The organism is Sphingobacteriales bacterium (assembly GCA_016711285.1).
Lineage (GTDB): Bacteria > Bacteroidota > Bacteroidia > Chitinophagales > UBA2359 > JADJTG01.
In genome coordinates this window covers 173,015-288,357 of sequence record JADJTG010000012.1, presented here as the reverse complement: position 1 = coordinate 288,357, position 115,343 = coordinate 173,015, and the positions used below count along the sequence as shown (strand labels likewise).

The window sequence follows — 115,343 nt, the reverse complement described above, 5'->3', positions numbered from 1 at the left end:
GGGCGCAGCTCAATACGCGCTTTGTGTCCAACGACCGCCACAGCCCGCTTTTTACTGATTTTATGTTGCAGGGCGAAGTACTTACCAACATGACTTTGGGTCTTACCGGCTCTTTATTCTCTTATGATGACGATTTAAAAACACAACAGTATCGCGTTGGCTTGCTGGGAGCTTTTAATTTTGATTTCAGTGAAAATACCATTGCAAAAATAGGAGTCAATGCCGGATTAATCCATTATGCCAATAAAAATGGACCTAACGGAACGGCACTTCCTATAAATACCGAAACAGAACGCTATTTCAGAACAGCTTTTGATGCGGGTTTGATGCTTAAATGGAAGCGTTTTACTTTCGGAGCGGCATTTTCTAACCTCAACGAACCCACTTTTCAATATTACAGCGCACCTTATTTCAACGGCAATACAATATCTGCGTTGGGGGCTAAATTCAATAAAAAAGCCTATTTCTCTTTGTGTTATGATTGGGAATTAGACGATAATTTGTTATTGCAACCGCAGGCATTGGTTCGTCAGTTTTTGGGCATCAGCACCATCAACAACAATACAGTAGGACGCTACCCGATGGCTGCTACCGTGGCAGAACTCACCGTGTTGGCGCATTATAAAAGAACTTTTGGTTTGGGCTTCACCTACAAAGTAGAAGACCCCTTATATGTGGCTTCTTTTTCGGCTTCTTATGCCATAAAGCAACGCTATCGCTTGTCGGCAGCTTATAATCTGGCGCAAAAAGATTTAATTTATCCTTATTCCTATATAGAAGTAGGTTTGAGTATTTTGCCTTGGTTAGAAGAATAAAAAAAAGAATTCTCTATCTGTTTTGTATCAATAAAAATTTGTTGCGGCGGTGATATGTTGCATTTTGAAAAAAGTATTTTTTTACAATTATTATGGCTGCTGCCTTTGTGGGCGGTGCTGTGGTATTATTTTCAAAAACGCCGCCGCCGTGATACCGAATTATTAGGCGATACAACTTTAATAGAACAGCTACTGCCTGCCAACTCCCAAAACTATATTCCGCGCAATATGATTTGGTGGTTGGCAGGGCTTTTTTTTCTGATTATCGCGCTCGCCAATCCGCAGTGGGGTACCAAACAAACCACTATCAAAAGGCAGGGAATAGATGTGATGCTGCTCATTGATGTATCAAAAAGTATGCTTGCCGAAGATGCTACACCTGTCAATCGCTTGGAGAGTGCGAAGGCTTTTATAAGGCAGTTGGAACAGCAATATCTGAGCAATAATCGTTTGGGGTTGGTGGTATTTGCCGGCACTGCTTATCTGCAAATGCCTTTGTCGTTGGATTATAATGCTTTGCGTATGTTTTTGAGTGCTTTGCAACCCGACCAAATGCCCACTCAGGGTACTGCTATCGCCGAAGCCATTGATTTGGCGGCAGAAAATTTTGATAAAGATGCCACACAAGGCAAAGTTATTTTGTTGTTTTCGGACGGCGAAGACCACGGCGAAGATGCAGTAGCAGCTGCCCAAAACGCCCGCGACAATAATATTTTGATTTATACCTTCGGCGTGGGTACACCGGAGGGAGCTACGATTCCGGAAATACGAAACGGCAGAAAAATCGGCGATAAATTGGACGATGAAGGACAAGTGGTGCACACGAGGCTGGCTGAAAAAACTTTGCGTGAAGTGGCTCAAACTACCGGAGGAACTTACTACCCTTTGTATGCGTGGAACAATAATTTTACCGCTATCGCCGCCGAACTTGATAAACAGCAAAAGAAGGATTTTGAAAGCAGTACCTTCAACGAGCGCGAGAGCCGCTATTATATATTTACCGTGCTTTCTATGCTGTGCTTTTTGGTGGCGTGGCGCAACATATTATTTCCACGATAGGAAAAAGGGCAAAGTGAAACTTTTTTTACCTCGCCGCTGATTGTGCTATTTTTGTTTATCTTTTTTTTACAGCATACAACCAACGGCACAATATTTTATTTATCAATACCATATCAAAAAATAATACTTTATTTACAATGATGATGAACGATTCCAAAGATACTTCGGTGAACGGCACTTTGGTGGGCATTGCCACACCGATAGCTGCTTTTATATTGCTCAACCTGCTCAATCAAGTGTTTGTTTCGCTCAACGGCAGCAACATTCAGGGATTTCGCACACAATTTCTGGCGATTGTGAGCATTTTATTCAATATTATTCCCATACAAATATTTACGCGCCAACAACGCCATCTGGCATTGCGTGGCACGATGTATGCTACTATGGCAGTAGCTTTTTTTGTTATTGGTTATTATTGGGATTCTTTATTGGGAGGGTAGTATCGTGAAAAATTTCTTCTTAATATTTCTGCTTTCTTCATTAAGCGGCATACAATATGATAATCTATTACGCTCAGAAATGCCTATTACTTTTGCTTCTCCTTGGGGAATTAAGGTAATACGATTAGATAAAGAAAAATGCTTTACTTTTGAGACGAAGGTATTAAACGAAGTAGATTCTTTTGAGAGTAGTAAGACTATTACAGGATGTTATAAAATAGAACAAGATATGTTAATATTGAGCCCTGAGTATTTCTATACAACAAATAAATGTAGAGATAATTCCCAAGAAATTAAACACAGTAGCAATGATTTAATCTTTCTTATTACTCCTTATAAAGAGGATAAAAATCCTACTATGAGATATTATTCACGCAATAAAAAAGCAATACTGTATTTATATGCACAATAAAAAAATAACACATTGTTAATATTTTTAAAATCTTTTAATTATACAGCTAATAAATAAATTATATAGATTTACGATTAATAATTACTGTTATATCTTCTTGAAATACTACATCATAGCCGGCGAAGCCTCCGGCGATTTACATGGCTCTAACCTTATCAAAGCCTTGCGCCGCCGCGATGCCGCCGCCGAATTTCGTTTTTGGGGCGGCGACTTGATGGAGCAAGCGGCACAAACTCCCCCCGTAAAACACTATCGCCAACTCGCTTTTATGGGTTTTTGGGAAGTTGCAAAAAATTTGCGCACCATTTTACGCAATCTCTCCTTTTGCAAAAAAGATATTATCACCTATCAGCCTGCGGTGCTTATTCTTATTGATTATCCGGGTTTCAATATGCGCATTGCCGATTTTGCCCGCAAACAAGGGCTGCGGGTGGCTTATTATGTAGCTCCGCAAATATGGGCGTGGCGACCCTCGCGCGCCCACCGCCTGCGCAAAACAGTGGATTTGATGCTCGCTATTTTGCCCTTTGAACCCGAATTCTATCAGCGTTACGGCATCACCGCACATTTTGTCGGGCACCCGCTTTTAGATGCCATTGAGACATCGCCGCACCACGCCACCGATGCTGCCCCCATCGCTTTGTTGCCCGGTAGCCGCCAGCAGGAAATAGCCACGATGCTGCCACTGATGCTCGACACCGCCGCCCAACTCCCGCAGGAGGAATTTGTTGTTGCCGGCACTGCCCTTTTTGGCGAAAGCCACTACACCGCCTTTAATCCGCCACCCAATGTGCGCATCATTATCGGAAAAACCTACGAAATACTGAAAAATGCCAAAGCCGCACTCGTTACATCGGGTACTGCCACGCTCGAAACAGCACTTTGGCAAGTGCCGCAAGTGGTTTGTTACAAAGGAAGTGCGATTTCTTATGCCATTGCCAAACGCTTAGTAAAAGTTCGTTTTATTTCGTTGGTAAATTTGATTATGGACAAAATGGTGGTGCGCGAACTCATACAAAAAGACTGTACGGCACACAACATGAAAGCCGCTTTGTTGGAATTGCTGCAAAATCCCGAATATTATGAAAAAATACAAGAAGATTACCGCAATTTACACCATCAATTGGGCGGAGCAGGTGCAGCAGAACGTGCCGCCGAAAAAATAATCAATCTGGCAGCCAATAAAAATTTGGACAAGTAAAGTTTACAACGTATTTTTGTGCCGCTTTACAGCCCAATAAGGGGGATTAGCTCAGCTGGCTAGAGCGCTTGCATGGCATGCAAGAGGTCATCGGTTCGACTCCGATATTCTCCACAAAGCGCATTGATTTTCAATGTTTTATTTTTTTGACTTTTTCAAAAAAAGTAATTTTTATCCTACACAAAACAAAAAAAGCAAGGCTTCTGCCTTGCTTTTTTTGTTTTGAAAATTGTTTGTTATTTTTTAATGAACAACGATCAAAGGTTTTACAACCGCTTCGCCGCGCTCGCTTTTCCATTTGCACCAATACATACCTGCCGCCAAATGCTGTGTATGTAACTCAAAGCGGTGCTTGCCCGCATTCAACATTCCTGAAAAAACTGACTGTATTGTTTTTCCCGAAATCTCGCTCAATTCTATGGTACAAAATTGTGTTTGTGGGTTGCTGATATATACGTTGGCAAGTGCCTGCACCGGATTGGGCGAAAGCATTAAATTTTCGGGGCGAATGGAAAGCATTTGCTGCTCTAACCCTACTTCGTCGCCGCCATATACATCAAAGCTGTAAAATCCTGCTGGTGCAGTGATGGGGCGCACCTGCGATTTGCCGCTATTGGAGGTAGCCGAAATATAATATTGTACGGTGCTGCTGTCGGCTTGCTGCGGAATATCCGCTACGAAATTAAACAAAGCCCCTGCCGCTATTTGCTCCTGCATCGGTACGGCTGTGAAATTCTGTGTGCTGTCGGTGCGATACCACAATATTGCTTCGGCAATACCACTGCGATGCTCAATACGTGCTTTTACATTGTAGTCGCCGCTTACGTTGTGCATATCTGCTAATAGAGGCAGTGAAATCCAAAGCGGGTCATCGCTCATCACCAATTTGGTAATACAATGCAAAGCTCCCAAAGATGTAATAATATCATTACAATCAATGCCTACTATTTTATAAGCAGGTAAATGCTGACGAAGTATATCTAAATTGGAACTGTCGGAACTTTCATACACAGGCACTAAGAGTGTTTTATTGATAAAGATGCTGTTGGTGAGTGTGCGATAATCGCCGTAATCATCGGGGTAGCTGCCAAAAGCATCGGCAGGCATCGGAATACGAACAATATGATAGGGATTGCCAAAGGCGGTGAGGTAATTATTTTGAATATAGGCAATATTTTCTTCTATCTGAGGTCCATCTGCTACACCTTCGGGATACTGTCCTACCAATAAAGTTTCTTCATTTAAAAGTTTCATGTGCATATCAATATGATGAATTTCATCGTAAGGCAGTGTTTCCATCAAAACATAGCGGTTGATACCCAAATATTGTTGCATAATTCCCTGAATTTCTTCAAGCGATTTATCGGGATTTTCCTCTACAATCAACTCCGAAGAAAAGCCTGTTCCCCAGCCGTCCACCATAAAATTGCCGCCGGTATGAATCAAATCGGTGGGCGGCGCAGTGGCTTCGTAAAAAGGCAGACCGAAGGTTTCGGCAACGGCAGCAGGAACGGCATCGTCTTTGGGGCGCGGGCGATTATAAATCCAATCTGCTATCCACAAAGAGTCCACCTGATTTTTATACACCGACCAAGGACCGTAGTCGCGTATCCAAATGCTATTGAAAGGGGTATTGATAAAAAACACATTATCGGTGCTGATACCTTTGTTGTTGAGATAATCAAGCACTGTGGTGCTGTTTTGCGTAACAATATATACCGGCACTTCGAGGGCGGCATAGCGTACAATTTCGGAAAGAATTTCAGGAAAAGAAGTCCAGGTAATGAGCAGTGCTTGGGCTTCTTCCCACTCGGCAGGTGTGCGCACCGGCGCAGGTGGCGGAATGGGGGTTTGGCTTTGTGCCGCTTTGAGATAATCGGGCAAAAAAGACCGTTCTTCGGCTCGCAACTGATGACCCAACAAGGGCATTTCCTGTGCCGAACTTATCCAAGTTCCGCATAGCGTTATCCACAAAAAAAGTAGTAATTGGCGATACATAATTATTTTAAAATATATACCGCAAATTACGCTCATTCTCAGATATTCCTACAAAAAACCCAATATTTAGTCAAAAAATTACTTTTGCAGGTATTAAAGAGTGCTTTTTAAAACAAAATAAGCTGCTATGTTAATACCTGTTCCTATCAAAAGATTATTCCACACCTTACGCGATTTCTTTTTGCGAGCTTGTTGCTCATAGCAGCGGGCATATTCGGGGTTTTGCATCAAAGTGCCATTTGGGTAGCCGAGATTGTGCGGTTTGGGCGGAATAGCGGAACAAGCAATAGCCGGAACCAAGCCGCCAAGTGCACCAAATGTTAAAGTAGAGATAAGCGTAGTAGTGCCGGCGGCTTTATGATTTTTATAATACATTTCGGCATCTATGCGGGCTTGGCGGCAATCTTCGCTCATAGGCGATACGCCGCCGCCTGTAATGCGCGGGAGGTTTTTGTTATTAAAATTTTCTTCTCTGCCGTCTTGATACACAATTTTGGTAATTTTTGATTTGGGCATACTCCGCAAAACGCCGTTTTCTTCGCCGAAGTTTTGGTATTTCACATTAAATGAAGTGATTTCCACCACTTTCGCCTGAATCGCTTCACTTTCTTTGGGATAAATCATATCCTGAGCAACAACAACAAGCGTAGTACTCAGCATCAAAACAAAAAACAAGAACATCTTCTTCATATCAGTATATTTTTACGCAAAAATAAAAAAACAATACGAAGTAACAAGTGTGCGGGCTAAATTTTTTTTAATAGCTTTTTGTCTCCGTTTTTTTTAATTTTGGAAACATCGTATGTGTAATAATAGCACAAACTTAAAAGCCCTGTTACAGATGACGGCACAAAAAAATCAGCGAAGGGCTTGGTAAAAGTGAAACAAAAAGATGGTATTTATCAGGTAAAAGATGAAGTGAGTTGGGAGGAGGAAAAAACAGGCGATTTGAAGGAAATATTTCGTGACGGAAAATTGTTGGTAGATTGGAGTTTGGACGAGGTCAGAAAACGTATCAGAGTTTGATATATATCAAACAAACAAAAATCCTTAAAACAATCTGCTTTCTTTTCAGGGATTTGGTATGATATAATACCGCAAAGGCACATTTTTTGCTACCTTTGCGGTATTATTATTTATTTTTTCACTCAATAAAATCATTGCTCTTGAAACTTCACCTTATTGCTTTTGATATTCCTTATCCGCCCGATTATGGCGGTGTGATGGATATTTTCTATAAAATAAAAGCCTTATTTGAGCAGGGCGCAAAAATTACGCTGCATTGTTTTCAGTACGGCGGGCGCACCCCTGCCCCCGAACTCAATGAACTCTGCGAAAAGGTGTATTACTACCCGCGCCAAACCGATTGGATTACCGGAGCTTTCAAGAGCTTGGCAGCAGGATTGCCTTATATTGTGGTATCGCGCAACGACCAGCAGTTGCTCGCCAATTTGCTGCAAGACAACTCCCCTATCATTTTTGAAGGTTTGCACACGAGTTTCTTCCTTGATTTTCCCGAATTTGAAAATCGCTTTAAAATAGTACGCCTCCACAATATAGAGCATCATTATTATAAGTCGCTGGCAGATGCCGAAAACAGCCTGCTACGCAAAGCCTATTATACCGCCGAAGCCAAGATGCTCGCACACTGGGAAAAACAACTCAACTGCGCCAATGTCCTTTTGCCGATTTCTCTGAACGACTTCGCCTATTTTTCTACCCGCTACGGCAAATGTACGATGATGTACCCTTTTCACCCCAACGAAACCGTAGAGCAACTCATCGGCAACGGCGATTTTATTTTGTATCACGGCAATTTGAGCGTCTCCGAAAATCATCAGGCGGCGATGTATTTGGTAAAAGAACTGAACGACGCTTCGGTGCTGCCTTTGATGATTGCCGGACGCAACCCGCACAAAGAACTCCAAGCCGCCTGCAATAAATATGGTGTGCGTTTGGTAGAAAATCCCGACGACACTACCATGCAATGGCTGATGGAGGGCGCACATATTCATCTGCTATTTACGATGCAAGCCACCGGTACTAAACTCAAACTGCTCAACGCACTTTATACGGGCAGGCATTGTGTGGCAAACAATAAAATGGTGGAAGGCAGCGGATTGGCTCCGCTTTGCCACCTTGCCGATACCAAAGACGGGCTAAAATCGCTGCTCAATGACCTGAGTTTAGAGCCTTTTACAATAGAACAGTGGCACAAACGCAAGTATTTTCTGGAAACGAACTATTCCAATGCCGCTAATGCCAAAACCCTATTGTCGTTGCTGCCTTCGTGAGCCGAAGACCAGCAGTGCGATATTTAATCAAAATTATACAACAAGCCGTTTTTGATAAAATTACTCAAATCCTGCTGCGAAGGATTGCGCCGCACCGCCCCACCCGATACCAAAGAAATAGTGCCGCTTTCTTCGGATACCACAATGACGTGGGCATCTATTTTTTCGGTAAGCCCGATAGCCGCTTTGTGGCGCATACCAAACTCGGCGGGCAGGTCGGGATTTTCGGAAACGGGCAAGGTGCAGCCCGCAGCCACTATTTTAAAATCGCTAATAAATACTGCTCCATCGTGGAGGGGGCTGTTTTTTTGAAAAACGCTTTCCAATAAAATACGCTTGATTTCGGAGTTGAGGAGCGTGCCGGTGCCTAAATAAAAATTACTGTCGTTGGCATGCGCAAATACGAGCAAAGCCCCCGTGCGAATGGCTGAAAAATCATATACCGCTTCCATAATTTCGGCACTTGGCTCTTCAACAGACTTCTGGCTGCCGATTTTTTGCTGAAACAAACGCCAGAAATTGTTTTTGCCAAAACCTACCGCCCTGCCCGCAAACAACAAAAAACGGCGTATTTCCGGCTGAAAAACAATTAGCACCGCTATTACGCCCACTTCTACAAATTTGCCGATAATGGTAGCCATGAGCTTCATCTCCAAAGCCTGCACCACAAAATGCAAAAGGTAAAACAACAAAATTCCTATAAAAATATTCAGTGCCAAACTGCCGCGCAACAGGCGGTACAATTGGTACATCAACACAGAAGCCAGCACAATATCCAGCAGATCCAATAGCCGCATATCAAAAAAATTGAGCGGATTGGAAGGAGCCAATGTTAAGCCCGAAGCGTATATGTACAAAAGTAAAGGCAAAGGATTATTGCAAAATAATTATAAAATCTGTGTTGGCTGAATTGGCATACAAAAGCATTTTTTTGCATCATACAAAGTAATTCTTTTTATTGAAAAGAAAGGAAAAAAATCCTCTCCCGACAAAAATATACTGCGACTTGCGCTGATATAGTTGCCGCGCTATGCAGTTATTTGGCGGGCAACATTGCTGCCTACAATTTTATCAACCATTGCCGCCAATGTAGCTTTGGGACCCGCCTCTATAAATTCGTCAGCACCGGCAGCAGCCATTCGCTGCACGGATTGTGTCCAGCGCACAGGGGCTGTGAGTTGGGCGATGAGATTTTCCTGAATTTGCTGCGGCTCTTGCGAAGGGGCGGCATTTACATTTTGATAAATGGGGCAAAAGGGTTTTTTGAAAGGCGTATTCAGGACGGCGGCGGCGAAAGTTTCTTGGGCAGGCAGCATCAAAGGCGAATGAAAAGCTCCCGCCACCTGCAAAGGCACAATACGGCGTGCTCCGGCGTTTTTGAGTGCTTCGGAAGCGGCAGCCACGCCCTCCATAGTTCCCGAAATCACCACTTGCCCGGGCATATTGAAATTGGCAGCCACTACTATTTCGGCAATATCGTTGCATATTTGTTCCACGAGGGCATCATCAGCACCGAGTACCGCCGCCATCGTAGAAGGTGTAAGGTCGCAGGCTTGCTGCATGGCGCGGGCGCGAATATCCACCAAACGCAAACCATCTTCAAACGAGAGTGCGCCGCACGCCGTAAGTGCCGACAACTCGCCGAGCGAATGTCCGGCAGCCATATCCGGCGCAAAAGTATGGCGATAAGCCGCCACCAATGCCAGCGAATGTACAAAAATAGCAGGCTGCGCAATTTCGGTGCGTTTGAGGGTATCGGCATCGCCGTTGAACATCAAATCCGACAACGAATACCCCAAAATACGGTCGGCATCTTCAAATATAGCAGCGGCGGCAGGAAACTGCTCACACAAATCTTTTCCCATACCACTAAACTGACTGCCTTGTCCGGTAAAAATATATGCTTTCATGATTGCAAAAGATGTAAAAAAAAGTATATTGATTTTTTTTTGAAATATAAAGATTAAATGAGCCTCCTTACCTTTTGCCGATACGCCAAATAAACTTGTCCGTGTTCTCGTGTCAAAAACTCCTCTTCAAGGCGGATTTGAATTTGCATAAGCATATAACCTACTACCAAAAACAAAGCTGCCAAGGCGTTGGGGGTCGTGAAAAAAAGTCCCAGCATACTCATCATCATTCCGAAAAAAACAGGGTTTCTTGAATACCTGAAAAGCCCCGTCGTAATAAGTTCCGTTTTTGTTTCGGTATCAATTCCAATTCTCCACGAATTTTTCATATCAGCCTGTGCCACCACTGTCCAAATCAGTGCAAGTGCCAGCAATGCAAGCCCCGTATATTGTAAAAGCGGTATGTGCAGCACAACCAAAGGCAAAAAATAAGCGTGCTCATCAGGAAAAGCCGCAAATATCAACACATACACAAACATCAGTATCAGGAGCATTTTGAAATACCGCCCTATCAGCCCATAAGCACTGTCGTCTTTGGGCAATACGAGCGGGTTTTTACCGATACGTTTTGCCACTATCCAACTCTTTACCACAAAAGCAACACCAAAATAAATAATAAAATACAAGGGTAAAATTACTCTTAATAATTGCTCCATAGTGTTGATGAATGATTAGCTATGAATTACAAATTGGTGTAAGCGGCTTTGGTTATTCGTCATTTTTATCATTTGTAAATATAAATCTATTTAAAACAAGTATTTAATTTTCGCAAAATTAAAAAATAGGAGCTAACTATACGACAGTTTTTTAAGGATAAAAAAACCTGATACAACAACCTAAAAAAGGCACGAAAGGCTATTTCAGGATTATGTTAAAATCAGATAAAGTATATGTATAAAACCAATCCATACATTTAAAAAAGTAAGGCGAGCATTATTTTTCTTTGCGGCTCTGCGGTTAGTAGCTTTTTTCACCGCTAAGTCGCAAAGTTTTTTACACTCCTACACTCCCTAATCGAGTACGGTTGTTCCGTGCTTCGGCACGGTTGTTCCGTTATTCGGCACGGTTGTTCCGTTATTCGGCACGGTTGTTCCGTGCTTCGGCACGGTTGTTCCGTGCTTCGGTACGGTTGTTCCGTGCTTCGGCACGGTTGTTCCGTGCTTCGGCACGGTTGTTCCGTGCTTCGGCACGGTTGTTCCGTGCTTCGGCACGGTTGTTCCGTCTTCGGCACGGTTGTTCCGTCTTCGGCACGGTTGTTCCGTGCTTCGGCACGGTTGTTCCGTCTTCGGCACGGTTGTTCCGTCTTCGGCACGGTTGTTCCGTGCTTCGGCACGGTTGTTCCGTGCTTCGGCACGGTTGTTCCGTGATTCAGCACGGTTGTTCCGTTATTCGGCACGGTTGTTCCGTGATTCAGCACGGTTGTTCCGTGCTTCGGCACGGTTGTTCCGTGCTTCGGCACGGTTGTTCCGTGCTTCGGCACGGTTGTTCCGTGCTTCGGCACGGTTGTTCCGTGCTTCGGCACGGTTGTTCCGTGCTTCGGCACGGTTGTTCCGTGCTTCGGCACGGTTGTTCCGTGCTTCGGCACAGTTGTTCCGTGCTTCGGCACGGTTGTTCCGTTATTCGGCACGGTTGTTCCGTTATTCGGTACGGTTGTTCCGTGCTTCGGCACGGTTGTTCCGTGCTTCGGCACGGTTGTTCCGTGCTTCGGCACAGTTGTTCCGTGCTTCGGCACGGTTGTTCCGTTATTCGGCACGGTTGTTCCGTTATTCGGCACGGTTGTTCCGTTATTCGGTACGGTTGTTCCGTTATTCGGTACGGTTGTTCCGTTATTCGGTACGGTTGTTCCGTGCTTCGGTACGGTTGTTCCGTGCTTCGGCACAGTTGTTCCGTGCTTCGGTACGGTTGTTCCGTGCTTCGGCACAGTTGTTCCGTGCTTCGGTACAGTTGTTCCGTGCTTCGGTACGGTTGTTCCGTGCTTCGGCACGGTTGTTCCGTGCTTCGGTACGGTTGTTCCGTGCTTCGGTACGGTTGTTCCGTGCTTCGGTACGGTTGTTCCGTGCTTCGGTACGGTTGTTCCGTGCTTCGGTACGGTTGTTCCGTGCTTCGGTACGGTTGTTCCGTGCTTCGGCACGGTTGTTCCGTGCTTCGGCACGGTTGTTCCGTTATTCGGCACGGTTGTTCCGTTATTCGGCACGGTTGTTCCGTTATTCGGCACGGTTGTTCCGTTATTCGGCACGGTTGTTCCGTTATTCGGCACGGTTGTTCCGTTATTCGGCACGGTTGTTCCGTTATTCGGTACGGTTGTTCCGTTATTCGGTACGGTTGTTCCGTGCTTCGGTACGGTTGTTCCGTAGTTGAGTACGGCGGAATTGGGGAGGTTTCTGGTAAAACTTTGTCAAAGTTCGAACTTTGACAAAGTTGAGCACAGACTTAAAATGACTTCTTTAAAAAATCATAAAAAGAATATTTTTGTATTTAAAAATTTTTAAAAAAACAATGCGCACTCATTTTGTCAAGTATTTAGCGGTTTTTACTATCCTTCCCATTGCTTATATCTCGTTGGCTTATCAGGGCGTGTGGAGCTATGCAATGTTGATGTATGTGTTTGTGGTATTGCCCGCTTTGGAGTTGATTTTTCAGGGTACTACGCATAATTTTACCAAAGACGAGGAAAGCACCGCACTCGCCGACCGCAAATATGATTATTTGTTGTATGCCATTGTTCCTATACAATATGTTTTGTTGGGCTGTTTTTTATATACCGTTTCCCAAAATAATACTGATACGCCTACGCTGATAGGGCGTATGGTGTCTTTTGGTATTATTTGCGGTGTATTGGCTATTAATGTGGCGCACGAGTTGGGGCATCGCTCTAAAACTTACGAACAACTGATGGCTAAGGCTCTTTTACTTTCCACTTTGTATCTGCATTTTTTTATTGAACACAATCGCGGGCATCATAAGTGGGTATCCACCGATGAGGATCCGGCTTCGGCGCGGCGCGGAGAAATGCTCTATGCCTTTTGGCTGCGCTCGGTGTGGGGCAGCTATGTGTCGGCGTGGAAATTGGAAAATGAGCGCGTGCGCAAAAAAGAGCATATTGCCAATCCTTTGTTTACGTGGAAAAACGAAATGTTGCGTTTTACGGTATATCAGGCGGCAGTGGTGGCGGCAATTGCGCTGTTTTTCGGTGGGTGGGTGGCAGCTTGTTTTGTCGTGGCTGCCATTATCGGGTGGCTGATGCTCGAAACCGTCAATTATATAGAGCACTACGGCTTGCGCCGCAAAAAAACTGCCGCCGACCGCTATGAGCGTGTAATGCCGCATCATTCGTGGAACTCCAACCACTCTTTCGGGCGGGTGATGCTTTTTGAACTGACCCGCCACAGCGACCACCATTATTTAGCAAGCCGCAAATATCAGGTGTTGCGACATTTTGACCAAAGCCCGCAACTGCCCACCGGCTACCCGGGAACGATGCTGCTGGCATTGGTGCCGCCGCTGTTTTTTTATGTTATGCATCGCCAAATTGCACGTTTTCAGGAGCAGCAGACGGCATATACGGAGACGAAATTTGCTTGAAAATAAGAAACCTACCTATCTATTTTTTTTACCCTTCTTCCTCATCAAAATACTGATTGGGCAATAATTTGCTGTTTTTAGCACCTAATTCGCGCAGTTGTTCGGCGCGGCGCAGCAGATTGCCCTTGCCATCGCGCAGTTTTTTTAGAGCCTGTTCATAAGAGTCGTGCGCAGTTTGCAGGTTTTTTCCTACTTTTTCCAAATCTTCCATAAATGCCACAAACTTATCGTACATCAAGCCGCTTTGCCGCGCAATTTCCAGTGCGTGGCGTGTTTGTTGTTCCTGCCGCCAAATAGAAGCGATGGTGCGTGCCGTTGCCAATAGGGTAGTGGGACTCACGATGAGTACATTGCGCTCAAAAGCCTCCTGAAACAAGGCGGCATCGTGCTGCACTGCCGCCGCAAAAGCCGGTTCAATGGCTACAAAAAGCAGCACAAAATCGAGGCTTTGGAGTTGATAAATTTGTTGGTAATTTTTGGAAGAAAGCGAGGCCACATGGCGGCGCAGCGAAGCGATATGTTCTTGCAGGTGTGTTTTTTGCTCCTGTGCATTTTCGGCAGAAGCGTAGCGTTCAAAAGCAGTGAGCGATACTTTGGCATCAATGATAATATGTTTGTTTTCGGGCAAATACAAAATTACATCGGGTTGGCGGCGCAGCCCTTCATTATCCGAAAACATTTCCTGAACGTTGTATTCGCGCCCACGCACCAAACCTGCCTTTTCTAATAGGCGTTCCAGCACCAATTCGCCCCAGTTTCCCTGTGTTTTTTGGTCGCCTTTGAGGGCGCGCGTAAGTTTGTGGGCTTCATCGCCTAAATTTCGGTTGAGTTCGGCGCGTTGCTGAATTCGAGTAACCAATGCGCTGTGCTGTTGGGTGTCTCCCTACTGTGCGGCACGCAAACGCGCTTCTAAATGTTGTAAATTTTCAGAAAAAGGTTGCAATAATTGTCGGAGTTGCTGCTCATTGTGCGATGAAAACTTTTGACTTTTTTCTTCCAATATTTTTTGTGCCAGCACTTCAAAATGTTGGCTGAACTGTGTTTGCAGTTGCTCCTGTTGGTTTTGCTGTTCTTCTATGCGTTGCTGCAAAAAACCGATTTCGCTGTTGCGTTGGGCTAAGGTGCTTTGGAGTTGTACGAGTTGTTGTTGGTTTTGCTCCCAGCGTTGTTCGTATTGCAGGGTTCGGCGTTCTGCCTCCTGCTTCGCTTGCTCCCACCGCGTGGCATTGGATTTTTTGGAGTTGCGCTTCTTCTCGCTGCAAATACACATCGCGTTGGGCTTGCTGGCGGGTGGCGGATAATTGGAGATAGAGATAAATTGCTGCTATTGCCAATATTGCCAGCAGGAGTAGCAACATTCCGTTGCTCAACAAAACCTGAGCATTAACACTCCGAAAAACAAAAATTATTGCCATTGCAAAGAAGCGAGTATGGGCTGAAATATTTTTTGTGCCGCCTCAGCACGCGAGATGTCGCTGCGGCAATTGAATGTAAATACTTGGTTGTTGTGAAAAAAGATGTACGCCTGATTGATAACAGGGTAAAATTTAGATTTTTCTTCGGCTTTAAAAGTATAAAAGAGCAACTTGGCTTTTTTTCCTTGCAAAGTCGTATCTGCTTGGCGTATCAGTTTAAAATCAGGCACATGCTCGGCAAGTTGGCGGCTGTAGTTGTTGTAATATGCTTCAAAATCCAAAGATTTTTCTTTCATGCTGTTGGTGGCTGCATCGTATTGTTGGGCGGCGGGTTTATCAAATAATACGGTGATATTATCAGGATACCCCATCGGCACATCGGTGCGGATAGGCTCGTGGATAGTGGCGGTTTTGCTTTTGCGGTGTTCTTCTGCTTTCCAGTTTTGCGGGTATCGCAGCATATAAGCCCCCGTTGCAGACCGAAACTGCTGGGAGTTGCTATCGCCAAAAGTTTCGGCGGCAGGTGTGGTTTCGGTAGGTGTTACAGTTTCTTTCTTTTTTTCTTCAAGCACTGTATTATCGGGTGTAGTTTCGGTGCTGCTGTTATTTTTGCAGGCAGAGAAAAGTAACAGGAACGAAGAAAGGAATATACTAAGGACGATTGCCGGCAGACGGAAATGGTGCATGTTGAATAGTTTTCTGTTTTAATGAATCTTTTGAAAGCGCAGATTTGGTTTTTGAAGTGTTGCTGCTGTCTTTGGGAATAAGTGGTACCGGAGGTTTTGTTTTCAGGCTCTCTTTTTTTACTTCGCTTTTTTCTACAGCCAAACCCACATCTGAAATCTCCGACAAAGGATTTTCGCGCATATCCTGTATTACTTCAAAGCGATAAGTACCTTTTTCGGGCAAAATGGCGTTTTCCTGAATAAGTGTTTCCAAACTGATGGTGCTACCCAAACCTGAGCCATACCATTCTCCTTTGTTGTCTGCTACATTTATATTAATAGGCGACAATTGTGTATTGCCCGCCGGATAATGCGTTTTTATTTTGAGCCATACGTTGGAATACGGATAAGCTCCGCTATGCCGCACACTTAAATAAATATTGTACAAAGCAGTAGTATCTTGTATATCAACATCAAAAACTTTGATGTCGTCATAATACCATTTCTGGTTTTGGATAGCGGCGGTTTCGCGGTAAAAAGAGCGCACCTCACAAGCCGACAGAGCCATTAACAAACTGCCGCATATAGCGAATGAATAAAATTTGACTGCTATGTTCATAAAAAAAATGAAGCCCTCTGAAAAAAAATCTACAACAAAGATAGTGCGAAAAAAAGGTTTGTAACAGATGTTTTTTTTTGATTTCGTTATAATTTTAAAGTAAAAATTAACACAGTGTTTTGAAATTATAAAGCCTTAACTTGTTACTAATTAAGTAATATCTTTAAAAAATGAAAAAAAATGAAAAAAATATGCAAACAACAGAACTTTTTTTTTCTTACTTTTGTTCTAAACTCGTAATTTTAATAAAAATGAAGAAAATCCTTTTTGTTTTATCATTTATAATATTTTCTGTCGCCAACCTTAATGCGCAAAGTAAAATTACCGGAAAATGGAAAACAATAGACGATGAAACGGGTAAGTCGCGCTCTATTGTTGAGATATACGAACAAAACGGTAAAATTTACGGAAAAGTCCTTGAGTTGTTGAATCGTACAGCAGATGAGGAGAAAGACCCCAACTGCGACAAATGTACAGATGACCGCAAAGGCAAGCGCGTTATTGGTATGACAGTTATCCGCGATATGACATCAGAAGGCACTTATTGGGATAATGGCACTATCTTAGACCCCAAAAACGGAAAAGTGTATTCGTGTCGCCTTACAATGAACAAAGACGGCTCATTAGATGTACGCGGTTATATGGGATTTTCTCTGTTAGGTCGTTCTCAAAAATGGGTGCGTCCTTAAACAGCAATTTTGAAAGTTTTTTTTGGTTAAAAAATAAATACCATGCTGTGATAGCATAACTTTTTACCAGATTTTATTTTTAGCGTTTTTAGTTTTATTCACCCTTTCTGGTTTAGGTTTGCGGCTGTGAAGTCGCAAACTTTTTTATTTTTAATAAATCCCTCCACTGCTTTTTTTGAACAGAATATCATTATTTCAAACGATCTAAACCAGCTTTGGCTTGTTGTTCTAAGCTGTTTTTATACGCATAATTATCATAATTAAATACCTGACGGTAATAGAAACGCGCTTTTTCGTAGTTTTTGTTATGCTCGTACATCTCGCCCAAATACAAACAGGATTTGGGTGTATAATATTCGGTAGGGTGGGGGTCTTTTTGAATAACAATTTCGTATAGCTGCTGCGCCTCCGTTTGATTGCCCAAGGCATGATTGATGCGTGCCAAGCGATAAAAATATTCAATACGCTCATAAAAAACGCTCAGTTTATCTAAATCAATGGCATTGATGTGGTCTAAAGATTTTTTGTAATAGCCGCCGTCAAAGTTGAGCCGTGCCGCCAACAACTGGCGGTGGGGCAGCTTTCCGCTTTCGGCTTCTTCCTGTGCTTTTTTGTCGGCATCTAACAACAATGCCCCTTTTTGTTTGCACCATTCGTAGGCAGTATGCGCTTGTTCAGGTTTGTTTTGCAACCAATAATGATATGCCAAATATTGACAAGCACTTTTTATATAATGTTTGCCTTTAAATCCATTGATAAAATTCAATAAAGGCAGGGAGGCATCGTTGTCATTGCGATATAATTTAAAACTGCCGAGCAAATAGTCATTTACAAAATACGGAAAATATCCTTTTCCTTTTGGTGTATTTTCAATGAGTTGAATGGCATAATCGGTTCTTCCTACCCGATAGGCAATATCGGCGCAAGTGCCGTCAATCAGGGGGCTGTTGCCGTGTGCAATATCGTGCTGCACCATACGCAGAGCTTCTTGTGGTTTTTTGTCCACATAAATCAAAAAAAAAGCATAAACCACTTGGGCTTCTTCATAAAAAGGATAGCCGTTGACTTTGGAATATTGTAAAAAATCAGTCATTTTTTGCATACCTTTTTTTACAGAGCCACTCATGCCCACAATTTTAAGCCCCCACTGGTAGTTGTCGGGCAAAGTGCCGATGAGGGCTTCCATACAGCCGAAAGATTTGTAATTGAGCAAAAATGCGGGAAATTTTTCTATATTGTCGCTGTAGAGGTTGTAGGAGCGTTTGAGTTGCCAGAAAGCTTCCCAGTAGGCTTCAGATTTGATGCGGGCGATGGTGCTTTGAAACTCAATTTCGGCTTGGCAATACAAATAATAAGGCGACTGCGGATTTCCTTTTTCGCGGATAGTTTTGAGGCGTTGCGCTGCATTTTTATCATAAATATCCAAATCGCTTTGTTGTTCGCTGATAAAAGCAGTGAGGGCATCTATGTAGTTGTATAGCAACAAGGGCAGCAGATTGTCGGGATTTTGTTCGTTTTCTTGCTGCAAAAGTCTGCGTGCTTCATCAAATTTAAGGTTGATAGTGCTGCGGTAGGCTTGCGAGCAATTAGCATTGTACTCAAAAGATTGCGCCTGAATATGCCAATACCACAGCAAAGCAAGTGTTATTTGCAATGAAAAATACAGCAATCGTTTCATCTTTAATGCGTTTTTAAAAATATAAATGCGCGATGAGCTAATTAATTGAGCTTTGAGCTGACTTCCATCATAAAAGCCGGAATATCTACTTCAAACTGCTTGCCGTTGGATACGCGCTCCATGGTGTAGCTGCCCCACATCCGCCCGAATTCACTCTCCAAATTACAACCCGACACATAAACGTGGGATTGTCCGCTTTCGAGTACGGGTTGCTTGCCCACTACGCCCTCGCCACGCACTTCGCGGTGTTTGCCGGTGGAGTCTAAAATGTGCCAGTGCCGTTGGAGGAGTTTGATGGTATAGCTACTTTGGTTTTCAATACTGATGCGGTAAGTGAAAATATATTCGTGCATACTGGGGCGCGAAAATTCATTTTGATAGAAAACTTCTACACTTACTTTTACGCCATTTGTGATTGCAGAGATCATTTTATTTGGGTTTTTTATAAAACAATCAAAGTGATTAAACGCTTGTTTTTTTATAAAATTTAATTTAAATTTAAAAAAGCATAGTATTCCCCTCTTCTGTGTGTACATATTATCAACGTACAACAGCCCTTAAAAAGTTGCTTTTTGCTGTTTTTTGTGTTCGGTTGTGGGGGTTTCATTCAAAAAAGCCGACACATAGTGATAGGCGGTGCGTTTGGCGGCGGGTAAATGGCGATTGACGATAATGCGGTCAAAGTCGTTTTCGTGTTGTATTTCCATAACGGCACGTTGCAGGCGGCGTTCTATGGTTTGGGGTGTTTCGGTGAGGCGTGCTTCGAGGCGGCGGCGCAGGTCGGCGATCGAGGGTACTTTTATAAAAATTGCCAGAGCTTGTGAGCCGTAGTGTTTTTTGATATTGAGTGCGCCTTTTACATCTACATCAAAAATACAGGATTTGTGTTGAGCGGCAATGCGCAATACTTCGCTTTTGAGCGTGCCGTAGTAGTTGCCGTCATATACTTCTTCCCATTCCAAAAATTCGCCTTTGTCGCGTTTTTCAATAAATTCTTCCTTACTGATAAAATAATAATCTTTTCCTTCTATTTCGTGTTCGCGGCGGGCGCGTGTGGTAGCTGATACCGAAAAAGCCAATTGATGGTTCATTTTATCCAATAGATAACGCACCAACGTAGTTTTTCCGGCACCCGAAGGAGCTGTGATGATTATAACTTTTGGGAGGGGCGTTATCATATAGTGAATAGAGAATGTTTTGTTTTTACAAAATGAAATATGAAAAAAAATTAAACCTTAATTTGAGGTGCAGGCAAAGTGATAATAATATTGGATTATAAAATATTGAGTAATTGTTCTTTTATTTTTTCCAGTTCGTCTTTCATATCCACTACTGCCACCTGAATATTGCTGTCATTTGCTTTAGAGCCGATGGTATTGATTTCGCGCCCTATTTCCTGTGCAATAAAGTTGAGTTTTTTCCCCTTTTCTGTTTCGGCAGAGGCGAGTTCGCTGCGAAACCAATAGCAATGATTTTGCAAGCGCGATATTTCTTCGCTGATGTCGAGTTTTTCTATGTAATAAATAAGTTCTTGCTCGAAGCGGTTGGGGTCGTAAGCGGCATCGGGCAGGTGGCGTTGCAACGACTCGCGGAGTTGGTCGCGTACTTTTTGCAAGCGAAGCGGAGCGAGGTTTTTTACGGTATCTAATTTTTGTAATATGGCGGCAATCTGTGCTTGAAAATCCACCATCAACAAATTGCCCTCCTGAGCGCGATAATGTTGCAGATTTTCGAGGGCTTGTTCTACTAATTGTTGGAGTTGTTCGAGTTCGTGTTCGTGGGCGGTGGGTTCGGCAGCCGTAATTTCGGGCAGGCGCAGTACGGCAGCCACCAAATCCTGCGGCGGCAGTTGGAGACTGTCGGCAATACTTTGCAATTCCTGTAAATAACTGCGAAAGAGCGTTTTGTTGATAGCAAGCGTAGGATTGGCGGCACTTTCTATCGTAACAAGCATATCTACTTTGCCGCGCACCGCTTTTTGGGCAATAAGTTTGCGCAGGTCGGCTTCTTTGGCACGGAACAAAAAGGGCAGTCGCATACCCATATCCAATTGTTTGCTACTATTAAGCGAGCGCAACTCCACCTTCACTTGTTTGTCGCCTATCAGGGCATCGGCTTTTCCGTAGCCTGTCATAGAAAAAATCATAACCGCTAAAAATTTGGCTGCAAAGATAAGGGTTTTAGTTTAAGTTTTTTTAATACTCTTACCTTCACTATTATTCATTATATTATTATATTTGATTATAAAAATAAATAAAATTTATTAAAAATCAATGTTTTATATAGTAATACCGTAGTTTTTGACATTCTGATAACATCATATACCTTTTAATTGCTCTAAAAATATCATCTTTGCTTATAACAGCTAATAAAACTTTCAATATCTTTGCTTCTTTCACAATACACACTTTTTTTATACACAATCATGATGCTCACACGCATTTTTACCTGCTTTGCAATGGGGGCAGTTTTTTTCGGATTATCGGCTTGTCAGTCTTCAACAGCCCCTGCCAAGAAAGAAGAGGTTTTGCAAGATGCCACCGGATTTACCAAAGTACCTATTGAGGGTAAAAATGGTTTGGAGCAGGCGGCACGGCGCGACAAATATGGCAAGGTGGTGGAGGAAGGCTTTTTGCTCAATGGCAAAAAACAGGGTGCTTGGCTCACCTACCATCCGAATACGGCGGTGGTGGCAAGTTGTATCAATTATGAGCAGGGCATCAAACAGGGCGCGGCTCTCAAAGTTGCTGAAAACGGGAGTGTGTCGGAAAAAATGTTTTTTTTAGATGATATGCTCGAAGGCGAATACACTAAATACAATTACACACATATCAAAGAAAAAGCCTATTATGTAAAAAATCAGTTAGAAGGAGAGCGGAAAATATTTTATGTCAATGGGAAACCTTTGGAAGAGGGAACATTCAAAGACGGCAAACGTGAAGGGGTAGCAAAATGGTACGATGAAGCAGGTAAAATTACCATAGAAAAAGAATATCACAACGGCGAAGAAGTACAATAAAACAGATAACAAAAAAACTTGTAAAGCTATTTAAGTGATACAGTAAATAATTTTTTATAAAATATTGATAATCAATTTTTTTTAAATTTTTATTGAAATAAAAACTATATTGTTTGTAAAACAATCAAAAAAATAATAATTTTGTGTGTAAAGTCGTCAGAAATTGCTCCAATTATTGATTTAAAAATAAAAAATAGGTTATGAAAATAACATCTCATTTTTATATATATCCACTGTTTATACTGTTAGGAAGCCAGTGCTTATGCGCACAGCAGAGCCATCAAATCAAAAGCGGTGAAACACTTTTTTTCATTGCGCGTAAGTATGGCGTATCGGTAGAAGCTATCAGTGCTGCCAACCCCACCTTACAGCCTGATAAATTAACAGCAGGCACATCTGTCCTTATTCCGACAGCAGGTGCAAATAATACAATAACTGCAACTAAACAAGACGATAACACCGCCGTATCTGCCGATGGTATGTTTGAGCATGTGGTGCAGTCTGGTCAAACGCTCTACGGTATAGCACGCATGTATGATGTGCAGTGGCCACTCCTGAGCCGCCTCAATCCACAATTGCAAAACCAAACACACGTCAATGTAGGACATGTGCTCAAAATACCCCAAAGCCGCTATTATTTGTATGACCCCAATGGCGGCAAAAATATAACAACTTCACCTCCTTCTAAATCAGGCAATATAGTACGCAATACCGTAAAAGTAAAATTGGGCGAAAATGCTTACGATATTACGGCAGTATCATTGCCCAACGAAAATGTGAGCAGAACGCCGGCAGCCGTTGCCGCTGCACAACATCGTGTCGCTGCCAAAGAGACCTTATACAGTATAGCAAAACGCTATGGCGTATCAATCGGCGACCTGAAAGTATGGAATCGTTTAGAGAGCGATGCGCTCAACGAAGGGCAACTTCTATGGATACAAAAACCGCAAAGTTCCCTTACCGCCAATGAAAACCCGAACAACACTGTCAATATCAGCAATGCCTTATCAATTGGTTCGCCTTTGCAGGAGCGATATGTGTCTTGCGAAAACAATAAAGCCGATTATACCTTCAAAAGAGGTAGAGGAAAAGGGAGTGGTATCAAAGATGACCAGCAATACGGCTCTAAATTTTTGGCATTGAGCAAACAAATTCCGCCACGTACCATTGTAAAAGTTATCAACCCGATGAATCGCCGCACTGTGTATGTGGAAGTAGTTGCTCCGCTGCCCGATATCGGCGAAAATCACGATATAGCTCTTAAACTCACATCTGCCGCAGTTCAACAACTCAATCTCAGAGACGATAAATTTTTGGTAGAGTGGAGTTATTATATTGAAAAATAGATTAAAAATTTCATACTTGTTCTTAAAAGCCCCGTCTTTTCTTTTGAATAAAAAAGACAGGGCTTTTTAGCGATACAGGTTAATTGATAATTATTTTTTAAGTTTAAATAAGTTTTTTTATTTATTTAAAAATCAATATTTTATATTATTTTTATTAAATCTTATAGTTATGCTCTAAAAAAACAAGTTTTCAATAAATAAAGCAAATTGGAATTAAATTTGTTTGCTTGATTTTAAGGGTAAAAGTTCCTTGGAATGAGATTTTTAACACAAAAATCAAAGAGAAAATATTTTATAAAAGCCTGCGAAAAAAATTGTATAAAATGCTGAAATCAGCCAATGAATTTGTAACTTTGCCCTCATTCTCAAAGGAGCATTAAAAAAATGCCTATAAATTAAATTAAATTATATACTTTGATATATGGCTAATCAATACTTTTCGCCTGTTCGTGACCCACTCATTTTAGGTAATAAAACCTATGCCCAAATCACCGATGATATTGCTAAACACGCGGAAACCCGACCGACCGGAAAGTTTCTGTTGGCGTTCACGTTTACGTCATTAATTGCTTTAATGGGGGTGTTGAGTATATTATATACGATATGGAAAGGAATAGGTGTTTGGGGAGAGAATAAAACCGTGGGTTGGGCGTGGGACATCACCAACTTCGTATGGTGGGTGGGTATTGGTCACGCAGGAACGCTCATTTCGGCAATCTTGTTGCTGTTCCGCCAACGTTGGCGTACCGGAGTAAACCGCGCCGCCGAAGCGATGACAATCTTCGCCGTAATTTGCGCTGGTATTTTTCCTGTTATCCACATGGGGCGCGTTTGGGACGCTTTCTTCATATTCCCTTATCCCAATAGCCGTGCCGGCGAAGGATTACCCGGCTTGCGCAGTTTGTGGACAAATTTTAACTCCCCGCTTTTGTGGGACGTATTTGCGATTTCTACCTATTTTACCGTGTCTTTGTTGTTTTGGTACACTGGTTTATTGCCCGACTTGGCAACTATCCGCGACCGCACCAAAGGCTTGCAAAACAAAATTTATTCGGCTTTGTGTTTCGGTTGGAAAGGTACAGCCAAACAATGGCAACGCTTTGAGTCTATCTCTTTAATATTGGCAGGCTTATCTACTCCGCTCGTATTATCTGTACACTCGGTGGTGAGTTTCGACTTCGCCACTTCCGTTATTCCGGGTTGGCACACTACCATCTTCCCTCCTTATTTTGTGGCAGGGGCTATCTTTTCGGGCTTTGCCATGGTATTAACTTTAATGTTGGTAGCACGAGAAGTAATGGATTTAAAACAATACATCACGCTCAATCACATCGAATCCATGAACAAAGTAATTTTGCTTACAGGTTCTATTGTGGGTGTGGCGTATTTAACGGAGTTGTTTATGTCGTGGTATTCGGGCAATATATATGAGCAATGGTGTTTTAATCGCAACCGTATTGCAGACCCTTATATTTTCGGACCTTTGATGGGCGTAGAGCCGGCACCTTATTGGTGGGCATATTGGAGTATGATGTCGTGTAATGTGATTTCGCCGCAAATTTTCTGGTCAAAATCCATGCGCCGCAATATAACGGTAACCTTCATTATGTCTATATTTATTAATATAGGTATGTGGTTCGAACGCTTCGTAATTATCGTTACTTCTACCCACCGCGATTATATCCCTTCCAGTTGGTTATATTATACACCCACTTGGGTAGAAGCAGCCATCTTTATCGGCACAATAGGTATTTTTATGACTTTATTCCTGTTATTCTCTAAATATTTTCCGGTAGTAGCCATTGCAGAGGTAAAGAGCATCTTGAAATCCAGTGGCGATCAGTATTTGGCAAAGCAAGCTCAGGAAGACCAAACCGAGCGCGATTTGCAGGGAGGAGGTTCTTTTGCACCGGCTTTTCAAAGAGATAAAGAATAATCACAATATTATTTAAAACACAAACAAGGATTTTTTCCGACTATCTATATTAATATGACATACAGATATTTATTGGGATTATTTGATGATGAGGTACCTACCTTGCAAGCCGTAAAAAAATTGCGTGAGCGCGGCTATAAAATTCACGATGTGCTATCGCCTTTTCCCATTCACGGATTAGACCCCGCCTTGGGTATCAAAGAAACACGTTTGCATACGATGGGTTTTATTTTCGGTGCTACCGGTTTGAGCTTTGGTTTGTTGGCAATGTCCTATATCACCAGTTTTGATTGGCCTAATAATTTCGGTGGCAAACCTAATTTTCCGCTTCCCGCTTTCATTCCTATCACTTTTGAGATGACGGTATTGTTTACAGCAGTGGGAATGGTAATCGTTTATTATTTGCGCAATAAACTGTCTATCTTTCGCAATCCGGAAATATTAGAGCCACGCACCACCGATGACCGCTTCGCTATTGTATTCGATTTGCAAAAATATGGCAGCGATGCCGATGGCATTGCTGATGTTTTGCGCAATTTGGGAGCAGTAGAAGTAAAAGTGCGCGAAATGCATGAAAAACAACCCAGCCACGATGAGCAAAGTGCTTAATACTGCGGGCAGGGCTATTTTGTGCTATTTATAAAAACAAAAAACACATTCAAAAACGATATAAAATTCTCTATATCACATGAGTTGGAGAACTATACTTATTTTATTGTTGCTCACATTGTTTATGTATTACTTCGGTTGCAAAGCGAGAGGTGGGCACACAGGGCGTGAATATATGCCGGATATGGTACATTCACAAGCCTACGAAACTTATGGCAAAGCTCCGCAACGCCGTACCGCCGACAATCAAACTACCAATCTCACCAACACACCTTTTGTGGTGTTTGCCGATGGTAAGTCGGCACGCGAGCCGGTAAAAGGAACAATTCCGCGCGGATATCAGCCTTATGCTTATGCCAACACCCCCGAAGGTTACGAGGCAGCAGCTACTTTGATTAACCCGTATGCCGCCGCCGATAAAGCGACTTTGGAGCAAGGAAAAATGTACTATACTACTTATTGTGCCGTATGCCATGGGGAAAGCGGACAAGGCGATGGCAGTATCTCGGCTACTGGTCCTAATAATGGACCTTTTGCGGGGGTTATCAATTATTTTAGCGCAGGCTATATGCAACTAGAGGAAGGTAAAATGTTTCATTCCATTCATTACGGTAAAAACAACATGGGTTCTTATGCCGGTCAGCTTACCAAAGATGAGCGTTGGAAAATAGTAGCCTATATCAAAAGCATGCAGGCTGCCGAATATGCCAAAACCAACAAAGTAAGTGCCGAAGAAGCGATGCGCTGGGTGCGCGGAAGTGTAGGAGGCAAAATGCCGTCTGCTGCTCTTGCTGCCACAGAAACTGCTGCTCATACCCAAGATGCCGCCGCTGAAACCGCCGATACACACGCTGCCGCCGTCGCCGAAGGAGCTACTGCTTCTGCTGAAACTGATGCAGCATCGGTAAAATCCAAATCTGAGTTGGAAGTGTATGCCACCAAACCCATCGCAAAAGGAACAGTTATTACCTTGCGCAATGTGTTTTTTAATATGGCATCGGCTAAATTAAAAGGCGAATCTAAAGACGAATTAGATCGTTTGGCGGATATTATGAATAAAAATAAAAATTTAAAAATAGAAGTAAGCGGGCATACCGACGATACCGGATTGGGTAAAATAAATATGAAATTATCTAAAAACCGCGCAGAGTCGGTGGTAGAATATTTAGTATCAAGAGGTATAGATAAATCACGTTTTCAGGCGGTGGGTTATGGTGGCAATAAGCCGGTGACAACAGAAAAAACACCCGAAGCACGCGCCAAAAATCGCCGCGTAGAAATCAAAGCACTTTAAAAAGCCCTTATTTCTTTGAACTCAAAAGCAATCTTTTTTTAATATGCGATCTCCAAGTGTCGAAAATTATACTTTCAGCCCTAAACTCCGCAGTTTCAGCCTTATCCTATTGGTGGTAGGCTTGTTGCTGTTTGGTATTGGTGCTTTCTTAAATATGCAATACCCAGCCCGCATTTGGGCAAATTTGTTTGCGACTAACTATTATTTTATCCTGATAGGTTTGGCTGCCATGTTTTTCGTAGCCTCACAAACCATCGGTTATAATGGTTGGTTTATTCTTATAAAACGTATTCCGGAAGCGATGAGCGGCTTTGTGAAGTTTGGAGCAGTGATAATGATTGCTATTTTAGCCTTTGGCGCACACTCCATATATCATTGGATGCACGAAGGTATCACCGACCCCGCAAGCCCGCACTTTGATGAACTCATTGCTAAAAAAGCTCCTTTCTTAAACACTACTTTCTTTTGGGGAGCTACCATTGTTTATTTGGTACTGTGGGTATTCAGCACATACATGGTGCGCCGCAACTCTTTGGAAAGCGACCGAGTGGGCTTCAGTATCGCCAATTACAAAAGTGCCAAAGTATGGAGTATGGTGTTTTTTGGTGATATTTGCCGTATCCAGCTCTACTGCACAATGGCACTGGATGATGAGTATTGACCCACACTGGTTAAGCACTCTGTACGGCTGGTACTGCTTTGCAAGTATGTTTGTAGGTGCTCTTGCTGCCACTACCTGTATTGTTCTTTACTTGAAAGAAGAAGGTTATTTGCCGATGGTAAATGAAAATCACTTTCAAGACTTGGGCAAATTTATCTTCGCTTTTAGTATCTTTTGGACGTATTTGTGGTTCTCACAATTTATGTTGATTTGGTACGGCAATATTCCCGAAGAAACTGCTTATTACAAAGACCGTTTCGATAGTTACAGCTTCTTGTTTTGGTTCAATTGGTTTTTGAATTTTATCGTTCCATTTTTTGCCTTAATGACAGCAGCCAATAAACGGAATATTACTTTATTAAAATTCATTGCCCCCTTGTTGCTATTGTCGCACTGGTTGGATTATTATTTAATGGTAATACCCGGAGCCGTTAAAAATGCCGGATATGTAGATGCCAACGGTGTTGCTATCACCAATTTTGGTTTTGGATTAATGGAAATTGGTTTGCCCATTGCTTATATAGGATTTTTTATTTTGGTAGCATTCAGCGAATTACAAAAGGCATCTTTGATTCCGGTGAATCATCCTTTTATAAAAGAAAGTATGACGCACCACGTTCAATAATTGTTTTTTATTAAAAAATAAATATCTTTTTTGCCTACTAAAATATTTTGTAAAAATATTTGTGTTTGAATAAAAGAAAAAAATTAAAAATAAAAAGAAAGGACTATGACAATATTCTTTGGATTAGCATCAGTTTTTCTCATATTGATAATCCTCTATCAGGTAGCGCGCATACACGAATTGGTAGGAGATGTGCGCAACGATGAAGAGCAAAGCGCATTAGATAATAACCGCTTACAGGCAACACTCTTTATGGTGTTTTTGGTAGTGGGTATGACTGCTGCAATATGGTCAACATTTCATTATGCCCCCTTATATTTGCCAGAACCTTCATCAGAACATGGAATGTGGATTAGAAACATGTTCTTTTGGACATTAGTGGCTACCGTTCCTGTATTTTTTATTACACATATCTTATTGTTTTATTATGCCTATCGCTATCAGGGCAAAAGCGGTAAATTAGGAACTTATTTCCCGCACTCCAATAAGTTGGAGTTGATTTGGACTTCAGTACCTGCCGTTGTAATGATAGCTTTGGTAGCAGAAGGTATGCACAATTGGTATAAGATTACAGCACCTGCTCCGGCAGATGCCGTGGTGGTGGAAGTTACCGGACAGCAATTCAAATGGGATTTGCGCTATGCGGGTAAAGATGGTAAACTCGGTCAGAAAAAAGTACGCCTGATTAATTCCGACAACCCTATGGGGCAAGTATGGGAAGATAAAAATAATAACGATGATTTTATAGCAAATGAATTGCATTTGCCATTGGGAAAACCGGTATTGATGAAAATAAATGCTTTAGATGTATTGCATAGTTTTTATTTGCCGCATTTTCGTGTAAAAATGGACGCAGTACCCGGTATTCCTACACAATTTTGGTTCACACCTACCAAAACTACTGCTCAAATGCGTCAGGAAATGAATAATCCCGAATTTGATTATGAATTGGCTTGTGCTGAATTGTGTGGTAATGCTCATTACAATATGCGCAAAGTGGTAATAGTAGAAACAGAAGAAGAGTTTAACAAATGGCTTGCAGCGCAAGAGCCGATATTGGCGGCTTTGAAACCTGCACAAGATGCTGCTCCCGCTGCTCCTGAGGCTGCTCCGGCAGAAGCACCACATTCCGATACTCCTGCTGCTGACACTACACACCATACCGGCGCAGTAGAGGGAAGTATTTCAAAACCTATTTCTTTGAGATAATAAAATTACCCTTTCTTTTTTCTAACAAAAATATTTTTTCATATACTATGGCAAACACAGAGAGCGGATACAATCCAGAAAATGTATTGCACGGTACGCATACACAGCACCAGGCTGATGTGCATCATCATGATGACGACGACCATGGGCATCACCATCACGGCAATTTTCTTACGAATTATATTTTTAGCCAAGACCATAAGATTATCGGTCGCCAATTTTTGATTACCGGTATTATTTGGGCAATTATCGGAGTGTTTTTTTCGGTATTGTTCCGTTTACAGTTGGCGTGGCCAAATGAATCTTTTCCTATTTTGGAAACTTTTTTGGGCGGCTGGGCAAAGGGTGGAAAATTAGACCCCGAGTTTTATTATGCTTTAGTGACGATGCACGGTACCATCATGGTGTTTTTTGTATTGACAGCCGGATTGAGTGGTACTTTTAGTAATCTACTTATTCCTTTGCAAGTGGGCGCGCGCGATATGGCGAGTCCTTTTATCAATATGTTGTCGTATTGGTTCTTTTTTACGGCGGGCGTTATTATGTTCATTTCCTTGTTTTTACAAACAGGTCCCGCTTCGGGTGGGTGGACGATATATCCGCCATTGAGTGCCATTCAAAAAGCCACGCCCGGCTCCGGTATGGGTATGACATTGTGGTTGGTGAGTATGGCTATCTTCATCGTATCTTCATTGATGGGTAGCTTAAATTATATCGCCACCATTTTAAATATGCGCACCAAAGGCATGACGATGTTCCGTATGCCATTGACTATTTGGGCGTTTTTCTTTACTGCCGTTATCGGGGTATTGTCGTTTCCGGTGTTGTTGGCAGGTGCTATTTTGCTTATTTTTGATCGCAGCTTCGGTACTGCATTTTACTTGTCGGATATTTATTTCGGCGGCGAAGTATTGACCAATAGTGCCGGACAAATTATTGAAGGCGGCAGCCCTATTTTGTTCCAACACTTATTTTGGTTTTTGGGACACCCCGAAGTGTATATCGTAATTTTGCCGGCGATGGGTATGGTTTCTGAAATATTGGCTACCAATTCCCGCAAACCCGTTTTTGGTTATAGAGCGATGGTGTATTCTATTATTGCTATTACAGTGTTGTCGTTCTTGGTATGGGCACACCACATGTTTGTGAGTGGTTTAAATCCGTTTGTAGGTTCGGTATTCGTATTGGTGACGCTTTTGATAGCAGTGCCTTCAGCGATTAAAGTATTCAACTGGATTACAACTATTTGGGGCGGTAATATTCGTTTTACTCCCGCAATGATGTTCGCTATCGGCTTTGTATCTTTATTTATATCGGGTGGTCTTACAGGTATTTATCTCGGTAATTCTGCTATGGATATTCCTTTGCACGATACCTATTTTGTAGTAGCCCACTTCCATATTGTAATGGCGATAGCCGCCGGATTTGGTATGTTTGCAGGTGTTTATCATTGGTTTCCGAAGTTGTTTAATGGTCGTATGATGAATGAACCTTTGGCATATATCCACTTCTGGATTACTTTTGTCGGCAGCTATTGTATATTTTGGCCTATGCACTATTTGGGTATGACCGGTGTGCCGCGTCGCTATTTTTCATTTAATGAGTTTGATACATTCGGTGTATATGGCGATTTGAATGTATTTATTACCATATCGGCTATCGTTGTATTTTTTACTCAGTTTTTGTTTGTTATCAATTTCTTTTACAGCATTTTCTATGGTAATAAAATGCGCACGCCCAACCCTTGGAAAGCCAACTCTTTGGAATGGACAACACCTGTAGTTCCCGGACACGGCAACTGGGAGGGCGAAATTCCGCAAGTGTATCGCGGTGCGCACGAATACGCCAAAGATGGCAGAGATTATACGCCTCAGCATTTGAGCGATGCCGAATTAAAAGCCAACCACGATAAGTTTTTACCGACACTTCGTACTAATTAAAAGTGTTTGCGTTATTAATAGAATAGTTTTAAAAACCCTCGTCGCTGAAAGATGAGGGTTTTTTAATTTAATACCTGAATGAATAATTCTTGATTCTTTAAATAGTGTGTGTTTTTTATGCTTTTTTGAATGTTATAAAATTTTACTTTTCCATGACACAAACTCTTGACTTTTTCATGACAATTCTGTGACAGAAATTCGTAACTTTGCATACCTAAAATAAAAGTTGGTAACACGCGGGTGTCTTTACAGATTATTACTATATCCCATCACAAAGCCACGCTCAATGAATTGGGGCAGTGGATTGTCAATGAGCAATTGCTGTCGTCCAATTTGGCGGAGCACTTACAATATCTGAAAAACCAACACGCCTTGAATGGCTTGTGGTATGTAGCCACCTGCAATCGTATTTTATTTGTTTTATCCGGCGATGCTCCTGCAATCGCCCATCTATCCGATGACACAGCACATTTTTGGCGCAACTATCACCCGCAACTATCACCCGCCGATATTGAAACAATGACCCAAAAAAGCAGCATATATCACGATGCTGCCGCCGTGGAGCATTTGTACGAAGTGGCTGCTTCGGTTGATGCTTTGGTAGTGGGCGAGCGCGAAATTTTACGCCAACTGCGCCAATCTTACGAAGTGTGTAGGCAGGCAGGTTTGATAGATGATACTTTGCGCCTCTTGTCTGAAAATACCGTCAATGTAGCCAAACAAGTATATACCGATACCAAAATCGGCGAAAATCCGGTGTCGGTGGTATCTTTGGCTCTCAAAGAATTAAACCGTCATCATCTTGCACACGATGCCAAAATATTGATGGTAGGTGCAGGGCAAACCATGCATTTGGTTGCCAAACTGTTGCGCGCGCAGGGCTATCACCATTTCACGGTATTCAATCGTACTACCAAAAATCAGGCTATCGGCACTTTGCTCAATATTCCCATACAGCCGCTATCTCGATTAGCGCACTATCGCGAAGGTTTTGACTTGTTGGTGACTTGTGTGGGCAATTCGGAAAATATCATTGACGAAACACTTTTTGCAGCTTTGCGAGGCGACAGCACCGCACCCGCTTATATCATTGATTTGGCAATACCCGCCAATATCAGCCCCGAAGTGAGCAAACAAGAAACGGTGCATTATATCGCTATTGAAAAACTGCGCGATTTGGCACACGAAAACCTCAACCGCCGCCGTCAGGAAATTCAACACGCCAAACAAATTATTCACGCACATGTAAAAACTTTTTCCAAAAAAAAGCCGCCAACGCACTTTGGAGTTGGCAATGGCGGAAATTCCCCAAAAGATAAAAGCCGTAAAAAATAAGGCAGTGGAAGAGGTGTATAGCAAAGAAATAGCGCAAATGGACGAAAACTCCCGCGCTTTGCTCTACAAAGTATTGGATTATATGGAAAAAAAATACATCTCTATCCCCATTTCTGTAGCCAAAGATGCTTTGGAGCAGCAGTGTTCGTAGAAAAAAATCTCACAAAAAAATTTTTACCAACTGAACCGCTCCTGTGCCATAGTAGCTACATAATCGCCGATAGCCAGCGATGCCGTTGCTGCCGGACTCGGCGCATTGAGTACATGAATGGCATTGCGGTTGTGTACAAATTTGAAATCGTCAATCATCGTGCCGTCCGGCGATAGTGCCAAAGCCCGCACTCCGGCTCTGCCCGACACAATTTCGTCCATTTTTAAAGAAGGAATCAGCAGCAACAAACTTTTGTAAAAAGCGCGTTTTGACAAAGAACGATATTGCTCCTGAATACCATAGCCCAAATGCTTTGATACTAATTTCCAAAACCCCGAATAAGTGAGCGCATCTTTGGTATCTTGCCAGTCAAAATCGCTTTTGCGGTAGCCGTCTCGCTTAAATGCAAACACAGCATTGGGTCCACATTCAATATCACCTTCTATCATGCGCGTAAAATGCACACCCAACCAAGGAAAATTCGGATTGGGAACAGGATATATTAAATTGCGCACCCGCTCTTTATTGAGCAGTTCGTAATATTCGCCCCTGAAACCGACAATGCGCAGGTTGGGTTCTAAATGGTGCTTGCGGGCAATGCGGTCGCATTGAGAGCCGCCGCAGGCGATGAGGTAGCGCGTATGCAAAACGCCCTGATTGGTGATGAGACGGGTGCTGTCGTTTTCTTCTTCAATATCCAAAAGCTCGCAGTTGAGGAGGATGTCGCCGCCCTGAGCGCGAAATAATTCGGCGTATTTTTGGGCGACAGTGCGATAATTGATGATGCCCGCACAGCCCACCCGCAAGGCTTTGATGCCCGCACAATAGGGTTCGTAGTCGGTGATGCGGGCGGCGGATAGCCATTCTACATCTTCTACTTCGTTGGCGATAGCGCGGCGGTGAATTTCTTCTAATTGCGGCAATTCGCTCTCTTGGGTGGCAACAATGAGTTTGCCGCATATATCGTGCGGAATGTGATGCTTTTGAGCAAAAGAAACCAAGGCTTTGCGACCTTTTTGGCAAATAATGGCTTTGAGCGATTGCGGTTTATAATACACCCCCGAATGAATAACGCCCGAATTGTGTCCTGTTTGATGAAAGGCGAGTTCAGGTTCTTTTTCAATCAATAAAATACGCAGTGAACGGTGGCGGAAGCGGTCGCTGAGTTGGCAGGCAGTGGCTAAACCCACAATACCGCCGCCGATAATGATGAGGTCGTAATGTGGAGCAGTAGGCGCAGTTGTGTTCATAGCTGCAAAAATAGAAGAAGGCTGCTTTTTAGCGAAATTTTTTTGATGGCGGCAGCTATTTTGATCGTACTATTCGCTCTATCTGTAAGGTGTGTAGGAGTTATATATTCAATGACGGGGCTTATTTCTCTTTCCCCAACATCTTTTTTTTTAATTCTTCGGGTTTTAGGTTCATGGTTTTTATGCCTTCATTTCTTTCTAAAAACTTATATAGCTTTGTATCCGTGCCAAATTTTCTATGCCCCATTTCATTACATTTGATAGTAACATCTATTCGCTGATGTTTATAAGGTACATAAATTACATCGTTTTCTTCTGTTGCTGTGTTCCTGAATCTCAATCTCGTTTCTTGCTCTATATTAATACCAAGAATAGGCTGCATTAACACAGAATTTTTTGTAGAGAACACCTTGTCTATCCCGTCCATTTTTTTTGCAAAAAAAATAGTTTTGTATTTCATTCCTTTGCTTTCAGGGCTTGCTACTTCTTTTTCCCATTTCCAATCATAGCACTCATGCGACCATCTTTCTTTTATGGGTACTTTGCCCACATAATTTCTAGTTTGGGCATCATAATAAGGTGTGGCATCGGCGGCTTGCATGATGAGTTCCACATTGCCCGCTTTGAGGTCTCCTTTGAGGCTTTTGGAGAGGCTTTTGGTAACGAAGGCAAAAATACCCTGTGGCGTTTGTAGGTTAATAATATCTTCGGTGCTGTCGGTTTCAAAAATATAGTCGGCTTCTTGGGCGTAGTATTGTAAGAGGCTGTCGTGTGCTGCCGTCCAGTTTTCGCCTTCTATGTGCGGTATATAACGCTGGTAAGCCGTATCGTTATAAATTTGTTCCACTCGGAGGGTGTCCCATTTAAGGCGTTGGGCGGTGAGGGGCGGGCTGCAAAAACTGAGCAGGAGTAGGCAACAAAGGAGGAGTACATTTTTCATAAATCAGTGTAGTTTTTTGTTAAAAAAATGAAAAAATTCTCATTATCCTCCAAAATAAACCTATTTTTTTCAATATTGCGTAGTGGGCAAGTGTTAAAGATTGAAAAAGTATTTGTTTTTGCGGGTATAAAAAGAAATAATTTTTGCTCGGCGATGCCTGTCAAGGTGTGTACCTGCGGTTACAACTGTTTTGTCGGTGGAAAGGGGAAATTAATGCTTTTTTCTACCACATCTTCTTTTTTTAATTTTGTCGAAATACATATTTTCATATACCACTGTTGTTTTTTCCAATTTTCGCCCTAAACTCGTATATAGAGTTTTTATATTGGGAAAAATATAGGTATCATTATTAATATAAAAACTAATTAACTTTGTCGATAAATCCACCTCATTCTTGCAGTAATCTAATGGAATATGCCTTTTATCATCCCATAAAAACCCAGTATTCCCATATGTTTCATAGATAAAATGTGTAGGCAAAAACAAGGTGTGTACAGTAATTCTTTTATCTTTTTTGGAGGCAAAGGCTTGCAGGGCTGCCTCGTTTTTATCAATACTTTTTATCATAAAAATACCGCTCTCGCCCTTTTTACTGCCATCGGGGTGATAAAATCCACCAACCATTTCCAGAGAGTCTTTCATTCCCTTAAATTTTTGATACTTTTTTGCTCTAATGGTAGAGTAAGTAATAATTTGGAGGGTGTCGCTGTGGAGTTTTCCTTTAAATAGGCGGTGTACTTTGAGGGTTTGGAGCAAGTAAGGTGCCTGCGGGTGATAGTAGGGGTCGTGGTTTTGTGCAGGCAGATAAAGGGTATCACTTTCTGCAATCACTGTAGCTTCTACTATTAATTCGGCATAATCATCAATGGCTTGTGCTGCTTGCTGTTGCGTTTGTTTGTCGCAAATATAAATTACTTCTCCTCGTATAGGCATTGCATCGGGGTCGCGCCGCTGCGCCTGTGTGTTGGCAAAAAAGAATAAACAACACAGCATCGTTGTAAAGCGGCAAATCCATAGGGAGCTAATTAATGGTATGTTTTTCATAAGTTAGTGTAGTTTTTTGTTTAAAAATGAAAAAATTATCATTATCCTCCAAAATAAAACTATTTTTTTCAATATTGCGTAGTGGGTAAGTGTTAAAGATTGAAAAAGTATTTGTTTTTGCGCAAAAAAACCTACTGCGATGATGATTGAAAATTCATCGCAGTAGGTTTTGGGTAAAAAACACATCAAGTTGCGCTGCTTCTGCTGTGCTTTAGTTTTTATCCTGAAAATCCAGTGATTTTACGCCGATTTTGTGCAACAGCGATTTTACGCCCAACTTCACGGTTTCTTTGGCATTGGTGAGGGTCTTTTTGGCAAGGCTGTCGTCGGGGCGGCTCAAAAATTTAGAGTCGCGGAAAGTAACGCCTGCCGCCACCGGCGTATAGAAATAAGTGTAAAAAGATTTACGCGTTTCGCCTTCGGGTACATTGATTTTGGCATAGCCGTGCGGCGAGTTATCGTCTGTATAAAAAACAACGGCTTTGTTGAACAAGCAAGGCACTTTTTTCTCGCAGCGCGTCATTTCTTTATCCCACAATTCCAAATCGCCGCCATATTCGGGTTTCCAGTGTTTGTTCAGATAAATCAATAAATTCAAACGCCTCCAGATATTGTATTTGGCATTCATATTAATGTCAATATGAATATCTACATAGCTGCCGTTGCCGCCCTGATGCACACCGCTGCCGAGCGAGTCGCCTTCTACGCTCATCAGCCCTTCAATGCCGGTAACAGCACCCATCCAATCAAAAAACGCCTGACTTTGTACGACATTGCGCACCTGCAAAAAAGCAGGGTGGAAGCGTTCAAAATGATAGTCTTCGGCTTTTTGCTCATTCATACTTTGGCGGCGTACATTGAGTTGCTCCATTTTTGGAAAATTCTGATAGAGCGTATCCGCAACGGCATTGGTAAGAAAATTATCCAACACTAAATGTTTGCAGGGGTGGGCATTTTCATAATCGTGGCGCAGTTGTTCCACTACATCAGCTTGGAGGTAATGGGGATTGATAATGTTATTCATAAAAAAATGAATCGTTTTTGTAGTTGTAAAGATACAAAAAAAACAGCTTTCTTGTTCGGCTTTTTTTTATGATAAACGATGTAATTTAAACATTAGTATCTGAAAAAGGCGGGGAAAGAAAAATTTAATGCGCGGCATCAGGGTTTCGATGCCGCCGATGTAGGCGTGCTGGCGCGAACTTTTGAGTACACGCACCATACGGCGGGCAAATTTGTGTGCAGACATTCCTTTTTCCTGTGCCACACTGTTTTTGCCGAAAGTGCTGCCGTCTTCGCGCACGGAGTTGAGGGTAATTTCGGTATTTACAAAACCGGGCGAAATAATTTGTACTGCTATATTGGCGGCTTTGAGTTCGTAGCGCAGGGCTTCGTAGTAGCCGTAAATGGCGTGCTTGGAGGCGCAATAAGTGCTTACATTCGGCAAACCAAACTTGCCGAGTACGCTGCTGACTACTGCAATTTTGCCGCCGCCCTGCTGTGTCATCAATTTGGCTACGCGCTTGGTGAGCCATATATTTCCGAAATAATTGACTTCCATAATGTGGCGGTCAACGGCATCGTAAGTGTCGATGGCTTTGGATTTGTGGGCAATGCCGGCATTATTCACCAATATATCAATGCGTCCGAATGCTTGGGCGGCTTGCTGTATGGCGGTATCCATTTGCGCACTGTCGCTGATGTCCAAAGGCAGCATATATACCCGCTCAGGGTGGCGTTGGCGGAGGATTTGCAGCGGCTCTTGGCGGCGCGCCGACACTATCAGGCGGCACTGCTCTTGCTCCAAAAGCACTTCGGCTAAGGCATAGCCGATACCCGAAGATGCGCCCACTATCCATACCACGGTATTGTTGTTCATATCCATAAAACAAAAGTAGCAGTAAAATTTTTCATTTCTTGCCTAATTTTAATTATCCTTTTTTAAAAAAGAAATGATTTGCAAAGCGGAGATTTTTATAATTTTGATGATAATTTATCGTTTTTAATACTTTTGTCGCCAATGTTTATGGTAATAAAAAAAATACGGCATTGCCGCGATATTCAAACTATTGGATAGATAAAGGGCTGCCGTTTTTTATTTTTTCAAATTTTTAGAGATACGCTTTATTTTTTTAGCTCAGTTTCATGAATCAAACATCTGATTTTTTTTCCAAGATTCGTCAATATTTACAAGATAATCCCCTGCTCAGAAAAGTGTTGCTGTGGGGAGGGATTTTTTCGGCGGCAATAGTTTTGTTTTTTATCACGCTGATTATTTTGGTATATCTCGGCGTTTTTGGTGCTTTGCCTTCGCGCAGCGACCTCGCCGCCATTCAAAATCCTTTGGCTTCCGAAGTATATGCCGATGACGGCACACTTTTGGGGCGTATTTATCTGCAAAACCGCATTTTTACACCTTCCAATAAAATTCCGCGCTCGGTATATTCGGCTTTGGTAGCCACCGAAGATGCCCGTTTTTTTCGCCACGAAGGTATTGATACGCGCAGTTATTTTAGGGTGCTGATAAAAACTTTACTCCTCGGCGACCGCAGTTCGGGGGGCGGCAGCACGATTAGTCAGCAACTTATCAAAAATTTGTTTCCGCGCGAAGATTACGGATTTATGTCTATCCTCATTGTAAAAATCCGCGAAGCCCTCATTGCGGCGCGTTTGGAAAATACTTACAACAAAGAGCAGATTTTGGCGATGTATCTCAATACTGTTTCTTTTGGCGAAGATGTCTATGGTATCGGTGCGGCAGCGCAACGCTATTTTAACATCACCCCCGAAAAACTCAAAACAGAGGAGGCGGCAACTTTAATCGGTATGCTCAAAGCCACTACCGCCTACAACCCGCACCGCAATCCCGAAGCCTCGAAACAACGCCGCAATGTGGTGTTGCAGCAAATGATGAAATACGGCTATATTTCGGAAAGCAAAGGCAACGAACTCCAAAAAACGGAACTGGTGCTCAATTACAACCGCACTTCGGGCGTGGACGGATTAGCCCCGCATTTGCGCGAGTATATCCGCCAGCAATTGAGCACTTGGTGCAAAAATAATCCGAAACCGGACGGTAGCACCTACAACATCTACACAGATGGACTAAAAATTTACACCACCATCAATGCCAAAATGCAACGCTACGCCGAAGAAGCCGTAAACGAACACTTAAGCAAACTCCAAACTCAATTTGATACGCACTGGAAAGGCAAGCAACCCTGGGGCACGGATAATGCTTTTTTGGAAGCCATCAAAAAACAAAGCGACCGCTACAAACGCCTCAAAGCCGCCGGAACAAGCGAAAGCGAAATCAATAAAATATTTAAAACGCCCATACCGATGCGCGTATTTACTTGGCAGGGCGAACAGGAAAAAACGATGTCGCCGATGGATTCTATTGTCTATTATTTAAAGTTTTTAAATGTGGGCTTCAGTGCAATGGATCCTAACACGGGGCATATTAAAGCGTGGGTAGGGAGCATCAAATACAAATATTTTCAGTACGACCATACCCTTGCCCGCCGTCAGGTGGGTTCTACTTTCAAACCTTTGGTATATGCTGCCGCTTTGGAAAATGAAGTCGCTCCTTGTAATTTTTATGCCAACGAACTGCGCACTTACAGCGACTATCAGGACTGGACACCGCGCAATTCAGATGAAAGCGACGAGGGCTACACCGGATTTTATAGTATGCACGGAGCTATGGCAAAGTCTGTGAATACGGTGTCGGTGCAGGTATTGTTTGATGCGGGTTTGGATAATGTGATACGGTTGGCTGAAAAATTGGGTATTCACAACAAAATTCCCGAATTACCTTCCATTGCATTGGGTACAGCCGAGTTGTCGTTGCAGGAAATGGTAACAGCTTATTGCGCTTTTGATAATGGCGGGGCAGCCGTACAACCTGTTTATTTATTGTCATTGAAAGATAAAAACGGCAAGCTCATCAGCGATTTTAATTCGGGGCTTGCCAACCGCTACAAAACCGGAGCGATGAGCCGCGAAACGGCGCGTCTGATGACCAGCATTATGCAGGAAGTGGTAGAAAACGGCACAGCACGCAGTTTGCGCCACCGCTTTGGTTTGCAAGGCGATATAGCCCGGAAAAACAGGAACTACACAGATTCATGCTGATGGTTGGTTTATCGGTTATGTACCCGATCTGGTCGCCGGAGTTTGGGTAGGTGGTTACAATCAATATTTGCGTTTCCGCGATTTGTCGTTGGGGCAGGGAGCGGCAATGGCTTTGCCAGTTTGGGGGATTTTTATGAATAAAGTATATAAAGACGCATCGCTGAAAATAAGCCCTTACAAAAAATTTCCGGCACTTGATGAGGAGTTGGCAAGTATTTTGGATTGTCCTTCCTATTTGAATGATGAAGAATATATCGCTTGGCAAAATGGCACTTATTATGAGCAGGACGGCAGCGACACCCTCGCAACCGATGGCACAGTGGTAGCAGCACCCGACCGCACTGGTGGGCGCATTATCGGAAAACCGAATGTAGTGCCGCGCCGCAACAATAATCAGGGGGTAGCCGCACCCGAAGAGCCGCAAGCCGAAGAAAACAAGCAAAAAGGAAATTTCTGGAGCAAAATACGCGATTTGTTTAAGAAGTAAAACGGCGGGAGTTTTACCACCTATATATCAACAAAAAGCCTTAATTTTGCGAGGTTTTTCGCTAATTTGCGTCAATACATAATTATACCTAACACAAAAAAATTTAAGTTTAAATCTATAACGATGAGTAAAGAAATCACCTCCCGTTCCGAGGACTATTCTAAGTGGTACAATGATTTGGTAATAAAAGCAGGTCTCGCCGAGCATTCCGATGTGCGCGGTTGTATGGTTATTAAGCCTTATGGCTTTGCAATATGGGAAAAAATGCGCGATATTTTAGATAAAAAATTCAAAGATACGGGGCATGTCAATGCAGCTTTTCCTTTATTTATCCCGAAAAGTTTTCTATCTAAAGAGGCAGAACATGTGGAAGGTTTTGCGAAAGAGTGTGCCGTAGTTACACACTATCGCCTCAAAAACGCCCCCGACGGCAGTGGTATCATCGTAGATCCCGAAGCCCGTTTGGAAGAAGAACTCATCGTGCGCCCCACGTCAGAAACCATCATCTGGAGCTCGTACAAACGCTGGGTAAGCAGCTACCGCGATTTGCCTTTGCTCATCAATCAGTGGGCAAATGTAGTGCGTTGGGAAATGCGCACCCGCCTCTTTTTGCGCACCACTGAATTTTATTGGCAGGAAGGACATACCGCCCACGAAACCGCTCAAGAAGCCATCGACGAAACTCGTCAAATGTTGGACGTATATGCCGATTTTATGGAAAACTACATGGCGGTGCCTGTTATCAAAGGTGAAAAAAGTGCCAATGAACGCTTTGCAGGAGCAGTAGATACCTACACCTGCGAAGGTATGATGCAAGACGGCAAAGCCTTGCAAATGGGAACTTCGCATTTTTTAGGACAAAACTTTCCCAAAGCCTTTGATGTGAAATTTTTAGGGCGTGACGGCAAAGAAGAATATGCGTGGGCTACCAGCTGGGGCGTTTCTACCCGCTTGATGGGCGCACTCATTATGTGCCACTCCGATGACGATGGTTTGGTGCTGCCTCCGGCTTTGGCTCCTTTGCATGTGGTGGTAGTGCCTATCAACAGCAAGCAATTGGACGAAAAAGAAGCCCAACTCCATGAAATCGTACAGACATTGAAACAACAATTAGCAACACAGGGCTACACCCTCAAATTTGATACCGACCCTACCAAACGCCCGGGCTTCAAATTCGCCGACTACGAAATGCGCGGTGTGCCGGTGCGCATTGCCATAGGTGCACGCGATTTGGAAAATGGTGTGCTTGAAATTGCCCGCCGCGATACCAAAGAAAAACAAACTGTTGCTATTGCGCAGGCTGCCGGATATATTGTGGAATTGTTGAAAGATATTCAGCAAAATTTATTCAACAAAGCAAAAGACTACCGCGATACCCACATCACCCAAGTGAATAGCATGGAAGAATTTGAGCATGTGCTGGAAGAAAAAGGCGGCTTTATCAGTGCACACTGGGACGGCACTACCGAAACCGAAGTGCAGATTAAAGAACGCACCAAAGCAACTATTCGTTGTATTCCTTTAAACAATCTGCAGGAAGCAGGAGTTTGTATATTGACAGGAAAACCCTCCACACAAAGAGTTTTATTTGCCCGTGCATATTAAAAAAGACATAAAATATATTTTAAAAAATTCCATAGAAATATATTAGCCCAACTAACGATTTGATTAAAATTATATCCATTTATTGACCTTAAATTATAAAAAAATCCTCTTTTTATTTGAAAGAAATCATCATTAATATTGAAGGCGTGAGTTTAGTGGAATTTTTCGGTATCAACAACGAACATTTCAAAATACTCAAACGCGCATTTCCCGGACTAAAAATTACACATCGTGGCAATCGCATACACGCCATAGGTGGCGAACACGAGTTGGAGGTTTTTCAGGATAAGGTAGAAAATATGATGCTGTTTTTGCGCCGCTACGGTCATCTTTCTATTGACAATCTGGAAAATATGCTGGAAGGTTTGGAAATACAAAGCCAAAATTTGCCGCCGCAAGATGATAGCATTATTGTTTTTAGTTCCAACGGTAATCCGATTCGTGCCAAAACGCCCAACCAAAAACGCTTGGTGGAAGCAGTGAATAAGCACGATATAGTTTTTGCCATCGGACCTGCCGGAACCGGAAAAACCTATACTGCCGTAGCTTTGGGGGTACGCGAACTCAAAAATAAAACCGTCAAACGCATTATTCTCACGCGCCCCGCTATTGAAGCAGGCGAAAGCCTGGGATTTTTGCCGGGTGATTTAAAAGAAAAAATAGATCCTTATTTGCGCCCTTTGTACGATGCTTTGGACGATTTGATACCGCGCGACAAACTGAAAATGTATCTTGAAAATCGCACCATTGAAATTGCGCCTTTGGCTTATATGCGCGGTCGCACGCTCAATAGTGCTTTTATTATTTTGGACGAAGCCCAAAACGCTACACAAGTGCAGATGAAAATGTTTTTGACACGCTTGGGACCTTCGGCAAAATATGTGGTTACGGGCGATTTGTCGCAGGTGGATTTGCCGCATAACCAAAAGTCGGGTTTGCGCCGCGCTTTGGATATTTTGCGCGATATCGAAGGTATTTCGGTGGTGCGTCTCACAGAAGAAGATGTGGTGCGGCATCGTTTGGTGAAAGAAATCATCAAAGCCTACGACCGCTCCGAAGAAGAAGCACGCAAAAGAAACGAAGAAATGAAAGAAGCCGCCGAAGCAGAAACAAAACCGATGAAAAAGGGCAACGGCGACTCTGCATAAGAGAATGAGTGTTTTTTTTTTAACTGGAATGGTCAAATACAATGCGCCATTTGCCTTGAATTTTTTTCCAAATCAGTGAAAAATAACCTTCAATATTTTCTTTTTCGGTGCGGAAAAGCTCCCATTTTCCGGTCATCAGAGCCATTTCGGGCGTGAGTGCTTCGAGCGACAGCATAGTAAATTGAAGTTGCCCCATAGTAGCGGCATCGGGGTAGTTTTTGAGGTAGCGGTCTAAAGTAGCCTGCCAGCCGTAGGTAATTCCGCTTTTGCCCATAAAACGGAGGCTGTCGCTTTGGTGGTAGCCTTCCATAAAGCCCCGCACATCGGCGCGATTCCAAGCGGCTTGTTGTGCCTGCAAAATGTTGGTGATACTTATGCTGTCGGCAGTGGAAAGGCTGCCGGATTGGATTTGTGCAACTGATTGTTGTGCAAGCAGAACAACAAAAAAGATGTTCAAAAAAAGAAAACGATATAAAGGAATCATGTTCATGTGTTTATTCTGTGAGATTTTTTTATTGCATTGGCAAAAATAAAAAAAGGCGACATCATTGATGTCGCCTTTTTTATAGTGTTTGTTTGAATAACTAAATATTAATTAGCATCAACACCCAAAGCTTTCAAAGTCTCGATGCTCATGTTGCCTACGCTCAAACCTTTGTCTGTTTGGAATTTAGTCAAAGCAGCTTTAGTTTTAGAACCCATTACGCCGTCAATCGGACCTGGATCGTAACCTTGACCTTGCAAAGCGCGTTGTACGCTCATAATTTTGCTGTCGGTAGTTTTAGCAGCGCACAAAACTTCTTGCCAGCCTGTGAATTCACCTTTTCTTACCAAATTACGTTTAGTAACATCTTTGTACTCAGCAGGGATAGATTCAGTGCGTGAAGTAGCAGGAGAAACTAATTTTTTGGTAGTGATGGTTTTGTATTCAGCAGGAATATCTACTACGCGGGTAGTTGCAGGAGTTTTGATAACTTGTTTAGTAACTGTTTTGTATTCAGCAGGAATCTCTACTTCTTGAGTAGTTGCAGGCTGAACAGTTACACGTTTAGTGATGGTTTTGTATTGTGCAGGAACTTTTTCCCAACATTGAACCATACAATCTTCAGGATTGGCAGATAAACAAGCGGGGTCAACTTTTTTCTTTACCCAACGACCTGTTTCAGGGCTTACCAAAATCTGCTCAGTAACGTTATCGTATTTAGCAGGAACTTCGATTAACTTTTTACCGGCAGGTTTTACCAAAATTTGCTCGCTAACGGTTTCGTAAGTAGCAGGAATTACCTCAATGCGCTGAGATGCTTCTTTTGCCAAGATACGCTCTTCGCCGTTTTCGTAACGTGCAGGCTCGGTAAGTACGCGAGAACCTTCTTCTTTCACCAATACTCTTTCGGTAGTGGTTTCATAAACATCGGCTGTTTTACATTTAGCGTAGCATTTGCCGTATTCAGGATTTGGCGGTAAATCATCAGCAACTGATTGTGCAATTGCAGATACGCTCATCATCAATGCAAGCATTGAAACAGACAGTGTAGAAATTTTTTTCATTTTTACTTTTAAATATTATTTTGATTTAATTTGATTTATGCAGAATTTGACGCTTACACTTGGAGAAGTCACAAGATTTTGATAATATTTTTTTTATTTTATATCAATCAATTATCTAATCTTTAATTGATGGAGTATGATTTTTGAACTAAAAAAACCAAGTATAATTTAAAATTTTTTATACAATTATATATAAAATATAAGATGATAAAAATTATGGCTGCAAATTTACATCAAAAAATCATAGCTGCTATTATTTTTTATGCTTTTTTTGATTAAAATTAAAGAATTTCTTGTCTTTTTTTCGTTAATATGCTGTTTTATATGGAGGCAGAGCCATTATCATACAATACAGAGAGGGCATTGTGGCGAATTTGCACCTTTAAATCAATAGGTTCGGAAGTGCTGCGTGCTTCGCCGTCAAAGTGGTAATGTGTGAGCGCGGTACTGCTGACGGATACCTGACGGCAACGGATAATTTCTACATAGCCGTTTTTGGGGGTTTCGCCTTTAAAGGTACTCCATATCATCGCTGGTGCGCTGTATAACGGGAATTTTTTTACTACACATACATCTAAATACCCGTCATTAACGGAGGCTTGCGGCGCAATTTTAAAGTTGCTACCGAATTGGTTGGCGTTGCATACTGCCACAAAAAAAGCCTCCACAGTTTGGTCGTAGCCGCTATCGGTGCAAATGCGATATGATGCGGGGCGGTATCGCCAGTATTCTATGGCAGAAAGATACACATAGCCTGCAATGCCGCGAAAATGTGCATTGCTGAATTGGGTGGCTACGCGGCTGTCGAAGCCACTGCCGCAGGCGCAAAAGAAAGGTGCATTATTGAGCAAGCCGCAATCCATATAGATGGGGGTTGTCGCTTGCAAAAAACGGATAGCGGCGCGGCTGTCGAGCGGAATATTGAGGCTGCGAGCCAAACCATTGCCGCTGCCTTTGGGTATTATACCCAAAGCGGTATGGCTGCCGATAAGGGCGCGTGCTACTTCATTTACGGTGCCATCGCCGCCTACGGCTACGGTTGCATAATAATTCGCTTGTGCACAGCGGTTGGCAATTTCGGTGGCGTGTGCGGCGTATTCCGTAAAAATACACTCCACCTCGTAGCGACTCTTATCCATTTCGGCATCAATGAGCTGCAATATTCCTTTTTTGCGGTCAGTGCCGGAGCGCGGATTGATAATGAAAGCTATTTTTTTTTTCAATATAACGATAGCAGCAAAATGAATAAATATTTTGAAAATCAATTGCTGTGTATATCACAACAAATAAAATTATCATTCGCTGCTGGTGCCTTTAAATTGCTGGTCGCTTTGTGCAAACAGAATATTAAAAGTAGTGAGCGAGCCGTAGATGCGTGTAAGGTATTGCTGGAGTTCTATTTTTTCTTCATTGCTCAATGCCGAAGCATTTATTTTTTGTTCCATTACGCGCAGGCGATCGCGGGTCATAATAATTTTATGAAAAAATGTTTCAATCGGAATTTCTTTGGGTTTGAGGCTGTTGTTGGCGGGCTGAAAAACCATTGTGCCGTGTTTCCAACGCTCGCCCAAAGGTACAATTTCATTCGTATTTCCCCATTGGCGCAGCAAGTTGCTGAGGGTATGTTCTACTTCTTTTAAAGTGAGGGTGTTGGCGGGAGCTTCTATAATTTGAACGGCTTGGAGGCGGTCATCGTTGATAGAAATTTCCAAAGCGGCATCGCGCGTTTTGAAATACACCTTATATTGCGTTATACTGCTTTCTACCACCACGCCACTGCCAAATTGGGTGTGTGTAACACGAGAACCCACGCCTAATATTTGCTTTTCTTCTGCTGACATAATAAATGGACAAAGATAAAAATAATGGTTAAAGATAAGCGGAAACTATGATACATAGGCACTTTAGCAATAGAAAATTTACCTCCCTCATTTTATCCTTCAAAGGAGAGAAGTTTTAGGCAATACAAAAATGTTGTTTTTCATGGTTGAATAATAATTTTAGTGGTGGAATAATAATTTTTGTTTTGAAAAACAACCCAGTACATACCCTGCGGCAATGCGGGCAAATCTAATGCGGATACACCTTTATAGACAGGTTGATGAAAAACCGCTACCCCTTGCAAATTATTGATGGTGATGCTTCCGTCTTCAAAAGGTGATTTTCGCAATACAGCCGCTTATCCCGCACAAGGCTCGGAAAAATACGAGGCATCATTTCATCTGCTGCATTGTCGTTGAAGCCTACATTGCTATATTCACAAACATCTACATTTGGTAAACCGCTCAACAACGAAGTAGAAACTTCATTGTCTTCATAACAATTTAAGGAAGTGGTTGAATAATCTGTACCACATACCATAAATGGGAAAAAATCAGGATAAGACCCTAATTTTTCATCTATATATTTTAACAAAATAGGGTCTATAAAAAATGGATTTTCAACGCCACAAATTGTATCGCTAATTGTTGAAGCAGTAACATACAGACGCTTTGAAAAAAATTTGGAGCAAGTTCTATATTCTTAATAGAATCGACTTGTATTTTGATACTATCTACTACATAAGGGATCTTACTGTACCAAAATTCTCCCACCTTTTTATTAAAATCAAAGAGGGTATAAAATTCACCGTTGAAATAACGCTCTACCACGCCGTTTTCAATGTGCAAATAAGCATTGTGATAGCCTTTAATGATACGACAGATTTTCCCTTAAGGGTATCACCTACAGATCTTGTAATCGCCCAACCAATATCGTCTTGATTTTCAAACATATCATGAGACGGAATAAGGTAAGTCCACTTCGCCCCAATGGGTGCAAACTCGGCATTTTGGGCGCGGGCTTCGGGCTGTGGTGCAAATAATGTCAATATCCACACTGCCAATAGCAGCAGCCAACGAGGGCGCAATAAAAAGTATTTGGTTTTCATAACAAAAAATTGAAAAAGTATATTGGGTAACATCACCCTTTTGTTCTTTCTCTTTGCGGCTCTGCAGTTAGTAGCTTTTTTACCGCTAAGGCGCAGAGGTGCAAAGCTGTTTTTTTATATAATAACGGCACTAATTAACTGCCTATTTTTCAAGATACCAAGTATTAGAGCGGGCTTTTTGTCATTGTTTTGTAAAAAGTGTGTTTGGGTGAAAGAGGGTAAAATTTCTGTATAATCGGTGTCCACAAGCGCAATATTGAACAGATGCTAATAAAAACTATACATCGGCAAGATTTTTATATTTATATACAAAAAAACCGCTTATTTTGCTGCTGAATTGTATTTAAAAAAATTTATCTATTAAGCCAAGTTATACACAAACTATGAAGCATTTTTATTTATTATTTCTGATGATAGGCTTGTTTGCCCTTAAAACGCAAGCACAAAGTTGTGAAGGCGGTACTATCGGAAGCACTTTGGGTAACAGTTTTACGCTGTGTCCGGGGCAGAATACGGTATTGAGCAATACCGGAGCCTCTGCTACTGCCAACTATACCTATATTGCCACTACTACCAATGGTACTATTCTATCTGTACTCACCAACAATATTTTGTCGGTTGATGCCACCAATACAGTATCGCGCCGCGTGTATGGCGTATCCTATAGCGGCACACTCAACGCTCCGGTGGGCAGCAACATTGCTACCATCGGTGCTTCGGGCTGCACGGATTTGTCGGGCAACTACCTGTCGGTGGGCGACCCGCTTACTTTAGATGTAGATGTGAGCTGTAATAATGGAAGTGCTAATGTTCAAATTTCGGTGGACGGCGGTATCGGCAATGCTCAAAACTTTGTTTTTACCAATCAAAATGGCGCACCGCTCACCAACGACCCCAATACTACCGCCGTTACGGTTACTGATGAAAGCGGTTGCAGTGTAACCCAAGCTGTTGATTTCGATTGCACTTCGCCCTGCGATGATATTACATTTAGTTCGGGTTATAATTGCGAAGCCGGTGCTGCTACTTTAGCTTTGACAGCGAGCGGAGGCAGCGGATTTTATCAATACACCAACAACGGCGTGGTGGTAGATGACGGTGACCCCGTTCAAAATGGGCAAACCCTGAATTTGGTGCTGCAAGATTTAATCAACGGTTGCTCCGTAGTAGCCGACCCGCTTACGGTGGCTTGTAATCCTTGTGCAAGTTTGCCTTTACCCGGCTTTACTACTTTATGTGTATTCGGCAAAGCCTACTTGTTTATAGATGCTCCTTATACCTACAATCTGCACGACCAAAACGGCAATCCGGTAGTCAATGGCAACGCTTATAATGCAGGCAGCACTTTGGTTGTAGATGGTACTATCAATGGTAATTGCACTTTGCCTACCCTCACTTTGATATTTAATCAATGTTCCGCTTGCTCAGGGCTGTTTTTATCTCCTACCTACACCTGCAACGGCACTACTGCCACCCTTGAAATGAGTGCCGTAGGCGGTTCTGGAAGTTACTCTTATACAGATGGTGCGGGAAATCCTTTGACAACAGGTACGCAAAAAAGTCAGGGCGATACGCTTTCTGTTGTCGTAAAAGACAATGTAACCAACTGTACCTATCAAACCCCCTTATTTCAAATAAATTGTAATAATAATTGTAATTCCTATTTTATCGCTTATTCGGTGTCGGCTTCGTGCTACAATGGTAAAAAGTATTTTTATTATATTTCGGATAATGACGGCACAGTTATTAAAGACCAAAACAATAATATTATCCAAAACGGACAAGCCTTGTCGCCGGGGAATTATCAGCTTTCTGCCTACAACAACAGTGGTTGTATTCGTCCTTTACAACCTTTTGAAGTATCCTGTATTTCTTGCGATGGTTCTTTGGCGGCTACTTCTAGCTATTCTTGCAATACTGCCACCGGCGTAGCTACTTTACAACTGGCAGCAAGCGGCGGTACAGCTCCTTATACTTTTACGACCCAAAATGGGAATACTATTCAAAACGGAGCAACATTGAGCGATGGGCAACAACTCACAATTACCGTTACCGATGCCAATAATTGCTCGGCAATGGCTGCACCTTTGGTAGTGGATTGTGAAGTGGCTGTCAATTGTTCTACTTTACAGGCTACTGCTTCTTACGTTTGTAACAACAACGGACAGGGGGTTTTGAATGTGATTGCCACTGGCGGTACTGCTCCCTATACTTTTCGCAACCAAAATAATGTGGTCGTAAGTAATGGAACTTTATTGAATGATGGAGCGAGCTATATAATTACAGTAATAGATGCCAACGGCTGCACGTTTTCTGCCACTTCATTTACGGTGCAATGCGCAATACCGTGTAATACGCTCACCGCTACGGCTTCTTATATTTGTGTAAATGGAGTAGCTACTTTGAATGTATCGGCAAGTGGCGGAAATGGCGGCTATGTATTTAAAAATCAAGGGATTACGGTGGTCAATGGTGCTTTGTTGAGTGATAATCAATTTGTACAGATTACCGTCACCGATGCCGAAGGCTGTTCATTTACCACCAATGCTTTTACGGTAGATTGTCCGCCGCCCTGCCCTGCCATCAGCATCAATGCAAGCTATATCTGTCAGGGTGAAACGCCTTATTTGCAAGTAAGCGCGAGTGGCGGTGCTGCCCCTTATGCTTATTATTACAACGGAAATAGTGTACAAAGCGGCAGTGTATTGCCCAATAATGCAAGTGTTGGCGTTTCTGTTACCGATGCCAACGGCTGTACGGTTTCGGCAGTTCCTTTTACGACAGTATGCAACGACCCTTGCGATAATTCTACTTTGAGTATCAATGCTTCTTTTATCTGCAATCAAAACGGTACTGCTACTTTGAGCGTAGCTGCTACCGGAGGAGTGGGTAATGTGGTGTTTACTACACAAAGCGGTGCGGTGGTCCAAAACGGACAAACGCTCTCGAATGGCACTTACCTCATCACGGCTACCGATGCCAATGGCTGTACGGCAACAGCTACGCCTTTACTAATTAACTGCACTGCTAATCCTTGTTTAAATACCGATTTGCAGGTAAGTGCTAATTATATTTGCAATAATCAGGGTAGCGGCGTACTCAATATCACCGCCAATGGCGGAACACCGCCTTACAGTTTTTACAATGCTCTGAATGGTGCTGCCCTGCAAAACGGACAAACGGTATTCAACGGTGTCACTTATCAGGTGAGTGTTACCGATGCCAACGGTTGTTTTGCTTCTACGGGTTCTTTCACTGTTAATTGCCCCATTGTACCGGATTGCAGCACCCTGAACGGAACAGCAACCTATGCGTGCAGCAATGGAGTGGCTGCGCTCAATGTATTTGCAAGCGGCGGCTCGGCTCCTTATATTTTCGCCGACCAAAACGGAAATGTATGGAACAACGGTACTGTTTTGACCAATGGAACTACTTATATTTTTACTGTTACCGATTCCAATAATTGTACGAAGCCCGCAGGTAGTTTTACTGTAAATTGTGCTATTGACCCTTGCATCGGCAACCCGCTGACGCTTACTGCTGCTTATACTTGTATCAATGGTATAGCTACGCTCAATATGGCGGCGGCGGGTGGCACTGCGCCTTATACTTTTACTAATCAAAACGGCTTTTCTTTCAGCAATGGTGCTGCTTTGGTCAATGGAGCTACTTATGTTTTTACCGTCACCGATGCGAACAACTGCACCTATACTGCCACCGCATTTACAGTAGATTGCCCACCGCCTAATCCTTGTGCTTCTGCGAATTTAACTGCCACAGCAGGATATAATTGCGAAGCCGGAGTTGCTACTTTAAATCTCGCTGCCAACGGTGGTTTGCCACCTTATACTTTTACCGACCAATTGGGCAATGAATGGCAAAACGGCGATGCCATAAGCCACGAAGCAGCTTTTATTTTTACTGTCACCGATACCAATGGTTGCACTGAAACCGCCACTCCTTTTGTAGTGGATTGTCCTTCTGTGTCTGTTTGTGATAATTTGGTGGTGAGTGCTTCTTATAATTGTATCAATAATGTGGCTACGTTGGCGGTGAATGCCAATGGCGGCACTCCACCTTATTCTTTTGTGAACCAATTAGGGCAAACCCTTGCCAATGGCGCGCCTTTGAGCCACGAAGCACAGGTGATTATTACCGTCACCGATGCCAATGATTGTGTAAAAGTAGCTCCGGCATTTACGGTAGATTGCCCTACCGGTTTGGAAGATGCCGCCACTGCTCATATTGCCTTATTCCCAAATCCTTTGCACAATAATGATGCACTCCACATCATAAATAATGGCGGTGGAATGATTGATGTTGTGCGGGTGTATAATGCGCAAGGCAAATTAATTACTCAACTGAATACGGCGTTCAGCACTTTTGCTTCGTTGGATACCCGTTCTTGGGCGGCAGGGGTGTATATGATAGCTTTTGAAAAAGAAGGTGCTGTATATTACAGCAAACTGATTAAAATCTGATAGGCGATAGTTGTTTTTAATTTTATAATGGTAGATGTAGAGATGCAAACGTGCCGCATCTCTACATTTTTTTTAAGCGGAATTTTTAAAAACAATACTAATCCAATTTTTTTAGATGCAGCACGATACAAGCCCGCCGAGGGTAGCAATTCTTTAGGTGGAGCGCGATACAAGCCCGCCGAGGGTAGCAATTCTTTAGGTGCAGCACGATGTATATCCTGCCGAGGGTAGCAATTCTTTAGGTGCAGCACGATGTATATCCTGCCGAGGGTAGCAGTTCTTTAGGTGCAGCACGATGTATATCCTGCTGAGGGTAGCAATTCTTTAGGTGCAGCACGATGTATATCCTGCTGAGGGTAGCAATTCTTTAGGTGCAGCACGATGTATATCCTGCTGAGGGTAGCATTTCTTTAGGTGCAGCACGATGTATATCCTGCCGAGGGTAGCAATTCTTTAGGTGAACCACGATATATATCCCGCCGAGGGTAGCAATTCTTTAGGTGCAGCACGATGTATATCCTGCCGAGGGTAGCAATTCTTTAGGTGCAGCACGATGTATATCCTGCCGAGGGTAGCAATTCTTTAGGTGCAGCACGATGTATATCCTGCCGAGGGTAGCAATTCTTTAGGTGCAGCACGATGTATATCCTGCCGAGGTAGCAATTCTTTAGCTGCAGCACGATGTATATCCTGCCGAGGGTAGCAATTCTTTAGGTGCAGCACGATGTATATCCTGCCGAGGGTAGCAATTCTTTAGGTGCAGCACGATGTATATCCGATAAATTACCGACACCTTTGAGGTGTCGGTAATTTACAGCCGCCGAAGGTAGTAATTTTATTTTATCAATAATTTTTGTGAAAACATAGATTTTTTTGAAATTACTACAATTGTATATAACCCTGAATTTATATGGCTTAAATTTAAATAACAAGTACCATTATTACATACCGGATTGTTTTGTCTGAATGAGCTTTTTCCCATTGAGTCAAAAATTTCAATACAACTTATATTCATTTCTTGCATAGCATCAGAAGCGTATATATACACTTCACCTTGAGTAGGGTTGGGTACTATTTTAAATGGATAATTTACTGATTTATTGATTTCGCTTAACCCCACAATACTCGTGCTGGCTTCGGCTATTGGATTTTTAGTTTCTGTATTACCTGCCTTGTCTGTGGCAATAACGTAAAAACTGTAAGAATGTCCCACCTTTCCTGTAAATAAACTATAATTAGTTTTTAGATTGGACTGCCATAGTGTAAAAACTTCGTTATCTTCAGATACATATATAGTATAGTAGTCAATTCCTGAATGTGCATCACTACCATTCCAATTTACAACAAACGCAGTATCATTGGTTTCAGCAGATAAATATTCAATACTACTTGAAGGGTTTATTTTGTCAATGGTATTTGTGAAAACGGGAGTTATTATTGGTGCATTAGAATCAAAAACAATACTTGCACTGTTTTGTATAGTTTCTGGAGTAGATAGTGTAAACTTAGGGGATATGGTGAAATGTACAAACCCTTCTCCTTCGGGTTTATTGACATTTGGCGGCAAAAAACCTGCATCAATATCTTGTGTTAAGTCCATAGTTGCGGGGTCAAAAGAAGTAAATTTCCAAGAAACAGTTCCTTCGTTGGTATTAACCCAAGCTCTTACTCTAACAATTGTATTAATTTCAGGGCGTAAATCTACATCTTGACTAAATGTAGTTTCTCCAATAAATTCACCAAAGGAACTAATATTGCCCCCAAAGCCAAAATCTGTGAATTTAACACTATTAATATCTAAAACAGTAGTATCAATTACATCAGTTATAAGTACCTCGCTTGCACTTGCACTTGCAGAATCTACATTTTCAAAATAAATTGTATAAGGTATAGCTACATCACCTTTTATATAGTTTAGATTATCTGTACCTATAATTCCGATTTTATCATTGGGATCCATAGAAGTAGCTACCTGTATTTTTCTTGGAGGTTGTGGGTCAGGGACACAATCGCTGATGTCACTTATTGTCGATCCTACGGTAGATAATACTCCTGCCGCTTTTAATAATTGTTTTGCAATGGTCTTTGCGACTTCGTCAGTGGGGCTAAAAGGAGACAGACAATTGGCTATGCCTACTACATCAAATATCAAATTGAATACATTTGTCGCCGGCGAGTTGTTTCCATTTACTATATCAGAAATGGAACATCCCAAACTCATTGCGCCTATGGCACATCCTACTCCCGGCACTAACCCAACAACATCAAGGGCAGCATTAATACAAGGCGGAATGTTGTTACAAGATGTTCTCATTTGTAAGTTTTCATTTATTTGCTCGCCACTAAATAGTGGATCACCGATATACGTTTGCAATTTTAAGTTGGAAATTTCACTTGATTTGATTTTTAATTCAATAAAACTAGAACTATTGCTAGGGATAAATGGTATTACAAAAATCCCTACTAATAAACTGTCTGCTGTGTTTTCTTCATAAATTTTGTAAAAATGTTGCTCCATACCTTGTAAATCTTCAGGCAAATTTTCATCTATAACTGCGCTTACTAACTGCGCTTCGGTGCTGCCATTAATAATGACATAAACGGGTACGCCAAACGCTGTTTGATTACTTAGGTTTTGTATGCCAATTTTATAATCAAAAAAACGATTGACCAAAATACGAGGTCGCCCTTCTATTATAGCTCTAAATTGGTACGGTTTATTGTATTCTATGGTAAGAGTATTTTTAAGTGTATCACTAAAGTTTGGAGTGCTATACACAATATCATATACGCCTGTGGGAGAATCGGCGAATGTAATATTGAATTTAAGCTTGGTGGCACTTTCATAAATAACCGTATCTACGGGTGTTGTAGTGTTGTCTTTTAGCAAATATATTTGTGCATTTGGGTCTTGAGCAAATGCACCTTGTAGATAACCAACATAAAAATTATTGTTACCTGTTTTGTTTGGGCTTACAGAAGCAATACCCGGTATTGAAATTTGCTGACACACTGTATTACCGTCATCAGAGCAATAATTTCTTGTAGTTAAGCAAACATTATAAACATTTGGCTTTGAAAATGTTAATGTTGGATTAATTATATTATTTATTGAAACACCATTGCCAAAATTCCATGTATAGTCAGTACTGTGAAGCGAATTATCATAAAAATACACCGTATTATTTATTCTATCATAGCTAAAATCAGGGACTGATTCGGCGACGGCTGTACATAGAGTTAGAGTTAGTTCGTAGTTTCCTGTATTCGCTGCCCAATTATCATATACCAATACCGTGTATATCCCTGTTTGTGGGAGTGTTACAAGTGCTCTTAATGAATCGCATTGGCTATAATCATAATAAATTGAGTTGCCGAGCGGGTCGTAAATAACCATCTGTCCGGCTAAAAAACAGTCATTCCAGTTCATACGCAGGGAAATGATATCATTGGCATTGCCATTGAAAGTGTAGATGTCTGTTTCTATACTTTTTTCAATGTTAAAATCATAAGCTGTTTCGTATGCTAAGGGGACTGCATTGGGGGAGTTAAAAATATTTTGCAGCATCAGTCCGTAGTTTCCTGTATCCTCTGCCCAATGATCATATGCCAATACCGTGTATATCCCTGTTTGTGGCAGTGTTACAAGTGCTCTTAATGGAGTGCATCCGCTGCTATAATCATTATAAATCAAATTGCCGAGCGGGTCGTAAATAACCATCTGTCCGCCGAAAACACAGTTATTCCAGTTCATACACAGGGAAATGAAATCATTGGCATTGCCATTGAAAGTGTAGATGTCTGTTTCTATACTTTTTTCAATGTTAAAATCATAAGCTGTTTCGTATGCTAAGGGGACTGCATTGGGGGAGTTGGAAACATTTTGCAACATCAGTCCGTAGTTTCCTGTAGCATCTGCATCTTGATCATATACCAATACCGTGTATATCCCTGTTTGTGGGAGTGTTACGAGTGCTCTTAATGAATTGCATCCGGCATAATTATTATAAATCAAATTGCCGAGCGGGTCGTAAATGAGTATCTGCCCGCCTAAATCACAGCCATTCCAGTTCATACGCAGGGAAATGAAATCATTGGCATTGCCGTTGAAAGTGTAGATGTCTGTTTCTACACTTTTTTCAATGTTAAAATCATAAGTTGTTTCGTATGCTAAGGGGACTGTATTGGGGGAGTTGAAAACATTTTGCAACATCAGTCCGTAGTTTCCTGTAGCATCTGCATCTTGATCATATACCAATACCGTGTATATCCCTGTTTGTGGGAGTGTTACGAGTGCTCTTAATGAATTGCATCCGCATAATTATTATAAATCAAATTGCCGAGCGGGTCGTAAAATGAGTATCTGCCCGCCTAAATCACAGCCATTCCAGTTCATACGCAGGGAAATGAAATCATTGGCATTGCCGTTGAAAGTGTAGATGTCTGTTTCTATACTTTTTTCAATATTAAAATCATAAGTTGTTTCGTATGCTAAGGGGACTGTATTGGGGGAGTTGAAAACATTTTGCAACATCAGTCCATAGTTTCCTGTATCCTGTGCATAGTGATCATATACCAATACCGTGTATATCCCTGTTTGTGGGAGTGTTACGAGTGCTCTTAATGAATTGCATCCGGCATAATTATTATAAATCAAATTGCCGAGCGGGTCGTAAATGAGTATCTGTCCGCCGAAAACACAGTTATTCCAGTTCATACGCAGCGAAATGAAATCATTGGCATTGCCATTGAAAGTGTAGGTATCTTCTTCACCTATTACGCTAATAGAGGCATTAACTACTTCGTCATAATTGAGATTCGTTTGCCCCATTGCCCAACAATAATTGAGCAGTAAAAAAAACAGTATAAAGATTTTAGCCTTCATGGGTTGGTTTTAATGTTTTTGTGTTGGTAAAAAAATATTTTAATAATCAAGTTGTTGTATGCAGAGTAAATATTTAATAATCAAGTTGTTATAAGTATTATCATTGTTATTGTTTTATATTGAAGAATAAACTATTGAACAAATATACATATATATATAATTACTGTTATACTTTTTTGAAAAATTTTGATATAAACAGACTTTTAAAATTGTTCTGATTTCTCTTTCAGAAGATGAAAAATGACACCTTGAAGGTATCGCTAAAGGAATAAGTTTAGTATGATGGCATTATCCTCTTTGACCATTCTTAAATATTTAACCCTTATTTCTTTAAAAAATACGCTTACATTTGCTCAACACACAATCATTCGTTTTTATGAACCTAAAAAAAGTAGCTCTTATCATTCAGCGGGAATTTATTACGCGTGTGCGTAAAAAATCTTTTATCCTCACCACATTGCTCGCCCCTTTGAGCATTTTTGTGGTGATGGGCATACAAATGTTTTTTATGTCGTTTGATAAAGAAAAGCGCGTGGTGGCGGTATATGACGAAAGCGGATTACTGTATAAAAAAAGTGTTGATGGCTCTCGATATTTGGCTTTGCCCGATGGCGAAAATGTGTTTTTTAAACAACCTACCGAAAATTATTCCAACTTGCGCAGTCGCTATCATGAGCTGGGCTATGATGGTGTATTGCACATACAACGTGTAGATACCAACCGCCTGCAAACCCTTCGCCCTGCTTATTTTTCGGATAACTTGCTGGGAGCCGGCGCACGCCGCTACATTGAAAACAGCATCGCCGAAGTGCTCAAAAACCGCCGCCTGCACCAAGAAGGCATAGATCCGAAATTGTTGGAAGAGTTGCGCACCATAGATGTGAGCATCGCCGAAAAAAAGGAAGGCGGCGAAAGTAGCAGCAGTTTTGCGGCATCGGCAATCGGTTTGATGATGGGAATGATCATGTACATCGCTTTAATCGTGTATGGCTCTATGGTGATGAAAGGTGTGCTGGAAGAAAAAACCAACCGCATTGTGGAGGTGATGTTGTCGAGTGTAAAACCTTTTGAGCTGATGTTGGGAAAAATTGTAGGAATTGGAGCCGTGGGGCTTTTGCAGTTTGGGATATGGGCAATTTTAATGATAGCTTTTTCGCTTTTGGCAGGATTGCTATTTCCTGTTCCCGATGCGGGCGCATTGCAAAGTATGCCGGGTAGTGCCGCCGCCCCCGACCCCGAAGAAGCGCAACTCATTGCACGCTCGCTTATCGACAGCGTAAACAGCCTACCACTTACTTGGCTCACGCTTGCTTTTTTATTTTATTTTTTCACCGGATATATGATGTATGCCTCTTTGTTTGCCGCCGTTGGTGCTGCCGTTGGCGATACCGATGATTCTCAGTCTTTGGTGTTTCCTGTCATTATGCCCGTCATTATTTCATTTTTTATCCTCACCGCCATACAAGAAGACCCCAACAACAGCTTGGCGATGTGGTCGTCTATGTTTCCTCTGTTTTCGCCTGTAATTATGCCCGCCCGCATTGCTTTTGGTGTTCCTTTGTGGCAGGTGTTGGCATCTATGATTTTCTTGTTGGGCGGATTTTGGCTGGCTACTTTCATCGCTGCAAAAATCTATCGCGGAAGTATTTTGATGTACGGCAAAAAACTGAATATGAAAGAAATGTGGCATTTATTGCGCCACTCCTGAAAAAAAAATGCTTGTGCGTGTGTTCATTAAAAAAATAAAGCCGGACTATGCAAAACAGCCCTTCTGCAAGTTATTACGCCGAACATATCGCTGCTGCCGATCGCCGTATATTGGCGCGTGCCATCAGTATCGTAGAAAATCAACTGCCTCAAAGCCGCGATTTGCTGCTACAACTCCGTTTTGAGCGCAATGTGCCGATATGGGGCATCACCGGACCACCCGGAGCCGGAAAAAGCACTTTGGTAAATGCTCTGGTAAGTCATTTGCTGGCTGCCGACAAAAAAATCGCCATTGTCGCCATTGACCCCACTTCGCCTTTTAATTTCGGTGCTTTGCTCGGCGACCGTATTCGTTTGGCACAGCATTTCAACCACCCCAACGTATATATCCGTTCTTTGGCATCGCGGCATTCTTTGGGCGGTTTGGCGGATAATATTGTAGAAATATGCGAAGTGTTGCGCGCTGCCGATTTTGACCATATTTTGATAGAAACAGTGGGCGTGGGGCAGTCGGAGGTAGAAATTGCGGGTTTGGCGGATACAACAGTGGTGGTACTCGTGCCCGAAGCCGGAGATGAGGTGCAAACCATGAAAGCCGGACTGATGGAAATAGCCGATATTTTTGTAGTCAATAAAGCCGACCGCGCCGATGCCGAACAATTTTATCAGAATTTAGTAAAACTCACACACGCCCGTCCTTTTCCTACACCCGTACTCAAGTGTGTGGCATCGCAGCAGGGCGGTATAGAAAATTTATACGAAACACTTTGTAAAATTCCCCAAAACAGTGCACACCGAGAACGAAAAGCCCATTTACTCACTCAAAAAGCAATGCGCTTGTTGCAAAAACATTTTACCCGACACTTAAAGGAGCAACATATTTTTCAAAAAATAAAAAAAATATTAGATACACAAGGGGCAGCCGCTTTTCATCTGTACCGGTTTATTGATGCCGAAATAGCAGCAACGCCCGCACAAGATTTTATGCGTCAATAGAAAAAAAACATAATTGTATTTTTTTAAAATCACAAAAGCATTTTTTTTAAAAAAAAAGATGAATATTTTTAATGGAATAAATAAAACAGAATTGTAAATTTGTGGGTTTGCGATTTTGCAATTATATAACTATGATTTTTCAACAAAAAAACAATTTTTTATGACGGATAACAATAATAGCAATAATAATATAGAAGAACTGAGCAGCCGCCATTGGGCAACTACCAATGTGAAAGCGTCTTCTTCGTGGCGTATGTTTAAAATAATGGGCGAGTTTGTAGATGGTTTTGACCGTATGGAAGAACTCGGTCCTTGTGTTTCTGTTTATGGTTCGGCGCGTACCAAACCCCATGACCCTTATTACTCATTAGCCGAAGAGGTAGCCAAACGTTTGGTAAAAGCGGGCTATGGTATCATCACAGGCGGAGGTCCCGGTATTATGGAGGCTGCCAACAAAGGCGCACAAAGCGCAGGGGGTGCTTCGGTGGGTTTGAACATCAAATTACCTTTTGAACAAGCTCCCAACAGCTATATAGATTGGGACAAATCTTTGGATTTTCGTTATTTTTTCGTGCGCAAGGTGATGTTTGTAAAATATGCACAGGCTTTCGTACTGCTGCCCGGCGGTTTCGGCACACTCGACGAACTCTTTGAATCTATCACTTTAATTCAAACACAAAAAATATCGCGTGCACCGGTTATTTTGGTTGGTACTGAATATTGGAAGGGCTTATTGGATTGGATAAAGTTGGTAATGTTGGAAAAAAATAGCAATATCAGTGCAGAGGATATGGATTTATTTACGCTGACCGATGATGTAGAAGTGGTGGTGAAAACTATCAATGAATTTTATTCAAGAGAGGATTTAGGACCTAATTTTGACTATTAATCGCTGTTGATTTTTGCTCTTTTAACTTTGACAAAGTTTAAAAAACTTTGTCAAAGTTGGGTGGAGTATCTTTATTGATTTTGAGCTGCGGCATTTTTCATAAGTTGTGCTTTTTCGTGTCCGATGTATCGTTCTATGGCGGCGTGTATCAAATATAATAGCGGAATCATCAGTACGGCGGCGAACATTTTATAACAAAAATTGACCGTGCCCACTGCCAAAAACAACGAAATCGGCCACTTCTGCGGACCCAAAACAAAGGCAATATACAACACCACAAAACTGTCGATAAATTGCGAAATGAGCGTAGAGCCGGTGGCACGCAACCAAATCATACGCTCACCGGTACTTTTTTTGATACGATGAAAAACCGCCACATCAATCAGTTGCCCCAGCAAAAAAGCCGTCAGCGAACCTGCCACTATCCATAGCCCCTGCCCAAAAATAGCGACAAATGCCTTTTGCATATCCGGCACACCCTGTGCGGCGGCACTGCCCACCCACCACGAAGCCGGAGCCAAAGCGATGGCAACATATACCATAGCAAAAGCGTAGGTGATGAGAGTAGCAGCAAGATACGACAAAAAGCGCACTCCACGCGAGCCATAATATTCGTTGATAAGGTCGGTCATAATAAAAACAACGGGCCACAGCAACACGCCCGCCGTAAAATTCAGCGACCCCTGCTGCCCGAATAAATTCCAGTTCAAAGCCTCTGCGCCGAGCGTATCTTCCAATGCAAAAATCTTTACGCCAATAAACTCTGCAAGCAAAGCATTCGCCACAAAAAATCCGCCCAATATCCAAAACAAATGCACCGATTTGTCATTAAAAATAGAAAGCGGGTTATTATTGTTATTATTTGTCATATTTGATTGGTATAAAACAAAAAAAAGGCTGATGCACGCTTTATACATCAGCCTTTTATATAAAAAAATATCTTTGAATTTTCTTTAGCAATAAAAAATTACATGCCCAATTTGGTTTTTACCAAAGCCATAATATTATCGCCATCAGGATAATGCAGTATAGCACCGGTACTCAAATCAAAAACATAAGAAATGTTATTTTCGGTAGCCACATCTTTGATAGCTTTTTGGGCACGCGAAACGATAGGCTCTATCAATTCCTGACGTTTTTTGGTAATATCAGCTTGTGCAGTACCCTCAAAAGTCTGAATTTCGGTTTGCATTTCCTGCAATTTCTTTTCTTCGGCGGCTTGGTCGTTCGGCGTAATTTCGCCTTTTTGCGCCCGCTCCATCAAAGATTTGTACTTGGTTTCAAAGGTGCTCAATTTTTCTTTATATTGAGCATCTAATTTTTCGCTGTAATTTTTCAACTGTGTTTCGGCGGCTGCCATATCGGGCATTGCAGCCAGCAACTCGGCAGAGTTAATATGACCAAATTTTACTTGTGCGCGAGCCGTAGAAAAATTAAATATGGTAAATGCAAATATAAGAGAGCAAATTAAAAGGATTCGTTTCATGGCTTAATTAAGTTATACAATAAATTTATTTGATATAGATAAATTAAGAGTGCAAAGATAGTATCTTTTCTAAACAGTACTTATGAAAATAAAAAAACTTATGACACATAAAGTCTTTATTTAGAACAATACTGCGCGCATACAGCTATTTTCTGCCGCCTTCGTCTTTTTTATCGCCGCTCAGGTTTTCATTTTTAGGAGTGATGCCCAAACCTTTTAATACTGTATTGCTCATATCGTAGTCGCTGTTGGAGTAGAGCATCACTGTGCCGCTGGATTTGTCAAAAATGAAGTCGTAGGCGCGTTGTTTTACCAATTTTTGGATTTCGCTATATACTTTATCCTGTACGGGCTTTACCAATTCCTGACGTTTTTTAAACAGTTCGCCCTCGTAGCCGAATTTTTTCTTTTGCAAATCTTTTACCTCTTTTTCTTTATTCATAATTTCATCTTCACGGCGGCGGCGCATATCGTCAGTGAGCAACACCTGATCGGCTTGATACGATTTATACATCGCATCAATGTCGTCCATTTTTTTCTGAATATCCTCTTGCCATTTGGCAGCGATATTATCTAATTCGGTTTGTGCTTGTTTGTATTCGGGCATTTGGCTCAAAATATACTCCACATCAACATAAGCAAATTTTTGAGCAAATGTAGTTCCGTAAGAAGCCACTGTAAGGGCAAGTGCCAACAATAATTTTTTAGTATTCATTGTTTTTAATGTTTTTTGTGATAATGCCATTATGATAAGCTGTAATAAAAAAGGTTTAGTATTTGTAAAGATTATTTTGTGTTAAGAAACGCTAAAAAACGCTGCATTATTCCGGCTCAAAGCCCAAAATAAAGCTGAATTTGCCGTAAGAACTTAAATAACCGCCCAAAGATGTACCCGAAAGCGTTTGAGTCTCTTTGTCGAAGCCTACGCCGTAGTCCACACCCATCAAACCAAACATGGGCAAAAATACGCGCAAACCCACACCCACCGAACGGCGCAACTGCAAGGGGTTGTATTCTTTGAAATTACTCCACGAATTACCCGCTTCAAAAAACGCCAATCCGTAAATGGTGCTGCTCGGATTGAGGCTGAACGGATAGCGCAACTCTAAGGTAAATTTGTGGAAGAAAGGATCGCCTACTTCGGCAGTACCCCCATTTTCGCGCTCTACCAAATTGCTCGTAATTACTTCGTAGCCGCGCAAAGCGATAATGTCTTTTCCGGTAATAATATTGCTGAAAGAATTAGACAAACCATCGCCGCCCACCTGAAAGCGTTCAAAAGGAGCATAGCCTATATCGGAATTATAGTAGCCCATAAAGCCCATTTTGGCAGAGCTGCGCAATACTAAATTGCCTATAATAGAAGTGTACCACTCCGAAGTAAAACGCCATTTGAAATATTCAGGAAATTTGTATTTGGCGGCATCGCTTAGTGTTGAATAATCCTTTTCGCTGAATAAAGAGTAAGGAGGCGTAAGTTCCATAGAAAGCGACATATTAGAGCCACCGCGCGGAAACAAGGTTTGGTCGAGCGAATTGCGGCGCAAAATGGTTTCTAAGCTGATATTGTGAAACAAACCGTCAGATACCAAAAATCCGGTATCAAAATTATCCAAGTTGTAATTGGAATAACTGGCAGTATGTATAAGCACAAAATTATTATCTGGCCAACTGAGGCGGCGACCGGTAGTAACTGCAAACCCTGTGTTGGTAAAAGTACTGGTAGGCGTAAAATCGTATCCGGTGGTAAATCCGGTAGCTTGGCGCGTACGAAAAACGGAAAAAGTGAGTTCGTTGGGTTTTCTGCCGCCGAGCCAAGGCTCTGTAAAAGAAAAATTGACAGATTGATAGCGTTTTCCATTGGTTTGTACGCGCAAACTCAGGCGTTGTCCATCGCCGGCGGGCAAAGGCATAAAACCACTGTGAAGCAGTTTTTTTAGCGAAAAATTATTAAATGTAACGCCCACGCTGCCTATTACACCTGTGCCACCCCAACCCGCCGACAACTCCAATTGGTCGGAGGGGCGTTCTTCTACGCTGTATTCTATATCCACTGTTCCGTTTGCCGGATTTGGTTTGGGCACAATGCCGATGGTTTCGGGATTGAAATAACCCAACTGCGCCAACTGGCGTTGGGAACGGATAATGTCGCTGCGACTAAACTGGCTGCCCGGACGCGTAAAGAGTTCGCGGCGGATAACGTGTTCGCTGGTTTTATCGTTTCCTTTTACAATAATGCGGTTAATGGTTGCCTGTGCACCTTCATAAATACGCATTTCCAAATCAATGCTGTCGTTTTCGATGTTTTTTTCCACCGGATTCACATTGAAAAACAAATAACCATCGTCCATATACAGCGAAGAAATATCATCGCCGCCGTTGGGGTCAATGGTAAGACGTTTTTGGAGGCGTTCTTGGTCATATACATCACCTTTTTCAATACCGAGCAAATTACTCAGTTGTTCATCGGTATATTTGGTATTGCCGCTCCATTCAATATTGCGGAAATAATATTTTTTTCCTTCATTTATATTCAACTGCACTGTCAAATTGCGCTCATCGCGCTGATACACGCTGTCGCTGACAATATAGGCATCGCGGTAGCCTTTGGTGTTATAAAAATCAATCAGGGCGAGTTTGTCTTTTTCGTAGTCTTTGCGGATAAATTTAGACGAACTAAGCGGGTGCAAGCGGATTTTATCATCTAAATAATTCAAAGTACCCGACAATGACAAATTGGATAATAAGTGGGGAATATTGGTGTGCAAAGCGTCTTTTACGATCATAAAAGGAGCTTTGGGATTGATAGAAGTGCGCTCTTTGGTGTCTTTGAGTTTTTTCTTCAAATTGCGGTCGTAAAAATTCTCATTGCCGTTGAGAACCACTTCACCAATGCGCACACGACTGCCGCGTTTGATGTCGAATTCCAACACAACGTTGTTGCTGCGTAAAGTGTCTTTTTCTGATATAGTTTCTACCCGTACATTCAAAAATCCCTTGTCCACAAAATAGCGTTTGATGGCAATTTCGGCGGTGCTTTTGAGGTTTTGATTGACGATTTTTCCGGCTATCAGATTCACTTTGTCGCCCAATTCATCGGCTTCGCCTTTTTTTACGCCATTAAAACGATAGCGGGAAAGGCGCGGCAACTCTTGCAGGCGATATTCCAAAAATATCACATCGCCCACGATTTTGGAGGCATAAATTTGTACATCGGCAAATAATCCCTGCTTCCACAAGGCTTTTACGGCATTGGAAATTGGCTCGCCGGGTACGGCAATTTTGTCGCCCACGCGCAAACCCGACAGCGATACCAACACACTTTCGTCCAAGTGCTCCACACCTTTTACCACAATACCGCCAATTTCATATTCTTTGGGAGCAGTGTAGTTGAGTTGTTCGTTTTGCTCTTGTGCCCAAACCGCCGCAGTTGGCAGGCATAGCCACAGGAGAAATAAAAAAAATAGTAAGGAATATTTTTTCAAAAGATATAAATACGAAGTGAACGTAGAATAAAAAACAGAAACTGCCGATATGCTCATGTATTGAAATGATGTAGGTAATGATAATTTTTTTGATTGCAAAAGTTGTATTAATATATTGAAAATCAATATTTTTTACAATAAAAAAATATAAATGTTTTTTAAGTAATATTTTAAGGCTATGCCAATTGTTCGCTGGTTTTTCCGAAGCGGCGTTCGCGATGCTGAAAATTCAAAATAGCCTTACAAAATTCTTCTTTGGTAAAATCAGGCCACAGCACATCAGTAAAGTACAATTCGGCATAGGCAATTTGCCACAACAAAAAATTGCTGATGCGATATTCACCGCTGGTGCGTATGAGCAATTCGGGGTCGGGCATATTGTGGGTTTGCATATAAGTATGTACGGTTTCCTGCGAAATATTTTCGGGCTTTACTTTTCCGAGTGCTGCATCGGCGGCTACTTTTTTCATCGCTTCGGTAATTTCCCAGCGCGCACTGTAATTCAGAGCCAAAGTAAGCGTGAGCTTATTTCCGTGTTGCGTAAGTTGTTTGGCTTCTTCTAATTTACGATAAGAACGCTCCGGTAGTTGCCTGATATTGCCGATAGTATTCAATTTTACGCCATTTTCTATCAGCATCGGCACTTCTTTTTCTACAGTTATTGCGAGCAACTCCATCAAAGCCTTCACTTCCAAAGGTGGGCGCGACCAGTTTTCGGTAGAAAAAGTATAAAGCGTGAGATAGGGAATACCCAATTCTACGCTGATTTCCGTGACAGTGCGCACCGCTTTTACTCCCATATGATGACCAAAAATGCGGTCTTTTCCTTGTTGTTTTTTTGCCCATCTGCCGTTGCCGTCCATAATAATGGCGACATGGCGGGGTAATTTTTCGGGTATAAGAAAATCTTTGTAATTCATTGATACACAAAAACCACGCTGATGCGACACGCCCTGTGCCGTTTCAGGTTGGGATAGAAGACTGCAAAATTAAGAATTTTTTAATAAAACAGCGGCACACTTTAACGACCGCGCGGACATTTCACTTGGTAAATGACATACGAGAGTGTTACGCCGCCGAATAAAAAAGAATCGTTGCTCACACTATCGCCGCGCTGCCTGCCTGCTTCGCCGATGCGAGGGCTGCGTACTTCGCGCGAGCGGTCGGCGAGGCGGGCGGTTTCGGAGTTACTGCCGCCTAATACGCCCTCATCAACATACAAGCCTTTTACGTCATCTAAATAATCGGTAAAAGTGAAACGATAGCCCACTTCCATGCCCAGCACCCAATTATTTTTGAGCCAGTATTTAATGCCCAAACCCATCGGTAGAGCGGGTTGCAAACGCTTATATGGCTCTAAGCCTGTGAGGTCGGGATTGCGCTGTCCTTCAGTGCCTATTTCCTGCAATTTGTAGGTTTCGCCATCTAAGGTCGCTTTGGGGTTGAAGTGAAACACCGACACACCCACTGCCAGATAAGGCGAGAAGTAATGATTGACATCGCCCGGAACGAAACGCAGAAAATTAAATTCAAATTGCGCACCTGCTTCCAAAACATGGGAATGAAAACTCAGGTTGCGGGCTTGCTGAAAAGGACGTTTGGAGTATTCATCGCGGTAGGAAAGAAAGCCGAGATTGGCAATGCCCTTAATGGCGATATAGTCGGAAATGCTATAACGGTACAATACGCCGCCCGCCGGACGAATACCTTGTAAGCCGCCACCGGTATTGAGGTCGCCGAAGTAGTTGGAAAAACCGAGCCAAGCACCTACCGACTGTTGTTGTGCCTGACAATCGGCGGCAGAAACACACGCCAACAGCAGCACTGCTATCACAGAACGAATCATTAAATACATGAAAAAATAAAATGAAGGGTCTAAATATTATTTTAAAAGATGAGTAACAAAAAATATTGCCTTTTTTGCAACAACGAAAAAATTGCAAAATAATTATGTCTATGTGCGAATAAGAAACAGCTTAATAAAAATATAAGCAATAGGGTGCAGTAAAATATTTGAAAATGAAAAAAAATAGCTAAAAATTAGTTGCCATCAGCAAATCCAAATCGGTGTAGCGCAAATTAAAACGCTCCGATAGAAAGCGGTTGGTGAGCCTGCCTTTATACAGATATACACCGTGACGCGCACCTCTGTAGTTGGTAAGCAGCTTTTCGAAGCCGCCGTATTCGTGGGCACGCAGCAGTAGGGGGGTAAGCACATTGCTGAATGCAATGGAAGCCGTTTTTGAAACCCGCGAAGCAATATTCGGCACACAGTAATGAATAATGTCGTGTTTTACGAAAGTGGGTTTTTGGTGCGAAGTGACTTCGGAAGTGGCAAAGCAGCCGCCTTGGTCAATGCTGATGTCGATGATAACGGAGCCGGGCTTCATTGCTTCTACCATATCTTCGCTCACCACACACAAAGTTCTTCCGCTTTCGGCGTGTATAGCTCCTACGGCTACATCGGCATTTGCCAGTTCTTTTTGAGCACGGCAGGAATGATGGTAGAAGTATAAACACGTTGCCCTAAATGATTTTGCAGTCGTATCAGCTTAGAAATACTGTTGTCAAATACGCGCACTTCCGCACCCAAGCCCAAAGCAGTACGCGCCACATATTCGCCAACCACACCTGCGCCCAATACCAATACTACAGCCGGAGCTACCCCGCTGATACCACCCAATAAAATACCGCGTCCGCCTTGAGCATTGCTCAAATGCTCTGCAGCTATGAGCAGTGCGGTACTGCCTGCTATTTCGCTGGCGGCACGAACGATAGGAAAGGTGTTTTTTTCGTCTTTTATATATTCATAAGCGATAGCAGTTACTTGTTTTTGCATCAGGGAAGGCAAAAAATCGGCACTCATCGTAGGCAGATGCAGCGGCGAAAAAATTATTTGGTACGGGTGCAGATAATCTGTTTCGGCGGTGGTGAGTGGTGCTGTTTTGAGAATAACCTGCGCTTCAAAAACTTTTTTTGTATCAAAAACGATATCAGCTCCTACTTCGGCATATTCTCTGTCGCTGAAATGCGCCCCCAAACCCGCACCGCTTTCTATAGTGACCCGATGCCCTTTGGCTACAAGCAGCTCCACCGCCTGTGGCGTGAGGGCAATGCGCCGCTCCTGAAAAGAGGTTTCCTTGGGAATACCAATATACAAAGAGCCGCGTTTGAATACAATTTCGGCTCGTTCCTCCAAGGGCGTTAGCGAAAATTCAGAAGAAAATCCAGTAATAGCCATATATTATTATTTTTTACCATTAATCAACAAAAAATACCTGATAAAAGAAACAAAAACAGATAAATACAATACTGTATTCACGTTTTTGCAGCAATTTTTTGTTTGGCAAATATAGCAGAAAGTTGAATAGAAAGATTAAAAAACAAAATTTTTGCATGAGCGTTGCGCTCGGTGTATTCTACTGACTTGTTGAGAAGAGCGGATAAATTTTCGGTTTCTTCCAAAGGAAGAGCAGCCAATCGCTGTGCCCATTTGAGCGTGTCGCCTTCGGGCAGACGGCTTGCTAACTGCCAGCGCAAACGACAACTATCTTCTACAAAAAACAGTACATAGCGTAACCAGTTTTTTTGTTGTTCGCGTGCCAGTTTTGCCATAGTTTCAGCCCAGCGCACAAAGTTTTCGGGCTGATGGGCATAAGTAGCTTGCAACCATTGCAGCAGCAACTCATTGTGGGTTTCGTGAGAGCCTTGCCACAAAGCCGTACTGATTTCGCCATTTGAGCCAAGAGCCGCTTGTGCTGCCGCTCCGGTGGACATTTGATGTTTTTTTTGCAAATAATCACTCACTTCTTCATCGGCGAGTGGCGTAAGGCGCAGCATTTGCACCCTTGACAACACAGTGGGCAATATTTGGCGCACATCGCTTGCTACCATCAAAATCAAGGTGTTGCCTTCGGGTTCTTCAATGGTTTTGAGGAGGCGGTTGGCATCTTTTTGGAGGCGTTCGGCTTTCCATATAATCTGAATTTTATAAGTAGATTCAAATGATTTAAAACTCAAATTTTTAATAATGGCAGCACATTCTTTGGCACTGATATTGCCTTGTTTGTTGTCGGTATCCAACATTTGTAGCCATTGAGCTTCGTTCAGGTAAGGATTAGCGATAAAAGCCTCGCGCCACTTGGAAATGTGCTCGGCACTGAGTTCGCCGCTGCCCACTACGGGATATGTAAAATGAATATCGGGGTGAATGAGTTTCTGGGCTTTTGCACAGGCGGCACAAGAGCCGCAAGCATCGTAGCTGTGGGGATTGCTGCACACGGCGTATTGCGCCATTGCCATTGCCACAGACAAAGCTCCCCAGCCGTCATTTCCCAACAGCAAATAGGCATGTGCCAGCCGCTGATGCTGAAACAGATGTAAAATATGCTGTTTGAGTTCCTGAAGTCCGGCTATTTGGCTGAATAACATAGGCGTAAGATGGTGCTTGATGCGCTGGATACGAAGGACTGTTTGTCGCAGATGCTTTGAATAATTGTGTAAAAATAACTTTTGGCAGGATTAAAAATGCCCCCATTTCAACAAAAAAAATGGAGGCATTTCAAATCGCTTTATATCCAATGCGCTGTTTTTATTTTTTGCTTCTCGCTTTCTTTTTTTCGGAAGGCGGCGGCGCAGTTTGAATAATTTCTACCACTTCGTCAAAAGTAAGAGCTTTGGGGTCTTTGCCTTTGGGAAGTTTGATATTGTTTTTTCCGGCTTTGATGTAAGGACCATATAAGCCGTTTAATATTTTGATGTCGGAGTCTTCGTTAAATTCCTGAATTATCTTATTGGCAGCTTGTTCGCGTTTGGCTTCTAAAAGTGCAACAGCCTCTTCCAACGTGATGGTAAGCGGACTAAGTTGCGAATTTTTGGGTATAGAAGCAAATACTTTATTATGTACTACATAAGGACCGAATTTTCCATCGGAGGCTTGAATTTCTTTTCCTTCAAAAACGCCCACAGTACGCGGCAATGCAAAAAGAGCCAGAGCATCTTCGAGCCGAATATCCGAAATTTCCTGATGCGGCAACATTTTGGCAAAAAGCGGTTTTTCTTCATCTTCGGCTTTTCCGATTTGAATCATTTTACCATATCTGCCCAATTTGGCTGATACTTCTTTTCCGCTTTTGGGGTCAATGCCGAGTACGCGCTCTCCGGTAATTTTTTTTGCTTCTTGCGAAGTTTGCAGTACCTCCTGCTTAAATGGTTTGTAAAAATCCGACAACATATTCACCCAGTTCATATCGCCGTTGGCAATATGGTCAAATTGTGCTTCTATTTTGGCGGTAAAATCATAATTAACCACATCTTCAAAATGTTCTACCAAAAAATCATTCACTAATTTCCCCATATCGGTAGGAAATAATTTGTGTTTTTCTGCACCGATAATTTCCTCTGTGTGGCTTTGGGCGATGTTGCCATTGGCAAGTGTATGCAGCGAAAAATGCTGTTTTGTGCCATCTCGGCTGTCTTTTTTTACATATTCACGCTTCAAAATGGTATTGATAGTAGGTGCGTAAGTAGAAGGGCGGCCGATGCCGAGTTCTTCCATTTTTTTCACCAACGAAGCCTCCGAATAACGATAGGGTGCGCGATACTGCCGTTGGGCGCAGCGCATTTCTTTGAGTTCAAGGGTTTGCCCGATGCTCAAAGGTGGCAAAATCGTTTGAGCATCTTCGTTACTGTCGTCCTCATCATCAAAAGACTCGCGATAGAGGCGCAAAAATCCGTCGAATTTGAGCATTTCGCCCTGTGCGGTGAGTTCTTCGGCAGAGGTAGAAATACCAATTTTGGCAATGGTGCGTTCGAGGTCGGCATCGCGCATTTGCGAGGCGAGGGTTCGTTTCCAAATCAGCTCGTAGAGGGCGCGCTCTTCGGCAGTAGTCCCCGCTTTATGCTCCTCAAAATAAGTAGGACGAATGGCTTCGTGGGCTTCTTGCGCATCTTTGGCTTGTGTGTTGTATTGGCGTATTTCCACATAATGTTTGCCGTAAGATTTTTCTATTTCGGCGGCGGCGGCTTCGCGTGCGGTGTCGGAGAGCACCACCGAGTCGGTACGCATATAAGTGATAAAACCGGCTTCGTAGAGGCGTTGAGCCAGCAACATTGTTTTAGACACCGAATACCCTAATTTGCGTCCGGCTTCTTGTTGTAATGTAGAAGTGGTAAAGGGTGCAGCAGGTTTGCGCTTTACGGGCTTCACCTGCAAATCATTCACTTTAAAAATTGCTTTGCTGCACAATTGCAAAAAAGCCACACCTTCGGCTTCGGTATCGAAGCGTTTGGGTAATTCGGCTTTGAGTACGGTGTTTTTGCCTTCTTTGTCGGCTATATTAAAATACGCATTGATTTTATAAAAGCTGCCTTGTTGGAACGACTGAATTTCGCGCTCGCGCTCCACCACCAAGCGCACCGCCACCGACTGCACACGCCCCGCAGAAAGTGCCTTGTTGTTGCTGATTTTTCGCCAAAGGATAGGAGATATTTCAAAACCCACCAAGCGGTCGAGCAGACGGCGTGCCTGTTGGGCATCTACCAAATCCAAATTGATTTTGCGGGGAACCTGAATTGCTTTGAGCAAGGCAGGTTTGGTAATTTCGTGAAATACGATGCGTTTGGTATCATCTACATTCAAATTAAACACTTCGCATAAGTGCCACGAAATAGCTTCGCCTTCGCGGTCTTCGTCCGTTGCCAACCACACCTGTTCCGATTGTTCAATGAGTTTGCCTAATTTTTCAACCGTTTGTTCTTTATCTTCAGGAATAATATAAAGCGGTTTGAAATTGTTTTCTACGTCAATGGCTTTATTTTCTTTGGGCAAATCGCGGATATGACCATAGCAGGACTCCACTTTAAAGTCTTTTCCTAATATTTTTTCAATGGTTTTAGCCTTAGCGGGCGATTCTACAATGAGGAGGTTTTTAATCATTACTATACTTTTCTGATGAAATAATAGCACATCGGATATGTTTTTTTACAACACAATGGGCTGTCAAGAGAAGAATTGGGGTACAAAATTATATAAGTTTGTACATTTATGATAAAATGGGGAAAAAATATTAAAATTTATTACTGTTTTGTAGTGTTTTGTTGAATAAACAAACATATAAAAGATAGTATTCTATAAAAAAATAAGTATTCGGCAAATGTTTTTCAAAAGAAACAATACAATTAGCGTTCCATTTTTTAAAAAAAATTAACATAGGAGTTTTGGCTTTTTTTATACATTTGCATTGTGAAAAATCATGTTTCCATATTTTTATTAGTCCTTTATTTGTTAGGAACTACGGAATTGCACGAATTGTTGCGGTTGCCCCTGCTGATAGAGCATTTTATGGAACATCGCATAGTAGATAATCAGATGAGTTTTTTTGATTTTCTGAGTTTGCATTATACACAAGGTGTAGTGCAAGATGAAGATTATGAAAAAGATAAGCGTCTGCCCTTCAAAACGCACGACTGTTGCAGCAACAGTCCGCTTTCGCACCCTTTCCATGAGATAGTTGTGGTAACACAGTCATCATCTCCTTATTTATTCCCCGACACCAAACGGCTCACACCGCACGGGCATTACGATGCCGTTTTTTATTCGTCCAATTATTTGGATAATATCTGGCAGCCTCCACAAACTTATTAATGATGTATTTAAAAAATGTGTTTTCAGCAGTTTGAAAAAGCTGTTGGACAGATGAATTTTTATTTGTTTATCATTTTTAAGTAAAAATATTTAATGCTAAAACATATTATTGAGTTTTCCGTGAGGAACAAACTCGTTGTGGGGCTATTAGTGCTTTCCCTCATCATTATTGGCAGCTATCAGGCAACGCTGCTACCCATTGATGCCGTACCCGATATTACCGACAATCAGGTACAAATCATCACACAAGCTCCATCTTTCGGAGCTACTGATATTGAACGCCTCATCACTTTTCCGATAGAGCAGGCAAATAGCAATATATCAGGTATTAAAGAAATAAGAAGTTTTTCGCGCTTTGGCTTATCGTTGGTAACGATTGTGTTTGAAGATGAAGTGGATATTTACTGGGCGCGCCAACAGGTAGCGGAGCGTTTGCAACAAGTACAAAACCAAATTCCGGCAGGTATTGGTACACCCGAATTGGGACCTATCACTACTGGTTTGGGTGAAATTTATCAGTATGTGCTACGTCCCGAAAAAGGCTATGAGCAGCGATACGATGCTATAGAGTTGCGCACCATTCAAGATTGGATTGTGCGGCGACAATTGCTGGGCGTAAAAGGTGTAGCCGAGGTGAGCAGCTTTGGCGGCAAACTGAAACAATACGAAATTGCCGTAAAACCCGACAAATTAAACGCCTTTGGCATCACCATACACGATGTGTTTTCGGCTTTAGAAAACAACAATCAAAATACAGGTGGTGCTTACATTGAAAAAGGGCCTACGGTATTGTTTATCAGAAGCGAGGGTTTGGTGAAATCGGCAGACGACATCAGAAATATAGCCATTCCGCGCGGGCAGGGCAGTGCGCCCTTGTTTATTAAAGATGTAGCCGACATTCGTATCGGTTCTGCCACGCGCTATGGAGCGATGTGCTATAACGACGAAGGCGAAGTATCGGGGGCAGTGGTGATGATGCTCAAAGGGGCTAATAGCAGCGAGGTTATCAAAAGCGTGAAAGAACGTATTGTCCAAATTCAAAAAACACTGCCCGAAGGTGTGGTGATAGAGCCGTTTTTAGACCGTACCAAAATGGTAAACAACGCCATCAGCACCGTGGAAAAAAACCTTTTGGAAGGAGCTTTAATTGTAGTGTTGGTGCTGGTCTTATTTTTGGGCAATATAAGAGCGGGTTTATTGGTAGCATCGGTGATACCTTTGGCGATGTTGTTTGCCATTTGTATGATGAATTTATTTGGCGTAAGCGGCAATTTGATGAGTTTGGGTGCATTGGATTTCGGGCTTATCGTAGATGGAGCAGTGATTATTGTAGAGGCAGTGCTACATTCTTTGCATGGGCGGCAAGCCCCCACACCGCAAAATCCGGCAGACAATATTGATCACTTAGTAATACGCACTTCAGAAAAAATGATGAACAGTGCCGTTTTTGGTCAAATTATTATTCTCATTGTGTATTTGCCCATTTTTACACTGCAAGGTATTGAAGGAAAAATGTTTAAGCCAATGGCGCAAACAGTAGCTTTTGCGCTATTGGGGGCATTTATTTTATCCTTAACTTATATTCCGATGATGAGTGCGCTGCTATTGCACGGCAGCGGCGGGCATCACGAAAATCTATCCGACCGTATGATGCACCGCATTGAAAACGCCTATTCCAATGTATTGGAAAAAGTGCTGCATTTTCCCAAAACAGTGCTTGCCGCCATTTTGATTTTATTCGGATTTTCTATTTATACCCTTACACAGTTAGGCGGCGAATTTATTCCGGCTTTGGAAGAGGGCGATTTTGCGGTAGATACGCGCGTACTCACAGGCAGCAGTCTGACGACCACAGTTGAAAATGTGCAAAAAGCGGCGCATACTCTCAAAAACCAATTTCCCGAAGTGATAAAAATCGTTACCAAAATAGGAAGCGGCGAGGTGCCCACCGATCCTATGCCGATGGAAGCCAGCGATATGATGGTAATTTTGAAAGATAAACACGAATGGACTTCTGCCAAAACTTTTGATGAATTGGCAGAAAAAATGGGAACAGCCTTGGCAGATATTCCCGGTATTACTGCCGGATTTCAATATCCGGTACAAATGCGTTTTAATGAACTGATGACCGGAGCACGGCAAGATGTAGTATGTAAAATATTCGGAGAAAATTTAGATACTTTGGCTAAATATGCCGACCGCTTGGGTGCAGTTGTCAATACTATTCAGGGTACGGAAAATTTATATGTAGAACCCATCAACGGATTGCCGCAGGTGATTATAGAGTACAACCGACCGATGATAGCACAGTACAATTTGTCTGTTGCCGACATCAACAAGGTAGTCAATACTGCTTTTGCGGGTCAAAGTACGGGTTTGGTATTTGAAGATGAAAAGCGTTTTGATATGGTGGTGCGCCTGAATACCAACGACAAGAAAAACATCACCGATATTCAAAATGTACTTATTCCTACGCCTTTGGGCATACAAATTCCTTTGTATCAGGTGGCAAATGTAGCTATCCGCAACGGAGTGAATCAAATACAGCGCGAAGATGCCAAACGCCGCATAGTGGTGGGTTTTAATATCAAAGACCGTGATGTACAAAGCATCGTGCAGGAACTCCAGCAAAAAGTAGTTGCACAGGTAGAATTTCCGAGCGGCTACTATGTAACTTATGGCGGTGCTTTTGAAAACTTAGAACAAGCCAAAAATCGTTTGCTGATAGCTGTTCCGGTCTCTTTATTGTTAATTTTTGTACTATTGTATTTCGCTTTCAACAGTTTCAGGCACGGCTTTTTGATATATTCCGCTATTCCGCTATCAGCCATTGGCGGTATTTTATTTTTAGCATTGCGCCAAATGCCGTTTAGTATCAGTGCGGGAGTTGGCTTTATTGCTTTATTCGGTGTGGCGGTATTAAATGGTATTGTATTGATTTCGGAATTTAACCGCCTCAAAATTTCGAGCAAAGATGCTTTGAAACATATAGTAATAAAGGGTTCGCGAATGCGCTTGCGTCCGGTGCTGATGACGGCGGCGGTGGCTTCACTCGGTTTTTTGCCGATGGCACTGAGCAACGGAGCCGGAGCTGAAGTACAACGCCCTTTGGCAACGGTGGTAATAGGTGGCTTGATAGTGGCTACTTTTCTCACGCTTTTTGTTTTGCCGCTTTTGTACATCATGTTCGAAAAAAGACAATAAAAAAACATCATCGTTGCACAACAGACTGCTATTCATATTTCTGACAATATGCAATAGCAATGTGCTTTTTATTTATAAAACACAACCTTTTATATTCTCATGAAAATCATATCGCATTATAATAAACTGATATTGCCGCTTATAAAAACTTGGTATTGGTGCGTGGCAGGAGCAATGAGTATCATAAATGCAAGTGCCCAGCAACAATTGACCTTAGAGCAAGCCTTGCAAATGGCTGTTCAGCAGAATGCAGCCATTAAAAACGAACAGTTGAATGTTGAGTATCACAAAATACTGACAGATACTTATAAAGATATTCCCAAAACCAATATTTATACCGAAATGGGGCAGGTGAATAGTGCTTTGTTTGATACAAAATTCGGCATCGCTCAAAGTTTTTCTTTACCGGTGGTATATCAGCAGCAACGCGCTTTGTTGTCGGCACAATACCAAAGTGTATTTGCCCATACTGCCGTTCAGGTGTGGGAAGTGAAAAAAGCTGTTAGCGAGATTTTTTATCATTATCAATACCTGAAACAAAAAGAAAAATTGTTGCAGCACAGCGATTCTTTATATCAGCAGTTTTATCAAAAAGCGGTGTTGCGGCTGCAAAAAGGAGAAAGCAACGTGTTGGAAAAAACAACCGCCGAAACTCAAAAAGGAGCAATAGAAATGCAACGTCTGCAACTGCGTCAGGAAATGGAAACCGCTTTGGTGTTGTTCCAATATTTGCTCAACACGCCGCAAGCCGAGCCGCTGCCCTTGCCCGAAGCCGACATTCCGCCGCTTACGTTAGATACCACAGCCCTGAATATGCACCCCACTTTGAAGGTGCTGGAAGAGCAGCGCGAAGTAGCCCGACAAACGACTTTGCTGGAGAAATCTCGCCTACGTCCCGATTTCAGTGTGGCACTCAACAATACGAGTTTCAGAGGCACAGGTGCAGACGACCGCTACTACAAAGGAACTGCCCGTTTTACATCGGCGCAATTCGGTGTGGCGATACCGCTTTTTAAGAAAAGCCAACGCACCAAAATAGAAGCTATGCAAGTAAATGAAAGCATCGCCGAACAAGCGTGGCGTTTTCAGAAACAACGCCTGCAAACGGAGTACCTGAAATGGCAGACGGTGTATCAGGCGCAGCAGCAGCAATTGGAATATTTTGAAAGTAAGGGCTTGCAAAATGCCGCCTTGATACAGCAAGTTGCACAAAGACAGTTTCAGAGCGGCGAAATCAACTATTTAGAATATGTGTTGCTGCTCAATCAGGCTATTGATATTCAAAATCAAGCATTAGAAGCACGTAACAACGTAGTCAATACCATTCTTCAACTGAATTATTTAACCCATTAATTTTATTTTTTACCGTGAAATATTTTATTTTATCTATAACATGTATAATGATGGCGGCTTGCACTTCGGGCGATACCGCCACCGACGCGCCAGCTGCCGATATTGCAAATGCCGCCGCTACTGCCGCTACTTATCAGGTGAAACTCAGCGAAGCGCAGCTCAAAAATGCCGCTATTGCTGCGGCAACGATACAGCCTCATGCCATTTCATCTTTGCTCAAAGTAAACGGAAAAATAGAAGTGCCGCCTCAAAATTTGGTATCGGTAAGTGTGCCGATGGGTGGTTATATAAAAAGTACCAAATTGTTGCCCGGTATGCACCTGAACAAAGGCGACATCATTGCAGAAATAGAAGACCGACAATATATTGAACTCCAGCAGGATTATTTGCTTACAAAATCCAAATTGCATTTTGCGACGCTTGAATACAATCGCCAAAGAGAATTAAATGCCAGCCAAGCCAGCAGCGAAAAAGCTGTTCAGCAGACCGAAGCAGATGTAAAAAACAATCAGATACTATTGGCTTCGCTTGCCGAAAAGCTCAAACTCGCCAATATCAATCCGGCGGCTTTGACGGAGAATAACATATCCAAAAGCATCTACATTTATTCGCCTATCAATGGTTTTGTTTCAAAAGTAAATGTCAATATCGGCAAATACATCAATCCTTCCGATGTGTTGTTTGAATTGGTAAATCCTGCCGATATTCATTTGAATTTAAAAGTATTTGAAAAAGATATAGCTGCTTTATCTGTTGGAAAAAAACTGACGGCTTATACCAACGCCAATCCCGACAAAACATATCCTGCATCTATTATTTTAATCAGCAAAGATGTAGCAGAAGACGGCACTACCGAAGTGCATTGTCATTTTGACAGCTACGACAAAAACCTGATTCCGGGTATGTATATCAACGCCAATATCCAAACTGACAGCCGACAGTTGCCGACATTGCCCGAAGCCGCTATTGTAAATTTTGAAGGTCAGAATTATATTTTTGTTGAAACGGGAACAGGAACTTATCAAATGCAACCCGTAGAAACGGGTACTACGCAAGGTGGTTTTACGGAAATCAAAAATGCTGCCGCCTTTGGGCAGCAAAAGATTGTGGAAAAGGGTGCATATACTTTGCTGATGGCACTCAAAAATACGGAAGAGGAATAGAAGAAAACGAGGTTGCCCGCCCTATCTGCGCTTTTTTTATCGTTTGCGCAAATCGCTGCCCCAAAGCAGTTTTTTGCGCAATACATCGAGATAATCGTAGTGGGGCGGGCGCACCAATGCCACATGATAATCGTTTTTGCGCACTTTGAGTTCGGTGTCGCTGTCAAAGTGGGCAGAGCGGGCATCTAAGGTACATAAAAAATTGCTGCTGCGCCCTTCTACGCGCAGGGTGATGGTGCTGTCGTTGGAAACAATCATCGGGCGAAGGTTGAGATTGTGCGGGCACACCGGCGTAATAACGAAATTGTTGGAGTGGGGCATCAGCACAGGTCCGCCACAGCTCAAAGAATAAGCCGTAGAGCCGGTGGGCGTGGCAATAATCAAGCCGTCAGCCCAGTAAGAAGTCAAAAATTGCTCGTCAATATATGTATGCACAATCACCATAGAGGCGTTGTCGCTGCGGCGAATGGCACATTCGTTGAGGGCAATATTGTCGTTTTCAAATAATCGGTTGTTGCTTTCCAAACACAGGAGCGTGCGGCGGTCGAGGCTAAAATTGCCCGCTTTTATTTGTTCAATAATAGATAAAATTTCGAGTCGCCCGTAGCTGGTCAAAAAACCCAAATTACCCGCATTGATACCCAAAATAGGCACATTGCTGTCGCGCACCACCAAAATAGCATCTAACAAAGTACCATCGCCGCCGATGGTGATTAAAAAATCAATTTGCTCCTGTAAAGAAACTTCTTCGTTGATATATAAATAATTGCCCACGAAGCGTTTTCCCAAAATGCGTTCATTGTAAGGAGCTAAAACAGGGTGAAAATACACTTGTATGCCATAGTGTTCGAGCGCAATGAACAAGTTTTTATACAAACTGTAATCCTGCTCTTTGATGGTACGGGCATACAAACCGATATTCATACGAAAGAAAAAAACACTTCGAGAATGGAATAATGCAGAAACTTTATTTTTTTAAAAAAATCAATCGTCGGCAGGCAGTTCAGCCAGTATGGTTTTTCCGCCCACAACTTTTTGTTTTAACGACACTTTTATGCTTGTTTCCAAAGGCAAAAATATATCCACGCGCGAGCCGAATTTGATAAAACCCAACTCATTGCCCTGTTCTATTTCTTCACCTACCTGCAAATAATTGGATATTTTTCGTGCTACTTTACCCGCTATCTGACGCACGAGTATCTCAAAATTTTGTTCTTCATCAACAATAACCGAAGTAAAACGCTCATTTTCGGTAGAAGATTTGGGATGCCACGCCACTAAATAATTGCCCGGGTGGTATTTGGTATAAGCCACTCTGCCACTGATAGGTGAGCGATTGACGTGTACATTGGCGGGCGACATAAAAATAGAAACCTGAATACGGCGGTCTTTAAAATATTCCGGCTCAAAAACCTCTTCAATGGTTACGATTTTGCCATCGGCGGGAGCAATGACCAAGTTATCGTCATTGTGCAGTCTGCGGCGCGGAATCCGAAAAAATGAAGCCACCGCCAAAAACAATATAAAAGAAAAAACACCTACACCTGTCCGTACATTTTGTGCTTCGGAAAACAAAAAATAAACAAGCACATTGAGGAGCAATAAACATACAGCTACTATAGCCAAAGTGAGGTAGCCTTCCTTATGTATTTTTATCATATTATTAGTTTAGAGAGCGTTTTTTTGTAAAAAGATAACTGCTTTATTAATCTTTTATTGATGATAATGTTGCAAATATCTTGTAAAATTTAATTTATTTAAAATTTTGTTAATTTGATACCGTTTTTTTTTCGCTGCGATATACATATAGAATAATCGCCAAAGCCGAATAATAAAAGGGCATTTGTGGGATTTTATAACGAACCAAAGCCCCGAAATTGAAACTGGTGAATCCGGTAATGAATGCAAAAATAAGCGTAAAAATAATAAAAGCACTAATATCGGCGTGTGTGAAGATAATTTTAAAGGTGCGCAAGATGCCCACTTTGAGCAGTACCCAAGCAGTGAGCAGCAGCGTGAGGGTGCTTTCTACGGCAGCCGCCAACACAATAGCGGTGTGTACTTCGGTAAAATAGGGGCGGAATAGAGAAGTCCAAATAGAAACAGGAACTTTTGAAAAAACGCCCGCTACCGTAAATTCCACTTTGCCCAAAGTGTAGCCACTCGTAGTTGCCCCGCTGATGGCACTGTGCCACCCCTGAAATCCCATCGCTTTACGCACAAAAAGCAGGGTGAGCTGCTCGGTATAAGAATAAATGACATCGCTCAGAAAATAAATACAAAAAGGAAGCCCCACTACTACGGCTGTCGCCACTATCCGAAAAACATACTTATCGCGCAACAATTTTCTCACGGCATTGCCCCACATCCATACCAAAAACGCCGGAATCAGCCCCGCCAAAATGTAAAATTTTATTTCCAGAATAAAAAACATCGCCCCGAGCATCAGCACTAATGCCAAGAGGCGGTTTTTTTGTACGATAAAAAAATGATAAAACCCCCACACCGCCCAACCCGTAGCCGTGATGGTGATGGGGTCTTTGAGAATACCGCCACTCCAAAACACCACAGACGGAATCATAAACATAATCACAAAAAAAACAGCCCTCAAATCGGGATACATCGCCTCCAACACACGAAACCACGCCCACAAGCCCCAAAACGACAAAAAACCGAACAATAATGTAATTACCCAAAAATTATTCCAGCAAAAAAGCCCAAAAAATGAAGACAAACGCACCACATGAAAAAAACTATCTTCGCCATAAAAAGCCATCTGTTGGGTATAATAAGCCGTATCCAACTCCATACCGCTGCCCAACCACCATATCCGCAAGCCTTTCAGGGGCGATTCTAAAAATAAATTATAAATAATTTCGCCCTCGCGGTAGTAGCCGAAAGTGTCGCCATCTTTGTAATAAAACATATAAACGGCGGCAAAAGCCAAAGAGCCAAGCAATTTAACAAACATCGCCGGCAACAAATAGCCTTCGCAGGGCTGATTAGCATAAAAAACGCGCTGAACGATGAAAGTAATCGCCAGCAACAAGGGGAAGAAAAATAAAATTAAAAGAAAATCCACCGATAGACCCTGCTAAATCGATACAAAATTAGTTCTTTATTACAATAATTATGTTTTAAAGAAAAAAAGCCTGTTTGTTTTTTTTTCAATGCAGCACAACAATCATTGAAATATTAACTTTGTGTGATTTTTTTAATTCAACGTATCTTTGAGTTATGATAACAAATTCAGTATTGCAAATTACTAATAGTTTAAGCAGACAAAAAGAGGTTTTTCAACCTGCCAATCCGCCTTTTGTAGGTATGTATGTGTGCGGACCTACTGTATATAATGATGTGCATTTGGGCAACTGCCGCACCTTCGTCAGTTTTGATGTAATATACCGCTATTTGTTGTTTTCGGGCTACAAAGTGCGCTATGTGCGCAATATCACCGATGTAGGGCATTTATTAGATGACGGCGAAGACCGCATGCTCAAAGGTGCACGCTTGGAACAATTAGAACCGATGGAGGTGGCACAGAAATACAGCAACGGTTTTCATGAAATGATGCGGGTTTTCAACAACCTGCCGCCGAGTATAGAGCCGCGTGCCAGCGGGCACATTTTGGAGCAGATAGAAATGGTGCAGCAAATCATTGCCAATGGCTACGGCTACGAGGTTAATGGCTCGGTGTATTTTGATACGCTTCAGTTTATTAAAGACAAACCCGAAATTTACGGCAGACTGTCGGGCAAGGTGGTAGATGAACTGCTTGCCGAAAGCCGCGATGATTTGAAAGGGCAGAGCGAAAAACGCCACCCTTCGGATTTTGCAATATGGATAAAAGCAAGCCCCGAACACATTATGCGATGGAATGCGCCCTGGTCGGTGGGTTTTCCGGGTTGGCATTTGGAATGTTCGGCGATGAGTACCAAATATTTAGGAGCTACTTTTGATATTCACGGCGGCGGCAACGACCTCAAATTTCCGCACCACGAAAACGAAATAGCTCAAAACTACGGAGCTTGCTCTTGCCAGCCCGCCCGTTATTGGCTGCATACAAATATGTTGTTGATGAACGGCAAAAAAATGAGCAAAAGCGACGGCAATACCATTTCGCCGCCCGAACTGCTCAATGGCAACAGCCCCCACATCAGCAAAGCCTACTCGCCGATGACCCTGCGCTTTTTTATGCTGCAAAGTCATTATGGCAGCACCTTAGACATCAGCGATGCCGCCCTGCAAGCCGCCGAAAAAGGCTATCAGCGGCTGATGAACGCCGCCGAAGTGCTGGAAAAACTCAATTTTGTTGCCGATGCTGCCCAAGCACAAAGCAGCGAAATAGAGGCTGTGGAACAACTCTGCCGCGCCTGCTACGACAGTATGAATGATGATTTCAACACCGCCCAAACCATTGCCAACTTATTTGAACTGAGCAAAAAAATCAATTCGTACAAAGAAGGGCATATTGCTTTGGCGAGTTTAGATACGGTTACTTTTGAGCTATTGCGCAGCACTTTCTTTGGATTTATCCACGATGTGCTGGGTTTATTAAATGAAAATAAAGGCAACAACGCCAATAACCACAGCGAAGGTTTGATGCGGCTGATTTTGGAAATTCGCGGCGAAGCCCGCACCAACAAAGACTGGACAACCTCCGACCTGATTCGCAACCGCCTCAACGAACTCAACATTCAGCTAAAAGACGGCAAAGAAGGCGAAGTAACGTGGGTATTCGGAGGATAAAAAAACGGTGGACTTGTTTTAAAAAATGAAAAATTAATGCGTTTTATTTTTTAAAAAAACAGGGACGTAATATGTTTTACGCCCCTGTTTTTTTATATCACCCCCTCTGCTATTACTTCCAATAATTCGCTCAAAATAGCGGCACTTGCTCCCCACACCACCCGCTGCTGAATATTATAAAATGGCACATCTAAACGAAGATGCCCGCGCACGAGCATATTTTTTTTGATTTGAAAAGCCGAAGGGTGGGCTGCCTCCGACCAACTCACCTGCAATATATGAGCTACCTCCTGTGGGTCGGGCAAAAACTGCGGCATAGCATTTATCCGTGCCACCACCGGCTGCACCCTGAAATTACTCGGTGCTATGTACAACTCGCTCAAGCACCCCAACACCTCTATATGGTGGCGCGGCACCCCAATTTCCTCTTCGGTTTCGCGCAGGGCGGTTGCGGTTAAGTCGCCGCCGTCAGCCGCATCTTGCTGCCCGCCCGGAAAAGCAATCTGGCCACTGTGAACCCCCTCGTACTCCGGTCGTACAATCAGCGGAAAATGTGGCGCACCTATGGCATCGGGGTACAACAATATACATACCGCCCCCACTTTGGCACCTTGTAAAGTGTCGGGCGTAGGAGGTACAAATTTTCTGTTGGAAGGCAATGCTTTGGCGTGGGCGCGGGCGGCGGGCAAATTTTGCCGATGAAGCAGTTGTCGTATATTTTCAGTGAAAATATTAAAATCTTCAAAGTTGGATAAGCTCATATTATTGTTTGATGTTTTTTTAAAACTATGCAACAGTCCTTTTATCATAGAAAAACAGAACCCGAAAATCTAAAAAGGTGCGAAAGTGCAAAGCTATGTCAGAATTTGGCTATTTTGTCTTGTCTTAAAATAGGTTTACACATTTCATAACAAAAACGATTAAAAAAATGAAAAGAAGTAAAGCTGTTTTAGGATTAAAACATCTGAATGAGTTTTGGTTAGGACAATTAGGTTATGACAATTAGGTTATGACAAAACTGTGAAATGGAGTAACTTTTAGCCAACAGTTGCCGGATTTGCCGCAGGGCGTGTATTTTTACCGTATCTTCACTCTATAAAAGACAAATAATTAAAATGCTTAATCTTGAAACTAAAATGTTTACCGTTGATTATAAGCAATTTTGTGTATCAACACTTTTTTTATAACTGCTAAAAAAATTACCTTTGCTGTATATTATCAATACATTTTTTTCGTTAAAGAAGCATTTTATACACACATATTTTTTAGTCAGATTTTAAAAACAAAAAAACAATGATAAGACGACTCATCGGTCTGGCTTTGGTGCTGCTCTTGGGCTGGATTGTATATGTACAATTTTATGGCACTGACGAGCAAAAAACCGCCCGCAAACAATTATTTGAAAACCTGCGCCAAACCGGAAAAACCATCGGCGATATTGCTAAAGTTGAGCAACTCAAACTCAAAGATATTTCTTTTAAAGATGCTTTGGGCAAAGTAGGTGAAAGTATAGATAAACTGCGGCAGAATGCTTCAAATCTGAAGCAGGAGTATCGCGAAAAACTCGACGATTTGCAGAGCCGCAAGCGGGAATTGGAGGATTTGCTGCATATTGCTCAAAGCAAACCCGACAGCGAAATTACACCCGAACAGGAAGCGGCTGCCAAACAAAAACTCCGCGATTTGTCGGTAGAAATGCAAACGCTGGCAAAGCAAATAGAAAACGATGAGCAGGCTCTTGAACAACAACCTTGATGAGGAGGCTTGCAGGGCTATACAGCAAACGAAGAGGCTTTGCGCCATTTGCTGGAAGAAAAAACGGCACAATATCAACAGCCCTATTTTATAGAAAACGACCCCATCAGTGTGCCGCATCTTTTTTCAAAAAAACAGGATATTGAAATTGCGGCTTTGTTCAGTGCTTTGTTTGCGTGGGGGCAACGGCGCACCATCATCGCCAAAAGCAGAGCCTTGATGCAGCTGATGGACGATGCCCCGCACCAGTTTATTACACAATGCAAAGACAGCGACCTGCGCCGTTTTGAGCAATTTAAGCACCGCACCTTCAATGCCACCGACACGCTGTATTGTATCGCTTTTTTGCGTCATTGGTATGCCCGCCACGATAGCCTCGAAACGGCTTTTTCGCAACATGTGCGGCACGGCGAACAACATATCGGTGCAGCGTTGAGTGGTTTTCACGACTTGTTTTTTTCGTTGCCCGTCATATCGGAGCGCACCCGCAAGCATATTCCTACGCCGCTTCGCCAATCAAGTTGCAAGCGGCTTTGTATGCTGCTGCGCTGGTTGGTGCGCTCTGATCAAAAAGGTGTGGATTTTGGTTTGTGGAAAGCCATCAGTCCGGCGCAATTGCTGTGCCCTTTAGATGTGCATGTGCTTCGGGTAGCCGAAAGGTTGGGCTTGCTGCAAAGCACCAAAAGTAATTGGCACAATGCCTTGTCGCTTACCGCCACTTTGCGCCGCTTTGATGCCGCCGACCCTGTAAAATACGATTTTGCCTTGTTTGGAATGGGGATAGAAGAAAAATCTTATAGTCTAAAATTTTCCATGTAATAATGTTTCCACAGTTGGCGCGTCCGGGCCAGGGCAATTCGGAAAGAGGAGGAGCAGAGGCACTGCGCACACTCAGGTCTTGCAAACTTTTATACACCAATCCCACACCTTTGGCATATACCTCGTGAGAGTAGGTATATTGCAGAAAGTTTTCGTATTGCTGCTGAACCACAGTGAGCGTGGAGTCGAAAACCATTTCGTTGATGGTATCTTTTTGGTGCAGTTTTTCTATGTGGTAGTCCCAGTTTTTATAAAAAGCCACCTGATTGCACTTATTGTCGTCTATATAGTATTCTTCATCAATGTAGGCATTACCCGACCAGTTTTTGTGGTTTGCCAACGGAAAGGCGAGTTTGATAAAACGCATATTGTTGTCGTTGCGCTCGGCGGTGGCGGTGGTGCGGCGAATACTTTGCACTTGTGGCACAATGTTGCTCCAGGGCGTATTGCTGCCGGTGTTGCGCACATAGCGCAGGAGGCGGTAGGCGGTTTCTCCTTCGCCATCGGTGTAGCTGCTGCCGACCACTTCGCGTACCTCGCGCGAGATAAATTTATCATCAAAGCCCTTGTCTTTTTGCAAAGTATCTATTTGATACTCCACCCAAAAACCCTCCTCTGCCGGAAAATAAGCATAATCGGCAGCAAGGGGCAGCAGTTCGGTTTTTTCGGTACAGGAGGCCAAAAAAGAAAGCAAAAGCAATGCAAAAGCACCGCGTTTTAACATCAACAACATAAAAAATGAAAATAAGGAAAAAAACTTCAACAAAAAGACGTACAGATGAAAGATAAAGTTGCACAGACTTTATCTCTTATTTAAGCAGGTGCTATGAAAAAATAAATGGGAATAAAAAAAATGCCGATTTATTCCTCTTCTTCTTCATAAGCTTCCTCTTCATTGTCATCATCTACATACATCTCCAGCAAATCATCATCGCCGTCATTGTTGTTGTCTATATCATCATCTTCTACTACTTCTAATTCTTCCTGCAACAAAGCCGGTTCTTCTTCATATTCCGTTTTGCTGCCATCGTACTTGATATTGTTGAGAATTACGCCGTTGCCGTCTAATTTGAGTTCCACTTCCTTATCGCGCAACCGCAGCACCATTTCGTAAGTGCGCTCGTTGGCGTTGTTGAGGATGGTTTGGAAATCAATTACTTTGTAGCCTTTGGGGTATTCTTCGTTGAGTGTTTTTTCAACTACAGGCGGTAACTGTTTGGATACCGAAAACACGATGGTTTCGAGCCATTCGCCTTCTGCTGAAAATTTGGCGTATTTAGTCCATATTTTTTGTTGAAAAAATACACCATACACATTGTTTTTTTCCCGTACCCAACCTTCTATTTTAGCATCGGGATACTTTTTCATGGCGGCTTCTGTTAAATGGTCTTTTACTTTAGACTCATCTAATTTATCTTTTTCGATACGAAGCAAAAATTCCTTAAATGTGATTTGTTGCATACTGATAATTGGGTATGAAATTTACTATACAATTAATGTGTATATCTTAGTAGCGCACAAAATTGTGAAACGCTTTTTTTTTTGCCAAATTTTTTTTTCAAAAAAAGCATATTCATATTTAAAATACGTTGAAACAAAAGGAATATTTTTTCTGTTACCTTTGCTGCGTTAATCAAAAAAAAGAAAAAATATGATATTTCGGAATTTAGTCATCATGTTGGTACTGAGTTGTGCAGCTTGTAATATGAGTAAAGAAATAGAAGTGGATTTGCCCGAATACGAGCCTCAAGCGGTGGTGGAGTGCTATTTGGAAGCAGGGCAACCTTATCGTATGGCACTTACCAAAAGCAGTGGTTATTTTGATGAAGTGAATGATACGGCTTTGCTCAGTATTTTGATACATGGTGCTTTGGTACTCATCACCCACGCCAACGGCACAGATACTTTGCAGGAAGCGGCGGGTGGTGTTTTTGTAGAAAATGGTAGGTTGTTCAACTATATATCATCAAAAACAGTTCCGACTTTGTACAACAGCGATTTTTCGCTGAAGATCATCACTGCCGACAACAAGGAAATCAGTGCCGTAACACGCCTTTTGCCGCCTGTGCCGATAGATTCGCTGACTACCAAATGGAGTACTTCCAACGATACTTTGGCATTGGTGCTTACCCATATCACCGACCCCGCCGATACCGACAACTATTATCGCCGTCAGTTTTTCTTTGGCAGCAGAGACAGTGTGCAGCAGGATTTTTTTCCTGACGACCGCATCGTGGGCGAAAACAACCAGTTGGTGTTCGGTTCGGGCTACGACTTCACCGAAGGCGATACGGCTTTGGCGGTGTTGTGGCACATCAACAAAGAGTATGCTGATTATGCGCAAAGCACTCAAACCGCCATCGCTTCCAACGGCAATCCTTTTGCCAGTCCGGGCAGTATTTTGAGCAATATTCAGGGCGGTATCGGTATTTTTACGGGCGTTTCGCGCGATGAAAAATCGGTTATTATTCACAAATAACGGGTAGCTATAACAAATTTTTAGTAGTTGTGCTACAATCTGGTTTTGGGCGATTGTTAATTTTCTTCTTTTTCTTGGCGGAAAGACTGCACAGCACGAAAAACTCTGAAAACACCATACAACAGCACAATAATACCCAGATAACGCTTGAGTTGGTCATCTTCGAGTGCTGAAAATGCGGCGGGCGGATATAAAAAAAACAAGCCCACAGCCATATAAAGCAGCCCGATACTCATTTTGGTTATCAAAAACATCCATTTGGCGGCGTTGCGGTGAGAAGAAGCCATCTTTTATTACAATTCAGCGATTAAAATTAAAAGAGACGTTTGCGTACAAATATATACAGCACCACAATCGCCATTACCGCCGAAAACAAAATAACCGCCAAATATGCCGAAGGGCTGTTTTCGAATGGCAGGTGAAGGTTCATTCCGTAGAAGCTGGCAATTAAGGTGGGCACCATCAGCACGATGGTTACGGCGGTGAGGCGTTTCATCACCATATTGAGGTTGTTGGAGATAATGGAAGCGAAAGCGTCCATTGTTCCGTTCAAGATGTTGTTATACACTTCCGCCATTTCGCGTGCTTGTCGGGCATCAATAATAATCCCTTCCAAAAAATCCGAAGCATCTTCATCACTGCGAATTTTGAGCAGGTCGGTGCGCTGCACTTTATTCATCAGCAACTCATTATCGCGCAGGGCTGTTACAAAATACACCAAACTTTTTTGCAAATTCATCAACTTTGCCAACTCGGTATTCCGGCTCGAATGAAATAACTCTTTCTCGTAGGTATTGCGCTGATGATTGATGCGCTTGAGATAGAGCATATAATAATAAACGGTTTGGTTGAAGATGCGCAAAATAAAATCTTGGTGCTGATGTGGATTAAATTCTTTAATTTTACGGTTGATGAAATAATCCATAACAGGCGTAGGCGACGAGCTGATGGTGATGAGGTGGTCTTTCATCACAATAATACCGATAGGAACAGTAATATAGAGTGCCTCAAATTCTGATTCACTTTGATTTTTGAGTGGGCTGCTTAATACAATCAAATCCACATCATCATCACGCTCAAAGCGCGAGCGTTCGTCCACGTCCAAAGAATCTATAAAAAAGTCAATCGGAATGTCCAATTGTTCGCTGAGTTGTTCTATTTCGTTTTTTTCGTAGGGGGGGTGTATATTTATCCAACAACCTTTTTCCAAAGCTTGCAGGTGCATCAAGTCACCATTGTATTTTTTGATATACTGAATCAAGGTTGTATGGGAGCTAAAAAATAAAAAATCGGAGTTGCAAAGCGCAACATATATGTTTTTTAGGTTGCAAACATACAAAAAATGTATGGGATTATGGCTACATTACAGTTTTAATTGTGTTATAGGGAGTTCAATATAAGTTTAAAAATATAGATTTTCTTGGAGCAAATTATTGAAAAAATACAAATTGGCATTTTATTTGGGTAAAGATAAAGTATTGGTAAATAAAAATTAGACATGCAAAGCCTTAACTTTATATAAATGTGGGCGGTTTTAACTTGTTTTATGGTATATATTCGCCCCGCAAATAACAAAAAGAAAACAAAAAACACGGTAAATATATCTTATTTAAAATACAAAAGATGTTTTTAAGGTGTCTTATAATACATACAATCAACTATAATAAAATAATAATAAATCAGTATATGAAAATCCTATCCGATATACAGTGTCGTTTTGTGCTATTGATCATCGTATCGTGGTGGGCAACCTGGCAAGTTTCTGCCCAGCAAGACCCTCAATATACACAATATATGTTCAATGGCTTGTCCATTAATCCGGCTTATGCGGGTACGCGCGGCGGCTTGAGTTTGACGGCGGTGGGCAGATACCAATGGGTGGACATCAAGGGCGCGCCGCGTACTATTTCGCTGAGTGCCCACTCACCTTTGGCAAAAAAAGTAGCTTTGGGTTTGAATGTGGAAGGAGATGAGATAGGGGTTCATCGCCGTATCGGTGCCTTTGCTTCCTATGCGTATCATTTGCCTTTGGGCAGTGAATGGAAATTGAGTTTGGGATTGCAAGCGGGCGTACATCATTATAGTTCGCGTTTTACCGAAATTGCGGTAAGCGACCCCGACCCAAATTTTTCGGAAGATTTTACAAAAACACTTCCCAATTTCGGGGCGGGATTTTTCTTGTATAGCCAGCGTTTTTATTTTGGAGCGGCAGCACCACATTTACTACAGCACAAACTGCGCACCGACACCACAGATGCCGACATTTCAAAAGTGGCGCATCAATACCGCCATTATTTACTCACAGGAGGTGCGGTATTTCATCTCGCCGATGGTTTTGATTTAAAACCATCTTTTTTAATAAAATCTGTACCTGCCAGTGCTCCTTTCATTGCCGACCTCAATCTGAGTTTGCTCGTCAAAGAAACCGTGTGGGTAGGGGTGAGCTATCGCAGTTTTGATTCCATAGATTTTATTGCCGAATTATTATTGGGAAAGATGCGTTTGGGGTATTCTTATGACCTCACACTCACCAAACTTTCCAACTACAACAGCGGCTCTCACGAAGTAATGCTGGGCTATGATTTTGGTGGCGACAACAAAGGAGGCAAGGGTTTAGGCAGAAAAGAAAGAGTTGTTACACCGCGTTATTTCTAAATATATTTTAAAAAAGCATCTAATCACAATTTTTATATCGGCACACCATCGCCGTATTTTAATAAAAATTATCTATGTCAATAGCTATGAATACATTATACTATCCATACAAAAAACGGTTAAGGGGGCATTTGTTTTATTGGTTAATAGTGATATTGATGAGCAACGGTATCGCTTTGAAAGCGCAGCAACAAGCACCCTGTGGCGGCGACAGCAATGCAGGCAATTTTTGTGTACCTGCTTATCAGCCTAACCAATCAATACCTTATTTAGTGTTGTGCGTACCCAATTGCGAAGGCGAGTCGGTTTTTATGTCAGATCATCTTTCTTTGTATGGTTGCGGTATTACCGAACTGAACGACACTTGTTTCCGATATACGCCCTTGCCCAGTCAGGTGGGCAATGATGTAGTCACTATAACGATGTGCTACACTGATGAACCCGAAAATTGCTCAGAAATTGTTTTTAATATAACGATAGATGCAGCGGGCTGTCAGCCGAATCCCGACGCTTGTCTCGCTGATGCGGGTACTTTGTCATTATCAAGTAATGAAGTAATAGTGGGTAATTCTTCACCTGCTGCCACGGTGAGCGGAAAAACGACAGCAACAGGTTATACTTATTTGTATCTATTAACACAAGATTCTAACCCCGAAGATGCCATACAATACAATGTTGTAGCCACCAGTGCTTCCGGCACTTTCAATTCATTAGCCATAGGCTCTTATCGCATACACGGCGTTTCATTTAAAGGTACTATTCCTCAGTTTTTGGATTTAAATGTGAATATGGTAGAGGGGTTATTGCAACTGATAGACGAAGAGAGCATTTGTGCCGAAGTACAGGCAGCGGGTACTGCTTTTTCGGTGATAGAAGAGACAGTTGTGGTTGATGAATGTTTAGCCAATGGCGGCTTATTGACCTTAGCGGCAGATAGCGTAACGACAGGAAATACCTCGCCGCAGACAGCAGTAACAGAGGCTTTGAGTAGCGAAGGATATAGTTACATCTATATATTGGCGACAGATGCTGCCACACAGGGACAGCCTGCAAATGTAGTGTTTTTGGAAGAAAACTTAAACGGCTCTTTTGATATGAGCAGCTATGCTGCGGGTAATTATTTTGTGTTGGGCGTTTCTTATAAAGGCACGCCGGCACAATTCCAACAACTACCCCTCAATAATTTGGACGATTACAGTGCTTTGGTTGGCGACAGCACAATTTGCGCCAACAGCACCGGAGATGTATTTTGGTGGTATGGCGGCGATGAAGAGCCGACTTGTGCTGCCAGCGGAGGAAATATCTTTTTGCCAGATGCTTCGGTAGCAATAGGAGAAATTTCTATAGCACCTACTGTAGTGGGGGCAGCTACCACTGGCGGACTAAATTATTATTTTCTTTTAACCACCACTGCCGCCAACAATCACGAAATTTTAGCATTAAGTTCCAACGGTTCTTTTAATTTTAGTGGTTTTAATACAGGGCAATATATGATTTTTGGCATCTCTTTGCAAGGAACATTGACACTTTTAGAAAACTACACCACCATAGAATCTATTCAGCAAGATATAGAAGAAGCAGTACTTTGTGCCGATTTTAGTTTTAACGAAGCAACAGTAACTGTAACTCCGGCAGTAGAAAATAATGATTGTGAACAAACTGTTTATACCTGCTCTATACCGATTACACCATTGGATTTGTGTATAGAATTTTGTAATTTAGAAGGTAATATTGTGATTGATACTCTCATTACCACTTACAGTTGCAGCGTACATTATGATGAAGAGGACGGCACTTGTATTCGTTATACAGCATTACCCGGCTATACAGGCTTGGATTCTTTGATTGTGATAGGTCATGATGGAACAGGAACAATAGATACAGTAGTTACTTACATTAAAATTGAATGTATGACCCCCAACGCTGTTGATGACTTTTATACCGTTACAACGACCAATCCCGCTTCTACACTTTTAACTATTTTGAACAACGATGAAGACCTTTGTCCCAATATTAGCTCTATGAATATCATAGACCAAGCCGAACACGGTGATGTGGTGAACAACGGCAACGGCACTTTCTCTTATTATCCCGACAGTGGGTTTAGCGGTACTGACAGTTTTGTGTATCAAATATGTAATAACTGCTCTAATACTTCGCTTTGCGATACGGCAGTAGTAACAATTGCCGTAAATGAAGTCCAAAATGCCATTGATGCCGTAGATGATCAGATTGTAGGAGTAATGAACGAAGTCAGCAATATTCAGGTATTGCAAAATGACGAGGCAGATGGGGCAGCCATTGTATCTTATACACAACCTGCCAACGGCTCAGTCAGTTTAAACGGCTCCATCTTAATTTATACACCCGATGAAGATTTTGAAGGAACAGATACTTTCTCTTATACAATTTGCAATGTAGCCGGCGAATGTGATGAAGCTACGGTGACGATTATTGTAGATAATGCCGAAATAAACAGCGCACCCATTGCAGTAGATGACAGCTACACGTTGCCGACGAATGAACCTGTTGTATTACAGGTATTGCAAAATGATATAGATGATAATCCGCCTTTGGTACTCACTGGTATTTTTAATGTACCCGAAAACGTATCTGTTACTATCCAAAATAACGCTATTTCAGTTGGTTTTCAAACAGGAGCAGCCGATAGCGTAACATTTAATTATGTAGTATGCGATACTGCCGAGCCGCCTTTGTGCGATACTGCTTTGGTAACAATTGTATTGGAAAATATCACACCCTCCGATACAATTATAGCAATAAATGATACTTTGGCAACAAATCCTGCGGATACTTTACAGCATATCAACGTGTTGGAAAACGATTTGGGCGAAAATATTGTGCTGATTTCATTTTCACAGCCACAACACGGGGTTGTATTGCTCAATACAGATGGTACTTTGACATACATACCCGATGGAGATTTTGAAGGAACAGACAGTTTTACTTATACGATGTGCAATAATAGTGGCGATTGTGACGAAGCTACTGTATATATCAATGTGGACTCTGATGATAATGATGCCCCGATTGCACAAGACGATATGGCAACGACAGATATGTATGTTACCATAGCTATTGATGTTGCCGCCAACGACAGCGACCCCAACGGCGACGAACTCAGCGACCCTGAAATCGTATCACCGCCGCAACACGGTACAGCTACCGTTCAGTTGGGGCAAATTGTGTATGAACCCGCCGATGGTTTTTATGGAACAGATACTTTTACCTATTCTATATGCGATACAGTAGCTGCTCCTTCCACTTTGTGCGATACCGCCACTGTAACCATTGTAGTATTATCGCCATTAGATGCCGAACCCGATGTGGTGTTTACGCAGGTAAATACTCCTGTTGATATAACTGTATTGCCCAATGACACAGGCACAGATTTAGAAATTACTTCTTTTGTACAACCTTTGCACGGAGCAGTGATTATTCAACAAGATAATGAAACATTTACCTATACACCCGAAGAGGATTTTACCGGAACAGATTATTTTATATACACCGTGTGCAATGCCGATGTGCTTTGCGATTCGGCGGTGGTCAGCATTGTTGTAAGTCCGTTGCAACCCAATTTGCCGCCCCATGCTGTAAATGATGCACTAGTGGGAATAATGGGCGACACACTCGTGGCAACCGTAATGGACAACGACAGCGACCCCAACGGAGACAACATATTTATTACTATTGTAGAAAACCCCGCACAGGGAACAGTAGAAATTATCAACGACGGGCAAGCGATACAATATGTGCCGCCTACCCCTACTTTTGACGAAATCGTTACATTTGATTACGTTATTTGCGATACCTCCACTGCCTGCGATACAGCAACTGTGGTCATCTCTTACAATGGAATGCCCTCCAACCACCCGCCACTTGGCACTGACGATGCCATTAGCATGGAGCAGGGCGACACAGTGGAATATTGTGCTTTATTGTTGGGTTTTGACACAGATGGCGATGAACTTTCTTACGAAATACTCACTCCGCCCATTAACGGTGCTTATGAAATCAACGAAAACAACTGTATCGTTTATACCCCGAATACCGACTTTTTGGGCGATGATCATTTGACCTATTTGTTGTGCGATGACGGCAGCCCTGTGTTGTGCGATACTGTTTCTTTGACTATTCATGTAACGAGCAAATCAGATGAAACCCTGCAAGCCATAGATGATGAAACCAGCACTTCTGTGAATACTGCCGTAGATATTGATGTTCTGGAAAACGATAAAGGCGGCAATATCAGCATTACTTCATTTGATGCACAAAGCCCGCACGGAACAATTACAGAACACCCCGACAGCGCAGGCGTACTCGTATATGAGCCGGATGCCGGATTTTATGGAACGGATACCTTTACTTACGTCATTTGTCTTGAACCCGACCTGCTTCTGTGCGATACGGCATCAGTATTTGTACAAGTTGTTCCGCCCGATGTATCTTGTCAGGCAAGCGAATTATTTATTCCCGAAGGTATTACACCGAATGGCGATAATATCAACGATGAATTTATCATAGAACACCTCAATGAGTGTTTTGGTGATAAAGAACCTGAATTGCTGGTATTCAATCGTTGGGGAAATGAAGTATATCGCAAAACAGGCTATACCGGCTTGGCGGGCGAATCGTGGAACGGCACTTGGCAGCAAAACGACGAGCCTGTACCCGACGGCACTTATTTCTACATCTTGCATTTGAATACGGATACCGCCACTGACAACCGTAGCGGCACAATAGAAGTATATCGTTAGTACTGATTTTTTTTAAAAACTGAAAATATTTTTTTCTGTAAAAAAACTGCTGTTCTTAAATAAACAGCAACCATAGTGCACAAAAACTGTATATTTTTTTCATAGCTGCTCTTTTTATGAAGCCCCGCACTGTAACCAACAGTTGTGGGGCTTTTTTCTGATTAAATATACAAAATATGACAATGTTATTACAATCATAAAAGAGATAGATATTAATTTCGCTGAACTTTTTTTAAAAAAATGTATCAATGATTTTAAACAGAATATTGTATTTTCTTATGAAAATCATTTAATATTGCACAATTTTAGTTTAAAGTTGTGACAATAAATAAGAATTATTATTTTTACCCAAATGAATAGAAACAACATAATAAAATACTTTTATTGTATTTAAAATTGTGTACTAAGTATAAAGTATAGTTGTATAATGTAAATCATATTCTAAAAAAATAACAATCATTTTATTAATTAACTCATTTAACAAAAAACCTAACGAATGGCACAAACGACAGCAACAACAGCTCCCAAAAAGGGGGGGCTTGAAAACACCTTTGCTCTTCTTGTAATTCCCGTTATCATTATTGTTTGTATTTTATTGTACAAGTTTGTGATGGGATCCCCTTCCAACTTTGAAGGCGGCGATCCCAACAACCACCCACTTCCGGGTAATTATTTGGGAATTGTATATAAAGGAGGTGTAATCGTACCTATTTTGATGTCTTTCTTTTTGATGGTTATCGTGTTTTCCATTGAGCGTTTTATCACTATCAACAGAGCCTACGGCAGTGGTTCTTTGGACAATTTTGTGCGCAAAGTGAAATCTTTGGTAGATGGCGGACGCATTGACGATGCCATTGCCGAAAGCAACCGCCAAAAAGGTTCAGTGGGTAATGTAGTACGCAGCACCTTAGAAAAATACAAAGAAGTGCAAAACTGGAGCGGACACGATAAAGAGCAAAAAATAGCAGCAATTCAAAAACAATTAGAAGAATCCACTTCTTTAGAATTGCCAATGCTCGAAAAAAACCTCACCATCATTGCTACGCTCGCTTCTATCGCTACCTTGACAGGTCTTTTAGGAACGGTAATCGGTATGATTAAAGCGTTTGCGGCACTTGCCGTAGCCGGTAATCCTGATGCAGTAGCCTTGGCTAATGGTATCTCGGAAGCACTCGTAAATACCGCACTCGGTATCGGTACTTCTACACTCGCCATCATCGCCTACAACTATTTCACCAGCCGTATTGATACCCTCACTTACAACCTGGACGAAATCGGTGTGAGCCTCACACAAAGCTATAATGCTACACACTAAGCCTTAAAAACAACCGCGAACGAAAAGTGTGAATGAACACACCTTACCGTACTGCGTGTTTTCATTTTTATTTTATTTATAAATTTAACTAAACGATTTTTATATAAAATGCCCAAAGTCAAAGTCCCGCGTAAGAATATTTCGCTTGATATGACGGCGATGTGCGATGTGGCGTTTTTGCTCCTGACCTTCTTCATGCTTACCACAAAATTTAAGCCCGAAGAACCCGTTCAAGTAAAAATGCCCTCCTCTATCTCCGAAACTACCTTGCCCGACGACGGTAAATTGCAACTGGCGGTGGGTGCTGACGGGCGCATTTTTATGGGAGTGGACGGTCAGCCCACCCGCCTGAAAATGCTCGAAGAAATCGGTAAAAAATATAACATGACCTTTACCGATGCAGAAAAGTTTGAATTTGCTAAAATGGACGCTTTCGGAACACCCTTGAACGGCTTGAAACAGTTGCTGGCATTGAGTGCCACCGAGCGCAATAAGGTAAAACAACCCGGTTTGCCTTGCTGCGACAGCCTTAATACCGAACTCACCGACTGGGTGCTGTATGCCCGTGCTACCGCTCCCGACCAAAAACTCAAAGTGGCTATCCGCTCCGATGTAGATACCGACTACGAAGTGGTAAAAAAACTCATAGCAACTTTGCAGGCGCAAAAAATCAACAAATTCAATCTGGTGACTTCGCCCGAAGCAAAGCCCAAGCCTAAAGCAAATTAAAGCATATAGCTAAAAATGCCGCTTTTTTTATAATGTAAAAAAAAGTTAAAAATTATATGTTTATGCTTGATAATACGTTATAACTATACAGCGTTTCATTTTTTTTAAAATAAAAACTCAAACAAAAACCTTTTGCACCGCAGACAGCGAAATCGGTGCTCAAACAAAAATAAAATTTCGCATATTGTGTAACCCTCAAAAAAAACCGTATAATTTGATATGGCAGAAGTAGATACCGGTGGGGGTGGTGGAAAGAAAAATGACGGAAAGCGGCGAGCCAAGAAAGGCTCTACCAAAGTGGATATGACCGCAATGGTAGATATGGCGTTTTTGCTGCTTACTTTTTTTATGCTTACCACCACCTTCAATAAACCGAAGATGATGGAAATAAATATGCCTGATAAAGATAAAGAATTGCCCGAAGAAAAAATGAAAGTACCTGCTTCGCGCACGGTCACTGTTATTTTGGGTAAAGACAATAAGGTATATTGGTATCAGGGCGATGATGATAACCCCGCCGTAGCAGTGGAAGAAACCGATTTTTCGGAAAACGGAATCCGCAACGCATTGTTGCGCAAATCCGCCGAAATTCGCGCCTTGCCGCGCCGCGAAAGCGATAAAGAAAACCCTGAGCCTATTGTTATTATCAAGGCAATGGACAAATCCAAATATAAAAATTTGGTGGATATTCTGGACGAAATGCACATTACAGGCGTTAAAATTTATGCCATTGTGGATTTTACTGAAGATGACCGCAAATTATTGGCAGTACAACACCCCAACAGTGTGGCAGATATGGCACCGCTTGACGGCAGTGCGCCGGCTGCTACGGGAACTACTACCCAATAAAGCGCGTTATTATTATTAATTTTTTTATCAAAAGCCTCCTGAATCTTAAACAATGAAAGATTATAAAGAAATACCTTTAGACGACATTGTCTTTGAAGGTCGTAATAAAGACTATGGGGCATACGATTTGCGCAAACGCTACGGCAAAAACGTAACACGCGCTGCCTTGATAGCTATTCCGCTATTTATCGCAGCTTTGCTGGGTCCGGGTATTTACGCCAAATTGTCGCCGCCGGTGAAAGAGGAAAAGGTAGAGGTAGAGATAGATTTAGCCAATCTGCCACCACCTCCCGAAAATCCGAATGAGCCACCACCACCGCCACCACCACCGCCACCACCGCCACCACCGCCTTTGCCACCGCCAAAGGTGAGTACAGTGCGCTTTATTCCGCCTGAGCCGGAAGAGGACGATAAAGTGGTGGAAGAGCCGCCTAAACAAGAGGAATTGGAAAATAAAGTGACAGCTACAAAAACAGAACAAGGCGACCCCAATGCCAATGCCGACCAAGTGATTGAGGTGAAAGAGGAGCCGCGTGCCGAAACCAAAGTAGTGGCTATCCCCGAAAAACCGAAAGAAGAAGAAGTATTTGAAGTGGTAGAACAAATGCCGCAGTTTCCGGGTGGCGATGCCGAATTACTCAAATATTTGCGTAGCAATATCAAATATCCGCGTATGGCTTCCGAAAACAACATTGAGGGCAAAGTATTTGTGTCGTTTGTAGTAAAAAGCGATGGCAGTATTACCAATGTAAAAGTATTGCGCGGTATTGGCGGCGGTTGTGACGAAGAGGCGGTACGCGTAGTAAAAAGTATGCCTTCCTGGTTGCCCGGTAAACAAGGCGGTCGTCCGGTGCCGGTGAGTTTTAAGCTGCCCGTAGTATTTAAGTTAGAGTAAGCGTATTGCGGCGCATACATCATTCTTTTTTGTTGTATGATATGCGGTACAATATTATATTTTAAATAAAAAGCCCGATTTTTAAAACGGATATATTTTGTCTGCTTTTAAGTTGGGCTTTTTATATTTCATCATTAAAAAAACTCAAAAAAATGAAAAAGATTATCACACTTATAACGATTATGCTGTTTTGTGCAGTGGCAGCACAAAGCCAAACTCCAGACTGCTCTCTGAAACAATTACCAGACGAACGATTCTTAGACAACTCTAACAAAAAAGCTCAAAACGACACAACAGAGCAAATTTATAGCGTGGTAGAGCAAATGCCGGAGTTTTTGGGTGGCGATGTCGAATTGCTGAAATATTTGCGCAGCAATATCCAATATCCCGAAGAGGCAACACGATTGAAGATAGAAGGTAAAGTATTTGTATCGTTTGTTGTAGAAAAAGACGGAAGCATTGCAAATGCAAAAGTATTGCGCGGTATTGGTGGTGGCTGCGACGAAGAGGCATTGCGCCTAATACAAAATATGCCTAAATGGGTACCTGGCAAACAAGGAGGCAAATTTGTAAATGTAAAATATAACTTACCCATTGTGTTTAAAAACGAATGAGATGAATATCTTGAAAATACTTATTTTATGCCTCCTTACTTGGCTGTTTGGTGACAATTTATTACAAGCTATATTTAATCATTAAAAAACTCAAAAAAAATGAAAAAGATTATCACACTTATAACAATTATGCTGTTTTGTGCAGTGGCAGCACAAAGCCAAACTCCGCAAAGCACCCTGAAAGTAGCAGGCGGACGACCCTTAGACGGCAGCAAAAGCACTGAGCAGTCGGACAGTGTCAAACATCAAAACGATACAAAAAAAACAACTTATGACGTGGTAGAGCTTATGCCGCAGTTTCCGGGTGGCGATGCTGAATTGCTGAAATATTTGCGCAGTAATATCCAATATCCCGAAGAGGCAAAACGATTGAAGATAGAAGGCAAAGTATTTGTATCGTTTGTTGTAGAAAAAGACGGAAACATTGCAAATGCAAAAGTATTGCGCGGTATTGGTGGTGGCTGCAACGAAGAGGCATTGCGCGTAATACAAAATATGCCCAAATGGGTACCCGGCTTGCAAGGAGGCGAACCTGTAAGTGTAAGTTTTAAATTACCCATTGTGTTTAAAAAAGATTGATAAACAATGAGATGAATATCTTGAAAATACTTATTTTATGCCTCCTTACTTGGCTGTTTGGTGGCAATTTATTACAAGCTGCACCTTTGATGATAGTAAGAGATACCACTCTGTTGCCAACAGAAAAGAGTCCTGATTAAATAATGCCTGAATTTCCGGGCGGAGATATGGCTCTGTTACAATATTTTCGTAGTAACGTTGATATCCTGAAGAGGCTCTCCTTAAAGATATACAAGGCGTGGTTTTTGTAAGCTTTGTTATTGGCGTAGATGGCAGTGTGCGCAATGTAGGAATATTAAAAGGTATTGGTGGCGGCTGTGGTGAGGAAGCGATGCGTGTAATAGCGTCTATGCCAAATTGGAAACCCGGATTACAATTTGGAAAACCTGTGGCAGTAGGTTTTCGTATGCCTGTGGTTTTTAAATTAGAACCTGCTGTAAAAGAAAAAAAGCGAAAAAAACGCCATAAAGGTACACCCTAATGCAAAACACGACACTTGATGTCGGATATTTTGTAAACTTTTTGCAAATAGTATGTCTAAACAACAAAAAGAAATTTTGCCGTGATATGTGCGGCGGCTTTTTTACCAAAATATTTATTAAAATTATATTTGTTTTATATGAGAAAAATATTTTATGCGACTTGTTTTGTTGTTGCCCTGACGAGTGCCGCACAGGCACAGCAAACTGCTCCGCAGGTTTATACACCCGAACAGGAAGTTTACATCAATGTAGAGCGCAAACCCCAATTTGCAGGTGGAGACAGTGCTTTATTTGCTTATATCAAGGAGCATTTGGAATACCCAAAAGACCTGCGCACCGATGCCAGAGCTTTGGTGGAGTTTGTAGTACGCGCCGATGGCAGCATCACCGATGCCAAAATATTGCGCAGCGCGTGCAAAAGTTGCGATGAAGCAACTTTTAAATTGCTCAACAATATGCCTAAATGGGTAGCAGCCCAACAAAACGGCGAAGCAGTAAGCGTAAAACAAACTTTGCCGATATATTTCAAAGTCGGGCAATAAAAAATATTATCTAAATAATTGAGGATATTGATGTATATCCTGCCGCATTTTGTCTGAATCAAAGTAACTGATATGGGCAAAAGGCATTTTTTATAAAAAAAATATTGCAGTAAATAATATTTATTGCACATTTATATCATCATACAGCAAAATTTTTAATAAGTTTGTGTAACTATAAACGCTTTATTTTATTAATATTTTGCTTAGATGATGAAAAATATTTACTACTCTTTTGTTCTTTTGTGTTTTGCTTTTGGCACAATCACAGCACAGTCTATTGCACCGCTTAAAGCAGATGAAACGCCAAACTCCGGTTTGCCCCCTGAATTTTCTTCTGCTCACGCCGCCCAGCAAGCCCACTATGCCGCCTTTCAGCTACAAAATGAAGCCCAAAGCGATTCGTTGCGGCTGGTAGAAAACAACTGGAAAAACCTTCCGCCACAGCGTAGCCGCACCAAAAGTCAGGTGTGTGCGCTCAACAAACAAGTGTATGGCTGGCATCCGTATTGGGTAGGCACTGCCTACAACAACTACGATTTTAATTTGCTTTCTACTTTTTCGTATTTCTCCTACGAAGTCAATCCATCTACGGGCAATTATACATCTATTCACTCGTGGAAAACCACCCCTTCCATTGATTTGGCAAAGGCTGCGGGCTGTCGTGTGGAGTTGTGTGTTACGAATTTTGGGGCTACCCAAAACACTACTTTTTTAACCAACCCTGCTGCCTGGGACAAACTGTTGGATAGTTTGGTGGTATTAGTCAATTATCGCCAAGCACACGGCATCAATATTGATTTTGAAGGTGTGCCCGGAGCGCAAGCCGCCAATTTTACGAGTTTTTTGCAATATGCCGCCAATCGTATGCACAGCGAAGTACCCGGCTCTACAGTAACAATGGCTTTGTATTCGGTGGACTGGAACAGCGTATTTGATATGCCTAATCTTATCAATTATATAGATGCTTTTATTATTATGGGCTACGGATATTATTATTCGGGCAGTGGTAATGCGGGTCCGAATGCGCCGCTTTATCACGGCAATATCTGGACACTCTACACCCTCAATCGCTCCATAGATTATTATTTGAACGAAGGCTGTCCGCCGCAAAAGTTACTCATTGGTTTGCCGTATTACGGACAGGAATGGAATACCAGTTCCAACGCCATTCCTTCATCTACCACAAGTTTTGTAGGCTCGCGCACTTACAATTATATCCGCAATAATTATATCGGCACTTATACACCCACCTTAGACCAGCACAGCAATACACAATCTATTATTTATAATTCGGGCAATTGGCGGCAATGTTGGTATGATGATGAACTGACTTTAGGAGAACGCTACGATATGGTGCGCGACAAAAAAATAGGCGGTATCGGAATATGGGCACTCGGCTATGATGATGGCTACAATGAATTGTGGGATTTGATAGCCGACCGTTTTACGGATTGCTATGTGCCGTGTAAGGATTTTACTTATGATAGCGGCGGCTCGCTGGGGCAATACCGCAATAGTGAGAATTGTGTGATGACATTCAGCGAAAACAGCAACAGCAACGTAAAACTTACTTTTACACAATTTGATGTAGAAGCCAACTACGATTATGTATATATCCATGATGGCAACGATACCAATGCACCTTTGCTCGGCACTTATACAGGAACTACTTTGCCGCCTGCTTTAATTTCTTCGGGCAATGCGCTGACTTTGCATTTTACGTCTGACGGCAGCACACGCGCCGACGGTTGGGCTGCCGAGTGGAGTGTGCTACCCAAAACCGCCATTGCTCCTTTGAACACCTGCTACGCCGATGATTTTACTTTCAACAGCACCGATGAAGATTTTTGTGGGGCGGGTATTCAGCAATCTTTTTATTTACCTGAGGTACAGGAAAGCGGCGAATGGCGGGCGGCAAATGAGTTGGGATTTTTTAATGATGCTTTTGATGATGGTGTAATTCATACCGATTGGACGAGTGCGGTGGGTACTTGGAGCGAAACCGGCGGAGCTTTAAAACAAAGCGATGAAACCAACGCCAATACGAATATTTATGCGACTTTAAGCGAAAATGCGGCTGCCTCTTATTTGTATCATTGGAAAATGAAAATAGAAGGCACGGGAACGAATCGCCGCGCCGGTATTCATTTCTTTTGTGATAATCCTGCTTTGCCCAATCGCGGCAATTCATATTTTATTTATTTCAGGGTGGACAGCGATTTGTTGCAGATTTATGAAGTGGAAAATGACACATGGACACTCAAACAAGAAGTGCCGGTAGTGGTAGATGCTGCTAAATGGTATGATTGTAAAATATTGTATAATCCCACAACAGGGGCTATTTCGGTGTGGCGCGATGATGTATATTTGACTACATGGACAGACACCACACCACATACCATCGGAGGCGGTATATCACCGCGCACTGGTAATTGTCAGGGATTTTATGACGATTTTAAAGTATATAAAAGTCGCTCGGCGGCAACGCTTGTAACAGTGGGCAACAGCGAAGCTATTTACACACAAAACACCGCCCCGAACACTCCGGCTGCTACTATTTACAGCCTCACATTAGACAATAACAATACCTTTTCGCTTGCAGCCTCTGCTACGGTGAATATAGACTGGACAGCTCCTGCCGCCGTAGTTGTACAGGACGGAAGCGGCAGCGATGAGGATAATACCACTTTTGGCAATATGCTTTCTGCCAACTGGACGGCTGCCGCCGATGCCAACAGCACCCTTGCCGGATATTGGTATCAGATTGGCACTTCGCCATATAACAACGATGTAGTAGCCGCTACTTTTGCCGGATTAACGACTAACGTTACACACAACGGACTGAATCTGTCGGCGGGTACTACTTATTATTTTACGGTTTGGGCTGAAAACTGCTCCGGTTTGTTGTCGGCACAAGCAAGTTCAGACGGAATAACCTTAGTAAATCCTTGTCCGTTTAATGATAATATTACAACTGATTATAACAACGGTGAACAACTCACTTTTCAGGTAGAGGATTATATTACGGCATCAAATGAGTTGGCGGCGGGTACACAAATTGTGTATGATGCGGGAAATTATATTGATTTGCAGGTGGGATTTTGGGCAAAAAGCGGCAGCGATTTCAGGGCTTTTATTCAGGGGTGTTTACCTGCGCCTTTGGCTGCTCCCGTCATTGATGCGGCGATAGCAGAAGAAAATTCTGCGGCTGCCAAAAACGCTGTTGCTACAACTCCGCATTTGGAAAAAATATCGGGTACTTGGCAAATTTATCCCAACCCAACGCGGGATATATTATATATTAGTTGGCAGGGAGCGGCAGATGAGGGGCAGAGTGGCAATATTCGTTTGTTGGATATACAAGGTCGTGTGTTGAAAACGTGGCAATACGAAGGTAATGCGGGTGCTGTTTTGGCAGTAGATGTATCAGAGGTGGCAAGTGGAATATATTGGCTGCATTGTGCCACCGAAAACGCTGCGGTGCAGGTACAAAAATTGGTGGTGTATTGATTAAATACAGAAACTTATAAGTTGCAAATGGCGACGTTGTACAATTTTCATTACAATGCCGCCATTTGCATTTTTTTTAATAAAAAATTGAAAATTATTTTTTTAAAAACCTCGTTAATTAGCAGGCAGATAATAACGATATTAAAAAAACATTTGTGAAATAAATAATTTATCAGAGGGCGGTGCTAAATTTTAAATAAATTATGTAATCTGTTGAAAATGAATTGTTTAACTAATAATTAATCATAACTAAGCACTGCCAAAATCATCTATAAGCGTAGTGTTCAATTACTTGCTGCAAACCTTCGCGCAGGGGTGTAAAAGGGCGTTGAAGCAGGGTTTTCATGCGGGTTACATCGGGTTGGCGGCGCGGCATATCGCCTTCTTTGAGTGCAGGAAGATGGATAATTTCAGACGAAGATCCACTAATATCAATTATTAATTTTGCCAGTTCCAATACTGATACTTCTGCATCATTGCCAATATTAAAAGTTTGATTGGCAGTGTGTGCGTGTTCTGTGGCATATAAAGTAGCATCTAAATTATCGGCGATGAAACAAAAAGTGCGCTGCTGGCTGCCATCGCCATATACGGTGAGCGGCTCGTTGCGCAAGGCGGCGCGAATAAATTTTGACACCACAAAATCGGGATTTTGTTTATTGCCGTAAGTATTGAAAAAGCGAAAAATATTATAGTTTAATCCTTTTTCCTGAAAATAGGCGTGGCAAAACGCCTCTCCTACATTTTTTACGATGGCATAAGGCAGGCGGGCATTGAGGGGGGTATGCTCTTCGTGTTGCGGAAAATGCTCCGAAATGCCGTAAACTTCTGAAGATGAAGCATATACAAAACGCTGTACCTGACAGGCGGCAGCAAGTTCGCATATATTTTTGATACCTTTTACATCTTCCATCACCCAAAGCGGGTGCTGCAAAGTGCGTTGCACACCCACCACCGCCGCATAATGAAATACGGTATGAAACGAAAAACGCTCCATCAAAGCACTCAGTTCTGTGTAATTGTTGATGTCGCAATACGCAAACTCCCAATTATCGGCAGAGGGCGGAGGCAAATTTTCTTTGCGTCCCGTGAGCAAGTTGTCGGCAATTACTACATAAAAGTCGGGGTTTTGGAGCAAACGCTCTGCCAGCGAACTGCCGATAAATCCGGCACCGCCGCTAATCAACACATATTTTTTCATCAGCTGCTGCTTTGAAATATACAGGGCTTATCCGTGTTTGAGGACATTCAATAAATATTCACCGTAGCCGCTTTTGAGGAGTGGATTTGCCAGAGCTTCCAACTGAGCCGCCGAAATAAAACCTTTGCGGTAGGCAATTTCTTCAATACAGCCCACTTTCAAGCCTTGTCTTTGTTCTATCACTTGTACAAAAATAGAGGCGTGCATCAGGGAATCAAAAGTTCCGGTATCCAACCAAGCCGTGCCACGCCCGAAGATGGTCACTTTTAAATTACCTTGTCGCAGATATTGTTTATTCACATCGGTAATTTCGTATTCGCCGCGTGCGCTGGGTTGGAGGTTTTTGGCAATATCAATCACAGAGTTGTCGTAGAAATACAAACCCGGCACAGCGTAATTTGATTTGGGATGTTTGGGTTTCTCTTCAATAGAAACAGCGACATTATTTTCGTCAAAGTCCACAACACCATAACGTTCAGGGTCAGCAACGTGATAAGCATAAATCATACCGCCCTCTACATCAGCATTTTGTGTCAGAGATTTTTCCATTCCTTCTCCGAAAAAAATATTATCTCCTAAAATAAGACATACTTTGTCATTTTCGATAAATTCTTCACCAATCACAAAAGCCTGCGCCAATCCATTGGGCTGTGGCTGCTCGGCATATTGAAAATTACACCCCAAATGTTTGCCGTCACCGAGTAGTTTTTTGAAATTGGGTAAGTCGTGCGGAGTAGAGATAATCAAAATTTCGTTAATTCCTGCCAACAAAAGTGTAGAAAGTGGGTAGTAAATCATTGGTTTATCATAAATAGGCATTATTTGTTTACTGATGCCCATTGTGATAGGATAGAGGCGTGTGCCGGAACCACCGGCGAGGATAATCCCTTTCATTTTATAGAAAAACTTGATTTTTTAGGCTACAAAGCTACTGTTTTATTTTGCAAATTCTTATTATATTTTTTACATTTTTACATTTTTACATACAAATTTAAAAGAATGGAATAGATTTTGTTAGTCTTGCAAGAGTCGTTCTGTGTTTTATGTTGTTTATAAAAGAGTACAGAATTGTACTACATAAAATAACGAAAATAATAGTATAATAAATAATTGAATATCAATATATTAAAACAAAAAAAATAGTATGAAAGCAAAATTTTTACTATTGGGGTTTGTCATGTTTTGTATGTTTTTTACTACAAAAATGTACGGACAGTGTGTAGCTAATGCCGGAGTCGATAAAATGGCTTGCGGTATGACTACAACATTATCTGCTACAGCAACTTCAGGTGTGGGAACCTGGAGTGGAACAGGCAATTTCTCCAATATCCATAGTCCCACTACTACGGTAACTGTGCTGGCTTACGGTTCGTATGTCTATACTTGGACAATACAAGAGGGAGCTTGTACAGATAGCGACCAAGTAATTGTTACCTTTGATCCGCCTCCTTCAGACCCTAATGCCGGTCCTGATATGACGGTTTGCGGCTTAACCTACAATTTGCAAGGAACTCCTTTAGCCATAGGAACCGGTGTTTGGAGTGGCTCAGGGGTATTTAGTAATGCTTCCAGTCCTACCTCCTCAGTAACAGTGCCTACTTATGGTACTTATACTTTTTATTGGAATGCGAGTAATTGCGAATGTCCGGTCAAAACAGATGGAGTTACAATAACATTTATAAACCCTATTATTCCGGCTAATGCAGGCAGCGACCAAAGTGTATGCGGAAATACCACAACTTTGACAGCACAACCTGCTAATGGTGGAAATGTCGGCACTTGGAGTAGTAGTGTCAGCAATGTTGTATTTTCAGATATTCATAACCCGCTTAGTACTGTTACAGTGCCTTCAACAGGTACTTATACTTTTATTTGGCAGGTGAGCGGAGATTGCGGAATGGGAAGTGATCAGGTACAAGTTACATTTAATACAGCTCCTACGGTCACTGTTACCGGAGATACACAGATATGCACAGGAGAAACCACACAGCTTACTGCAAGTGGAGGTATTTCTTATACATGGACACCATCTATAGGTATCGTTGATATCAGTGGATCTTCCGTAACATTGAGCCCTGCACAAACAACAACTTATACAGTTACTGTAAATGGTGCAGGTGGTTGTATTGTTTCAAAAAATGTAACAGTAACAGTGCTGAATGCTCCTAATGCGCAAGTTGCAGATGATCAAGTAACTAATTGTAGCGGAAGCGGTGTACAACTTCAAGCCAGTGGTGGTGCAACATATAGTTGGTCTCCCACAACAGGTCTTAGTAATCCTAATATAGCCAATCCTATAGCCAATCCTTCTGCCACCACTACTTATACGGTCACAGTTACTGGTGGAAATGGTTGTACTGATACAGAGCAAGTAACAGTAAATGTATCAAATATAAATATAGACGTAAATGCAGGTGTAGATGCTATGGCTTGCGGTTTGCAATATCAATTATCAGCGTCTCCCTCAACAGGACAGTGGAGTGGTGTAAATACGGCTGTTTTTAGCGATATACACGACCCTCATGCCACTGTTACAGTTCCCTTGTTTGGTGCTTATTCATTTACATGGACGGCATCTAACGGAGATTGTACAGCTTCTGATAATGTGGTAGTAGATTTTGGGGATTATCCAACCATTGCTCAGGCAGGTGCAGATGCTTCTGCTCCTTGCGGTTCTTTAACTTATACATTACAGGCAAATACATTAACTGTTGGAACAGGAACTTGGACAGGTAGTGCTGGTGTAGTATTTTCAGATACTCATAATCCGCACGCTACAGTAACCGTTCCTTCAGCAGGTATTTATACTTTTACTTGGACAAGTGAAAATTGTGATTGTCCTCCTTCTTCTGATCAGGTAGTTATTAATTTTCCTGCTAATACTGTAGCAAATGCGGGATCAGATGTAAGTATCTGTACAGGCGGCAGCACGCAGTTGAATGCGAGCGGCGGCACCTCATATAGTTGGAGTCCTTCTACAGGATTGAGCAATGCGAATATTGCAAATCCGACAGCGAATCCAGGCAGTACCACGACTTATACAGTGACGGTATCGAACGGCACTTGTAGCGACACCGACGAGGTGACGGTAACGATAGGAAATAGTGTAACAGCAAATGCGGGATCAGATGTAAGTATCTGTACAGGCGGCAGCACGCAGTTGAATGCGAGCGGCGGCACCTCATATAGTTGGAGTCCTTCTACAGGATTGAGCAATGCGAATATTGCAAATCCGACAGCGAATCCAAGCAGTACCACGACTTATACAGTGACGGTATCGAACGGCACTTGTAGCGACACCGACGAGGTGACGGTAACGATAGGAAATAGTGTAACAGCAAATGCGGGATCAGATGTAAGTATCTGTACAGGCGGCAGCACGCAGTTGAATGCGAGCGGCGGCACCTCATATAGTTGGAGTCCTTCAACAGGCTTGAGCAATGCGAATATTGCAAATCCGACAGCGAATCCAAGCAGCACCACTACATATACAGTGACGGTATCGAACGGCACTTGCAGCGATACCGACCAGGTGACGGTAACGGTAGGAAATAGTGTAACAGCAAATGCGGGATCAGATGTAAGTATCTGTACAGGCGGCAGCACGCAGTTGAATGCGAGCGGCGGCATCTCATATAGTTGGAGTCCTTCTACAGGATTGAGCAATGCGAATATTGCAAATCCGACAGCTAATCCAAGCAGTACCACGACTTATACAGTGACGGTATCGAACGGCACTTGTAGCGACACCGACGAGGTGACGGTAACGGTAGGAAATAGTGTAACAGCAAATGCGGGATCAGATGTAAGTATCTGTACAGGCGGCAGCACACAGTTGAATGCGAGCGGTGGCACCTCATATAGTTGGAGTCCTTCTACAGGATTGAGCAATGCGAATATTGCAAATCCGACAGCTAATCCAGGCAGTACCACGACTTATACAGTGACGGTATCGAACGGCACTTGCAGCGACACCGACCAAGTGACGGTAACGATAGGAAATAGTGTAACAGCAAATGCAGGTTCAGATGTAAGTATCTGTACAGGCGGCGGCACACAATTAAATGCAAGTGGCGGCACCTCATATAGTTGGAGTCCTTCAACAGGCTTGAGCAATGCGAATATTGCAAATCCGACAGCGAATCCAGGCAGTACCACGACTTATACAGTGACGGTATCGAACGGCACTTGTAGCGACACCGACGAGGTGACTGTAACGGTAGGAAATAGTGTAACAGCAAATGCGGGTTCAGATGTAAGTATCTGTACAGGCGGCAGCACGCAGTTGAATGCGAGCGGCGGCACCTCATATAGTTGGAGTCCTTCTACAGGATTGAGCAATGCGAATATTGCGAATCCGACAGCTAATCCAAGCAGTACCACGACTTATACAGTGACGGTATCGAACGGCACTTGTAGCGACACCGACCAAGTGACGGTAACGATAGGAAATAGTGTAACAGCAAATGCGGGATCAGATGTAAGTATTTGTACAGGCGGCAGCACGCAGTTGAATGCGAGCGGCGGCACCTCATATAGTTGGAGTCCTTCTACAGGATTGAGCAATGCGAATATTGCAAATCCGACAGCTAATCCAAGCAGTACCACGACTTATACAGTGACGGTATCGAACGGCACTTGTAGCGACACCGACGAGGTGACGGTAACGATAGGAAATAGTGTAACAGCAAATGCGGGATCAGATGTAAGTATCTGTACAGGCGGCAGCACGCAGTTGAATGCGAGCGGCGGCACCTCATATAGTTGGAGTCCTTCTACAGGATTGAGCAATGCGAATATTGCGAATCCGACAGCGACCCCAAGCAGTACCACGACTTATACAGTGACGGTATCGAACGGCACTTGTACGGATACTGACCAAGTGACGGTAACGATAGGAAATAGTGTAACAGCGAATGCGGGATCAGATGTAAGTATTTGTACAGGCGGCAGCACGCAGTTGAATGCGAGCGGCGGCACCTCATATAGTTGGAGTCCTTCTACAGGATTGAGCAATGCGAATATTGCGAATCCGACAGCGACCCCAAGCAGTACCACGACTTATACAGTGACGGTATCGAACGGCACTTGTAGCGACACCGACCAAGTGACTGTAACAGTAGGAAATAGTGTAACAGCAAATGCGGGATCAGATGTAAGTATCTGTACAGGCGGCAGCACGCAGTTGAATGCGAGCGGCGGCACCTCATATAGTTGGAGTCCTTCTACAGGATTGAGCAATGCAAATATTGCAAATCCGACAGCGACCCCAAGCAGTACCACGACTTATACAGTGACGGTATCGAACGGCACTTGTACGGATACTGACCAAGTGACGGTAACGATAGGAAATAGTGTAACAGCGAATGCGGGATCAGATGTAAGTATTTGTACAGGCGGCAGCACGCAGTTGAATGCGAGCGGCGGCACCTCATATAGTTGGAGTCCTTCTACAGGATTGAGCAATGCGAATATTGCGAATCCGACAGCTAATCCAAGCAGTACCACGACTTATACAGTGACGATAGGGAGCGCCACTTGTAGGGATAGTGAGTAGGCGATTGTATAAGTAGGGAATAGTGTAACAGCAATAGCGAGTTCAGATGTAAGTATCTGTACAGGCGGCAGCACGCAGTTGAATGCGAGCGGCGGCACCTCATATAGTTGGAGTCCTTCTACAGGATTGAGCAATGCGAATATTGCAAATCCAACAGCGACCCCAAGCAGTACCACGACTTATACAGTGACGGTATCGAACGGCACTTGTAGCGACACCGACCAAGTGACTGTAACGGTAAATAATACAACTGTTGATGCAAATGCAGGGGCTGATGGAATGGCTTGTGGTAAATCATATCAATTAAGTGCTAACGGTTCAATAGGTTCAGGAGTATGGACATCAAACCCAAGTGCAGGAGTTGTTTTTTCTAATTCTAATGATCCTCACTCAACAGTAACTGTATCTAATTTTGGTTTTTATACCTTTATCTGGACACTGAATGGTATTTGCGGTACAGATTCTGATAATGTAATAGTAGAATTTGGAGATTATCCTTCACCGGCAATAGCGGGTAATGACGCAACAGTATGTGGTTTAACTTATACTATGCAAGCGCAAATTCCTGCTATAGGAACTGGTACTTGGGGGATAGATTCAGGAGTTACTATTTCAAATGTTAATGACCCTCACGCAACTGTAACTGTTAATAATTATGGTTCTTATGTATTTACTTGGATAACAACCAACTGCTCTTGTCCTCCAAATGGAGATCAGGTAACAATTACTTTTGAAAACCCAAATCATGCAAATGCAGGTGCTGATGTAGCAATTTGTCAGGGACAAAGTACACAATTGAATGCGAGCGGTGGAATTTCCTATAGCTGGTCGCCTGCTTCGGGTTTAAGTAACCCTAATATTGCTAATCCTACAGCATCACCTAATAATACAACAACTTATACAGTTACTGTAGTAAATGCACAAGGTTGTACAGATACTGACCAAGTTACCATTACAGTTGCAGACCCGGTATATGGAAATGCAGGTGGAGGCAATACAATTTGTGCAGGTGGTTCAGTGCAATTGTGGGCAAGTGGCGGCACAACTTACAGTTGGTCACCGTCGAATGGTTTGAGCAATGCAAACATTTCCAACCCGACCGCCTCACCAAGTGCTACCACTATTTACACGGTAACGATTACCAATGCGCAAGGTTGCAGCGATACTGAACAAGTAACCGTGACAGTAAATGATCCGGTATATGGCAGTGCAGGTGTAAACGGTGGCAACAATACAATTTGTGCAGGTGGTTCAGTGCAATTGTGGGCAAGTGGCGGCACAACATACAGTTGGTCACCGTCGAATGGTTTGAGCAATGCAAACATTTCCAACCCGACCGCCTCACCAAGTGCTACCACTATTTACACGGTAACGATTACCAATGCGCAAGGTTGCAGCGATACTGAACAAGTAACCGTGACAGTAAATGATCCGTATATGGCAGTGCAGGTGTAAACGGTGGCAACAATACAATTTGTGCAGGTGGTTCAGTGCAATTGTGGGCAAGTGGCGGCACAACATACAGTTGGTCACCGTCGAATGGTTTGAGCAATGCAAACATTTCCAACCCGACCGCCTCACCAAGTGCTACCACTATTTACACGGTAACGATTACCAATGCGCAAGGTTGCAGCGATACTGAACAAGTAACCGTGACAGTAAATGATCCGGTATATGGCAGTGCAGGTGTAAACGGTGGCAACAATACAATTTGTGCAGGTGGTTCAGTGCAATTGTGGGCAAGTGGCGGCACAACATACAGTTGGTCACCGTCGAATGGTTTGAGCAATGCAAATATTTCTAACCCGACCGCCTCACCAAGTGCAACAACAACTTACACTGTAACTATCACTAACGCCAACGGTTGTAGTGATACCGAACAAGTAACCGTGACAGTAAATGATCCGGTATATGGCAGTGCAGGTGTAAACGGTGGCAACAATACAATTTGCAGGTGGTTCAGTGCAATTGTGGGCAAGTGGCGGCACAACATACAGTTGGTCACCGTCGAATGGTTTGAGCAATGCAAATATTTCCAACCCGACCGCCTCACCAAGTGCTACCACTACTTACACGGTAACGATTAGTAATGCGCAAGGTTGCAGCGATACTGAACAAGTAACCGTGACAGTAAATGATCCGGTATATGGCAGTGCAGGTGTAAACGGTGGCAACAATACAATTTGTGCAGGTGGTTCAGTGCAATTGTGGGCAAGTGGCGGCACAACATACAGTTGGTCACCGTCGAATGGTTTGAGCAATGCAAATATTTCCAACCCGACCGCCTCACCAAGTGCAACAACAACTTACACTGTAACTATCACTAACGCCAACGGTTGTAGTGATACCGAACAAGTAATCGTGACAGTAAATGATCCGGTATATGGCAGTGCAGGTGTAAACGGTGGCAACAATACAATTTGTGCAGGTGGTTCAGTGCAATTGTGGGCAAGTGGCGGCACAACATACAGTTGGTCACCGTCGAATGGTTTGAGCAATGCAAATATTTCTAACCCGACCGCCTCACCAAGTGCTACCACTATTTACA

Annotated in this window: 97 protein-coding genes, 1 tRNA gene and 1 pseudogene (2 of these 99 running past the window's edge); 52 read left to right on the top strand and 47 right to left on the bottom strand. The window is 42.4% G+C overall.

Annotated elements, in window-relative coordinates; all coding sequences use genetic code 11:
* From IPL35_08400 to IPL35_08375, 6 genes are all read left to right on the top strand, one after another.
* A protein-coding gene (locus IPL35_08400; GenBank protein MBK8443422.1) for a type IX secretion system membrane protein PorP/SprF crosses the window boundary here: on the top strand, positions 1 to 815 show its 3' portion. The gene continues 163 nt to the left of window position 1, outside the view; only the last 815 of its 978 coding nucleotides appear in the window; its start codon lies off the left edge, out of view; the stop codon is at positions 813 to 815.
* A gap of 54 nt (positions 816 to 869) precedes the next feature.
* Positions 870 to 1,874 (top strand): VWA domain-containing protein, encoded by a 1,005-nt coding sequence (locus IPL35_08395; protein MBK8443421.1) that lies wholly within the window; start codon positions 870 to 872, stop codon positions 1,872 to 1,874.
* Between the two features lie 137 nt (positions 1,875 to 2,011).
* Positions 2,012 to 2,314, top strand: a complete 303-nt coding sequence (locus IPL35_08390) for a hypothetical protein (protein MBK8443420.1) — start codon at positions 2,012 to 2,014, stop codon at positions 2,312 to 2,314.
* A 79-nt stretch (positions 2,315 to 2,393) separates the two neighbouring features.
* Positions 2,394 to 2,726, top strand: a complete 333-nt coding sequence (locus IPL35_08385; protein ID MBK8443419.1) for a hypothetical protein — start codon at positions 2,394 to 2,396, stop codon at positions 2,724 to 2,726.
* Between the two features lie 97 nt (positions 2,727 to 2,823).
* Positions 2,824 to 3,927, top strand: coding sequence for a lipid-A-disaccharide synthase (gene lpxB, locus IPL35_08380; protein MBK8443418.1), 1,104 nt, complete (start codon positions 2,824 to 2,826; stop codon positions 3,925 to 3,927).
* Between the two features lie 40 nt (positions 3,928 to 3,967).
* Positions 3,968 to 4,041: transfer RNA gene (locus IPL35_08375), tRNA-Ala, on the top strand.
* Positions 4,042 to 4,170: 129 nt separating this feature from the next.
* Here IPL35_08375 and IPL35_08370 read toward each other — a convergent pair.
* Together IPL35_08370 and IPL35_08365 are read right to left on the bottom strand one after the other, a co-directional pair.
* Entirely contained in the window at positions 4,171 to 5,925 is a 1,755-nt protein-coding gene (locus IPL35_08370) for an agmatine deiminase family protein (GenBank protein MBK8443417.1), read from the bottom strand.
* 93 nt (positions 5,926 to 6,018) lie between these two features.
* On the bottom strand, positions 6,019 to 6,615 hold the full coding sequence (locus tag IPL35_08365) for a hypothetical protein (protein ID MBK8443416.1): 597 nt from the start codon (positions 6,613 to 6,615) through the stop codon (positions 6,019 to 6,021).
* Positions 6,616 to 6,804: 189 nt separating this feature from the next.
* On the opposite strand from IPL35_08365, the gene IPL35_08360 reads away from it, so the two are divergent.
* Both IPL35_08360 and IPL35_08355 read left to right on the top strand, forming a co-directional pair.
* On the top strand, positions 6,805 to 6,951 hold the full coding sequence (locus IPL35_08360) for a hypothetical protein (protein MBK8443415.1): 147 nt from the start codon (positions 6,805 to 6,807) through the stop codon (positions 6,949 to 6,951).
* Positions 6,952 to 7,091: 140 nt separating this feature from the next.
* Entirely contained in the window at positions 7,092 to 8,219 is a 1,128-nt protein-coding gene (locus tag IPL35_08355) for a glycosyltransferase family 1 protein (GenBank protein MBK8443414.1), read from the top strand.
* Positions 8,220 to 8,242: 23 nt separating this feature from the next.
* Here the strand turns inward: IPL35_08355 and IPL35_08350 are convergent, their stop codons facing one another.
* The 4 genes from IPL35_08350 to IPL35_08335 form a co-directional block, all read right to left on the bottom strand.
* Positions 8,243 to 9,088 carry a TIGR00159 family protein gene (locus IPL35_08350; GenBank protein ID MBK8443413.1) on the bottom strand — a complete coding sequence of 282 codons (846 nt, stop codon included), beginning with the start codon at positions 9,086 to 9,088 and terminating at the stop codon, positions 8,243 to 8,245.
* A 159-nt stretch (positions 9,089 to 9,247) separates the two neighbouring features.
* Positions 9,248 to 10,129 (bottom strand): ACP S-malonyltransferase, encoded by an 882-nt coding sequence (gene fabD / locus IPL35_08345; GenBank protein ID MBK8443412.1) that lies wholly within the window; start codon positions 10,127 to 10,129, stop codon positions 9,248 to 9,250.
* Between the two features lie 53 nt (positions 10,130 to 10,182).
* Positions 10,183 to 10,785: an isoprenylcysteine carboxylmethyltransferase family protein gene (locus tag IPL35_08340; protein ID MBK8443411.1), complete on the bottom strand. Its 603-nt coding sequence runs from the start codon at positions 10,783 to 10,785 to the stop codon at positions 10,183 to 10,185.
* A gap of 354 nt (positions 10,786 to 11,139) precedes the next feature.
* A complete protein-coding gene (locus IPL35_08335) occupies positions 11,140 to 11,421 on the bottom strand; it encodes a hypothetical protein (protein ID MBK8443410.1) in 282 nt (93 codons plus the stop codon).
* Here IPL35_08335 and IPL35_08330 point away from each other — a divergent pair.
* Together IPL35_08330 and IPL35_08325 are read left to right on the top strand one after the other, a co-directional pair.
* Positions 11,390 to 12,487 (top strand): hypothetical protein, encoded by a 1,098-nt coding sequence (locus tag IPL35_08330; GenBank protein ID MBK8443409.1) that lies wholly within the window; start codon positions 11,390 to 11,392, stop codon positions 12,485 to 12,487. The genes IPL35_08335 and IPL35_08330 overlap by 32 nt on opposite strands.
* A 138-nt stretch (positions 12,488 to 12,625) precedes the next feature.
* Positions 12,626 to 13,711: an alkane 1-monooxygenase gene (locus tag IPL35_08325; protein ID MBK8443408.1), complete on the top strand. Its 1,086-nt coding sequence runs from the start codon at positions 12,626 to 12,628 to the stop codon at positions 13,709 to 13,711.
* Between the two features lie 28 nt (positions 13,712 to 13,739).
* Here the strand turns inward: IPL35_08325 and IPL35_08320 are convergent, their stop codons facing one another.
* From IPL35_08320 to IPL35_08305, 4 genes are all read right to left on the bottom strand, one after another.
* Positions 13,740 to 14,570, bottom strand: a complete 831-nt coding sequence (locus IPL35_08320) for a DNA recombination protein RmuC (GenBank protein MBK8443407.1) — start codon at positions 14,568 to 14,570, stop codon at positions 13,740 to 13,742.
* Positions 14,571 to 14,594: 24 nt separating this feature from the next.
* The gene (locus IPL35_08315; protein MBK8443406.1) at positions 14,595 to 14,981 is read right to left on the bottom strand and encodes a hypothetical protein; all 387 of its coding nucleotides are present in this window, start codon (positions 14,979 to 14,981) and stop codon (positions 14,595 to 14,597) included.
* Positions 14,982 to 15,116: 135 nt separating this feature from the next.
* Complete coding sequence (locus IPL35_08310) at positions 15,117 to 15,812, bottom strand: hypothetical protein (GenBank protein MBK8443405.1); 696 nt, start codon at positions 15,810 to 15,812, stop codon at positions 15,117 to 15,119.
* On the bottom strand, positions 15,778 to 16,410 hold the full coding sequence (locus tag IPL35_08305) for a gliding motility lipoprotein GldH (protein ID MBK8443404.1): 633 nt from the start codon (positions 16,408 to 16,410) through the stop codon (positions 15,778 to 15,780). The genes IPL35_08310 and IPL35_08305 overlap by 35 nt, the downstream gene beginning before the upstream one ends.
* Positions 16,411 to 16,661: 251 nt before the next feature.
* On the opposite strand from IPL35_08305, the gene IPL35_08300 reads away from it, so the two are divergent.
* Complete coding sequence (locus tag IPL35_08300) at positions 16,662 to 17,099, top strand: DUF2147 domain-containing protein (protein MBK8443403.1); 438 nt, start codon at positions 16,662 to 16,664, stop codon at positions 17,097 to 17,099.
* Between the two features lie 190 nt (positions 17,100 to 17,289).
* On the opposite strand, the gene IPL35_08295 is transcribed toward IPL35_08300, so the two are convergent.
* From IPL35_08295 to IPL35_08280, 4 genes are all read right to left on the bottom strand, one after another.
* The gene (locus IPL35_08295) at positions 17,290 to 18,777 is read right to left on the bottom strand and encodes a tetratricopeptide repeat protein (GenBank protein ID MBK8443402.1); all 1,488 of its coding nucleotides are present in this window, start codon (positions 18,775 to 18,777) and stop codon (positions 17,290 to 17,292) included.
* A gap of 41 nt (positions 18,778 to 18,818) precedes the next feature.
* Complete coding sequence (gene apaG, locus IPL35_08290; protein ID MBK8443401.1) at positions 18,819 to 19,205, bottom strand: Co2+/Mg2+ efflux protein ApaG; 387 nt, start codon at positions 19,203 to 19,205, stop codon at positions 18,819 to 18,821.
* Positions 19,206 to 19,334: 129 nt separating this feature from the next.
* A complete protein-coding gene (gene gmk / locus IPL35_08285; protein ID MBK8443400.1) occupies positions 19,335 to 19,955 on the bottom strand; it encodes a guanylate kinase in 621 nt (206 codons plus the stop codon).
* 95 nt (positions 19,956 to 20,050) lie between these two features.
* Positions 20,051 to 20,911 (bottom strand): YicC family protein, encoded by an 861-nt coding sequence (locus tag IPL35_08280; protein MBK8443399.1) that lies wholly within the window; start codon positions 20,909 to 20,911, stop codon positions 20,051 to 20,053.
* Positions 20,912 to 21,202: 291 nt separating this feature from the next.
* On the opposite strand from IPL35_08280, the gene IPL35_08275 reads away from it, so the two are divergent.
* The 11 genes from IPL35_08275 to IPL35_08225 all read left to right on the top strand — a co-directional run bounded on the left by IPL35_08275 (position 21,203) and on the right by IPL35_08225 (position 32,902).
* Complete coding sequence (locus tag IPL35_08275; GenBank protein MBK8443398.1) at positions 21,203 to 21,796, top strand: toxin-antitoxin system YwqK family antitoxin; 594 nt, start codon at positions 21,203 to 21,205, stop codon at positions 21,794 to 21,796.
* Between the two features lie 200 nt (positions 21,797 to 21,996).
* Positions 21,997 to 23,142 (top strand): LysM peptidoglycan-binding domain-containing protein, encoded by a 1,146-nt coding sequence (locus tag IPL35_08270; GenBank protein ID MBK8443397.1) that lies wholly within the window; start codon positions 21,997 to 21,999, stop codon positions 23,140 to 23,142.
* Positions 23,143 to 23,563: 421 nt separating this feature from the next.
* Positions 23,564 to 25,078, top strand: coding sequence for a polysulfide reductase NrfD (gene nrfD, locus IPL35_08265; GenBank protein MBK8443396.1), 1,515 nt, complete (start codon positions 23,564 to 23,566; stop codon positions 25,076 to 25,078).
* A gap of 54 nt (positions 25,079 to 25,132) precedes the next feature.
* A complete protein-coding gene (locus tag IPL35_08260; GenBank protein MBK8443395.1) occupies positions 25,133 to 25,687 on the top strand; it encodes a DUF3341 domain-containing protein in 555 nt (184 codons plus the stop codon).
* A 79-nt stretch (positions 25,688 to 25,766) separates the two neighbouring features.
* Entirely contained in the window at positions 25,767 to 26,981 is a 1,215-nt protein-coding gene (locus IPL35_08255; protein MBK8443394.1) for an OmpA family protein, read from the top strand.
* A 43-nt stretch (positions 26,982 to 27,024) separates the two neighbouring features.
* On the top strand, positions 27,025 to 27,642 hold the full coding sequence (locus IPL35_08250; protein ID MBK8443393.1) for a hypothetical protein: 618 nt from the start codon (positions 27,025 to 27,027) through the stop codon (positions 27,640 to 27,642).
* Positions 27,557 to 28,267: a hypothetical protein gene (locus IPL35_08245; protein ID MBK8443392.1), complete on the top strand. Its 711-nt coding sequence runs from the start codon at positions 27,557 to 27,559 to the stop codon at positions 28,265 to 28,267. The genes IPL35_08250 and IPL35_08245 overlap by 86 nt, the downstream gene beginning before the upstream one ends.
* A gap of 144 nt (positions 28,268 to 28,411) precedes the next feature.
* A complete protein-coding gene (locus tag IPL35_08240) occupies positions 28,412 to 29,476 on the top strand; it encodes a cytochrome c oxidase subunit II (GenBank protein MBK8443391.1) in 1,065 nt (354 codons plus the stop codon).
* 47 nt (positions 29,477 to 29,523) lie between these two features.
* Complete coding sequence (locus IPL35_08235; GenBank protein MBK8443390.1) at positions 29,524 to 31,416, top strand: cbb3-type cytochrome c oxidase subunit I; 1,893 nt, start codon at positions 29,524 to 29,526, stop codon at positions 31,414 to 31,416.
* A 240-nt stretch (positions 31,417 to 31,656) separates the two neighbouring features.
* On the top strand, positions 31,657 to 32,751 hold the full coding sequence (locus tag IPL35_08230; GenBank protein ID MBK8443389.1) for a hypothetical protein: 1,095 nt from the start codon (positions 31,657 to 31,659) through the stop codon (positions 32,749 to 32,751).
* Positions 32,711 to 32,902 carry a hypothetical protein gene (locus IPL35_08225; GenBank protein ID MBK8443388.1) on the top strand — a complete coding sequence of 64 codons (192 nt, stop codon included), beginning with the start codon at positions 32,711 to 32,713 and terminating at the stop codon, positions 32,900 to 32,902. Before IPL35_08230 ends, IPL35_08225 begins: the two co-directional genes overlap by 41 nt.
* 23 nt (positions 32,903 to 32,925) lie before the next feature.
* Here IPL35_08225 and lhgO read toward each other — a convergent pair whose 3' ends face one another.
* From lhgO to IPL35_08200, 5 genes are all read right to left on the bottom strand, one after another.
* Positions 32,926 to 34,152 (bottom strand): L-2-hydroxyglutarate oxidase, encoded by a 1,227-nt coding sequence (lhgO, locus tag IPL35_08220; protein MBK8443387.1) that lies wholly within the window; start codon positions 34,150 to 34,152, stop codon positions 32,926 to 32,928.
* A 121-nt stretch (positions 34,153 to 34,273) separates the two neighbouring features.
* Positions 34,274 to 35,092, bottom strand: coding sequence for a hypothetical protein (locus IPL35_08215; protein MBK8443386.1), 819 nt, complete (start codon positions 35,090 to 35,092; stop codon positions 34,274 to 34,276).
* Between the two features lie 210 nt (positions 35,093 to 35,302).
* Complete coding sequence (locus tag IPL35_08210) at positions 35,303 to 36,136, bottom strand: hypothetical protein (GenBank protein MBK8443385.1); 834 nt, start codon at positions 36,134 to 36,136, stop codon at positions 35,303 to 35,305.
* Between the two features lie 211 nt (positions 36,137 to 36,347).
* Complete coding sequence (locus IPL35_08205; GenBank protein ID MBK8443384.1) at positions 36,348 to 37,160, bottom strand: 2OG-Fe(II) oxygenase; 813 nt, start codon at positions 37,158 to 37,160, stop codon at positions 36,348 to 36,350.
* Positions 37,161 to 37,226: 66 nt separating this feature from the next.
* Positions 37,227 to 38,015: an SDR family NAD(P)-dependent oxidoreductase gene (locus IPL35_08200; protein ID MBK8443383.1), complete on the bottom strand. Its 789-nt coding sequence runs from the start codon at positions 38,013 to 38,015 to the stop codon at positions 37,227 to 37,229.
* 266 nt (positions 38,016 to 38,281) lie between these two features.
* Between IPL35_08200 and IPL35_08195 the strand changes: the two genes are divergently transcribed.
* From IPL35_08195 to IPL35_08180, 4 genes are all read left to right on the top strand, one after another.
* Entirely contained in the window at positions 38,282 to 40,273 is a 1,992-nt protein-coding gene (locus IPL35_08195) for a transglycosylase domain-containing protein (protein ID MBK8443382.1), read from the top strand.
* A gap of 67 nt (positions 40,274 to 40,340) precedes the next feature.
* Entirely contained in the window at positions 40,341 to 40,760 is a 420-nt protein-coding gene (locus tag IPL35_08190; GenBank protein MBK8443381.1) for a hypothetical protein, read from the top strand.
* Positions 40,761 to 40,883: 123 nt separating this feature from the next.
* The gene (locus IPL35_08185) at positions 40,884 to 42,365 is read left to right on the top strand and encodes a proline--tRNA ligase (protein MBK8443380.1); all 1,482 of its coding nucleotides are present in this window, start codon (positions 40,884 to 40,886) and stop codon (positions 42,363 to 42,365) included.
* 116 nt (positions 42,366 to 42,481) lie between these two features.
* Complete coding sequence (locus IPL35_08180) at positions 42,482 to 43,513, top strand: PhoH family protein (protein ID MBK8443379.1); 1,032 nt, start codon at positions 42,482 to 42,484, stop codon at positions 43,511 to 43,513.
* Positions 43,514 to 43,532: 19 nt separating this feature from the next.
* Here the strand turns inward: IPL35_08180 and IPL35_08175 are convergent, their stop codons facing one another.
* From IPL35_08175 to IPL35_08150, 6 genes are all read right to left on the bottom strand, one after another.
* Entirely contained in the window at positions 43,533 to 44,003 is a 471-nt protein-coding gene (locus IPL35_08175) for a nuclear transport factor 2 family protein (protein ID MBK8443378.1), read from the bottom strand.
* 101 nt (positions 44,004 to 44,104) lie between these two features.
* Positions 44,105 to 45,031, bottom strand: coding sequence for a peptidoglycan-binding protein (locus IPL35_08170; GenBank protein MBK8443377.1), 927 nt, complete (start codon positions 45,029 to 45,031; stop codon positions 44,105 to 44,107).
* A gap of 350 nt (positions 45,032 to 45,381) precedes the next feature.
* A complete protein-coding gene (locus IPL35_08165; protein ID MBK8443376.1) occupies positions 45,382 to 46,326 on the bottom strand; it encodes a YegS/Rv2252/BmrU family lipid kinase in 945 nt (314 codons plus the stop codon).
* Positions 46,327 to 46,356: 30 nt separating this feature from the next.
* A complete protein-coding gene (locus tag IPL35_08160) occupies positions 46,357 to 46,902 on the bottom strand; it encodes a hypothetical protein (protein MBK8443375.1) in 546 nt (181 codons plus the stop codon).
* A gap of 140 nt (positions 46,903 to 47,042) precedes the next feature.
* Positions 47,043 to 47,231, bottom strand: coding sequence for a T9SS type A sorting domain-containing protein (locus tag IPL35_08155; GenBank protein ID MBK8443374.1), 189 nt, complete (start codon positions 47,229 to 47,231; stop codon positions 47,043 to 47,045).
* Positions 47,232 to 47,705: 474 nt separating this feature from the next.
* Entirely contained in the window at positions 47,706 to 47,990 is a 285-nt protein-coding gene (locus IPL35_08150; protein ID MBK8443373.1) for a hypothetical protein, read from the bottom strand.
* Between the two features lie 383 nt (positions 47,991 to 48,373).
* Here IPL35_08150 and IPL35_08145 point away from each other — a divergent pair, with 383 nt between their 5' ends.
* A complete protein-coding gene (locus IPL35_08145; GenBank protein ID MBK8443372.1) occupies positions 48,374 to 52,471 on the top strand; it encodes a T9SS type A sorting domain-containing protein in 4,098 nt (1,365 codons plus the stop codon).
* Here the strand turns inward: IPL35_08145 and IPL35_08140 are convergent.
* From IPL35_08140 to IPL35_08130, 3 genes are all read right to left on the bottom strand, one after another.
* Complete coding sequence (locus IPL35_08140) at positions 52,447 to 52,722, bottom strand: hypothetical protein (protein MBK8443371.1); 276 nt, start codon at positions 52,720 to 52,722, stop codon at positions 52,447 to 52,449. The genes IPL35_08145 and IPL35_08140 overlap by 25 nt on opposite strands.
* Before the next feature lie 584 nt (positions 52,723 to 53,306).
* On the bottom strand, positions 53,307 to 56,729 hold the full coding sequence (locus IPL35_08135; GenBank protein ID MBK8443370.1) for a T9SS type A sorting domain-containing protein: 3,423 nt from the start codon (positions 56,727 to 56,729) through the stop codon (positions 53,307 to 53,309).
* A gap of 66 nt (positions 56,730 to 56,795) precedes the next feature.
* Entirely contained in the window at positions 56,796 to 57,356 is a 561-nt protein-coding gene (locus tag IPL35_08130) for a hypothetical protein (protein MBK8443369.1), read from the bottom strand.
* A gap of 376 nt (positions 57,357 to 57,732) precedes the next feature.
* On the opposite strand from IPL35_08130, the gene IPL35_08125 reads away from it, so the two are divergent.
* From IPL35_08125 to IPL35_08115, 3 genes are all read left to right on the top strand, one after another.
* Positions 57,733 to 59,064, top strand: a complete 1,332-nt coding sequence (locus IPL35_08125) for an ABC transporter permease (GenBank protein ID MBK8443368.1) — start codon at positions 57,733 to 57,735, stop codon at positions 59,062 to 59,064.
* Between the two features lie 47 nt (positions 59,065 to 59,111).
* Positions 59,112 to 60,059 (top strand): methylmalonyl Co-A mutase-associated GTPase MeaB, encoded by a 948-nt coding sequence (gene meaB, locus IPL35_08120; GenBank protein ID MBK8443367.1) that lies wholly within the window; start codon positions 59,112 to 59,114, stop codon positions 60,057 to 60,059.
* A 160-nt stretch (positions 60,060 to 60,219) separates the two neighbouring features.
* The gene (locus IPL35_08115) at positions 60,220 to 60,948 is read left to right on the top strand and encodes a TIGR00730 family Rossman fold protein (protein ID MBK8443366.1); all 729 of its coding nucleotides are present in this window, start codon (positions 60,220 to 60,222) and stop codon (positions 60,946 to 60,948) included.
* Between the two features lie 71 nt (positions 60,949 to 61,019).
* On the opposite strand, the gene IPL35_08110 is transcribed toward IPL35_08115, so the two are convergent.
* The 9 genes and pseudogenes from IPL35_08110 to topA form a co-directional block, all read right to left on the bottom strand.
* Positions 61,020 to 61,817 carry a queuosine precursor transporter gene (locus IPL35_08110; GenBank protein ID MBK8443365.1) on the bottom strand — a complete coding sequence of 266 codons (798 nt, stop codon included), beginning with the start codon at positions 61,815 to 61,817 and terminating at the stop codon, positions 61,020 to 61,022.
* A gap of 98 nt (positions 61,818 to 61,915) precedes the next feature.
* Entirely contained in the window at positions 61,916 to 62,434 is a 519-nt protein-coding gene (locus IPL35_08105; GenBank protein ID MBK8443364.1) for an OmpH family outer membrane protein, read from the bottom strand.
* Positions 62,435 to 62,579: 145 nt separating this feature from the next.
* Positions 62,580 to 63,149, bottom strand: coding sequence for an OmpH family outer membrane protein (locus IPL35_08100; protein MBK8443363.1), 570 nt, complete (start codon positions 63,147 to 63,149; stop codon positions 62,580 to 62,582).
* Positions 63,150 to 63,255: 106 nt separating this feature from the next.
* The gene (locus IPL35_08095; GenBank protein MBK8443362.1) at positions 63,256 to 65,976 is read right to left on the bottom strand and encodes an outer membrane protein assembly factor BamA; all 2,721 of its coding nucleotides are present in this window, start codon (positions 65,974 to 65,976) and stop codon (positions 63,256 to 63,258) included.
* 119 nt (positions 65,977 to 66,095) lie between these two features.
* On the bottom strand, positions 66,096 to 66,839 hold the full coding sequence (locus tag IPL35_08090) for an isoprenyl transferase (protein ID MBK8443361.1): 744 nt from the start codon (positions 66,837 to 66,839) through the stop codon (positions 66,096 to 66,098).
* Between the two features lie 101 nt (positions 66,840 to 66,940).
* Positions 66,941 to 67,774, bottom strand: coding sequence for an outer membrane beta-barrel protein (locus IPL35_08085; protein MBK8443360.1), 834 nt, complete (start codon positions 67,772 to 67,774; stop codon positions 66,941 to 66,943).
* A 178-nt stretch (positions 67,775 to 67,952) separates the two neighbouring features.
* Positions 67,953 to 69,160, bottom strand: a pseudogene (locus IPL35_08080) (alanine dehydrogenase).
* Between the two features lie 77 nt (positions 69,161 to 69,237).
* Positions 69,238 to 70,350: a hypothetical protein gene (locus tag IPL35_08075; protein MBK8443359.1), complete on the bottom strand. Its 1,113-nt coding sequence runs from the start codon at positions 70,348 to 70,350 to the stop codon at positions 69,238 to 69,240.
* Between the two features lie 160 nt (positions 70,351 to 70,510).
* Positions 70,511 to 72,856 (bottom strand): type I DNA topoisomerase, encoded by a 2,346-nt coding sequence (gene topA, locus IPL35_08070; protein MBK8443358.1) that lies wholly within the window; start codon positions 72,854 to 72,856, stop codon positions 70,511 to 70,513.
* Positions 72,857 to 73,162: 306 nt separating this feature from the next.
* Between topA and IPL35_08065 the strand changes: the two genes are divergently transcribed.
* From IPL35_08065 to IPL35_08050, 4 genes are all read left to right on the top strand, one after another.
* The gene (locus IPL35_08065) at positions 73,163 to 73,564 is read left to right on the top strand and encodes a hypothetical protein (protein ID MBK8443357.1); all 402 of its coding nucleotides are present in this window, start codon (positions 73,163 to 73,165) and stop codon (positions 73,562 to 73,564) included.
* A 93-nt stretch (positions 73,565 to 73,657) separates the two neighbouring features.
* Positions 73,658 to 76,768: an efflux RND transporter permease subunit gene (locus IPL35_08060; GenBank protein ID MBK8443356.1), complete on the top strand. Its 3,111-nt coding sequence runs from the start codon at positions 73,658 to 73,660 to the stop codon at positions 76,766 to 76,768.
* Positions 76,769 to 76,867: 99 nt separating this feature from the next.
* Positions 76,868 to 78,121: a TolC family protein gene (locus IPL35_08055; GenBank protein MBK8443355.1), complete on the top strand. Its 1,254-nt coding sequence runs from the start codon at positions 76,868 to 76,870 to the stop codon at positions 78,119 to 78,121.
* A 47-nt stretch (positions 78,122 to 78,168) separates the two neighbouring features.
* Complete coding sequence (locus tag IPL35_08050) at positions 78,169 to 79,284, top strand: efflux RND transporter periplasmic adaptor subunit (protein ID MBK8443354.1); 1,116 nt, start codon at positions 78,169 to 78,171, stop codon at positions 79,282 to 79,284.
* Between the two features lie 36 nt (positions 79,285 to 79,320).
* Here IPL35_08050 and IPL35_08045 read toward each other — a convergent pair whose 3' ends face one another.
* The 3 genes from IPL35_08045 to IPL35_08035 all read right to left on the bottom strand — a co-directional run bounded on the left by IPL35_08045 (position 79,321) and on the right by IPL35_08035 (position 82,366).
* Entirely contained in the window at positions 79,321 to 80,208 is an 888-nt protein-coding gene (locus IPL35_08045; GenBank protein MBK8443353.1) for an NAD kinase, read from the bottom strand.
* Positions 80,209 to 80,268: 60 nt separating this feature from the next.
* Positions 80,269 to 80,940, bottom strand: coding sequence for a phosphatidylserine decarboxylase family protein (locus IPL35_08040; GenBank protein ID MBK8443352.1), 672 nt, complete (start codon positions 80,938 to 80,940; stop codon positions 80,269 to 80,271).
* Positions 80,941 to 81,052: 112 nt separating this feature from the next.
* Positions 81,053 to 82,366 (bottom strand): hypothetical protein, encoded by a 1,314-nt coding sequence (locus IPL35_08035; protein ID MBK8443351.1) that lies wholly within the window; start codon positions 82,364 to 82,366, stop codon positions 81,053 to 81,055.
* A 155-nt stretch (positions 82,367 to 82,521) separates the two neighbouring features.
* Between IPL35_08035 and IPL35_08030 the strand changes: the two genes are divergently transcribed.
* Positions 82,522 to 84,033 carry a cysteine--tRNA ligase gene (locus IPL35_08030; GenBank protein MBK8443350.1) on the top strand — a complete coding sequence of 504 codons (1,512 nt, stop codon included), beginning with the start codon at positions 82,522 to 82,524 and terminating at the stop codon, positions 84,031 to 84,033.
* Positions 84,034 to 84,125: 92 nt separating this feature from the next.
* Here the strand turns inward: IPL35_08030 and IPL35_08025 are convergent, their stop codons facing one another.
* Entirely contained in the window at positions 84,126 to 84,794 is a 669-nt protein-coding gene (locus tag IPL35_08025; protein ID MBK8443349.1) for a CoA pyrophosphatase, read from the bottom strand.
* 532 nt (positions 84,795 to 85,326) lie between these two features.
* Here IPL35_08025 and IPL35_08020 point away from each other — a divergent pair.
* Both IPL35_08020 and IPL35_08015 read left to right on the top strand, forming a co-directional pair.
* Positions 85,327 to 85,788 (top strand): hypothetical protein, encoded by a 462-nt coding sequence (locus IPL35_08020; protein MBK8443348.1) that lies wholly within the window; start codon positions 85,327 to 85,329, stop codon positions 85,786 to 85,788.
* A gap of 9 nt (positions 85,789 to 85,797) precedes the next feature.
* Positions 85,798 to 86,607, top strand: a complete 810-nt coding sequence (locus IPL35_08015; protein MBK8443347.1) for a TIGR02757 family protein — start codon at positions 85,798 to 85,800, stop codon at positions 86,605 to 86,607.
* Here IPL35_08015 and IPL35_08010 read toward each other — a convergent pair.
* Complete coding sequence (locus IPL35_08010) at positions 86,498 to 87,301, bottom strand: hypothetical protein (GenBank protein ID MBK8443346.1); 804 nt, start codon at positions 87,299 to 87,301, stop codon at positions 86,498 to 86,500. The two genes, IPL35_08015 and IPL35_08010, sit on opposite strands and share 110 nt — an antisense overlap.
* 167 nt (positions 87,302 to 87,468) lie before the next feature.
* Positions 87,469 to 88,041: a PepSY-like domain-containing protein gene (locus IPL35_08005; protein MBK8443345.1), complete on the bottom strand. Its 573-nt coding sequence runs from the start codon at positions 88,039 to 88,041 to the stop codon at positions 87,469 to 87,471.
* A gap of 217 nt (positions 88,042 to 88,258) precedes the next feature.
* Between IPL35_08005 and IPL35_08000 the strand changes: the two genes are divergently transcribed.
* Positions 88,259 to 89,086 (top strand): DUF4249 domain-containing protein, encoded by an 828-nt coding sequence (locus IPL35_08000; protein ID MBK8443344.1) that lies wholly within the window; start codon positions 88,259 to 88,261, stop codon positions 89,084 to 89,086.
* A 56-nt stretch (positions 89,087 to 89,142) separates the two neighbouring features.
* Here the strand turns inward: IPL35_08000 and IPL35_07995 are convergent, their stop codons facing one another.
* Both IPL35_07995 and IPL35_07990 read right to left on the bottom strand, forming a co-directional pair.
* Entirely contained in the window at positions 89,143 to 89,373 is a 231-nt protein-coding gene (locus IPL35_07995) for a hypothetical protein (protein MBK8443343.1), read from the bottom strand.
* Positions 89,374 to 89,399: 26 nt separating this feature from the next.
* Positions 89,400 to 90,311 carry a magnesium transporter CorA family protein gene (locus IPL35_07990; GenBank protein MBK8443342.1) on the bottom strand — a complete coding sequence of 304 codons (912 nt, stop codon included), beginning with the start codon at positions 90,309 to 90,311 and terminating at the stop codon, positions 89,400 to 89,402.
* A 461-nt stretch (positions 90,312 to 90,772) separates the two neighbouring features.
* Here IPL35_07990 and IPL35_07985 point away from each other — a divergent pair, with 461 nt between their 5' ends.
* The 11 genes from IPL35_07985 to IPL35_07935 all read left to right on the top strand — a co-directional run bounded on the left by IPL35_07985 (position 90,773) and on the right by IPL35_07935 (position 106,037).
* Positions 90,773 to 91,741, top strand: coding sequence for a type IX secretion system membrane protein PorP/SprF (locus IPL35_07985; GenBank protein ID MBK8443341.1), 969 nt, complete (start codon positions 90,773 to 90,775; stop codon positions 91,739 to 91,741).
* A gap of 86 nt (positions 91,742 to 91,827) precedes the next feature.
* Positions 91,828 to 96,522, top strand: a complete 4,695-nt coding sequence (locus IPL35_07980) for a tandem-95 repeat protein (protein ID MBK8443340.1) — start codon at positions 91,828 to 91,830, stop codon at positions 96,520 to 96,522.
* 496 nt (positions 96,523 to 97,018) lie between these two features.
* Positions 97,019 to 97,837, top strand: a complete 819-nt coding sequence (locus IPL35_07975; GenBank protein ID MBK8443339.1) for a MotA/TolQ/ExbB proton channel family protein — start codon at positions 97,019 to 97,021, stop codon at positions 97,835 to 97,837.
* Between the two features lie 108 nt (positions 97,838 to 97,945).
* Positions 97,946 to 98,566 carry a biopolymer transporter ExbD gene (locus tag IPL35_07970; protein ID MBK8443338.1) on the top strand — a complete coding sequence of 207 codons (621 nt, stop codon included), beginning with the start codon at positions 97,946 to 97,948 and terminating at the stop codon, positions 98,564 to 98,566.
* 219 nt (positions 98,567 to 98,785) lie between these two features.
* The gene (locus IPL35_07965; GenBank protein MBK8443337.1) at positions 98,786 to 99,415 is read left to right on the top strand and encodes a biopolymer transporter ExbD; all 630 of its coding nucleotides are present in this window, start codon (positions 98,786 to 98,788) and stop codon (positions 99,413 to 99,415) included.
* Between the two features lie 52 nt (positions 99,416 to 99,467).
* A complete protein-coding gene (locus tag IPL35_07960; GenBank protein MBK8443336.1) occupies positions 99,468 to 100,310 on the top strand; it encodes a TonB family protein in 843 nt (280 codons plus the stop codon).
* 152 nt (positions 100,311 to 100,462) lie between these two features.
* Complete coding sequence (locus tag IPL35_07955; protein MBK8443335.1) at positions 100,463 to 100,924, top strand: TonB family protein; 462 nt, start codon at positions 100,463 to 100,465, stop codon at positions 100,922 to 100,924.
* Positions 100,925 to 101,023: 99 nt separating this feature from the next.
* Positions 101,024 to 101,503 (top strand): energy transducer TonB, encoded by a 480-nt coding sequence (locus IPL35_07950; GenBank protein ID MBK8443334.1) that lies wholly within the window; start codon positions 101,024 to 101,026, stop codon positions 101,501 to 101,503.
* Between the two features lie 238 nt (positions 101,504 to 101,741).
* Positions 101,742 to 101,984, top strand: coding sequence for an energy transducer TonB (locus IPL35_07945; GenBank protein MBK8443333.1), 243 nt, complete (start codon positions 101,742 to 101,744; stop codon positions 101,982 to 101,984).
* 138 nt (positions 101,985 to 102,122) lie between these two features.
* Positions 102,123 to 102,527: a TonB family protein gene (locus IPL35_07940; protein MBK8443332.1), complete on the top strand. Its 405-nt coding sequence runs from the start codon at positions 102,123 to 102,125 to the stop codon at positions 102,525 to 102,527.
* Between the two features lie 207 nt (positions 102,528 to 102,734).
* On the top strand, positions 102,735 to 106,037 hold the full coding sequence (locus tag IPL35_07935) for a T9SS type A sorting domain-containing protein (GenBank protein MBK8443331.1): 3,303 nt from the start codon (positions 102,735 to 102,737) through the stop codon (positions 106,035 to 106,037).
* A 265-nt stretch (positions 106,038 to 106,302) separates the two neighbouring features.
* Here IPL35_07935 and IPL35_07930 read toward each other — a convergent pair whose 3' ends face one another.
* Together IPL35_07930 and rfbA are read right to left on the bottom strand one after the other, a co-directional pair.
* Positions 106,303 to 107,238: an NAD-dependent epimerase/dehydratase family protein gene (locus tag IPL35_07930; GenBank protein MBK8443330.1), complete on the bottom strand. Its 936-nt coding sequence runs from the start codon at positions 107,236 to 107,238 to the stop codon at positions 106,303 to 106,305.
* 27 nt (positions 107,239 to 107,265) lie between these two features.
* A complete protein-coding gene (gene rfbA / locus IPL35_07925; GenBank protein ID MBK8443329.1) occupies positions 107,266 to 108,132 on the bottom strand; it encodes a glucose-1-phosphate thymidylyltransferase RfbA in 867 nt (288 codons plus the stop codon).
* 310 nt (positions 108,133 to 108,442) lie between these two features.
* Between rfbA and IPL35_07920 the strand changes: the two genes are divergently transcribed.
* The 3 genes from IPL35_07920 to IPL35_07910 all read left to right on the top strand — a co-directional run.
* Entirely contained in the window at positions 108,443 to 112,795 is a 4,353-nt protein-coding gene (locus IPL35_07920) for a hypothetical protein (protein MBK8443328.1), read from the top strand.
* Between the two features lie 78 nt (positions 112,796 to 112,873).
* Entirely contained in the window at positions 112,874 to 114,250 is a 1,377-nt protein-coding gene (locus tag IPL35_07915) for a hypothetical protein (GenBank protein MBK8443327.1), read from the top strand.
* A 477-nt stretch (positions 114,251 to 114,727) separates the two neighbouring features.
* Positions 114,728 to 115,343, top strand: partial view of a gliding motility-associated C-terminal domain-containing protein gene (locus IPL35_07910; GenBank protein ID MBK8443326.1) — the 5' end (the start) only. The gene runs 4,979 nt beyond the window's last position; only the first 616 of its 5,595 coding nucleotides appear in the window; its start codon is at positions 114,728 to 114,730; its stop codon lies off the right edge, out of view.

Excerpts from the sequence above, each read along its gene's own strand:
- IPL35_08195 (MBK8443382.1), top strand. The coding sequence starts at position 38,282 with ATGAATCAAACATCTGATTTTTTTTCCAAGATTCGTCAATATTTACAA.
- IPL35_08215 (MBK8443386.1), bottom strand. The coding sequence starts at position 35,092 with ATGAAAAATGTACTCCTCCTTTGTTGCCTACTCCTGCTCAGTTTTTGC.
- IPL35_08385 (MBK8443419.1), top strand. The coding sequence starts at position 2,394 with ATGCCTATTACTTTTGCTTCTCCTTGGGGAATTAAGGTAATACGATTA.
- nrfD (MBK8443396.1), top strand. The coding sequence starts at position 23,564 with ATGGCTAATCAATACTTTTCGCCTGTTCGTGACCCACTCATTTTAGGT.
- IPL35_07940 (MBK8443332.1), top strand. The coding sequence starts at position 102,123 with ATGAGAAAAATATTTTATGCGACTTGTTTTGTTGTTGCCCTGACGAGT.
- IPL35_07975 (MBK8443339.1), top strand. The coding sequence starts at position 97,019 with ATGGCACAAACGACAGCAACAACAGCTCCCAAAAAGGGGGGGCTTGAA.
- IPL35_08310 (MBK8443405.1), bottom strand. The coding sequence starts at position 15,812 with ATGCACCATTTCCGTCTGCCGGCAATCGTCCTTAGTATATTCCTTTCT.
- IPL35_08200 (MBK8443383.1), bottom strand. The coding sequence starts at position 38,015 with ATGAACAACAATACCGTGGTATGGATAGTGGGCGCATCTTCGGGTATC.
- IPL35_07950 (MBK8443334.1), top strand. The coding sequence starts at position 101,024 with ATGAAAAAGATTATCACACTTATAACAATTATGCTGTTTTGTGCAGTG.
- IPL35_07970 (MBK8443338.1), top strand. The coding sequence starts at position 97,946 with ATGCCCAAAGTCAAAGTCCCGCGTAAGAATATTTCGCTTGATATGACG.
- IPL35_07960 (MBK8443336.1), top strand. The coding sequence starts at position 99,468 with ATGAAAGATTATAAAGAAATACCTTTAGACGACATTGTCTTTGAAGGT.
- IPL35_08110 (MBK8443365.1), bottom strand. The coding sequence starts at position 61,817 with ATGACAAATAATAACAATAATAACCCGCTTTCTATTTTTAATGACAAA.
- IPL35_08060 (MBK8443356.1), top strand. The coding sequence starts at position 73,658 with ATGCTAAAACATATTATTGAGTTTTCCGTGAGGAACAAACTCGTTGTG.
- IPL35_08175 (MBK8443378.1), bottom strand. The coding sequence starts at position 44,003 with ATGAACATGATTCCTTTATATCGTTTTCTTTTTTTGAACATCTTTTTT.
- IPL35_08340 (MBK8443411.1), bottom strand. The coding sequence starts at position 10,785 with ATGGAGCAATTATTAAGAGTAATTTTACCCTTGTATTTTATTATTTAT.
- IPL35_07965 (MBK8443337.1), top strand. The coding sequence starts at position 98,786 with ATGGCAGAAGTAGATACCGGTGGGGGTGGTGGAAAGAAAAATGACGGA.
- IPL35_08325 (MBK8443408.1), top strand. The coding sequence starts at position 12,626 with ATGCGCACTCATTTTGTCAAGTATTTAGCGGTTTTTACTATCCTTCCC.
- IPL35_08050 (MBK8443354.1), top strand. The coding sequence starts at position 78,169 with ATGATGGCGGCTTGCACTTCGGGCGATACCGCCACCGACGCGCCAGCT.
- IPL35_08365 (MBK8443416.1), bottom strand. The coding sequence starts at position 6,615 with ATGAAGAAGATGTTCTTGTTTTTTGTTTTGATGCTGAGTACTACGCTT.
- IPL35_08090 (MBK8443361.1), bottom strand. The coding sequence starts at position 66,839 with ATGAATTACAAAGATTTTCTTATACCCGAAAAATTACCCCGCCATGTC.
- IPL35_08225 (MBK8443388.1), top strand. The coding sequence starts at position 32,711 with ATGGCGGAAATTCCCCAAAAGATAAAAGCCGTAAAAAATAAGGCAGTG.
- IPL35_08300 (MBK8443403.1), top strand. The coding sequence starts at position 16,662 with ATGAAGAAAATCCTTTTTGTTTTATCATTTATAATATTTTCTGTCGCC.
- apaG (MBK8443401.1), bottom strand. The coding sequence starts at position 19,205 with ATGATCTCTGCAATCACAAATGGCGTAAAAGTAAGTGTAGAAGTTTTC.
- IPL35_08045 (MBK8443353.1), bottom strand. The coding sequence starts at position 80,208 with ATGAATATCGGTTTGTATGCCCGTACCATCAAAGAGCAGGATTACAGT.
- IPL35_08295 (MBK8443402.1), bottom strand. The coding sequence starts at position 18,777 with ATGAAACGATTGCTGTATTTTTCATTGCAAATAACACTTGCTTTGCTG.
- IPL35_08280 (MBK8443399.1), bottom strand. The coding sequence starts at position 20,911 with ATGACAGGCTACGGAAAAGCCGATGCCCTGATAGGCGACAAACAAGTG.
- IPL35_08075 (MBK8443359.1), bottom strand. The coding sequence starts at position 70,350 with ATGTTATTCAGCCAAATAGCCGGACTTCAGGAACTCAAACAGCATATT.
- IPL35_08235 (MBK8443390.1), top strand. The coding sequence starts at position 29,524 with ATGGCAAACACAGAGAGCGGATACAATCCAGAAAATGTATTGCACGGT.
- IPL35_07930 (MBK8443330.1), bottom strand. The coding sequence starts at position 107,238 with ATGAAAAAATATGTGTTGATTAGCGGCGGTGCCGGATTTATCGGCAGT.
- fabD (MBK8443412.1), bottom strand. The coding sequence starts at position 10,129 with ATGAAAGCATATATTTTTACCGGACAAGGCAGTCAGTTTAGTGGTATG.
- IPL35_08250 (MBK8443393.1), top strand. The coding sequence starts at position 27,025 with ATGCGATCTCCAAGTGTCGAAAATTATACTTTCAGCCCTAAACTCCGC.
- IPL35_08160 (MBK8443375.1), bottom strand. The coding sequence starts at position 46,902 with ATGTCAGCAGAAGAAAAGCAAATATTAGGCGTGGGTTCTCGTGTTACA.
- gmk (MBK8443400.1), bottom strand. The coding sequence starts at position 19,955 with ATGATAACGCCCCTCCCAAAAGTTATAATCATCACAGCTCCTTCGGGT.
- IPL35_08115 (MBK8443366.1), top strand. The coding sequence starts at position 60,220 with ATGACGGATAACAATAATAGCAATAATAATATAGAAGAACTGAGCAGC.
- IPL35_08305 (MBK8443404.1), bottom strand. The coding sequence starts at position 16,410 with ATGAACATAGCAGTCAAATTTTATTCATTCGCTATATGCGGCAGTTTG.
- IPL35_08370 (MBK8443417.1), bottom strand. The coding sequence starts at position 5,925 with ATGTATCGCCAATTACTACTTTTTTTGTGGATAACGCTATGCGGAACT.
- IPL35_07955 (MBK8443335.1), top strand. The coding sequence starts at position 100,463 with ATGAAAAAGATTATCACACTTATAACGATTATGCTGTTTTGTGCAGTG.
- IPL35_08270 (MBK8443397.1), top strand. The coding sequence starts at position 21,997 with ATGAAAATAACATCTCATTTTTATATATATCCACTGTTTATACTGTTA.
- IPL35_08095 (MBK8443362.1), bottom strand. The coding sequence starts at position 65,976 with ATGAGCATATCGGCAGTTTCTGTTTTTTATTCTACGTTCACTTCGTAT.
- IPL35_08125 (MBK8443368.1), top strand. The coding sequence starts at position 57,733 with ATGAACCTAAAAAAAGTAGCTCTTATCATTCAGCGGGAATTTATTACG.
- topA (MBK8443358.1), bottom strand. The coding sequence starts at position 72,856 with ATGATTAAAAACCTCCTCATTGTAGAATCGCCCGCTAAGGCTAAAACC.
- IPL35_08255 (MBK8443394.1), top strand. The coding sequence starts at position 25,767 with ATGAGTTGGAGAACTATACTTATTTTATTGTTGCTCACATTGTTTATG.
- IPL35_08025 (MBK8443349.1), bottom strand. The coding sequence starts at position 84,794 with ATGAGCTTATCCAACTTTGAAGATTTTAATATTTTCACTGAAAATATA.
- IPL35_08315 (MBK8443406.1), bottom strand. The coding sequence starts at position 14,981 with ATGTGTATTTGCAGCGAGAAGAAGCGCAACTCCAAAAAATCCAATGCC.
- IPL35_08145 (MBK8443372.1), top strand. The coding sequence starts at position 48,374 with ATGAAGCATTTTTATTTATTATTTCTGATGATAGGCTTGTTTGCCCTT.
- IPL35_08100 (MBK8443363.1), bottom strand. The coding sequence starts at position 63,149 with ATGAATACTAAAAAATTATTGTTGGCACTTGCCCTTACAGTGGCTTCT.
- IPL35_08205 (MBK8443384.1), bottom strand. The coding sequence starts at position 37,160 with ATGAATAACATTATCAATCCCCATTACCTCCAAGCTGATGTAGTGGAA.
- IPL35_08000 (MBK8443344.1), top strand. The coding sequence starts at position 88,259 with ATGATATTTCGGAATTTAGTCATCATGTTGGTACTGAGTTGTGCAGCT.
- IPL35_08020 (MBK8443348.1), top strand. The coding sequence starts at position 85,327 with ATGATAAGACGACTCATCGGTCTGGCTTTGGTGCTGCTCTTGGGCTGG.
- lhgO (MBK8443387.1), bottom strand. The coding sequence starts at position 34,152 with ATGAACACAACTGCGCCTACTGCTCCACATTACGACCTCATCATTATC.
- IPL35_08170 (MBK8443377.1), bottom strand. The coding sequence starts at position 45,031 with ATGCTTGCATTGATGATGAGCGTATCTGCAATTGCACAATCAGTTGCT.
- IPL35_07990 (MBK8443342.1), bottom strand. The coding sequence starts at position 90,311 with ATGCACCTGCAAGCTTTGGAAAAAGGTTGTTGGATAAATATACACCCC.
- IPL35_07985 (MBK8443341.1), top strand. The coding sequence starts at position 90,773 with ATGAAAATCCTATCCGATATACAGTGTCGTTTTGTGCTATTGATCATC.
- IPL35_08260 (MBK8443395.1), top strand. The coding sequence starts at position 25,133 with ATGACATACAGATATTTATTGGGATTATTTGATGATGAGGTACCTACC.
- IPL35_07980 (MBK8443340.1), top strand. The coding sequence starts at position 91,828 with ATGAATACATTATACTATCCATACAAAAAACGGTTAAGGGGGCATTTG.
- IPL35_08130 (MBK8443369.1), bottom strand. The coding sequence starts at position 57,356 with ATGAAGGCTAAAATCTTTATACTGTTTTTTTTACTGCTCAATTATTGT.
- rfbA (MBK8443329.1), bottom strand. The coding sequence starts at position 108,132 with ATGAAAGGGATTATCCTCGCCGGTGGTTCCGGCACACGCCTCTATCCT.
- IPL35_08395 (MBK8443421.1), top strand. The coding sequence starts at position 870 with ATGTTGCATTTTGAAAAAAGTATTTTTTTACAATTATTATGGCTGCTG.
- IPL35_08055 (MBK8443355.1), top strand. The coding sequence starts at position 76,868 with ATGAAAATCATATCGCATTATAATAAACTGATATTGCCGCTTATAAAA.
- IPL35_08150 (MBK8443373.1), bottom strand. The coding sequence starts at position 47,990 with ATGAAAACCAAATACTTTTTATTGCGCCCTCGTTGGCTGCTGCTATTG.
- IPL35_08210 (MBK8443385.1), bottom strand. The coding sequence starts at position 36,136 with ATGAAAAACATACCATTAATTAGCTCCCTATGGATTTGCCGCTTTACA.
- meaB (MBK8443367.1), top strand. The coding sequence starts at position 59,112 with ATGCAAAACAGCCCTTCTGCAAGTTATTACGCCGAACATATCGCTGCT.
- IPL35_07995 (MBK8443343.1), bottom strand. The coding sequence starts at position 89,373 with ATGGCTTCTTCTCACCGCAACGCCGCCAAATGGATGTTTTTGATAACC.
- IPL35_08105 (MBK8443364.1), bottom strand. The coding sequence starts at position 62,434 with ATGAAACGAATCCTTTTAATTTGCTCTCTTATATTTGCATTTACCATA.
- IPL35_07920 (MBK8443328.1), top strand. The coding sequence starts at position 108,443 with ATGTACGGACAGTGTGTAGCTAATGCCGGAGTCGATAAAATGGCTTGC.
- IPL35_08030 (MBK8443350.1), top strand. The coding sequence starts at position 82,522 with ATGATAACAAATTCAGTATTGCAAATTACTAATAGTTTAAGCAGACAA.
- IPL35_08185 (MBK8443380.1), top strand. The coding sequence starts at position 40,884 with ATGAGTAAAGAAATCACCTCCCGTTCCGAGGACTATTCTAAGTGGTAC.
- IPL35_07935 (MBK8443331.1), top strand. The coding sequence starts at position 102,735 with ATGATGAAAAATATTTACTACTCTTTTGTTCTTTTGTGTTTTGCTTTT.
- IPL35_08085 (MBK8443360.1), bottom strand. The coding sequence starts at position 67,774 with ATGTATTTAATGATTCGTTCTGTGATAGCAGTGCTGCTGTTGGCGTGT.
- IPL35_08275 (MBK8443398.1), top strand. The coding sequence starts at position 21,203 with ATGATGCTCACACGCATTTTTACCTGCTTTGCAATGGGGGCAGTTTTT.
- IPL35_08390 (MBK8443420.1), top strand. The coding sequence starts at position 2,012 with ATGATGATGAACGATTCCAAAGATACTTCGGTGAACGGCACTTTGGTG.